The 106,686-nt window shown below is 59.2% G+C and carries 119 protein-coding genes, 1 tRNA gene and 1 pseudogene (1 of these 121 cut by a window edge); 72 read left to right on the top strand and 49 right to left on the bottom strand.

Features of this window, described 5'->3' with window-relative positions; genetic code table 11:
• A pseudogene (locus tag B9Z48_RS05575) lies at positions 1-317 on the bottom strand (IS21 family transposase); the annotation flags it as partial.
• Positions 318-431: 114 nt separating this feature from the next.
• Between B9Z48_RS05575 and B9Z48_RS21525 the strand changes: the two are divergent.
• Complete coding sequence (locus tag B9Z48_RS21525) at positions 432-581, top strand: hypothetical protein (protein WP_158273215.1); 150 nt, start codon at positions 432-434, stop codon at positions 579-581.
• A 154-nt stretch (positions 582-735) separates the two neighbouring features.
• Here B9Z48_RS21525 and B9Z48_RS05565 read toward each other — a convergent pair whose 3' ends face one another.
• The 3 genes from B9Z48_RS05565 to B9Z48_RS05555 all read right to left on the bottom strand — a co-directional run bounded on the left by B9Z48_RS05565 (position 736) and on the right by B9Z48_RS05555 (position 3,737).
• Positions 736-1,701, bottom strand: a complete 966-nt coding sequence (locus tag B9Z48_RS05565) for a tripartite tricarboxylate transporter substrate binding protein (RefSeq protein WP_108377422.1) — start codon at positions 1,699-1,701, stop codon at positions 736-738.
• A 79-nt stretch (positions 1,702-1,780) separates the two neighbouring features.
• Positions 1,781-2,755, bottom strand: a complete 975-nt coding sequence (locus B9Z48_RS05560) for a zinc-binding dehydrogenase (protein WP_089953823.1) — start codon at positions 2,753-2,755, stop codon at positions 1,781-1,783.
• Between the two features lie 10 nt (positions 2,756-2,765).
• Positions 2,766-3,737: a tripartite tricarboxylate transporter substrate binding protein gene (locus tag B9Z48_RS05555; protein ID WP_089953825.1), complete on the bottom strand. Its 972-nt coding sequence runs from the start codon at positions 3,735-3,737 to the stop codon at positions 2,766-2,768.
• 316 nt (positions 3,738-4,053) lie between these two features.
• On the opposite strand from B9Z48_RS05555, the gene B9Z48_RS05550 reads away from it, so the two are divergent.
• Complete coding sequence (locus B9Z48_RS05550; protein WP_089953827.1) at positions 4,054-4,320, top strand: hypothetical protein; 267 nt, start codon at positions 4,054-4,056, stop codon at positions 4,318-4,320.
• A 1,301-nt stretch (positions 4,321-5,621) separates the two neighbouring features.
• Here B9Z48_RS05550 and B9Z48_RS05545 read toward each other — a convergent pair.
• Positions 5,622-6,677, bottom strand: coding sequence for a phage portal protein (locus B9Z48_RS05545; RefSeq protein ID WP_108377421.1), 1,056 nt, complete (start codon positions 6,675-6,677; stop codon positions 5,622-5,624).
• Entirely contained in the window at positions 6,674-8,509 is a 1,836-nt protein-coding gene (locus B9Z48_RS05540) for a terminase family protein (RefSeq protein WP_108377420.1), read from the bottom strand. Before B9Z48_RS05540 ends, B9Z48_RS05545 begins: the two co-directional genes overlap by 4 nt.
• 177 nt (positions 8,510-8,686) lie before the next feature.
• Between B9Z48_RS05540 and B9Z48_RS05535 the strand changes: the two genes are divergently transcribed.
• The 31 genes from B9Z48_RS05535 to B9Z48_RS05385 all read left to right on the top strand — a co-directional run bounded on the left by B9Z48_RS05535 (position 8,687) and on the right by B9Z48_RS05385 (position 34,704).
• Positions 8,687-9,553: a GPO family capsid scaffolding protein gene (locus B9Z48_RS05535; protein WP_108377446.1), complete on the top strand. Its 867-nt coding sequence runs from the start codon at positions 8,687-8,689 to the stop codon at positions 9,551-9,553.
• A gap of 64 nt (positions 9,554-9,617) precedes the next feature.
• Positions 9,618-10,637, top strand: coding sequence for a phage major capsid protein, P2 family (locus B9Z48_RS05530; protein ID WP_108377419.1), 1,020 nt, complete (start codon positions 9,618-9,620; stop codon positions 10,635-10,637).
• A gap of 19 nt (positions 10,638-10,656) precedes the next feature.
• Positions 10,657-11,367, top strand: a complete 711-nt coding sequence (gpM, locus tag B9Z48_RS05525) for a phage terminase small subunit (RefSeq protein WP_108377418.1) — start codon at positions 10,657-10,659, stop codon at positions 11,365-11,367.
• Positions 11,368-11,476: 109 nt separating this feature from the next.
• Positions 11,477-11,959: a head completion/stabilization protein gene (locus B9Z48_RS05520; RefSeq protein ID WP_108377417.1), complete on the top strand. Its 483-nt coding sequence runs from the start codon at positions 11,477-11,479 to the stop codon at positions 11,957-11,959.
• Positions 11,956-12,180, top strand: coding sequence for a tail protein X (locus B9Z48_RS05515; RefSeq protein WP_108377416.1), 225 nt, complete (start codon positions 11,956-11,958; stop codon positions 12,178-12,180). Before B9Z48_RS05520 ends, B9Z48_RS05515 begins: the two co-directional genes overlap by 4 nt.
• A gap of 20 nt (positions 12,181-12,200) precedes the next feature.
• The gene (locus B9Z48_RS05510; protein WP_108377415.1) at positions 12,201-12,518 is read left to right on the top strand and encodes a hypothetical protein; all 318 of its coding nucleotides are present in this window, start codon (positions 12,201-12,203) and stop codon (positions 12,516-12,518) included.
• A gap of 5 nt (positions 12,519-12,523) precedes the next feature.
• A complete protein-coding gene (locus B9Z48_RS05505; protein ID WP_108377414.1) occupies positions 12,524-13,282 on the top strand; it encodes a hypothetical protein in 759 nt (252 codons plus the stop codon).
• Entirely contained in the window at positions 13,282-13,824 is a 543-nt protein-coding gene (locus B9Z48_RS05500; protein WP_108377413.1) for a lysis system i-spanin subunit Rz, read from the top strand. Before B9Z48_RS05505 ends, B9Z48_RS05500 begins: the two co-directional genes overlap by 1 nt.
• 3 nt (positions 13,825-13,827) lie before the next feature.
• Positions 13,828-14,487 carry a phage tail protein gene (locus B9Z48_RS05495; protein WP_108377412.1) on the top strand — a complete coding sequence of 220 codons (660 nt, stop codon included), beginning with the start codon at positions 13,828-13,830 and terminating at the stop codon, positions 14,485-14,487.
• Positions 14,488-14,510: 23 nt separating this feature from the next.
• Complete coding sequence (locus B9Z48_RS05490) at positions 14,511-14,906, top strand: hypothetical protein (protein WP_108377411.1); 396 nt, start codon at positions 14,511-14,513, stop codon at positions 14,904-14,906.
• Positions 14,903-15,385 (top strand): hypothetical protein, encoded by a 483-nt coding sequence (locus B9Z48_RS05485; RefSeq protein WP_108377410.1) that lies wholly within the window; start codon positions 14,903-14,905, stop codon positions 15,383-15,385. Before B9Z48_RS05490 ends, B9Z48_RS05485 begins: the two co-directional genes overlap by 4 nt.
• The gene (locus B9Z48_RS05480) at positions 15,366-16,490 is read left to right on the top strand and encodes a hypothetical protein (RefSeq protein WP_108377409.1); all 1,125 of its coding nucleotides are present in this window, start codon (positions 15,366-15,368) and stop codon (positions 16,488-16,490) included. The genes B9Z48_RS05485 and B9Z48_RS05480 overlap by 20 nt, the downstream gene beginning before the upstream one ends.
• 10 nt (positions 16,491-16,500) lie before the next feature.
• Entirely contained in the window at positions 16,501-16,986 is a 486-nt protein-coding gene (locus B9Z48_RS05475) for a phage virion morphogenesis protein (protein ID WP_108377408.1), read from the top strand.
• A 60-nt stretch (positions 16,987-17,046) separates the two neighbouring features.
• On the top strand, positions 17,047-17,664 hold the full coding sequence (locus B9Z48_RS05470; protein ID WP_108377407.1) for a phage baseplate assembly protein V: 618 nt from the start codon (positions 17,047-17,049) through the stop codon (positions 17,662-17,664).
• Positions 17,661-18,005 carry a GPW/gp25 family protein gene (locus B9Z48_RS05465; RefSeq protein ID WP_108377406.1) on the top strand — a complete coding sequence of 115 codons (345 nt, stop codon included), beginning with the start codon at positions 17,661-17,663 and terminating at the stop codon, positions 18,003-18,005. The genes B9Z48_RS05470 and B9Z48_RS05465 overlap by 4 nt, the downstream gene beginning before the upstream one ends.
• Positions 18,002-18,871, top strand: a complete 870-nt coding sequence (locus B9Z48_RS05460; RefSeq protein ID WP_108377405.1) for a baseplate J/gp47 family protein — start codon at positions 18,002-18,004, stop codon at positions 18,869-18,871. The genes B9Z48_RS05465 and B9Z48_RS05460 overlap by 4 nt, the downstream gene beginning before the upstream one ends.
• Entirely contained in the window at positions 18,868-20,820 is a 1,953-nt protein-coding gene (locus B9Z48_RS05455) for a phage tail protein (protein ID WP_108377404.1), read from the top strand. Before B9Z48_RS05460 ends, B9Z48_RS05455 begins: the two co-directional genes overlap by 4 nt.
• Before the next feature lie 66 nt (positions 20,821-20,886).
• Positions 20,887-21,369 (top strand): hypothetical protein, encoded by a 483-nt coding sequence (locus tag B9Z48_RS05450; RefSeq protein WP_146186240.1) that lies wholly within the window; start codon positions 20,887-20,889, stop codon positions 21,367-21,369.
• A gap of 22 nt (positions 21,370-21,391) precedes the next feature.
• Positions 21,392-24,562 (top strand): DUF4815 domain-containing protein, encoded by a 3,171-nt coding sequence (locus B9Z48_RS05445; protein ID WP_108377402.1) that lies wholly within the window; start codon positions 21,392-21,394, stop codon positions 24,560-24,562.
• A gap of 18 nt (positions 24,563-24,580) precedes the next feature.
• A complete protein-coding gene (locus tag B9Z48_RS05440) occupies positions 24,581-25,372 on the top strand; it encodes a pyocin knob domain-containing protein (RefSeq protein ID WP_108377401.1) in 792 nt (263 codons plus the stop codon).
• Positions 25,373-25,392: 20 nt separating this feature from the next.
• Entirely contained in the window at positions 25,393-25,806 is a 414-nt protein-coding gene (locus B9Z48_RS05435) for a hypothetical protein (RefSeq protein WP_108377400.1), read from the top strand.
• A 10-nt stretch (positions 25,807-25,816) separates the two neighbouring features.
• On the top strand, positions 25,817-26,347 hold the full coding sequence (locus B9Z48_RS05430; RefSeq protein WP_108377399.1) for a hypothetical protein: 531 nt from the start codon (positions 25,817-25,819) through the stop codon (positions 26,345-26,347).
• 12 nt (positions 26,348-26,359) lie between these two features.
• Positions 26,360-26,938: a hypothetical protein gene (locus tag B9Z48_RS05425; protein WP_108377398.1), complete on the top strand. Its 579-nt coding sequence runs from the start codon at positions 26,360-26,362 to the stop codon at positions 26,936-26,938.
• 19 nt (positions 26,939-26,957) lie between these two features.
• Positions 26,958-27,692 (top strand): hypothetical protein, encoded by a 735-nt coding sequence (locus B9Z48_RS05420; RefSeq protein WP_108377397.1) that lies wholly within the window; start codon positions 26,958-26,960, stop codon positions 27,690-27,692.
• A gap of 34 nt (positions 27,693-27,726) precedes the next feature.
• Positions 27,727-28,926 carry a phage tail sheath protein gene (locus B9Z48_RS05415; protein ID WP_108377396.1) on the top strand — a complete coding sequence of 400 codons (1,200 nt, stop codon included), beginning with the start codon at positions 27,727-27,729 and terminating at the stop codon, positions 28,924-28,926.
• Between the two features lie 71 nt (positions 28,927-28,997).
• Positions 28,998-29,507: a phage major tail tube protein gene (locus B9Z48_RS05410; protein WP_108377395.1), complete on the top strand. Its 510-nt coding sequence runs from the start codon at positions 28,998-29,000 to the stop codon at positions 29,505-29,507.
• A gap of 126 nt (positions 29,508-29,633) precedes the next feature.
• Positions 29,634-29,960 carry a phage tail assembly protein gene (locus B9Z48_RS05405; protein WP_108377445.1) on the top strand — a complete coding sequence of 109 codons (327 nt, stop codon included), beginning with the start codon at positions 29,634-29,636 and terminating at the stop codon, positions 29,958-29,960.
• Between the two features lie 26 nt (positions 29,961-29,986).
• On the top strand, positions 29,987-30,103 hold the full coding sequence (locus B9Z48_RS05400; RefSeq protein WP_199233459.1) for a GpE family phage tail protein: 117 nt from the start codon (positions 29,987-29,989) through the stop codon (positions 30,101-30,103).
• A 24-nt stretch (positions 30,104-30,127) separates the two neighbouring features.
• Positions 30,128-33,067 carry a phage tail tape measure protein gene (locus B9Z48_RS05395; protein WP_108377393.1) on the top strand — a complete coding sequence of 980 codons (2,940 nt, stop codon included), beginning with the start codon at positions 30,128-30,130 and terminating at the stop codon, positions 33,065-33,067.
• Between the two features lie 9 nt (positions 33,068-33,076).
• Entirely contained in the window at positions 33,077-33,550 is a 474-nt protein-coding gene (locus B9Z48_RS05390) for a phage tail protein (protein ID WP_108377392.1), read from the top strand.
• A complete protein-coding gene (locus B9Z48_RS05385) occupies positions 33,547-34,704 on the top strand; it encodes a contractile injection system protein, VgrG/Pvc8 family (protein WP_108377444.1) in 1,158 nt (385 codons plus the stop codon). Before B9Z48_RS05390 ends, B9Z48_RS05385 begins: the two co-directional genes overlap by 4 nt.
• A gap of 3 nt (positions 34,705-34,707) precedes the next feature.
• On the opposite strand, the gene B9Z48_RS05380 is transcribed toward B9Z48_RS05385, so the two are convergent.
• The 4 genes from B9Z48_RS05380 to B9Z48_RS05360 all read right to left on the bottom strand — a co-directional run bounded on the left by B9Z48_RS05380 (position 34,708) and on the right by B9Z48_RS05360 (position 37,687).
• Positions 34,708-35,583 (bottom strand): hypothetical protein, encoded by an 876-nt coding sequence (locus B9Z48_RS05380; RefSeq protein ID WP_108377391.1) that lies wholly within the window; start codon positions 35,581-35,583, stop codon positions 34,708-34,710.
• The gene (locus B9Z48_RS05375) at positions 35,580-36,422 is read right to left on the bottom strand and encodes a hypothetical protein (RefSeq protein ID WP_108377390.1); all 843 of its coding nucleotides are present in this window, start codon (positions 36,420-36,422) and stop codon (positions 35,580-35,582) included. Before B9Z48_RS05375 ends, B9Z48_RS05380 begins: the two co-directional genes overlap by 4 nt.
• A gap of 324 nt (positions 36,423-36,746) precedes the next feature.
• Positions 36,747-37,280, bottom strand: coding sequence for a zinc ribbon domain-containing protein (locus B9Z48_RS05365; RefSeq protein ID WP_146186239.1), 534 nt, complete (start codon positions 37,278-37,280; stop codon positions 36,747-36,749).
• Between the two features lie 80 nt (positions 37,281-37,360).
• Entirely contained in the window at positions 37,361-37,687 is a 327-nt protein-coding gene (locus tag B9Z48_RS05360; RefSeq protein ID WP_108377387.1) for a DNA-binding transcriptional regulator, read from the bottom strand.
• A 94-nt stretch (positions 37,688-37,781) separates the two neighbouring features.
• Between B9Z48_RS05360 and B9Z48_RS05355 the strand changes: the two genes are divergently transcribed.
• From B9Z48_RS05355 to B9Z48_RS05290, 15 genes are all read left to right on the top strand, one after another.
• Complete coding sequence (locus tag B9Z48_RS05355; protein WP_108377386.1) at positions 37,782-37,979, top strand: hypothetical protein; 198 nt, start codon at positions 37,782-37,784, stop codon at positions 37,977-37,979.
• A gap of 8 nt (positions 37,980-37,987) precedes the next feature.
• Entirely contained in the window at positions 37,988-38,287 is a 300-nt protein-coding gene (locus B9Z48_RS05350; protein ID WP_108377443.1) for a DNA-binding protein, read from the top strand.
• Between the two features lie 17 nt (positions 38,288-38,304).
• Positions 38,305-38,646 carry an ogr/Delta-like zinc finger family protein gene (locus B9Z48_RS05345; protein ID WP_108377385.1) on the top strand — a complete coding sequence of 114 codons (342 nt, stop codon included), beginning with the start codon at positions 38,305-38,307 and terminating at the stop codon, positions 38,644-38,646.
• Positions 38,647-38,744: 98 nt separating this feature from the next.
• The gene (locus B9Z48_RS05340) at positions 38,745-38,966 is read left to right on the top strand and encodes a hypothetical protein (RefSeq protein ID WP_146186238.1); all 222 of its coding nucleotides are present in this window, start codon (positions 38,745-38,747) and stop codon (positions 38,964-38,966) included.
• Between the two features lie 46 nt (positions 38,967-39,012).
• Complete coding sequence (locus B9Z48_RS05335; RefSeq protein WP_199233457.1) at positions 39,013-41,757, top strand: toprim domain-containing protein; 2,745 nt, start codon at positions 39,013-39,015, stop codon at positions 41,755-41,757.
• 37 nt (positions 41,758-41,794) lie between these two features.
• Complete coding sequence (locus B9Z48_RS05330) at positions 41,795-42,031, top strand: hypothetical protein (RefSeq protein WP_108377383.1); 237 nt, start codon at positions 41,795-41,797, stop codon at positions 42,029-42,031.
• Entirely contained in the window at positions 42,028-42,294 is a 267-nt protein-coding gene (locus B9Z48_RS05325; RefSeq protein WP_108377382.1) for a hypothetical protein, read from the top strand. Before B9Z48_RS05330 ends, B9Z48_RS05325 begins: the two co-directional genes overlap by 4 nt.
• 16 nt (positions 42,295-42,310) lie before the next feature.
• On the top strand, positions 42,311-42,859 hold the full coding sequence (locus B9Z48_RS21770; protein WP_108377381.1) for a DUF4406 domain-containing protein: 549 nt from the start codon (positions 42,311-42,313) through the stop codon (positions 42,857-42,859).
• Complete coding sequence (locus B9Z48_RS05315) at positions 42,856-43,269, top strand: VVA0879 family protein (protein ID WP_199233456.1); 414 nt, start codon at positions 42,856-42,858, stop codon at positions 43,267-43,269. Before B9Z48_RS21770 ends, B9Z48_RS05315 begins: the two co-directional genes overlap by 4 nt.
• Positions 43,266-43,397 (top strand): hypothetical protein, encoded by a 132-nt coding sequence (locus B9Z48_RS21990; RefSeq protein WP_255419472.1) that lies wholly within the window; start codon positions 43,266-43,268, stop codon positions 43,395-43,397. Before B9Z48_RS05315 ends, B9Z48_RS21990 begins: the two co-directional genes overlap by 4 nt.
• A 163-nt stretch (positions 43,398-43,560) precedes the next feature.
• On the top strand, positions 43,561-43,923 hold the full coding sequence (locus B9Z48_RS05310) for a hypothetical protein (protein WP_108377380.1): 363 nt from the start codon (positions 43,561-43,563) through the stop codon (positions 43,921-43,923).
• On the top strand, positions 43,920-44,435 hold the full coding sequence (locus tag B9Z48_RS05305; protein ID WP_108377379.1) for a hypothetical protein: 516 nt from the start codon (positions 43,920-43,922) through the stop codon (positions 44,433-44,435). Before B9Z48_RS05310 ends, B9Z48_RS05305 begins: the two co-directional genes overlap by 4 nt.
• 14 nt (positions 44,436-44,449) lie before the next feature.
• A complete protein-coding gene (locus B9Z48_RS05300) occupies positions 44,450-44,758 on the top strand; it encodes a hypothetical protein (protein WP_108377378.1) in 309 nt (102 codons plus the stop codon).
• Positions 44,755-46,305 (top strand): DNA cytosine methyltransferase, encoded by a 1,551-nt coding sequence (locus B9Z48_RS05295; protein ID WP_199233455.1) that lies wholly within the window; start codon positions 44,755-44,757, stop codon positions 46,303-46,305. Before B9Z48_RS05300 ends, B9Z48_RS05295 begins: the two co-directional genes overlap by 4 nt.
• Positions 46,306-46,459: 154 nt before the next feature.
• Positions 46,460-47,419: a site-specific integrase gene (locus B9Z48_RS05290; protein WP_108377377.1), complete on the top strand. Its 960-nt coding sequence runs from the start codon at positions 46,460-46,462 to the stop codon at positions 47,417-47,419.
• Between the two features lie 106 nt (positions 47,420-47,525).
• On the opposite strand, the gene B9Z48_RS05285 is transcribed toward B9Z48_RS05290, so the two are convergent.
• The 10 genes from B9Z48_RS05285 to uvrB form a co-directional block, all read right to left on the bottom strand.
• Positions 47,526-47,600: transfer RNA gene (locus B9Z48_RS05285), tRNA-Val, on the bottom strand.
• A gap of 81 nt (positions 47,601-47,681) precedes the next feature.
• Positions 47,682-48,392: a DNA polymerase III subunit epsilon gene (dnaQ, locus tag B9Z48_RS05280; RefSeq protein WP_089953830.1), complete on the bottom strand. Its 711-nt coding sequence runs from the start codon at positions 48,390-48,392 to the stop codon at positions 47,682-47,684.
• A 16-nt stretch (positions 48,393-48,408) separates the two neighbouring features.
• On the bottom strand, positions 48,409-48,747 hold the full coding sequence (gene fdx, locus B9Z48_RS05275; protein ID WP_108377376.1) for an ISC system 2Fe-2S type ferredoxin: 339 nt from the start codon (positions 48,745-48,747) through the stop codon (positions 48,409-48,411).
• Between the two features lie 33 nt (positions 48,748-48,780).
• The gene (gene hscA / locus B9Z48_RS05270; RefSeq protein WP_108377375.1) at positions 48,781-50,646 is read right to left on the bottom strand and encodes a Fe-S protein assembly chaperone HscA; all 1,866 of its coding nucleotides are present in this window, start codon (positions 50,644-50,646) and stop codon (positions 48,781-48,783) included.
• Between the two features lie 58 nt (positions 50,647-50,704).
• The gene (hscB, locus tag B9Z48_RS05265; protein WP_199233462.1) at positions 50,705-51,220 is read right to left on the bottom strand and encodes a Fe-S protein assembly co-chaperone HscB; all 516 of its coding nucleotides are present in this window, start codon (positions 51,218-51,220) and stop codon (positions 50,705-50,707) included.
• A 24-nt stretch (positions 51,221-51,244) separates the two neighbouring features.
• Complete coding sequence (gene iscA / locus B9Z48_RS05260; RefSeq protein WP_019425275.1) at positions 51,245-51,568, bottom strand: iron-sulfur cluster assembly protein IscA; 324 nt, start codon at positions 51,566-51,568, stop codon at positions 51,245-51,247.
• A gap of 1 nt (position 51,569) precedes the next feature.
• Positions 51,570-51,956: a Fe-S cluster assembly scaffold IscU gene (iscU, locus tag B9Z48_RS05255; RefSeq protein WP_062405706.1), complete on the bottom strand. Its 387-nt coding sequence runs from the start codon at positions 51,954-51,956 to the stop codon at positions 51,570-51,572.
• Between the two features lie 32 nt (positions 51,957-51,988).
• Positions 51,989-53,206 (bottom strand): IscS subfamily cysteine desulfurase, encoded by a 1,218-nt coding sequence (locus tag B9Z48_RS05250; protein WP_089953841.1) that lies wholly within the window; start codon positions 53,204-53,206, stop codon positions 51,989-51,991.
• A 20-nt stretch (positions 53,207-53,226) separates the two neighbouring features.
• The gene (gene iscR, locus B9Z48_RS05245; protein ID WP_089953845.1) at positions 53,227-53,763 is read right to left on the bottom strand and encodes a Fe-S cluster assembly transcriptional regulator IscR; all 537 of its coding nucleotides are present in this window, start codon (positions 53,761-53,763) and stop codon (positions 53,227-53,229) included.
• Positions 53,764-53,875: 112 nt separating this feature from the next.
• The gene (gene uvrB / locus B9Z48_RS05240; RefSeq protein WP_089953848.1) at positions 53,876-56,002 is read right to left on the bottom strand and encodes an excinuclease ABC subunit UvrB; all 2,127 of its coding nucleotides are present in this window, start codon (positions 56,000-56,002) and stop codon (positions 53,876-53,878) included.
• Positions 56,003-56,121: 119 nt separating this feature from the next.
• On the opposite strand from uvrB, the gene B9Z48_RS05235 reads away from it, so the two are divergent.
• The 3 genes from B9Z48_RS05235 to rsxB all read left to right on the top strand — a co-directional run bounded on the left by B9Z48_RS05235 (position 56,122) and on the right by rsxB (position 59,837).
• On the top strand, positions 56,122-57,318 hold the full coding sequence (locus tag B9Z48_RS05235) for an amino acid aminotransferase (protein ID WP_108377374.1): 1,197 nt from the start codon (positions 56,122-56,124) through the stop codon (positions 57,316-57,318).
• A 165-nt stretch (positions 57,319-57,483) separates the two neighbouring features.
• The gene (locus B9Z48_RS05230; RefSeq protein ID WP_108377373.1) at positions 57,484-59,142 is read left to right on the top strand and encodes a polyhydroxyalkanoate depolymerase; all 1,659 of its coding nucleotides are present in this window, start codon (positions 57,484-57,486) and stop codon (positions 59,140-59,142) included.
• Positions 59,143-59,147: 5 nt separating this feature from the next.
• A complete protein-coding gene (gene rsxB, locus B9Z48_RS05225; RefSeq protein ID WP_089953855.1) occupies positions 59,148-59,837 on the top strand; it encodes an electron transport complex subunit RsxB in 690 nt (229 codons plus the stop codon).
• Between the two features lie 121 nt (positions 59,838-59,958).
• Here rsxB and B9Z48_RS05220 read toward each other — a convergent pair whose 3' ends face one another.
• The 9 genes from B9Z48_RS05220 to scpA all read right to left on the bottom strand — a co-directional run bounded on the left by B9Z48_RS05220 (position 59,959) and on the right by scpA (position 69,124).
• Positions 59,959-60,441, bottom strand: coding sequence for a VOC family protein (locus tag B9Z48_RS05220; RefSeq protein ID WP_089953858.1), 483 nt, complete (start codon positions 60,439-60,441; stop codon positions 59,959-59,961).
• Positions 60,442-62,490 carry an acetyl/propionyl/methylcrotonyl-CoA carboxylase subunit alpha gene (locus tag B9Z48_RS05215; RefSeq protein ID WP_089953861.1) on the bottom strand — a complete coding sequence of 683 codons (2,049 nt, stop codon included), beginning with the start codon at positions 62,488-62,490 and terminating at the stop codon, positions 60,442-60,444.
• 81 nt (positions 62,491-62,571) lie between these two features.
• A complete protein-coding gene (locus B9Z48_RS05210) occupies positions 62,572-64,104 on the bottom strand; it encodes an acyl-CoA carboxylase subunit beta (protein ID WP_108377372.1) in 1,533 nt (510 codons plus the stop codon).
• A gap of 18 nt (positions 64,105-64,122) precedes the next feature.
• On the bottom strand, positions 64,123-65,145 hold the full coding sequence (gene meaB, locus B9Z48_RS05205; RefSeq protein WP_228769104.1) for a methylmalonyl Co-A mutase-associated GTPase MeaB: 1,023 nt from the start codon (positions 65,143-65,145) through the stop codon (positions 64,123-64,125).
• Between the two features lies 1 nt (position 65,146).
• Positions 65,147-65,836 (bottom strand): DUF5677 domain-containing protein, encoded by a 690-nt coding sequence (locus B9Z48_RS05200; RefSeq protein WP_146186237.1) that lies wholly within the window; start codon positions 65,834-65,836, stop codon positions 65,147-65,149.
• A gap of 20 nt (positions 65,837-65,856) precedes the next feature.
• Positions 65,857-66,261, bottom strand: a complete 405-nt coding sequence (locus tag B9Z48_RS05195; RefSeq protein WP_108377371.1) for a type II toxin-antitoxin system VapC family toxin — start codon at positions 66,259-66,261, stop codon at positions 65,857-65,859.
• Complete coding sequence (locus B9Z48_RS05190; RefSeq protein ID WP_089953875.1) at positions 66,261-66,515, bottom strand: antitoxin; 255 nt, start codon at positions 66,513-66,515, stop codon at positions 66,261-66,263. Before B9Z48_RS05190 ends, B9Z48_RS05195 begins: the two co-directional genes overlap by 1 nt.
• Positions 66,512-66,895: a hypothetical protein gene (locus tag B9Z48_RS05185; RefSeq protein WP_108377370.1), complete on the bottom strand. Its 384-nt coding sequence runs from the start codon at positions 66,893-66,895 to the stop codon at positions 66,512-66,514. Before B9Z48_RS05185 ends, B9Z48_RS05190 begins: the two co-directional genes overlap by 4 nt.
• 51 nt (positions 66,896-66,946) lie before the next feature.
• Positions 66,947-69,124, bottom strand: coding sequence for a methylmalonyl-CoA mutase (scpA, locus tag B9Z48_RS05180; RefSeq protein WP_108377369.1), 2,178 nt, complete (start codon positions 69,122-69,124; stop codon positions 66,947-66,949).
• A 186-nt stretch (positions 69,125-69,310) separates the two neighbouring features.
• On the opposite strand from scpA, the gene B9Z48_RS05175 reads away from it, so the two are divergent.
• Positions 69,311-69,946 carry a GntR family transcriptional regulator gene (locus B9Z48_RS05175; RefSeq protein ID WP_108377368.1) on the top strand — a complete coding sequence of 212 codons (636 nt, stop codon included), beginning with the start codon at positions 69,311-69,313 and terminating at the stop codon, positions 69,944-69,946.
• A gap of 175 nt (positions 69,947-70,121) precedes the next feature.
• Here the strand turns inward: B9Z48_RS05175 and dusA are convergent, their stop codons facing one another.
• The 6 genes from dusA to B9Z48_RS05145 form a co-directional block, all read right to left on the bottom strand.
• Positions 70,122-71,150 carry a tRNA dihydrouridine(20/20a) synthase DusA gene (gene dusA, locus B9Z48_RS05170; protein WP_089955205.1) on the bottom strand — a complete coding sequence of 343 codons (1,029 nt, stop codon included), beginning with the start codon at positions 71,148-71,150 and terminating at the stop codon, positions 70,122-70,124.
• A 372-nt stretch (positions 71,151-71,522) separates the two neighbouring features.
• A complete protein-coding gene (locus B9Z48_RS21350; RefSeq protein WP_146186236.1) occupies positions 71,523-71,666 on the bottom strand; it encodes a transposase in 144 nt (47 codons plus the stop codon).
• 205 nt (positions 71,667-71,871) lie between these two features.
• Positions 71,872-73,200, bottom strand: coding sequence for a TRAP transporter large permease (locus B9Z48_RS05160; protein WP_089953888.1), 1,329 nt, complete (start codon positions 73,198-73,200; stop codon positions 71,872-71,874).
• Complete coding sequence (locus tag B9Z48_RS05155) at positions 73,197-73,763, bottom strand: TRAP transporter small permease subunit (protein ID WP_089953890.1); 567 nt, start codon at positions 73,761-73,763, stop codon at positions 73,197-73,199. The genes B9Z48_RS05160 and B9Z48_RS05155 overlap by 4 nt, the downstream gene beginning before the upstream one ends.
• A 90-nt stretch (positions 73,764-73,853) precedes the next feature.
• Positions 73,854-74,924 (bottom strand): C4-dicarboxylate TRAP transporter substrate-binding protein, encoded by a 1,071-nt coding sequence (locus B9Z48_RS05150; protein WP_089953893.1) that lies wholly within the window; start codon positions 74,922-74,924, stop codon positions 73,854-73,856.
• 84 nt (positions 74,925-75,008) lie between these two features.
• Positions 75,009-75,680, bottom strand: a complete 672-nt coding sequence (locus B9Z48_RS05145) for a TetR/AcrR family transcriptional regulator (protein WP_233261026.1) — start codon at positions 75,678-75,680, stop codon at positions 75,009-75,011.
• A gap of 167 nt (positions 75,681-75,847) precedes the next feature.
• Between B9Z48_RS05145 and B9Z48_RS05140 the strand changes: the two genes are divergently transcribed.
• From B9Z48_RS05140 to B9Z48_RS05125, 4 genes are read left to right on the top strand one after another with little or no spacing between them, the layout of a single operon-like run.
• A complete protein-coding gene (locus B9Z48_RS05140) occupies positions 75,848-76,516 on the top strand; it encodes a CoxG family protein (RefSeq protein ID WP_089953899.1) in 669 nt (222 codons plus the stop codon).
• Between the two features lie 49 nt (positions 76,517-76,565).
• A complete protein-coding gene (locus B9Z48_RS05135; RefSeq protein ID WP_089953901.1) occupies positions 76,566-77,441 on the top strand; it encodes a xanthine dehydrogenase family protein subunit M in 876 nt (291 codons plus the stop codon).
• Positions 77,442-77,460: 19 nt separating this feature from the next.
• The gene (locus tag B9Z48_RS05130) at positions 77,461-77,973 is read left to right on the top strand and encodes a (2Fe-2S)-binding protein (RefSeq protein ID WP_089953903.1); all 513 of its coding nucleotides are present in this window, start codon (positions 77,461-77,463) and stop codon (positions 77,971-77,973) included.
• Complete coding sequence (locus B9Z48_RS05125; protein ID WP_199233454.1) at positions 77,970-80,420, top strand: xanthine dehydrogenase family protein molybdopterin-binding subunit; 2,451 nt, start codon at positions 77,970-77,972, stop codon at positions 80,418-80,420. Before B9Z48_RS05130 ends, B9Z48_RS05125 begins: the two co-directional genes overlap by 4 nt.
• A 214-nt stretch (positions 80,421-80,634) precedes the next feature.
• Here the strand turns inward: B9Z48_RS05125 and B9Z48_RS21345 are convergent, their stop codons facing one another.
• The gene (locus B9Z48_RS21345) at positions 80,635-80,853 is read right to left on the bottom strand and encodes a hypothetical protein (RefSeq protein WP_146186235.1); all 219 of its coding nucleotides are present in this window, start codon (positions 80,851-80,853) and stop codon (positions 80,635-80,637) included.
• A gap of 299 nt (positions 80,854-81,152) precedes the next feature.
• Here B9Z48_RS21345 and B9Z48_RS05120 point away from each other — a divergent pair, with 299 nt between their 5' ends.
• Positions 81,153-81,572 (top strand): NfeD family protein, encoded by a 420-nt coding sequence (locus B9Z48_RS05120; RefSeq protein WP_089955213.1) that lies wholly within the window; start codon positions 81,153-81,155, stop codon positions 81,570-81,572.
• Between the two features lie 36 nt (positions 81,573-81,608).
• Positions 81,609-82,526, top strand: a complete 918-nt coding sequence (locus tag B9Z48_RS05115; RefSeq protein WP_089953906.1) for an SPFH domain-containing protein — start codon at positions 81,609-81,611, stop codon at positions 82,524-82,526.
• A 105-nt stretch (positions 82,527-82,631) separates the two neighbouring features.
• On the opposite strand, the gene phbB is transcribed toward B9Z48_RS05115, so the two are convergent.
• From phbB to B9Z48_RS05100, 3 genes are all read right to left on the bottom strand, one after another.
• The gene (gene phbB / locus B9Z48_RS05110; RefSeq protein ID WP_089953908.1) at positions 82,632-83,369 is read right to left on the bottom strand and encodes an acetoacetyl-CoA reductase; all 738 of its coding nucleotides are present in this window, start codon (positions 83,367-83,369) and stop codon (positions 82,632-82,634) included.
• 117 nt (positions 83,370-83,486) lie between these two features.
• Positions 83,487-84,668: an acetyl-CoA C-acetyltransferase gene (locus B9Z48_RS05105; RefSeq protein ID WP_089953910.1), complete on the bottom strand. Its 1,182-nt coding sequence runs from the start codon at positions 84,666-84,668 to the stop codon at positions 83,487-83,489.
• A 24-nt stretch (positions 84,669-84,692) separates the two neighbouring features.
• Entirely contained in the window at positions 84,693-86,411 is a 1,719-nt protein-coding gene (locus B9Z48_RS05100) for an alpha/beta hydrolase (protein WP_089953913.1), read from the bottom strand.
• Positions 86,412-86,502: 91 nt separating this feature from the next.
• On the opposite strand from B9Z48_RS05100, the gene B9Z48_RS05095 reads away from it, so the two are divergent.
• Complete coding sequence (locus B9Z48_RS05095; protein WP_089955218.1) at positions 86,503-86,808, top strand: hypothetical protein; 306 nt, start codon at positions 86,503-86,505, stop codon at positions 86,806-86,808.
• On the opposite strand, the gene pgeF is transcribed toward B9Z48_RS05095, so the two are convergent.
• Positions 86,722-87,441, bottom strand: coding sequence for a peptidoglycan editing factor PgeF (gene pgeF / locus B9Z48_RS05090; protein ID WP_233261025.1), 720 nt, complete (start codon positions 87,439-87,441; stop codon positions 86,722-86,724). The two genes, B9Z48_RS05095 and pgeF, sit on opposite strands and share 87 nt — an antisense overlap.
• A gap of 121 nt (positions 87,442-87,562) precedes the next feature.
• Between pgeF and aat the strand changes: the two genes are divergently transcribed.
• The 3 genes from aat to B9Z48_RS05075 are packed head-to-tail and all read left to right on the top strand — an operon-like array spanning position 87,563 to position 89,896.
• Entirely contained in the window at positions 87,563-88,330 is a 768-nt protein-coding gene (gene aat / locus B9Z48_RS05085; protein ID WP_108377366.1) for a leucyl/phenylalanyl-tRNA--protein transferase, read from the top strand.
• Positions 88,327-89,064: an arginyltransferase gene (locus tag B9Z48_RS05080; RefSeq protein ID WP_108377365.1), complete on the top strand. Its 738-nt coding sequence runs from the start codon at positions 88,327-88,329 to the stop codon at positions 89,062-89,064. The genes aat and B9Z48_RS05080 overlap by 4 nt, the downstream gene beginning before the upstream one ends.
• Before the next feature lie 52 nt (positions 89,065-89,116).
• Positions 89,117-89,896, top strand: a complete 780-nt coding sequence (locus B9Z48_RS05075; RefSeq protein WP_089953922.1) for an IclR family transcriptional regulator — start codon at positions 89,117-89,119, stop codon at positions 89,894-89,896.
• Between the two features lie 40 nt (positions 89,897-89,936).
• On the opposite strand, the gene B9Z48_RS05070 is transcribed toward B9Z48_RS05075, so the two are convergent.
• From B9Z48_RS05070 to B9Z48_RS05045, 6 genes are all read right to left on the bottom strand, one after another.
• A complete protein-coding gene (locus B9Z48_RS05070; RefSeq protein WP_233261024.1) occupies positions 89,937-91,058 on the bottom strand; it encodes a serine hydrolase in 1,122 nt (373 codons plus the stop codon).
• 125 nt (positions 91,059-91,183) lie between these two features.
• Positions 91,184-92,722, bottom strand: a complete 1,539-nt coding sequence (locus B9Z48_RS05065) for a 2-isopropylmalate synthase (RefSeq protein ID WP_089953925.1) — start codon at positions 92,720-92,722, stop codon at positions 91,184-91,186.
• Positions 92,723-92,920: 198 nt separating this feature from the next.
• Positions 92,921-93,742 (bottom strand): CDP-diacylglycerol--serine O-phosphatidyltransferase, encoded by an 822-nt coding sequence (gene pssA, locus B9Z48_RS05060; protein ID WP_089953928.1) that lies wholly within the window; start codon positions 93,740-93,742, stop codon positions 92,921-92,923.
• A 115-nt stretch (positions 93,743-93,857) separates the two neighbouring features.
• Positions 93,858-94,874 (bottom strand): ketol-acid reductoisomerase, encoded by a 1,017-nt coding sequence (gene ilvC / locus B9Z48_RS05055; RefSeq protein ID WP_108377364.1) that lies wholly within the window; start codon positions 94,872-94,874, stop codon positions 93,858-93,860.
• 39 nt (positions 94,875-94,913) lie between these two features.
• The gene (ilvN, locus tag B9Z48_RS05050; protein WP_089953931.1) at positions 94,914-95,405 is read right to left on the bottom strand and encodes an acetolactate synthase small subunit; all 492 of its coding nucleotides are present in this window, start codon (positions 95,403-95,405) and stop codon (positions 94,914-94,916) included.
• A gap of 2 nt (positions 95,406-95,407) precedes the next feature.
• The gene (locus tag B9Z48_RS05045; protein ID WP_089953934.1) at positions 95,408-97,171 is read right to left on the bottom strand and encodes an acetolactate synthase 3 catalytic subunit; all 1,764 of its coding nucleotides are present in this window, start codon (positions 97,169-97,171) and stop codon (positions 95,408-95,410) included.
• Positions 97,172-97,475: 304 nt separating this feature from the next.
• On the opposite strand from B9Z48_RS05045, the gene B9Z48_RS05040 reads away from it, so the two are divergent.
• The 6 genes from B9Z48_RS05040 to B9Z48_RS05015 all read left to right on the top strand — a co-directional run bounded on the left by B9Z48_RS05040 (position 97,476) and on the right by B9Z48_RS05015 (position 100,846).
• Positions 97,476-98,042 carry an RNA polymerase sigma factor gene (locus tag B9Z48_RS05040; protein ID WP_089953937.1) on the top strand — a complete coding sequence of 189 codons (567 nt, stop codon included), beginning with the start codon at positions 97,476-97,478 and terminating at the stop codon, positions 98,040-98,042.
• Positions 98,039-98,485, top strand: a complete 447-nt coding sequence (locus B9Z48_RS05035; protein WP_108377363.1) for a DUF3619 family protein — start codon at positions 98,039-98,041, stop codon at positions 98,483-98,485. Before B9Z48_RS05040 ends, B9Z48_RS05035 begins: the two co-directional genes overlap by 4 nt.
• Before the next feature lie 184 nt (positions 98,486-98,669).
• Complete coding sequence (locus B9Z48_RS05030) at positions 98,670-99,170, top strand: DUF3106 domain-containing protein (RefSeq protein WP_158273214.1); 501 nt, start codon at positions 98,670-98,672, stop codon at positions 99,168-99,170.
• Between the two features lie 90 nt (positions 99,171-99,260).
• A complete protein-coding gene (locus tag B9Z48_RS05025; protein WP_108377361.1) occupies positions 99,261-99,830 on the top strand; it encodes an RDD family protein in 570 nt (189 codons plus the stop codon).
• Positions 99,831-99,836: 6 nt separating this feature from the next.
• Positions 99,837-100,241 (top strand): diacylglycerol kinase, encoded by a 405-nt coding sequence (locus tag B9Z48_RS05020; RefSeq protein ID WP_108377360.1) that lies wholly within the window; start codon positions 99,837-99,839, stop codon positions 100,239-100,241.
• Positions 100,238-100,846, top strand: a complete 609-nt coding sequence (locus B9Z48_RS05015; protein WP_108377359.1) for a TIGR00730 family Rossman fold protein — start codon at positions 100,238-100,240, stop codon at positions 100,844-100,846. Before B9Z48_RS05020 ends, B9Z48_RS05015 begins: the two co-directional genes overlap by 4 nt.
• A 94-nt stretch (positions 100,847-100,940) precedes the next feature.
• Here B9Z48_RS05015 and B9Z48_RS05010 read toward each other — a convergent pair whose 3' ends face one another.
• Positions 100,941-101,279 (bottom strand): P-II family nitrogen regulator, encoded by a 339-nt coding sequence (locus B9Z48_RS05010; RefSeq protein ID WP_089953953.1) that lies wholly within the window; start codon positions 101,277-101,279, stop codon positions 100,941-100,943.
• Between the two features lie 35 nt (positions 101,280-101,314).
• Entirely contained in the window at positions 101,315-102,988 is a 1,674-nt protein-coding gene (locus tag B9Z48_RS05005) for an NAD+ synthase (RefSeq protein ID WP_108377358.1), read from the bottom strand.
• A 4-nt stretch (positions 102,989-102,992) separates the two neighbouring features.
• Between B9Z48_RS05005 and B9Z48_RS05000 the strand changes: the two genes are divergently transcribed.
• The 3 genes from B9Z48_RS05000 (at position 102,993) to B9Z48_RS04990 (ending at position 105,065) form a co-directional block, all read left to right on the top strand.
• Complete coding sequence (locus B9Z48_RS05000; RefSeq protein WP_108377357.1) at positions 102,993-104,192, top strand: GNAT family N-acetyltransferase; 1,200 nt, start codon at positions 102,993-102,995, stop codon at positions 104,190-104,192.
• Positions 104,193-104,370: 178 nt separating this feature from the next.
• A complete protein-coding gene (locus B9Z48_RS04995; RefSeq protein ID WP_368665912.1) occupies positions 104,371-104,775 on the top strand; it encodes a type II toxin-antitoxin system RelE/ParE family toxin in 405 nt (134 codons plus the stop codon).
• Positions 104,772-105,065, top strand: a complete 294-nt coding sequence (locus B9Z48_RS04990; RefSeq protein WP_108377355.1) for an addiction module antidote protein — start codon at positions 104,772-104,774, stop codon at positions 105,063-105,065. Before B9Z48_RS04995 ends, B9Z48_RS04990 begins: the two co-directional genes overlap by 4 nt.
• 77 nt (positions 105,066-105,142) lie before the next feature.
• On the opposite strand, the gene ppa is transcribed toward B9Z48_RS04990, so the two are convergent.
• Entirely contained in the window at positions 105,143-105,673 is a 531-nt protein-coding gene (gene ppa, locus B9Z48_RS04985; RefSeq protein WP_108377354.1) for an inorganic diphosphatase, read from the bottom strand.
• A 202-nt stretch (positions 105,674-105,875) separates the two neighbouring features.
• Here ppa and B9Z48_RS04980 point away from each other — a divergent pair, with 202 nt between their 5' ends.
• Positions 105,876-106,686, top strand: partial view of an aldehyde dehydrogenase family protein gene (locus B9Z48_RS04980; protein WP_108377438.1) — the 5' portion only. 623 nt of this gene lie beyond the right edge of the window; the window shows 811 of its 1,434 coding nt (coding positions 1-811); it begins with the start codon at positions 105,876-105,878; the stop codon falls past the right edge of the window.

The raw sequence follows: 106,686 nt of genomic DNA, 5'->3' as shown, positions 1-106,686 counted from the left end.
AGCCGTGGGCATCGACCAGGTCTTGGAAGATGGCGGTGGCGTTGCGGCGAAGGCGAAGTTGGGCCTCAATGAAGACGCGGTGGACTTCGCACAGGCTGGAGGAAGTGGAAACGAGAGCCGGTGGCCACCCCGGGGGAGTTTGAAGGATCAAGTAGCCAGCGGGTGTGGTAGCTGCGAATGGTTTTGCGGTCGATGCCGGTGATGCGGGCAATCTCGCGCTGGGGCGTGTTGCGCTGCAGCAGCGTGATCACCGTGGCGCGTTGGTTGGGTTTCAAGACATTCACTCCTTGGCCTTCCTTCGAGGAAGGCCAGAACATGCGTCCTGCCAACAGGTGCCGACGGTGTCGGCGTTGAGACCCTGTCCCCGATCAATTCAGGTGGGGGAGTTTGAGGTGGCCATAAGTGGGGGAATTTGGGTGGCCATCAGGGACATGCTTGACCAGCTGATGCACCACGGCACGATCTTTGAGTTTGAGGCCAATCGCTATTGGCTCATGGATAAGGCGGAGCAACTGGCCATCTGCATTGAAACGCCTGACCTGGCTGCGTTACTTAGAGAAAACAGTTACGCAGCGCTTTAACCGGACAGAGCAGGATTGTTGGCTGCGAATGTCAGGATTGAGAATAGGACTGCAAAACCAAATGTAAAAAACGGGCAAGCGCCCTCCTGCTGCCAGAAGTTGAGTGCAAATCAATAGGCCAGAGAGTCAGGCTTGACTTTGGATTCCACTGTATTCATTCGGCCTTGATGTTGGCTTCCTTGATGACTTTGCCCCACTTGGCGTGGTCACTCTTGACCTTATCGACAGTCTGCGCGGGCGTCAGAAATTCTGCGTCGCAACCCAGCTGCTTGAATTGCTCTTGCAGATTTTTGTCCTCTCCCGCCTTGAGCAGCGCCTGTGACAGTCGCGTCACAACATCCGGTGCCATGCCCGCCGGGCCCATCAGTTCAAACCAACCGGTGGAATCAAAACCTTTGTAGCCGAGCTCGTCCATGGTCGGAACATCCGGGAATGCGCCTGAGCGTTTTGGCGAAGTCACTGCCAAGGCACGCACCTTGCCGGACTTGTATGGCCCCACTGCCGCCGTCAATGAAGAAAAGAGCATGGGCACTTGGTTGCCCATCAGGTCAGTCATAGCCGGTGCTCCACCTTTGTAAGGAATATGCAAAAGGTTAATGCCGGTAAAACTCTTGAGCAGTTCACCGGAAAAGTGATGCGGACCTGCAATGCCTGAGGTGCCGTAGCTCCATTTTTCCGGTTCCTTTTTTGCAGCGGCCACCACGTCGGACACGCTCTTGAACGGCGAAGAGGGATGCACCACCAAGACGCTTCCAGTGCTGCAAACATGGCCGATGTGGGTGAATGAGTTCAGGTGGTGGTACCCCACTTTGGTCAGGTGTGGCGCAGTGGTGAAGGGCCCGCCATCGGCAAAGTAAAGGGTGTAACCATCAGGTGGTGCCTTGCTGATGAACTCTGCGGCCACCCCGCCAGCGGTGCCCGGTTTGGGTTCCACAATGATGGCTTGCCCCAGCAGAGGCTCGAGCACTCTCATGAGAGGACGGGCTGCAGCATCCGCAGCGCCGCCAGCGGTGTAGCCCAGCACGACGCGAATGGGTTTGTTGGGGTAACCCTGGGCTTGAGCTTGTGTGATCCCAACAGTGGCAAGGGTCAGCGCAATGGCGGTTATTTGCTTGATCATCCTGTGCTCCGAGTGGTTTGAGGGATAAAAAATTTAGCCGTTTAATGAACCAATGCACCGAGTCTGCAAGAGCCGCGGATCAGTCGACTCGGACCACCAGCTTGCCAAGATGCTGGTTTCCCTGCATGCACTGCTGCGCAGCCGGCAGGTCATCGAGCGCGAAAACTTGGTCGACCAACGGCGTCACACGGCCATCGGCCAACATGGGCAGCAGGTCGCGCTCCAGGGCTTGAGCCGCAGCAATGCGGTGAGACATATTGCGCATCTTGTTGGATACACCGAACAGCTGCAAGCGCTTGCTGTGCAGCGCCCCGAGGTCGATGCGCGCGTCAACCTGGCCGTCGACATAGCCCACCATGGCCAGCCGTGCTTGGAAGCCCATGGCTTCGATGCATGCGGCAAAGACACTGCCGCCGACGGTGTTTACCACCAGGTCCACGCCCTGGTTTTGGGTGGCTTGCATGACGGCTGGGACGAAGTCGGGCGCTCGGGTGTGCAACGCAACGTCAAGGCCCAGCGCCTTCAGGCGCTCGAGTTTTTCCAGCGACCCAGAGGTGCCGATCACTCGCGCACCCAGAGCCTTGCCCACCTGCAGCGATGCCACACCCACGCCCGACGAGATGCCAGTCACCAGCATCGTTTCGCCTGCAGCCAAGCGGCCATGCGCCATCAAAGCTTCGTACACCGTGAGGAACACCACCGTTGTGGCGGCCGCCTGTTCCCAGGTCAGGCGCACGGGCGCTGAAAACACTTCCTCGGCATTCATGCAACCGTGTTCGGCAAAAGCGCCGTCGCAGCGGCCCATGACCCGATCACCCAGTTTCCAGCGCGTGACACCTGCGCCCAGCGCCGTCACTTCGCCCGCTGCCTCGAAACCCGCAGGCCGTGCCGTAGCCGCCGTGTGCAGGCCGTGGCCCGCGATGAACTCACCACGGTTGAGAGCAGCCGCTCGGATGCGAATGCCCACCTGACCGGGCCCTGGTTGCGGTACAGGTACGTCTCGCATGTCGAGCGACATTTCTACACCGGCTGTGCGGATCCACCAAGATTTCATGTTGTTTCTCCTATTCGCGTGGAATTTTCGCTTCGCGGATGACGCGCGTCCAGCGATCAATGGCTGCGCGCAGTTCAGCTCCGAAGTCGTCGCCGATGCTCGGCTCCACATCAAAACCTGCGCTGCGCAGTTTGTTCAGCAACTCTGGATCTCGCAGCACCTGCGCAGACGCCAGTTGCAGCCGGGTGATGATGGGTCGCGGAACGGCAGAAGCTGCCACCACGCCGTACCAGACTTCGTAGCGTTGCATGTTCAAGCCCGATTCGACCAGTGTCGGCACATCTGGCGCCTGCGGTGAGCGCTTGTCACCGGTGATGGCCAGTCCGCGCAGTCGGCCTGAGTTGAAGTGCGGCACCATCGGTGACAAGGTCGAGATGATGAAGTCCACCTGTCCTCCCACCGCATCCGCCGTTGCTGGCGCGGACCCTTTGTAGGGTATGTTGGTGAATTTCGCACCAGTCTGGATCGCAATCAGCTGCCCAAACAGGTGAGGGCCGGTGCCAACGCCGGGCGAAGCGTAATTGAGGTTTTTGGTCCGACCCATGGCGATCAGCTCTTGGATCGTCTTTACCCCTAGGCTGGGATGTACCGCAATGGCGGCGGCATTGCTGGCCACCTTGGCGATCGGTACGAAGTCTTTGAGTGAGTCGTAGCGGATCTCCTTGAACATCAGCGGGTTGGTGGCCAAGAACTCGTTGGCGAAAAGCAGCGTGTATCCGTCGGCAGGCGCTCGTACCACCAGTTCGGCACCGATGTTGCCGCTGGCTCCTGGCTTGTTGTCGATCAGCACTGGCTGCCCCAGCAGTGCCGACAACTTCTCTGCGTACGTTCGAGCGGCGACGTCTGCACCACCGCCTGGAGGGAATGGGACCACCAGTTTGATCGGCCGATCGGGCCAATTTTGGGCCGATGCACCCATGGCCATGGTGGCAAGGAGAATCATCAGTCCACGGCGGCTGCGGTGGAAAATTGGATACAACATGGTTGATCTCCTGTGAGCGATTCAGCCCATTACCGGAATTTTCTCGTCTACGGTGTAGAAAAAACTTAAGCGATCAAATCCATTATTGCACCGATTTTGAAATCCCAAGAACCATCTTTCAAGTTGCACATCGGGGTTGTGTTGCCCCTAAGGACTCAAAAATAGTAAGCCCGCAGTGCGTTTTCGTCGGGGTTGCAAGGTCTGGTTGCTGGACACCCTACAAAGCAAACGCAGCGCGTCCACCAGCAAGTTTCTACACTATTGCCAAAATTAGTGATTTTTGTTAATTTGTAGTTTTTTTGCTTGCGGGACACCTATGCGAAATTTGATCGGCTTGTTTTCGGTCGCACTCATCACAATGAGTTCATCTGCTTTTGCCGCCACATGTGATGCACAAGCTGCCGAAAAGAAACTGGTGGGTGCTGCCAAAAACAGCTATGTCACCAAATGTGAAAAAGACGCAGCAGCAACTCTCGCCACTGCCACATCCACATGTGAAGCACAAGCCTCTGAGAAAAAGCTGGCGGGTGCTGCCAAGAACAGCTTCACAAAGAAATGCATCAAGGATGCAACGGGTGGTTGATTTTTAAGGGGCAGACGGGCTTCAAAAAAGCCACGAACGCTTTTCTTCTTGGCCTCTCTGGGCCGAGTACTGGACTCGCTCGGATACTCGCATTGTTTTTGAAGCAAGGCACAGCGCTTGCTGATTCAGAGCAGGGGCAATAAGCCATGAAGCATCGACACAATGCGAGCGTCACTGCTCAGACATTGAATGCTGGATGCTTGACTGTTCCGTCATCTATCGAAAAAACCGTGCTCCGAAGTGAACCTGAATGCATCACTCTGGAATAAAAAAAACACCTTGAAAAAAATTTCAAGGTGCTTTTTGATCGGGTGTTTTTGGTGGGCAGTACAAGTTTCGAACTTGTGACCCCTGCAGTGTGAATGCTATAGCACGCCATTGCTGTTGCAGCGCTCAGAGTGACGGCCGCAGGCATGGCCCCCCTGAATCGCCATTGGCGCGCCCTGTTTTACACACGATTACACAGGGCCTGCAACGCAACACAACACAAGTTGCGTTGCGTTGCGTCGCACCCCATACCAACCGCACCAAGCCCCACCCAGCCCCTGCCAGGCCTGCCGTTGCCCCTGCCACGCCCTGCCCGGCCTGGCCAGCCTGCCCACCCCGGCCAAACCCCACGGCGCGCGGTCGAGACCCCGCCCCGCCCCCGGGCTTCGGTGGGGGATTTTGTCGGGGGTGTCGGCATCTGGTGGGCTAGGGGGGGAATTGGGGCTTGGCTGGGCTGGTGTGGGCTGGCTGGGGGGTTGACCAGGTCAGGAGCGATTGAGGGGCAAGCCGGGTTTTGACGGGTTTTGGCATATCGGGTGGACTGCCCCGCGAACCCCTCGTGACGCGGCCGCAAAGCCAAGTGAGAGCGAGCGCCTTGAAAGGTGCGCAGAACACCTCATGAGCAGGTCATGAGGGGCGCGTTTTTGGGTTTTTCAAAATTCCGGTGAGGGTTCGGGGAAAACCCGATATTCCCGATAGATTTTCAGAAATGGCTTGGAACCCGCATGGATAAAGGCTTTGAGCGAATTGAGCAAACCCGATATTTTTCCGATATGAACCCGATAATATCGACCTTTGTTTTTCCGATATAACCAAAAAACCAACCCTATATAAATCAACAACTTAGCGCTGTATCGGGTTTTGTATCGGGTCTTATCGGGGTCACTTCCGATATGAAAAACCTAGCATCCATGCGGGTTAGCGGGCGATTTGTGGGCAAAAACAAAAATATCGGGTTTTCCCCGAACCCTTGCTGGAATTGGCCCCCAAAAACGGCGTTTTGGGGGTGTTTTGGGCCATTTGGGTCACCTCGCTCATTTCATGGGGGTGGCGGGTGTGGGCACGGGGCTGACGTAGGGTGCAAAGCGCAGGACTTCGGTGCCTGCCCATTCGTTGAGCTGCAGCATTTGTTCGATGATGGGCTGGACTTCGAGGGCGTAGAACACATGCGACTGGGCCACGATGTCGCCAAAGCCGCCCGAGTTTTGCGGGACCATGCCCAGCAGCTGGGGCGGCACGCGGTGGGCGGCGAGGATGTCGTCGCGGCTGGTGGATTTGATGGCGTTGAAATCGTCCTTAGCCGCCACTTCGCTGATCGGAATGATCTGGACCCCGTCCTTTTTGCCGTTGGGGGAGTACAAAAACAGGTTTCGAAAATTTCCGGGACCCTTGGCGTTTTTCAGGCTGGCGCGCAGCGCGTCCACGTCGGTCTGTTCGAGCTGGGCGTCGTTGACGTACATGATGTAACCGGCGTGTGAGCCGTTGTCGTAGTACCGGCGGCGAAACATCGTTGCGCTGTTGTTGAGCATGATGCTGGCCATGGCGGCCAGGTATTGGGGCGTGCCGTAAATTTCTTGTTTGATGTCCGGGTCGATCAGGTGGTGCACAGCACCGGGCGTGAATTCGTGCCGGTTCATCCACTGGCGCACCATGTAGTACTGGTCGAGCTTGACGCCACGGCGCATGTACATCGCCAGGGCGTGTTGCAGTTTGAGCAAGCGGCCGGTGCGGCTGTAAAGGCTGTCCAGGTAGGCATTGCCAAAGATCAGGTAATCGAGCGCCCAGCTGCTGAAGGTTTGGCGGCTGAGTTCGGTGGTGGGCTGCTGCAGGCGCCGGATCATGTTCAGCTTGAGGTTGATCGCGCTGGCGTGGTGGGGGCTGGAGATCTGCAGCTTGGCCAAGATGGCGGGCTGGATGGGGTATTCGTAGTAGTCACCCGCGATCCAGCACTCACGGTAGTCGTACCAGGCTGAGCGGTCCATGGGCTCAGCCTCACCAAAGGTGAAGGCCTCGACGTGTTGGGCGGGCGTGCCGGACTGTGCAGGCAGTTCGGTGATCGTGCTCAGTGTGGTGGTGGTGTTTGTGGTCATGTGTACTCAACGATAGAACGGGTTTTGTTGTTGGCGTCCAGTGGCTCATAGGCCAGGGCGTGCATGACGGCCCAAGCCAAGTCGGCGTGGCCTGTGGTTTTGTTTCGGCCAGCCGTGTAGGTCATTTGGCGGCCTGAGTCGGTCAGGGTCTTTTTGATGGACATGAAAGCCCGGGCGATTTCTTTGGCCCCAGCGTCAAACTCCAAGCGGCCTTTTTCGATGACATTCTTGGCCTTGGCGACCAGCATGGTTTTGACATCGATGGCGTATTTGAAGGTGGTCACCCCGGGGAAGAAGTTTTTGACCAACTGGTGCACGGCCTCACCGATGCCGGTGGTGTCGATGCCCACATAAATGACGTTGTATTTGAGCGTGAGGTCTTTGATGAACTGGGCTTGCGCCTCAAAGTCACCATGCAGCTGGTGTTGTTCAAGCACGCGAAACTTGCCACCCTTGGTGTCGGGCGGTGCCACCACGGCGCAGCCTGCAAAGTCTTCGGACTGCGAAGGGTCATAACCGATGAGCACCGGGCGTAGGCCAAAGGGTTTGCGGGCGAAGGGTTTGAAGTCGTCCCACACGACCCAGCTGTCCACCATGCAGCGCTGCATGGCCGACAGGGGGAACACCGCGTGGGTGTCGTCCATGAACTCGCACATGAGCAAGTTGGCGAATTCCTCGGGGTTGTATTCGGTTTTGAGCTCATCGATGTCGAACAAATCGCAGCCACCGGCGAGCGCGTCGTAGATGTTGATGAGGTTGCGCCAGATCTTGTCGCCACCCACCAGGCCCGGGGCCAAGGCGCTGTGGCTCAGGTCCAGTTCGATCTGGTCTTCTTTGGCCCGGCGCTTGTTGTAGCGGGCACCACTCCAAAGGTCATGCGCTTCGTGCTGGATGCTTGAGGGCGTGCTGAAGTAGGTGCGCCGCCATTTTTTGTGCAGCGCCATGCCGGACGCCACTTTGTTCAGCTCTGTGAAGCCGTGCGTCCAAAAGAATTCGTCAAAGTAAAAGTTGCCGTGGTAACCCTGCGCTGTTTTGGCGTTGGTGCCCAAAAAGTACAGGATGGCCCCATTGCCCAGCGTGATGGGGTCACCCGACAACTCGATCTGGCACACCTCACCCGCGAAGGCCTGGATGTACTGTTTGAACACATGCGCCTGCGCCTTGGACGCTGACAAAAAGATTTGATTGCGGCCGGTGGTGATCGCATCCACCATGGCCTCACGCGCAAAGTACCAAGTGGCCCCGATTTGGCGTGACTTGAGAATCATGCGGGTGCGCTGGTTGGCCGCATCGGACCAGACTTTTTGGTAATCGAACAGCGAATCCCTGAAGGCCTGCGTGAGTGCGTCCACATGCTCAGGCGCGAACTCATTGCGCTTGGGCTTTTTCTTCGGCCCTGCGTTGCGTGCGGCGATGTTGGGATTCAAGTCGCCTTCTTTGCCGGTCTCCTGGTACTTTTGCACGCGGGCTGTTTGGGCCACTTGGCGCATGAGGAGATCAATTTCTTTGAAGTCGCCGCCCGTCTTGCCGTCTTTTTGGATGAGCAGCACCAGCCGGGCTTCGAGCGCGCCCTCGACCCGGTCAATGGCTTGGGCGTCGTCCCACTTTTCTGAGGCACGCCAATCGTGCACCGTGGTGCGGGGCACACCCAGCAGCTCAGCGATGTGGGTGATGCGCCAGCCGGACCAATACAAAAACCGCGCCTGGCGTTTGGGCTCTGGCGAGGGCAGGCCTGCAGCTTCGGCCTTGTCTGCAAGCGGCGCAGGCAAAGCCCCGGCCGCTGCGATGGCGGTGGCTGCGTCCGGGTCTGTTTGGGGCTCTGTGTGTGACATGTGGCCTGACTTTGCCCCCCTTGTGACGCGCGCGCGAGGGCTTTTCAGACCCCGTTTGACCTAGTGTTTTTTTATAGGAGGCAAATCGTTTGAAAAGCCCGGCATTGGGCGTGACCATGGCGGGGCCAGTCGCCGAAAGTGACACAGACCCGACCCACCGACCCACAGGACACACACATGGCCAGTAAATTTTTCCGCGTTGCGACCGAAGGCGCGACCACCGACGGACGCACCATTCAGCGAAGCTGGATTGAGCAGTGCGCCAAGAACTTCAACCGCCAAAAGTACGGTGCACGCCTTTGGCTGGAGCACTTCCGGGGCATGCTGCCTGACTCGCCATTCAAGGCCTACGGCGATGTGTTGGCCGTGAAGACCGAAGAGGTGGACGGCAAGCTGACTTTGCTGGCACAGATTGAGCCCCTGCCCGAGCTGATGGCCATGAACAAGGCCAAGCAAAAGATTTACACCAGCTGCGAGATTGACCCCAGCTTTGGTGACACCAAAGAAGCCTACCTGGTGGGCTTGGCCGTGACCGACAGCCCGGCCAGCCTGGGCACCGAAGTGCTGAGTTTTGCCGCGCAAAACCCCGCAGCCAACCCATTCGCCGGGCGCAAGACGAACCCCAACACGCTGTACAGCGCGGGCATGGAAGTGGACAGCGCCTTGATGGCCAACCAAGACGAAGACAAGGGCACCGACACCGACAAAGCCGTGAACAGCGTGCTGGGCAAGTTCACCGCCGCGATGGAGGGCGTGCTGGCCAAGTTCAGCAAAGCCCCTGAGAGCAAGCCTGAAACCAAGCCCGACACGCCTGTGGACCCCACCGAGCTGGTCAAGCAATTCAGCGCCGCCACCGGTGACGCCATGAAAGACCTGGCCACCACTTTGGGCGACCAGCTCAAAGCGCTGCAGACCCAGCACACAGAGTTGGCGACCAAGTTCAACACCTTGCACGCACAGCTGGACAAGACGCCCACCGGCAACTTCAACCGCCCACCAGCCACCGGCGGTGGTGACAACTTCTTCAAAGCCACGGACTGCTGATCGCCCACAAAGCGACCACGCCACGCCCACGCCCGCCCCATCACCCTTTTTTTAGGAAACCCTTATGAACCCCGAACTGCGCCGTGCCATTGAAACGTACATGCAAGACTTGGCCCGCTTGAACGGCGTGACCAACGTGAGTCAGACCTTTGCGGTCTCGCCACCAGTCGAAGCCACGTTGGAAAAGAAGATCCAGGAATCCAGTGAGTTCCTGAGCAAGATCAGCATCATCGGTGTGCGTGACCAAGTCGGTCGCCGCATTTCCATCAGCGTCAAAGGCCCGATTGCCCGCCGCACCGACACAAAGAAAGACGACCGCCAAGCCCGTGACCCACACGACACCACGGACGATGGCTACCAGGCACACAAAACCGAATTCGACACGGCCATCGACTACGACACGCTGGACGCCTGGAGCATGTTCCCGGAATTCCAGACCAACGTGCGCGACATGATCGTGCGCCAGCAAGCGCTGGACCGCATCGTCATTGGCTTTCACGGTAAGAGCGTGGCCGCGAAAAGCGACCCCACAGCCAACCCCATGTTGGAAGACATGAACATCGGCTGGCTGGAACTGCAGCGCCAAAAGGCCCCGCAGCGCGTGCTCAAAACCACGGCCAGCAGCGGTGCCAACGTGGTGAAAGTTGGGCCGAATGGCAAATACAAGAACCTGGACGCCTTGGTGTTTGACGCCCTGAACGCCTTGGACCCCTGGTACCGCCGCCGCACCGACTTGGTGGTCTTGTGCTCACGCAACATGCTGGGCGCGAAGTACTTCCCGGTGATCAACCAGGTGGCCAAGCCGACCGAAAAAGTGGCGACCGAAATCCTCATGAGCGCCCGCCACTTGGGTGGCCTGCCCCCGGTGGACCTGCCCTTCTTCCCTGACAACACGCTGGCCATCACCACGTTTGACAACTTGGCGATCTACTACCAAAAAGGCTCACGCCGCCGCCACTTGGTCGAGAACCCCAAGCGCGACCGCATCGAGAACTACGAGAGCGTGCGCGAGGCTTACGTCTTGCAAGACTACGGCCTGTTGGCCATGGTGGAAAACATTCAGATCGAACCCGAAGCCGCCTAACCCGCGCCAGGACAAGCACATGATGAATTCCCCCTTCATGCAGCACATGGCCCGCGTCAGTGCCGAACGTGAGGCCATCACCAGCGGTGGTGGCCCCATGTCCGGCAGTGCCTACGAAATGGTGCTGGCCCAGCTGTACGAGCACACGCAGACCCTGAAGGCCATCCAGTCGGTCGAGCGCAAAGTCGAAGTCAAGCGCGGCATGTTGGCCGACTACAGCGCCTACTTGGAGGGCGTGCTGGCCGCTGACACCGGTGCCGCCGACCAGGTGGTGACCACGCTCATGGTCTGGCACATCGACGCGGCGAGCTACGACACCGCGCTGCAGCTGGCCGACTACATCGTGCGCCACAAACTCAGCCTGCCCGATCGCTTTGAGCGCAACGTGGCGACCTTGCTGGTCGAAGAATTTGGCGAAGCCGCACTGAAGGGCCGCATGGAGCCCGGTGAAGCCGGTTTGATCTTGGCCAAGGTGGCTGAGATGACCGACCCGCTGGACGCCCACGACCAAGCCCGGGCCAAGCTCTACAAAGCCATGGGCTACGCCCTGGCCGACCGGCTGCAAGACGCTGAGAGTGACTACAAAACCCTGAGCCTGGAACAAGCACAAGGCGCACACGCCCTGCTGACCCGCGCACTTGAACTGCACGCCCAAATTGGCGTGAAAAAAGACCTGGAACGCTTGGAGCGGCGCGTCAAAGAACTGACGCCCCCCGACCCAAGCACCTGACCGAGCGTACCCCGCACCCTGGCGGCTCAGCAGGCAGGGGGCAGGCCCTGCCCTGCAGTGCCCGGCCCCCACGCCTGCTGACCACCGCCAACTATTTTTTGTGAGCCCCATGAACGGATTTACCGCCACCGCCGCCCCGCCCGAGCAGGCCACCGATGCTGTGGTGGGCAACGACTCGTTTTGGCCCGACATCACCGCAACGAAACTGCGCGACGCCTGCCGACTGGACGGCACCGTGAGCACCCAGCGATTGGCGCACGCCCTGATCAACGCCCTGGTGGAAGTGAACCGCCAACTGGAAGACCTGCAAGCCCAAGCGATCGAGGACGGCTTTGAAACCCTGGCCGACCTGCCCGCCAAGCAAGTGGCCGGCGTGAGCGCAAAAGTGCACCACTACACCCGTGCGGTGTATGCGACCGTGCAAGCGGCCTTGACAGAAACGTCACGCGCTGTGGACACCGTGGTCAGCACCGCGCACGAAGGATCGCGCATGCAACTCATGGCCGACGTGGTGGCCGAATACCGCCGCACCGCACACAACGCCCTGAACGACCTGCGCGGCAAAACCCGCGTGACGGTGGACCTGCTGTGAGCAACGCCACCACCACCACCCCCCGCACCGTGATCGCCCGCGACGGCGACACCGTGGACCAGTTGTGCTGGCGACACCTGGGCCAAACCGCCGCCGTGACCGAAGCCACGCTGGCCCTGAACCCCGGCTTGGCCAGCCGCCCACACCTGGTGGCCGGGCAGCGCGTGACGCTGGCCCCTGCTGTGGCCAACACGCAAAAGCTGATCAATATTTTTGACTGACCCACCACCGAAAGCCTGACATGAGCCAATTTTTCACCAGCCGATTTTTTCAATTCCTCATCTTGCCCCTGTTCGTGGTGGCCTGGTTTGTGTGGACCGACCCCAGCAAAGGCGCAGACACACTGTTGCGCATTCAAATTTGGGCGCAAGCGTTCTTGGTCACCGGCTTGGCCTACACCATCGCCAAAAGCCTGCTGGGCAAAGCCAGCAGTGAAGAGCTGTATGACCTGGTGAAACAAGGCAACGCTGCAGCGGGCCAAGCGTATTTGGGCGTGTGCCTGCTGCGCGCGATCGTGCTGGTGGGCTTGCTGATTTTCTTTGCCATGCTGCAGCGCTGATCGCCATGTGGGCCGCATTCAAAGACCTGATCGCCGCCGTGGTGTTTGCTGCCAGCGGCATCGCCCTGGGCTTTGGCCTGGCCATGGTGGCGCTGATCTACTCTCAGCCTGCCAAGGCCTTTGACCTGGCCAAAGACATACCCCCGCAAGCCGCGCCATTTCTACCCTTGGTGGGACAGCAAGCGCGTGAGCTGGTACCGGAAATTCCAGCCCATTACTTTGGGGCGCTCATCGAGCACGAAAGCGGGTGCCCGTCACTCAAGCGCATGTGCTGGTCACCCACGGCGCGCCTGCTGAGCAAGCGAGAAAAAGGCGGTGGGCTTGCACAGCTCACCGTGGCCTACCGTGAAGATGGATCTGTGCGCTTCGACTCACTCATGGAAGCCCGAAAACTGGACCCGCGTGGACTCAACGAGCTGCGCTGGGACACGCTTTTCGAGCGGCCCGATTTGCAGATCCGCGCCATGGTGCTCATGAGTCGCCAAAACTTCAACCGCGTGGCCAAACTGGTGGCCGACCCCCACATGCGCTTGATGTTCACTGACCTGAGCTACAACGCCGGTTTTGGCCGTGTGCTGAACGACCGCCGCGCCTGTGGCCTGCAGTCTGGATGCGACCCTAACAAATGGCACGACCACGTCGAAAAGACTTGCACCGCATCCAAAAAACCCCTCTACGGCACCCGCTCAGCCTGCGACATCTCACGCCACCACGTCCATGACGTGGTCGATGTGCGCATGCCCAAATACAAGGGGCGCGTGTGATGCAAGCACTTTTCAAGATGGTGTTTGACCTGGTGCCCTGGTGGCTGTGGCCGCTGGCCCTGTTTGTGGCTTTGGCCGTTGGGCTTGCGGTGCACGAAATGGGCCGTGCCGACTTGGCCGCTGCACAAATGGCACTGTCTGACCTGCAGCGCGAAACCGCCCAAGCGGCCACCCGTGCCAGCGAAGCGGCGCGTGAAAAAGAAACCCTGCTACTGGCCACCACCCAGGCCATCAGCGACAAACTCAACCAGGAGCAAACCCATGCGCAAAACCTGCAAAACCGCCTTGTGGCTGACCTTCGCAGCGGCGCTCAGCGCCTGTCAATCCCCGCCCACTGCCCACAGCCCGGCGGTGCGCCAGGTGCAAATGCCACCCCTGCCGACAGCACTGCAGACACACCGCGAGCCGATCTTGACCCAGCGACTGCTGAAACTCTTGTCGGCATCGCCGCCGACGGTGACGCCGCCATCGTCGAGCGCAACGCCTGCATTGCCGCTTACAACGCTGCCCGCCAAACGCTGAACGGCACCCCCGGGCCTTGAACCATGTACAAGCCCCAAAGCCTGCGCAACCACATCATTCGGCAAGTGCCCGCCCTGGCGCGTGACCCGGACAAGCTCAGCTTGTTCATCAAAGACGGCAGGCTGGCCAGCACCGGCACACAGAGCCTCAGCTTTGAGTACGCCTACACGCTGGAGATCACCGTGCTCGACTACGCCGGGCACCCCGACACCGTGTTTGTGCCCGTGCTGCAGTGGCTCAAAGTGCACCAACGCGAACTGTTTGACAACCCCGACACACAAAGCCGCGCCGTGAAATTTGAGGCCGAATACCTCAACCACGCCGCCATCGACTTGTTGATTCACATCGACTTGACCGAGCGTGTGATTGCCCGCAAGCCCGCCACACCTGGTGGCCCTATGCAGCTGCACCACGCCCCCGAGCCCATGCGCGTGGGCAGCACCCCCAGCGATGCGGGGTGGACGGGTGGCACCAGCAATGGTGGTGGCACGGGTGGTGGCACCAGCACCGGCACTGGCACGGGTGGCGGCACCAGCACTGGCACAGGTGGTGGCACAGGTGGTGGCACAGCTGGTGGCACGGGTGGCAACACAAGCACCAGCACCGACCCCGTACAGCACTGGGAGCTGTGGGTGTTGGGCCAAAAGCTGGGCGAGTGGGACTACCGGCCCGATGTGATTTAAACCTTTTTTGAAAGCAGTACCCCATGAGCCTGAGCCCTGAAGACCTCAAAACCATCATCGCCGCCATGCCCCAAACACAGCCCGCCGTCGGCGCGATCAGCGTGCAGGGAATCAACAAATACTGGCCCCAAATCATCGGGGCCGTGGCCCTGGGCTGGTTTTTGGTCGGCCAGGGCAAAGAACAGCAAGCACTGGTCGGCCGCGTGCAGTCGATTGAGAAATCGGTCGAGTCGATTAACCAGGTCAAAGCTGAACAAGCACTCACCAGCGGTGAAGTGCGTGAACTCAAAATTGCCGTGGGCAGCATCAATGCGGCCATCAAAGACATGGGCGGCAAATTTGACGTGATGGCGGGTGACATGCGCGCCGTGTCGCAGCAAGTCAGCGCGATCAGCCAGTCGCTTCGGGGCCGCCAATGAAACGCGCTGCCGTGGGGTTGACGCTGATCACAGCGATGCTGCACGCCCACGCCATTGACTGGGTGTGCACCACATCGCAACAAACCCGCGTGGCCATTGCCCAGGCCGACTTGCCCGACGGTGCCACTGCTGCAGGGGCCGCAGTGGGCACCACAAGCAAACGTGCAGGCAAGCGCCGCGCCATTGAGCGCACCGACTTGATACAGGCCTACAGCGGCCAACCCGTCTTGCTGGGCAGCACATGGCTGTTGGCGGTGATGCTGCCCGCCAGCCACCCGGACAGCCGCGCCGCCTTTGCCGAACTGGGCCTGAGTGCCGAGGCCGCTGAGCGCATGGCATCGCCCAATAACCTGGTGGACCGTGGTATTCGTGTGGTCCAGACCCCCGAACAAATGCTCAACAAAGTGGGTGTCAACCCGCCTGCCGTGGGCTACGCGGGGTTTTTTGTGGGAGGCCGCGATGTTGCGCCCTGTTTTTAAATTTTGGGCCATGCGCCTGTTGGCCATCGCGACTGTGGGTGTGGTCATGGCCACCACCTTGACCGCCGTGGCCCGCGCCGACACCACCACCGCCGTGACCGTGGGGGCCGATTACTGGGGCTCACCCAGTGAGCCTGCGCGCTACCTGCCCGGCTACGCATCGCCCCGCTACCAGCCGCTCACACCCTGGGTGCGAGGCCAGCTGCAGCACCGCACCGACACCGACTTTGGCCCGCTCACCCTCACAGCAAGCGGCCGCACAGACCCCGAACACCAAGGCCGAATTGACCGGCTTGATGCCGACTTGCGAATGGGCCATGGTGGCGTGCGGGTGGGCGTGCTGCCCTACCGCCTGACATGGTGCCGTGCAGACGGTGGCCCGTGGCTGTCTGAGCCGGACGCCTTTTGCCGGTTTGCCGGGTTGAACGAGGTAGCCGAAGGCGCATTCGGTTTGCAGGCCTACCGCTCAGCACTCGCAGGCGGGTTTTTGATAGACGGCATGGCGGGCATCTACCGCCCGCTGATTGACGGACAAAACGACAAACTCGGGCCTTTCGTACCCGTAGGCCCCACAGTCAAGCACCAAGCCTACGGGGCCAGCGTCAACGCTGTGCACCTGGCCACGGGCATCGAAGCCCGCGCCGGGTGGCTGCGCACTGCCCAAGACCAAAACAGCGACACAGGCAGCTATCAACGGCGCATGCGCTACGACAGCTTTTATTTGGCAATGCAGGGCAACATCACCCAGCGACTGGACTTGCGCGCAAGCCTATCGGGATACGTGGGCGATCAGGCCAACCCTGCATTTCCATTCGCGTGGAACGGCAAAAGCAAGACGCTGGAGCTGATCTACAAACCCGACAGCACACAAAGCATGGCCGCAGGCCTGAGCCGCTACACCAACATCACCACCTACCCGGCACCGCCCAACGGCCAAGCCTTGCAAGTGGACAGCCTCAGCTTTGCCTGGCGCAAAGACTGGCCCATGGGCATCTACACCGTACTGCAAACGACTCGCAGCACAGACGACAGCACCACCCGCCGTGGCGTGCAAACCCAGCGCGCTGGCACCGCCTACGGCCTGCGCCTGGCCAAGACCTTTTGAGCCTGCCCACATGAGCGATCTGGACGCCCTGGCCAACTGGGTCACCCCCCTGTTGGCCCGCCTGAGCCCGGCCGCACAAAAGCAACTGGCCCGCAAAATTGCCACCGGCCTGCGCCAAGCCCAAGCCAAGCGCATGGCGGCGCAAAAAGACCCGGACGGCCAAGCCTGGCAGGCCCGCAAAAACACCCAGCGCCGCCCCGTGCGCGCCGGGCGCATCAAAGCCCAAGCGCACAACAGCCAAGGCCCAAGGCAAGGCCCCCTGTTTGCGAAATTGCGCCAAGCCAGCCACCTCAAAACAAGCGTGTCCGGAGGCAACGCCGAAGTCGGTTTCAACCGCACCGACAGCCGCATTGCCCGCATCCACCAATACGGCCTGGAAGGCCACGTCACCCCCCATGGTCCACGCCACATTTACGCCGTGCGCCGCCTCATTGGCATTGCCGACGACGACCGAAAAATGGTGGAAGATTTGCTGATTGAACACCTCAAAACCTAACCCTCTGGTATAGGACGCAAACCCTTTGCCCATGCGGGTTTGCACGGGCACCATGTGGGCATGGACACCCCCACCACACAAGAACAATCGCCGCTGGAGCTATCGCGCCAGTTGGCCAACGTGCTGCGTGTGGGCACCGTGGCCGAAGTGCGTGCCAAACCCACGGCCGCGTGCCGCGTCAAGTCCGGCGAATTGCTCACCCAGTGGCTGCCCTGGATCAGCACCCGTGCCGGTGGCAAGCGTGCCCGCACCTGGTGGGCACCGCGTGTGGGCGAGCAATGCGTGGTGTTGTCACCCGGCGGCGAAATGACCCAAGGCCTGGTGCTGCTGGGCCTGTACAGCGACGCCTTTGCACCCGGCAGCGACAAGCTCGAAGCCCTGCGTGTGGACCTGTCCGACAAAGAATATTTTGAGCACGACGGGCATGGCAGCGCCACCCTCAAGATCACCAAAAAGCTCACGATCGATGTGGGCGAAGCCGTTGATTTGAAAGTGGGCAACACCCGCATCAGCATGAGCACCGACCGCATCGTGCTCGAAGCCGGTGGTGGCCGTGCCGTGCTCAGTGCCGAAGGCCTGCGCGCCACGCCAGACAGCTTTGCCGACGGCATCAGCGGCAAAACCCATGTGCATGACAAAGTGACGGCAGGCCTGGGTAAGAGCGGGAAACCCCAATGAACCGCCACACCGGACAACGCCTGGGCCTGCGTGCCCACATTGCACAAAGCATGGCCGACATCTTGACCACGCCCCTGGGCAGTCGCGTGATGCGCCGGGACTATGGCAGCTTGGTGCCCGAGCTGCTGGACCACCCCAACAACGAACTGACCCGCCTGCGCGTGTATTCGGCCGCTGCCAGTGCGCTGGCCAAGTGGGAGCCACGGGTGCACGTATCGGCCATGAGCCTGTTGCACGGCGAAGCGCCCGGGCAATGCGTGTTGCAAGTGCGCGGCACCCTCACGGTGGCTGACGGTGGTGCACTCGACCTGAGCGTGCCCATGACCGGAGCCCTGGCATGACCGAGCCCACCGCCTTGGGCACAACCCTGCCCACCACCTTGCCCGCACCCCTGGTGCTGGAGCCTCTGGACTTTGAGCACATTTACACCGCCGTGCGCGCCGACCTGCTGGCCCGTGCCCCCGAACTGCAAGGCGTGCTCACGCTTGAAAGCGAGCCGCTGACCAAGCTGCTGCAAGCCTTTGCTTACCGAGAGCTGCTGTACCGTGCCCGCCTGAATGACGCCATGCGCTCATTTCTGTTGGCCTACGCCAGTGGCAGCGACCTGGACCACAAAGGCCAGTTTTACGGGTGCCCCCGCATGACGGGCGAAGGCGACGACCGCTACCGTGTGCGCATTGGCCTGCGAATCCGTGCCCTGGCAGGCAACGGCACCAAAGAAGCCTATGAAGAAATGGCCATGGCCACCAGCCTGGACATTCGCGACGCGGTGGCCGTGCAAGTGCGGCCGGGCTATGTGCAGATCTTGATCTGGCCCCAGCCCCACGCCGCCGACCCCGAAGCCCTGCGCACCGCAGTGGCTGAGCAAGTGAACAGCCCACGCGGCCGCCCCTTGGGTGTGTCCGTGAGTGTGCAGTTGGCCAAGCCCCGGCCGATTGACGTGCACGCGCACATTTGGCGCACGGCCGCAGCCCCGCTTGACTTGGCCCAACGCCTCACCACCCGGCTGCAAACCGCGCTGTCCGGACATGCCAAATTGGGGGGCAACGTGGCCCGCAGCTGGATCACCGCCCAACTGCACACCGACGGCGTGGCCGCTGTGCGCTTTGTGGGCGACACCGAACCGGCCGAAAGCACACCCCTGGCATCGAACGAATTTCCGGTACCGGGCGTGGTGCGCTTGATTGACAAAGGCGTGCAAGCATGACCGCCCCCGTCATGGACCGCCGCCCCACCCGCACCAGCTTGCTGCCATCGGGCAGCTCAGCGCTGGAAAAGCTGATTGATGAGCAATGCCCCCAGTGGGACAGCCTGCTGAGCCAAGTGCAAGCCGACAGCGCCCACACCGGCAACCACCCCAGCCACAAACCATGGCTTGCCGCTGAATGGGGCCTGAGCCCCTTTGCCGACCAATTTGCAGACATTGACGCCCTGCTTGAAGCCGGTGTGCCCTGGCTGCGGGAGCGCGGCAGCGCCGCCGCTGTGCGCCGCGTGCTGGGCTGGCTGGGCTACACCACCAACGTGGTGCTCGAAGAAGAAGGCCCCTACCTGCACATTGACCTGGGCCGCGTGGCCAGCGCCGAAGAGCTGGAAGTGGTGGCCCGTTTGGTGCGCCACAGCATCCCGCTGCATGTGCACTTTTACCGCGTGTACCACGGCTGGGACCTGCGCGCCCTGCGCCTGGACGGTGGACAGCCGCTGGACCAAGCCATGCTGGACACCGACAGCGGCGCCTGGGTGAACACCAGCACCGGCGCGCTGAAAGTCAGCTTTGTCAGCTGGCACCGCCGCCTGCTGCCCAAGCAACCCGAAGGCGCTGTGGACTGGACGCACGCCGCCTGGCGATCAGACCGCCTGCCCCACCGCGCTGCAGGCACCCTGCGTTGGGCCACCGGCGGTGGCTGGGGCCTGAGCACCTGGGCACCGGGCATGGACGGCAACGGCCTGCAGCTGCACGGCAACCAAACCCCCATGGCCACCCTGACGGCCACGCCCTCTGAAGCGCAAGCCCTGTACAGCACCACCTTGCTGCGCGAGCTGCCCGCCCTGGCCCAAAGCACCTGCAACGCGCACAGCCAAGGCCTGCCCGAGCGAGCCCCCCAGCCCGGCTGGGACGACGACAAAAGCTGGCTGGGCCACTGGCTGACCGGTGCCGACAGCGCCCGCAGCGAAACACAAGACAGCACCCTGGCCCTGGCCGACACGCAAGCCCTGCGCGACACCCAAGCCCAAGGCGAAGCGCAAAGCACCATCGCCCTGCCGCTGGGCACCAGCACCACCGCCAGCCCCGCCACCCAACAAAGCCAAGGCGACACCACCACCGCGCTGCGCACGGGCGATGCCCTTGAGCCCAACAGCACACTGGCCCTGCAAAGCGGCGATGGCACCGCCGCCGCCGTGCCCCCCTTGCCCACAAGCCAAGCGCAAAGCACCAGCGCCCTGCCGCTGGGCACCAGCACCACCGCCAGCACCGCCACCCAGCAAAGCCAAGGCGATACCACCACGGCACTGCGCACGGGCGATGCCCTTGAGCCCAACAGCACACAAGCCCTGCAAAGCGGCGATGGCACCGCCGCCGCCGTGCCCCCCTTGCCCACCGGCATGGCCCAAAGCACCAGCGCCCTGCCGCTGGGCACCAGCACCACGGCCAGCCCCGTCACCCAGCAAAGCCTGGGTGACACCAGCACCGCGCTGCGCACGGGCGACGCCCTTGAGCCCAACAGCACACTGACCCTGCAAAGCGGTACCGCCAACACTGCCGCCGTGGCCCCCCTGCCCACAAGCCAAGCGCAAAGCACCAGCGCCCTGCCACTGAGCACCAGCACCACGGCCAGCCCCGCCACCCAGCAAAGCCTGGGCGACACCAGCGCCCTGACACCCCGCGCAGACGCCTTGCAAGCGGCCACAACACAAGCCCTGCAAAGCAGCGCTACACCTGCAGCCCCCATGGCGGTCACAACATCCAGCGCCTGGGCGCAATGGGGCAGCGTGTGCGCCAGCTGGGTGCGCACGCTGGGCAGCAGCGACCACGCCCACACCCGCCAAACGCTTTGGCCCGAGCGCTTTACCCCGCTGGGCTGGTCCAGCAAGACCTGGTCAAACACCGAACGATGGGGCCTGCCACTGGACCGCCGGGCCAGCACCTTGACGGCCTGAGCGCCCTGAACACGCAGATCCACCCCTTCAGCAAAACACACCCACCTCACCGAAAGGCACCCCACCATGTCATCTTTACAACGCGCCGGCCGAATCTTGTTGGCCAAAGAATTTGCAAGCCTGCCCATCTTTTTGGCCTGGGGCGAAGGCTCTGCCGCATGGGACGCCACGCCCCCCGTTGAGCCCACCACCGCCACCGCTTTGTTGGCCGAGCTGGGCCGACGCAAAGCACAAACCGTGTCGTATGCCGTTGCATCCGCCACTGGCACCGTCGAACTGTCCTCGGGCAAATACAACCTGAGCGCGACCCCCACCGATTTGGTCTATCTCAAATTTGTTTTTGACTTTGGCGATGCCGTGGGCAAAAGCATTCGAGAGCTGGGCATCTTGGCAGGCACCACGCTCAAGACCACCGTGCCCGCCACCCAAACCTATTACGCCCCGGGTGATTTGCTGACCCCGGGCGACCTGTACGCCGTCGAATACGTCAAGGCCTTCCCCCGCGTGAACACCGTGCGCCAGGTGTTTGAGTACGTGCTGCCCTTCTAATTTCACGCCAGACCCTTGCCCCATGATTGACGAGACCTACAACCCGCACGACCCCGCCAAGGGGTATGACCGGCTGCTGTTCCGGCCCGACCGCATCTTGCAGTCGGCCGAATTGAACGAAATGCAGTCCATCATCGGGCAGCGCCTGCGTGCCGTGGCCGACCGCATTTTCAAAGAAGGCGACCTGGTGGCCGGGGCCAGCTGCACCGTCAACGCCAGCACCGGTACCGCTGCCTGCCAAGCCGGTCAGGTCTACATTGCCGGGGCCGTGCGCCATGTGCCAGCGGCTGACCTGCAGATCTCTGTCACCGGGCTGGTGACCATTGGGGTGTGGCTCACCACCGAGCGCATCACCGCCGACGAAGACCCCGCTTTGCTCAACCCCGCTTTGGGCATGCACGGCTACGCCATGCCCGGTGCCGACCGTGAGCGCGTGCGTGTGGTGTGGGGCCAGTCCAACAAACAAGAAGGCAATTTTTACCCGTTGTTTGTCATCGAAGACGGGCAGCTGCGCCCCCGCGAAGCGCCGCCGTTCATCGACTCCATTAGCCGAGCCATTGAGCGCTACGACCAAGACAGCGTGGGCGGCCATTACATCGTGCGCGGCATGCACGTGGTGCAAAGCCCCGACACACCCGACGGCGACCAGGTCTACACCATTGGTGAAGGTGCGGTGCGCATTGCAGGCCGATCGCTCGAAATGCCATCGAGCCGCCGCATGGTCTACAAAGCCAAGCCCGATTTGCTGACTGTGGACAGCGAGCCGCACACCAGCACCGGTGTGGCCGCGCAAGTCATCAACTTTGACCGCTGGCCCATGCTGGGCACGCCCACCGCACGCATCACCGTGCGCAGCGAAAAGACTGTGACCCACGGCAGCTTTGAGGGCACGGCCGACCCCCTGCCCGACGGCAGCGTCATCAAGATTGAAAAAATCACCCAAGGTGCCACCACCTTTGCGCCCACGGCTGACTTCAAGCTCACCGCCGGGCGGGTGGACTGGTCACCCGGCGGGGCCGAACCCGCACCGGGCAGCACCTATGTGGTGACCTACCAGCACATCATCACCGCCACGCTGAGCAACGTGAGCAGCCGCAGCTGCACCCTGAGCGGCGCGCTGGAAGGCACACAGATTTTGCTGAGCTACACCGCCGCCCTGCGCCGGTGGGACCGATTGGTTATGAGTGCCGACGGCCGCTTTGACTGGATTGCAGGCGTGAGCGCCGAATGGTCACCCCAGCCCCCCCGCGTGCCCCAAGGATCACTGAGCCTGGCCACCGTGTACCAAAGCTGGGACGCCGACCGCCGCCTGGTGCCCGACGGCGTGCGCATGGTGGACATGCAGACCCTGAGCGACTACGCCAACCGCTTGGACACCCTGCGTGTGGACCAAGCCGAAATGCGCCTGGCACTGGACATGGCAGGCCGCCACACCGGCATTAAAAAAGGCCTGTTTGCCGACCCGTTCTTGAACAATGACATGCGCGATGCGGGCCAGCCCCAAACCGCCGCCGTCATGCACGGCGCGCTGCAACTGCCCGTGGCTGTGACCGTGACGCAAGTGGGCGCGTTGACACAGCGGCAATACATTCCGCACACCCATGTCACCGTGTTGGGGCAGTGGTCCAACACCGGCAGCATGTTGATCAACCCCTACAGCACTTTTGACAAGCTACCCGTGGACATGACGCTGAGCCCCGCCGTGGACCGCTGGAGCGAAGTGACCACCCAATGGGCCAGCCCGCTGTCGCAAAGCTTTTTTGAAGGATCTGGCAACAGCGCCCGCGAAACGAGCCGCAGCACAAGCACTATGACGCTGAAAGAAACCGCCACCGCGCTGGCCTTTTTGCGCGAAATTGACGTGCAAATTGACTGCGCCTTTGGCCCGGGCGAAGCCGTCACCCGGCTGAGCTTTGACGACATCACCCTCACGCCCACACTGCTTGACGGCAAAACCCCCGCCGTGGCCGACGCCAACGGGCGGCTGCAAGCCAAATTCAAAATCCCCCCCCGCGTGCCTGCAGGCACCAAGACCGTGGCCATTGCGGGCAGTGGGGGCAGCAGCGCCAGTGCCCTGTTTGTGGGCCAGGGCACCGCCGTGGCACGCGAAGCGCAGCAAGTGACCAAAGTTTGGTACCAGCGCGTTGACCCCCTGGCCCAAACCCTGACGCTGTCGGTGGCCACCCAAGTGGCCGGGGTGGACGTGTGGTTTGCCGAACGCAATGGTGCCAAAGGTGCCAACGTGCTGGTTCAGCTGCGCGAGACCGACCACGGCTACCCCAGCCCCCGCATCTTGTCTGAGACCCGCGTGCTGACCGTGGACATGGCCCCCGCTGGCCAAGCCACCCGCGTGACATGGCCGCCCGTGCTGTTGGACGCCAACACCGAATACGCCCTGGTGCTGCTGTGCGACGACGCGATCACCGCTGCCAGCATTGCCGAACTGGGCAAGTGGGACAAAAGCACCGGCCGCTGGGTGACCAGCCAGCCCTACACCGTGGGCGTGCTGCTCAGCAGCAGCAACGCGGCTACCTGGACGCCCCACCAAGGGGCCGACCTGACCTTTGGCCTTTTGGGCGTGAACTACAAAAACCCCGAGCACCTGATTGACCTGGGCACCGTGCCCGTGGTGGACGCCAGCGACTTGATGATCAGCGCCCATGTGCACCAACCCACCGCCACCGCCACCGGCGACTTTGTGCTGACGCTGGACGACAAGACCCGCTACACCGCCGCCGCCGGCCAAGTGCTGCGCCTGCCCCAGCGCTACAGCGGCAAAGTCAATGTGCAAGCCCGCCTGCGCGGCAGTGCCAGCCTGGGCGCTGTGCTAGAGCCCAGCGTGCAGCTTGTGGCAGGCAGCTTGCAAACCAGCGGCGACTACATCACCCCCCTGATCACCGCCGGGGGCAGCTGCAAAGTGCGCATCATTTTGGAAGCCAACCTGCCCGACGGCAGCGGCTGCAGCGTGCAAGTGCAAGCCGTGACCGGCACCAACACTGGCAACGGCCAAGGCACTGCAGGCGCCTGGGTCAGCGTGCCCTACACCAGCCAAAGCCCCCACCAAGTGGGCGTGCTGGAGCTGACTTACGAGCTGGCCAGCATCGACGCCGACCGCCTGCGCGTGCGCCTGAGCCTGAGCGGCACCCACACCCAACGCCCCACCGTGCACAACCTGCGCGTGGTGATCCTGTAACCCCCAAGGACACGACACATGGTCGATGACAAAACCCCCCACCTGCAAATGCCCTTGCCCCACCCCAGCAACTTGCTGGGTGAAGACGTGCTGCGCCTGGCACAAGCCCTGACCCTGGCCGACGCGGCCATCAAGGCATTGCAAACGGCCATGGCCACCGCGCAAAACACCTTGGGCACCCACGGCCACGCCGCCGCCACCGCTGCCGCCGCTGGCTTCATGGCCGCCGCCGACAAAGCCAAGCTGGACGGCATTGCAGCCCAGGCCAACGCCTATTCGCACCCGGCTGAGCACCCCCCATCGATCATCAAGCAAGACGCTGGCAACCGCTTCATGACCGACCTTGAGCGGCAAAAGTTGGCGGGCATTGAAGCCAGTGCCAACGCTTATGCGCACCCAGCTGAGCACCCCCCATCGATCATCAAGCAAGACACCAACAACCGCTTGGTGAGCGACGCTGAAAAGCAGGCCTGGAGCAACAAGATGGCCGTGGGCTTGTGGGGCCATGCCGGGCCGTGCGTGAGCGTGACCGACTTCAACGTCACGCCCGACGCCAACGCCTTTTTGATGGCATCAGCCGCCACTGGCGCACCCAATGCCACGGGCTGGTGGCTGGTGCAGCAGATGGTGCACAACAACCGCTGGAAGACCCAAATTGCCTACGGCTTTGCGGGCAATGACGGACAGATCGTGATGCGGCAAATGTTCGATACCGCTTGGGGTGCTTGGTCTGCAAATTTGGTTGTGAGCGACGCTGAAAAAGCCGCTTGGAATTCGGGCGGTGGCGGCGAAGCCTTCAGCGCGTTTTGATTTTTTGAAAAGGAATTTTTATGGCAAAGCAGGTCAAAGTTTTTGACGTAACCATTGGTGCTACGGCCACCACGGTTTACACGGTACCGGCAGGGCGGGTGGCGAAGGTGATTTTGGAGCGGTATTCAATCAACGCATCGGTCAATTCTTACAGCGCTGTAGTTACGAGAGGTGCTTTTGGGATCGGTTCGACTTCAATGCCAACTGGGCAATTTTCTGGCACGGACCAGACTGCCGCACCTGTTGCAAGCACAGCAGATGCTTTGGCAGGGAACTTTTTCGGCATTAAAAGTACTGGCGCTGGTTATGGTGGCGTTACATATTCTGAACTTTATACCCGTGGTTTCGTCAACCGCATTTCATACCTTCCGGCTGGCGCAACGATCGTGATGACATCGGCATCCGCCCGCTTTTGCGTCATCGAAGAATTCTGAGGAGCCCGCCATGCAAAAAATTTACATCGGCGTGGTAGACGGCAAAGTCGTTTTGATCCAAGGCATCTACGACAGCGACTTCGAAGCGCACCAGCTGGCCAACCCCACCATCACCTTCGTGGAAAACACTTTCGGTCTGTCCGAGTTGGACGGCTACCTGTACGACGCCAAGAAAAAGACGGTCAAGCGCGACCCGGACTGGACACCACCCGCACCACCACCCGAGCCCGTGCCCGTGCCCCCCAGCCGTCTCATTGCGGCCGGTGCGCTGTACCTGCGATTCACTTTCGCTGAGCGTGCCGCCATCTTGCTTGCAGGCACCGTCAACCCCGCCGCTGACGCCAAGACCCAGCAGCTGCAAGCCCAAGTGGCCACGCTGCGTGCTGACCTTTTGAGCAGCCGCACCATTGACCTGGACGGCGCTGGCCTGGCCACAGGCCTGGGCATGCTGGCCAGCCTGAAGGTGCTGGATGCGGACTGGAAAGACCGGGTGCAGTTGGCCCCCATCACCGATACCGAGCGTCAGTTCGGGCAGTCATAAGGCCATGCCACCATGACCCCCCAACACTACATGACCTATGACGCCCTGCGTGACGCCGTGCAAAACGGCGACACCGTGGCCGTGCATGCCCGTGGCGTTTATGGCGCTGCACTGCGCATGGGGGCCATGGGGCCTCATGGCCATGTGGGCTTGGTGCGCCGGGTGTTGATAGACGGCATCGAGCGGGTGTTTGTGGTCGAAGAAAACCCCGGCGGTGGCCGCTACACGCCCTTGCGCCACTACCAACACAGCCAGCTCGACATTTACTCAGCCCCTGAGCGGGTGGATGGCCATGCCGCCAGCGCGCACGCGGTGCACATGCTTGACGGCCTGGCCGATTACGACTTCAAAGACATCCGGCGTTTGGCCCGCTGGGGCTTGGTGCGCTTGGCCGCCCGGCTGTTTGATGACCCCATGCCCGAGCCGCACGAGACCGAGGTGACCGAGGGCCAAGGCGGCGTGATTTGCAGCGCCTTGGTCACCGCTGCCTACAAGCGGTCAGGCTGGGTGCCCCCCGGCCCGTGCGGCTGGCCAAGTGCTTTGACCCAGCACCTGGGCACGCCCCGAATCACTTACCAACCCACCCACTGACCCCACAGGAGACAACGCCATGCAGACCCACCGCCGCATTTTTTCGCGCCTGGCCATGACCGGCTTGGCCGCCGCCAGCTTGGCCCTGAGCGGCTGCGCCACGCAAGACTATCAGCACTACGCCCAAGCCCAAATGGCCATGGCCCAAGCAAAAAGCACCGCCGACCAAGCGCGCTACACCGCACTGGCCCGCATTGCCGAAAGCGGTGACAGCGTGGCCCGTGTGGCCGCCGTGATGTCGCTGGCAGGCTTGGGTGATGGCGCACGCCAAGCCCCCAGCACCGTGGCCGCACCCACCGCACCCGGCAGCACGGCGCTGCAGTGGGCCAGCGTGCTGGTGCCAGGGCTCACGCAGGCCTACATGATCAGCAGCAACGTCAAATTAGGCATGCGGCAAAGCGATAACGCCACGGCCTTGGGTTTGGGCCAAAGCCGCGACCAAGCTGCCACCAGCGCCGCCACGTTTGGGGCCATCACCCACATCGCGGGGCAGATCCAGGCGCCTGCGCCCAACATGGTGCTCAGCGGCACCGGCGTGCTGGGGTCCGGCTCTTACAGCATTGGGGCCAACAGTGGCGCAGCCAGCGGCAACAGCGGCCGCATTGCTGGCGAGTCCATCTATGACTTGACCCACACCCCCACCGTGGTCACGCAGCCCGCCCCGGTCATCGTGCCCCAGCCTGCACCACTCATCGTGCGCCCTGAGATCGTGCGGCCCGAGATCGTTCGCCCCGAAGTCACCACCACCCCCTGATCACCCCACCCCCATCATTTAAGGAGCTTCCAACATGGGATCCACAGCCAACTACCACCACGGCGTTCGAGTCGCCGAAATCAGCGACGGCATCCGGTCTATCCAGGTCGTGTCCACCGCCATCATCGGCATCGTGTGCACCGGCTCTGACGCCGACGCCAACATGTTCCCCCTCGACCGCCCCGTGCTGGTCACCAAGATCGACAAAGCCATCGACAAAGCGGGCACCAAAGGCACGCTGCGCACCACGCTGCAAGGCATCAGCGAGCAGTCCAAACCCATTGTGGTGGTGGTGCGCGTGGCCGACGGCGTGGGGGCCAAGCCCGAAGACAAGCTGGCCGACCAAAACGCCAAAGTCATTGGCACCGTGACCAACGGCCAATACACCGGCATGCAAGCCTTGCTGGCCGCACAGGTGCAGCTCAAAGTCAAGCCCCGCATTTTGGGTGTGCCCGGCCTGGACACGCCCGAGGTGACCGCCGCGCTGGCCGCCATTGCGCCCAAGCTGCGCGCCTTTGCCTACGCCAGCGCCTGGGGCTGCAACGACGTGAGCAGCGCCCTGGCTTACCGCGACAAATTTGGAGCGCGTGAACTCATGATCATCTGGCCCGACTTCAAGGGCTACGACGTCAACACCCAAACCACCACCGCCGTGCCTGCCGTGGCCTACGCCCTGGGCTTGCGCGCTGGCATTGACCAAACCCAAGGCTGGCACAAGACGCTGAGCAACGTTCCCGTGGCTGGTGTGGTGGGCTTGACGAAGGATGTGTATTGGGACCTGCAAAACCCCGAGACCGACGCGGGCCTACTCAACGGCAGCCAAGTCACCACGCTGATTGAAAAGCAGGGCTACCGCTTTTGGGGCAGTCGCACCTGCAGCGCCGACCCGCTGTTTGCGTTTGAGAGCGCCGTGCGCACCGCCCAAGTGTTGGCCGACACCATGGCCGAAGGGCACTTTTGGGCGGTGGACAAACCGCTGCACCCCACGCTGGTGCGCGACATCATTGAAGGCATCAACGCCAAGTTTCGCGAGCTCAAAGCAGGCGGCTACATCCTCGACGGCAAGTGCTGGTACGACGAAAGCGTGAACGAAACCGCCACGCTGAAGGCGGGCAAGTTGACGCTGGACTACGACTACACGCCCATCCCGCCTTTGGAAAACATGGTGCTTCAGCAACGCATCACCGACCGCTACTTTGCAGACTTTGCGCTGCGCGTGGCGGTAGGCCAGTAAGCACCACACCACCCTGCCCGGCTTGCCGGGCGGGGTGACCCACTCACCCCCACCCCTCAAAGGATCACATCATGGGACTCCCCCGCAAACTCAAAAACTTCAACCTGTTCGTTGAAGGCCGTGGCTACCAGGGCGAGATTGACGAAGTCAACCTGCCAAAACTCATGCGCAAGATGGACGAGCACCGCGCAGGCGGCATGGTCGGCCCCGTCAAACTCGACTTTGGCCCCAAAGAATTGGAGATGGAATGGACCGTGTCCGGCTGGTCGCCCAACCTGTTCGACAACTGGGGCGCATCCAAGCACAACGCCGCGCTGCTGCGCTTTATGGGCGCGGTGCAAAGCGACGACGACGAAAAAGTCTCAGCCCTCGAAGTGGTGGCCCGTGGCCGACACGAAGAAATCGACACCGGCAAAGCCAAAGGCGGCGACAAGACCGAGATCAAGATCAAGACGGCGCTGACTTACTACAAGCTCACGGTGGACGGCAAGGTCATCATGGAGCTGGACTTTGTGAACATGGTCGAGATCGTGAACGGCAAAGACCTGCAAGCGGCCACACGGGCGGCCATTGGTCTTTGACCGGCTTTGACCTGTTTAAACCCGGTTTGACCCGGTTTGACCTGGTTTGATCCACCCCAAAAAACCGGCTGCAGCCATGTCGCTGCAGCCGGTTTTCCCAACCCCCTTTTTTTGAGTTTGCACACCATGGCCAAAGACACCCAAACTGCTGACCTGATCACCCCCCCCGGCACCAAACTGCACCGTCCCATCGTGCGTGGCGAGCACACCATCACCCACCTGCAGCTGCGCGAACCCAGCGCGGGCGAACTGCGAGGCCTCAGCCTGTCTGAGCTGCTGCAAATGCAAACCACCGCGCTGGTGACATTGCTGCCCCGCGTAACCGAGCCGCCCATCACCAAGCCCGAAGCCAGCGCCCTGAGCGCCGCCGACCTGATTGCCTTGGGCGGGGAGGTGCTGGGTTTTTTGGTGCCCGACCAAGTGGCAGCGATGACAGCGCAGGCGACCGACTGAGCCTGCCCACGCATGTGGAAGACGCCATGGCCGACATCGCCACCCTGTGGCACTGGCCATTGGCCGACATGTGCGCCATGACCGTGGGCGAGCTCATGGCCTGGCACCAGCGGGCCATGGACCGCAGACCGCAAGACGAATAACACACAGCAAAAAGGAAACCCCCCATGGCCGTTGACACACTCAAACTGCAGGTGGTGCTGGCCATGGTGGACAAGGCCAGCGGCGTGCTCAAAGGCCTGCAAAAAAACACCACCGACGTGGCCCAAAAGTTTCGTGATGCCAAAGCGCATTTGCGCGACCTGGAGGGCCAACAGCGCAGCATCGCCGCGCTGGAAAAGCTCAAGTCCGAAATGACCCTCACGGCCCAAAAAGCCAAGGGCCTGCAAGTCATGCTAGAGCAAGCGGGCAGCACCAGTGGCACCACCGCTGCCCAACAACGCAAACTGACCCAAGATCTGGACGCCACCAACAAAGTGTTGGCCGCGCAAAAGGCCCGAGCGCTTGACATGCGCGCCGCGCTGAGCAGCGCAGGCGTGACCAACTTGAGCACTGCCCAAGCCGACCTGACCCAAAAAATCAAAGCCGGTACCGCCGCCTTGGCCGCCCAAAAAACCCAGCTTGACCAGGTCATGGAGCGTGAGCGCAAATTGGCAGCGATGAAAGCGGCCCAACAAAAAGCTGTGGTGCAAGGTGCCATGGTGGCCGGTGCAGGCTTTGGGGCACAAGCCGCAGGCGGGGCCATCAAAGAACGCATGCAAACCCCGATCAACGACTTCATGGCGCACGAAGACGCCATGATGGGCATTGCACGCCAAGTGCAGGGCGCGCGCGACAGCGCTGGCCAGCTCACCGCCATCTACCGCACGGCCGAGGCCGAGGTGCGCAAGCTCAGCACCGAGCTGCCGCTGACCACGGTGCAGATCGCGCAGATGATGACCGCCGCCGCCCGCATGGAAGTGCCCACGAATGAACTGGCAGGCTTTACCAAGCAAGTGGCCCACATGGCCATGGCCTTTGACGCGGTGCCTGACCAAATTGCCGAGGCGATGGGCAAGGTGGCCAAAAACTTCAAGATCCCGCTGAACCAAATCAGCGGCTTGGCCGACACCATCAACTACCTGGACGACAACGCCATCAGCAAGGGCGCAGACATCATCGACTACATGAACCGCGTCTCAGGCATGGCATCTTTGGCCAAGATGAGCAGCAACGACTACGCCGCCCTGGGCAGCACGCTGCTCACGCTGGGCGAGCGCACCGAAAACGCCAGCACGGCCACCAACGCCATCATCACCAAATTTGCCATGGCCAGCAAAGGCAGCAAAAAATTCAAGGAAGCCATGGCCAGCATGGGCGTGGATGCCAACGCCGTCGAAGCCGGTATGGCCACCGACGCCATGGGCACGCTGTTGGGCGTGATGGAAAAGATCAAGGCCATGCCCGAGCAAAAGCAGTTGGGCGTGATGGCCGACCTGGTGGGACAAGAACACGCCGACACCTTGGCCAAGCTGATCAACGGCACCGAAGAACTGGCACGGCAACGCAAGCTGGCCAACTCGGACGATGCCAAGGGCAGCATGGACCGCGAAGCCGAAGCGCGCAAATCGGCTTTGAGCGCACAGCTGCAAATGGCGCAAAACAGGGTGTTCAACTTGGCTTCGGCGCTGGGCGAGACCCTCAAGCCTGCATTGGTGGGCGTCTTCAACCGCACGGCCGGTTTTATTGAAAAGTTGCAAGCGTTTGCCCAAAACAACCCCCGCTTTGTGTCGGCCGTCATGACTGGGGCCTTTGCACTGGCTGGCCTTTTGGCGACCATGGGCACGGTGCTGATCACCGTGGGGCCGCTGTGGGCAGCGTGGGCGGGCATGGGCTTGATGATGGCCAAAGCCGCCCCCCTGATCGCCGTGGCCAAAACGGCATTCATGGCCTTGGCCTCCGCATTCATGTGGGTGTGCCGCATTTTCATGGCCAACCCCATCGGCTTGGTGGTCACCGCCATTGCCGCCGCCGCCTTCCTTATCTACACATACTGGGGTCCCATCAAGGGGTTTTTTGCGGGGTTGTGGTCGGGCATCGCGCAAGGGGCATCGACTGCCTGGGTATGGATCACCGGCTCAGTCACCCGCGCTGCCAACACGATTTGGCAGCTCTTTTTAAACTGGACTTTGCCCGGCCTGATCATCAAGCACTGGGATTCGATCACCACCTTTATGACCGGCTTGGGCGCACGCTTTGCCACCATTGGCGGCCAAATCATGGACGGCTTGATGGGCGGCCTGGCCCAAAAGTGGGAGGCCACCAAGGCTTGGTTTGCCAACCTGGGCACCAGCATTGCCGACGCCGCCCGCAACGCCCTGGGCATCAAAAGCCCCAGCCGGGTGTTTGCCGAAATCGGTGGCCACGTCATGGGCGGGTTGACTGTGGGCCTGGCCAAAGGCGAGGCTGACCCACTGGCACGCACCCGCGACATGGCCGACAAGCTGACCCAAGCCGGGGCGGCACTGGCCCTGCCTGCCCCCACTTGGCCAAGCCCTACCGCGCCCCAGTTGCCCGGCTTGGGCCTGCCCCCTGCCGTGCCACCGGCGGTGCAGGTCATGGGCCAAGCCAGCACAGCGGCAAACCTGCCCGCGCCCACTTGGCCAAGCCCCGCATCTTTTGTCGCGCAAGCCGTGCCCCCCGTGCACGCTGCGCCACAAATGCCCCCCATGGCTTGGCCAGCCCTGCAGGGCGACGCCATGCGCAAGCAACTGGCCGGCCTGGCCGTGAGCCTGACACTGGGCACCGCCGGGCTGGGCATGCCCGCCATGGCGCAAGACCTGCCGACCATGGCGCAAGACCTGCCCACCGACACCCGCACGCCCCCGCTGATCAACACCGCACCATCGCCCTTGGTCACCCCGCGTGAGCCTGCCCAAGGGCAAAGCCGCGCCGGTGGTGGTGGTGGTGGTGGTGGTGCAGCCAGCTCAGGCCCCATCCAAATCACCATCAACGCGGCACCCGGCATGGACGCCCAAGCCATTGCCAAAGCCGTGGCAGCCGAACTGGACCGGCGCGAACGCGCAGGCAAAAGCCGTGTGCGCAGCGCCATGCAAGACATCGACTAAGGTACCCCCATGAGCCAACCCTATTTGATGGCCCTGGGCCAATTTGTTTTTTCGCTCAACACCCTGGCCTTTGAAGAGCTGGACCGCAACAGCACCTGGCGCCACCCCAGCAACAGCCGCGTGGGCGCATCGCCCGCGCTGCAGTTTGTGGGGCCGGGCGATGACTCAATCAACCTCAAAGGCCTGCTGGCCCCCGAATTCATGGGCGACCCAGCGAGCTTTGACACCCTGCGAAAAATGGGCAACAGCGGCAAAGCCTATGCCCTGGTCAACGGGGCCGGGCGCGTGTACGAAGGCGCCTGGGTCATCGAGAGCCTGCAGCAAACAGGCAGTGTGCTGAGCGGTGATGGCGTGCCCCGGCGCATTGAATTCACGCTGGCCCTCAAGCGCACAGACAACCTTTTGGCCGACCCCACGGGCGGGCCAACCCCCATCAACCCCGACAACGGGGATGACGAATGGGCTGGATGGTGGTGGGAATGAGCACGCCCAACACCTACCGGGCCGTGTCGCCCGACTACCGAATCAGCATCGACGGCAAAGACATCACCAAGCGCATCGATGCCCGCCTCATGAGCCTGAGCCTGACCGAAAGCCGGGGCAACGAAAGCGACGAACTGAGCCTGACACTGGACGATGCCGACGGCTTGATGGCCCTGCCGCCCAAGGGCGGCACCATCACCCTGCAGCTGGGCTGGGAGGGCGAGGGCTTGGTGGACAAAGGCAGCTTTGTCATCGACGAAGTCGAGCACCAGGGCGCGCCCGACACCATTGCCGTGCGTGCCCGGGCGGTGCCCTTTGCAGGCCCCATCAAGCAGCGCGCAGAAAAGAGCTGGCACAAGACCACACTGGGACAAATTGCCCAGACCATTGCGCAGCGCCACAAACTGGTGGCCAAGATCGATGCCGCCTTGGCAGCACGGGTCATCGAGCACATCGACCAAACCAACGAAAGCGACCTGCACTTTTTGACCCGGCTGGCCAAAAAAGCCGACGCGGTGTGCTCAGTCAAAAAAGGCCACCTGGTCATGACGCCCATAGGCGGTGCCAAGACGGCCAGCGGCCAAGCCCTGCCCACCCTGCGACTGACACGCCAGCTGGGTGACCAGCACCACTACCAAACCGCCGAGCGCGACAGCTACACCGCCGTGCGCGCCTACTGGACCGACGGCAAAAAAGCCACCCGCAAAGCTGTGGTGGTGGGCAAAGTGGACAAGGGGCTGGACAAAGTTAAGGTACTCAAAGACACCTACACGGCCGAGGCCGACGCCCGCGCTGCAGCCCAAGCCGAAATGCAGCGCATCACCCGTGGCGGGGCCAAACTGAGCCTGACCCTGGCGCTTGGCCAACCCGCACTGGCCCCACAAACACCGGTGCGCGTGAGCGGATTTAAAGCAGGCATTGACGACTCGGGCTGGCTGGTGATGCGCGTGGTGCATGACATCAACGACCAGGGATTTACCACCAAGATTGAGTGTGAGCTGAACGCCTTGGCAGGGGACCTGAGCGAGACGCCCGAGGAGTTTGGGACAGCGCCGGTGGAAGACGCCGACAACAACGAGGAAAAAAAAAACCCGCACGGGCTGGGCCGGTGCGGGCTGGAGGGCATGGCTGGTGGGGCCATGCAGGGAGGTTAAATTTCAAGCACTCAAGCTGTACCAATCAGAAACTTGGTCTGCAAGATCCTCAGCTCGACGCGACTCAGCAATCAAAAACAGCTTTGACTCCTTCAACTTGTAAGACTCGTTTTCCCACCATTTATTCCAAGTGCTCACCGTTTCCATAGGGAAATCATCAGTCGTTGGAAGAAGCACAGCCAACCCGAGCTGATCGCGCTTTTTTATAGCGCCATACGTTGTCAAATCGCTTGTTGCACGATAGATGTTGTTCTGTGCCTTATCGAGTGTTGAATAAGATGCAGAGACAACGCTCGCGGCAACATCGGTGTCATCGAAGCCAATATCGAACGTATGGACAGCATCACCATCTCGGATCTGAAGTCCATCTTCTGGCTGACTGATGGTCTCAAAACGAGCGCTCAATTTCAGCTTCAAATAGTTGCCAACTGCGAGCCGCAACTCCTGTTGTGGCAGTCCTGTGTGGCGAGGTTTCCTGTCGCCTGCAACCACCGTAACGATGCGTGCAAACGTCCTGGAAAGGACGGAGTCCCTGCTTGATCCACTGACGTAATGACCAGGGCTCAAAACAAGTTGAGGGCTTGCACTGGCAAAGCCAGATGGCGATTTGCCTAGCCGATCGTTCAACTCAGCCACTAATTCAGTTCTCAAAAAAGACCAGACATCTTTAGAAAATCTGTTTTGGTAAAAACATTTCAACCGTGGTGCTTCCTCAGCAACCCGATGAGCCACCAGCTTGCTTTTTGACGATAGGGCGGCCCCAATCACAAATGTCTGAGGTACCGACAAGTCAGGCTGAAAGTGAATGGCGTGCCACTGCCCTTCAAACCCGATCTGGGTTGTTGTGTCTTGCGCTTTAAAGTGGTCAAGTGAAATCACACTACCCCCAATCTCGTTTCCATCCAATGCTCTGCTGTTCTCTCGGCGGCGAAACTCAGGATACGCTCCTCAAATGTTGCCGACCCATCTTTGAAAACCTTAGCAATTAATTTCGATATTTGATCTTTGCACGCAGCCAATGCAGATTCGTGCTGTTGTGCGTGGTGTACCATTTTGTTCTTAATGTCGTTGTAAGCGCCCAAGCTTAACGCCCCACCGTCATAAGCCCTTTTGATCACCCGCAAGCTATCGCTGTCACGGGTTGATGCCATGATATTTCCACCAATCCAGTCCTGATGATCAAAGATTTGTTCATGGTCGATTGGAATGCAACTGTCACGACCTGAATAGAGGACATTCCCTGTATTGCGATCGGCGTTCAAAAACACTTCATCGAATGCTGCAATCTGTGCCCCATGTAATGTACGCAAAAGGCCAATCCATTCGGCGTCAGCTCGTGTCCCGGCGAAATAAGCCCGGATACTTTTAAAGTCCAGCTTCTGCGACGCCCAGGCGATCACACAATCTTGTGTAACAAGGCTTTCATCAAACGCCTTCTTGCCAACCACATCACGTGCTTTTTTTGCAGACAGCGCCAGGATGGCAGCATGCCTTGGTGCAACAAACCCGGCTGCTCGCAAAAAAAGCCATGCGATGGCCTCATTGGATGCTGCCAAACAATTGGGGTCTAAAAACTTCACAACACTCAAAACGGGTGCCGCCTGCACGGGATAGCGGACTTCAGCAATGTGCGTGGTCGAATTGGCACCCATGCTGTCCAGTTTTTGGATGTACGCAACATAGGCATGTTCTCCGAGGAGTGGGAACTCTGTGGTCATTGACTGCTTTCGTCTTGAAAAATTTTCACACCCAGGCTCACGGCTTGGCACGTCGCCTGGTAGAAGTCTTGTGTTGGCCAGCCGAAGATTTGCTGCGCCCACCCTTGGCGGTGGTGCCACCCGCACCACTCGCACTGCATGACCTGGTCGAGCGGCTGGCAGAGCCATCGTTGCACATGAATGTCTCACCGTCGCAATGCGACACACCGCCTTTTGATCCAGAGCATGGCTGTCGCCCTTTGGCCATGGCGGCACCGCAGGCCAAAAGCAAGGCTACGGCCAAAATAGAGGCTTTTGTTTTTCTCATGATTAACCCGTTTTCATTCAATCAGCCAAGCTGCCCTCTTTAACCCGCGCCCCCAGCACAGCCCACTTGTCCCCTGTTTGCTGCACATCACACTCGTAAATGATCTTGGTGTAGGCCCCAAAGCCGTTTTGAAATTGCGCCTTGTCACCGATCAAGGTGGCAATCCGCTTGTCCTGGTTGCGCCACCTGTAGCGGCTAAATTTGGAGTCAAGCAGTGTGTCGGTCCACTTGACATCATGTTTGGCCAGCTTTTCAACCGCCTGCTTGCACTGCGCGGTGTTGTGGATCAGGGCTTTTTCGCCAAAGCACTGCAGGTCTTTGGCGCAGGCCGCGTCGTCCAGCTTGGGAGGCTGGTCCACTTTGGCGGCTTTGTCGTCGCCGCCCATGCACTGGCTCAGGCCCACCACGGCAGCGATGACCATGGCAAGCCCGACGAGCCCGTCTTTGACCGTGGCTTTTTGCTCCCCAGGCTTGGACTCGCCACAGTGCGGACACGTTGGGGCAGTTTTGGAAACTTCTTTTTTGCAAACTCTGCAAGCAACGATAGACATATTCACTCCCTTTTCAGTTTTGTTTTATTGACTGCGCTCGCATCTTTGGCGGGTCACAGCCTCCCTGTGCGGCCTTCTACTCAGGCCGCTTTTTGTTTCTGGACCGAAACCGCTTCTAGTACCGCCCTGGCAGCTGCTTTCCCTTGTTCGGTCGAGTTGTTGTAGTTGTCCAGCAGCGAGGCCTCTTCGGCACTCAGTGTGGGTCTGGGCATGTGTTGGCCCGTGAGGATGTACAGCACGTCAGCCCCATGGTCACCAAAGCGGCTAACCGCTTCGGCGCTGCAGGCGGACACGCCCCTTTCCCAGTTGTTGACGGTATTGAGTGATGCCCCCAAGAGCTCAGACAGCTGCCGCTGACTAAACCCAAGGCGTTCACGTTCCGCCCGAAAGCGGTCAGAAATACACATATTTTTTGGTCAACGAGTTGTTGGCACACAATTTCTTGTGCATAATTGCATCATTCCGTTTTACTTTGATTCGTTTCAATTCATTTTACCTTCCATGCCAAAAATCAATACACCACCCAAGCACCCCATCCAGCTGCGCTTGCCTGTGAGCGTGTTTGACTCGCTGCAGGCCCGCGCCACTGCTGAAAACCGCAGCCTGAACGCCATGGCCAACATGCTGTTGGCTCAAGTGCTGGTGCAGTCTGGTACAGGCACTGCACAACCGCACACAACTTTTTGTGCATCGCGTTGAGCAGCGCCATGAGCAACGCCAACCACAACCACAGCGGCCGCATCGAGCAGTCTTTGCGCGCTGCACTCACCGGCCCCGGCCGTCAGCAAGTCACCGACGCCGTCGGCTGGGACAAGTCGCAAGTGAGCCGTTTTTTGGGCGGTGAAGGTGGCATCACGATCGACAAGATCGACGCCTTGGTCGGCTCAGTCGGGTTTGTGCTGGTGTCCACCCGCTACCTGGACGCCGTGGCCGTGATGGGCGAGGTGGGCATGCACTGCGAGTGCGCCCGCCAAGGCCGGGGTGAGTGCGGGTCTGCAAAACGCTGAGCACTGGTAGGCCCCTCATGAAGATCCAATGCCCACACTGCGAATGCTGGTCCCGCGTGACCAGCTCACACAAAGCCACCGACACGGCCCGCACCGGTTACGCCCAGTGCACCAATCTCGCTTGCGGGCACACATTCACCATCACCGTCACGGTGGGCTTTACCTTGTCGCCCAGCGCCCAGCCCAACCCCCGTGTTTTATTGCCCCTGAGCCCCACCATCACACGCCAGCGCCTGACCGACCAGATGCGCATGGCCCCCCATGCCGACGTGGCGGGCCTGGATGTGGCCAGCTGTGGCCTGAGTGGCCGCCCCTGGTATCCCGATTTGTTTGACGACCCCCCTCCCCAGTCCGGCTGATTAGCCCGGCTGTAAGTCTTTCCCACCCCCCCGATCAAGTGGCCTTTCATCAGGCCAGGGGGTTTTTTTTGCCCAAATTTTTTGCACTGGTGTTTTTTATGTCCCTGTCCAACGTGTACCGCCTGCCCACACCGCCCGTGTGGCGCGTCAAGCACACCGACCCCACGGGCACGCGCCGTGTGCTGCTGGTGCCAGCCCGCAGCAACGCGCAGGCCTTGGACCATGTCGAGGCCATGCTGGGCCCCAGCGTGGGCGGCAGCTGCATCAACACCACCACCCACACCTGCACCCACACCATGACGGGTGGTGCCCGTGTTTGAAGATTTCGTCCCCGAGATATCCCGCCGGCTGCAGCATGACTACGGCATGAAGCCGGTGGCCAAGTTTTTGCGCAAGGGCAAGTGCCCGCATTGCGACAACAAAAGCCTGTGGACTTGGGCAGAAAAGCCCTTTGTGGTGCAGTGCGAGAGGCTCAATAACTGTGGCTACAGCGCCCACACCAAAGACCTGTTCAGCGATTTGTTCGAGTCCTGGACCGACCGCTTCCAGGTGCCCGAGCAAGCCAAGCCCATCGAGCAGCAAAACCCCCACGCCGCTGCTGAGGCCTATTTGCAAATGATGCGCGGCTTTGAGTTGGCCAAGGTCAAGGGCCTGTTCACGCAAGAGCATTACTTTGACCAAAGCGCCGACCACGGCCGGGGCGCAGCCACCGCCACCGTGCGTTTTGTGGTGGGCAGCACGTTTTGGGAACGCTTGATTGACAAGCCCGCCCGGTTTGGCAAGAAAAAGGCCAACTTCAAATTGGGCGGCACCTACGCTGGCCAGTGGTGGTGCATGCCCGACCTGAGCTTTGCAGACGCTGGCCCCAATGCAGAGGCGGTGCCCGCGCCTGCAGACCTGTGGCTGGTCGAGGGCATTTTTGACGCCATCGCCCTGGCGCACCACGGCATTTCGGCTGTGGCCCTCATGTCGTGCAACAACTACCCCGGCATTGCCCTGGACGCCCTGCAAGCCCAGCTGCAGCGCCAAGGCGGCACCGTCAAGGCCCCGCGCCTGGTGCTGGCCCTGGACGCCGACAAGGCAGGCCAAGACTTCACGCGCAAGCACGCCAAAAAGATGCGCGATGCAGGCTGGGTGGTGACCGCCGCACAGCCGCCCAGTGGCAAGAAAAAGAGCGACTGGAACGACTTGCACCTTGCTGGCAAGCTGGGCGAGGACGACATCAAGGAATACCTGTACCACGGTGCCCTGCTACTGGCCGCCACCGCCCAAGACAAAGCGCTGCTGATTTACAACCACTCAGGCCGTGCCGAATTTGAGCTGACCCACAGCAACCGCCTGTACTGGTTCAAACTGGATGTGGACCGGTACCGCAAGCGCCGCGAAGAGTTGGAGCGCGACGTGGAAGACGGCCACCGTGAGCCCATGGCCGACGATGATTTGCGCGACCTGGCCCTGAGCGAGTCGGGCACGCTGCAGCCCATTGCCAATTGCTTGCCGCAAGCGCTTTATTACCAGCGCAACGAAATCACAAAAGAGGCCTGGTACTACTTCAGCGTGGCGTTTCCGCACGATGGCGGCACGATCAAAGGCAGCTTCACCAGCGGCCACCTCACATCGGCCAGCGAGTTCAAAAAGCAACTTTTGCACATGGCACCCGGTGCCATGTACAGCGGCAACAGCGTGCAGCTCGAGCGAATGATGCTGCGCCAACTGGACAACATCAAGGTGGTGCAGACCGTCGATTACATCGGCTACAGCATGCTGCACAAGGTGTACATATTGGGCACCGTGGCCGTGCGTGACGGCACGGTGCAGGCCTGCAATGCTGAGGATTACTTTGACTTTCAAAAGCTCAGCATCAAGTCCCTGCAAGGCAGCATTGGCCTGACCATCAACACCGAGCCCAGCCCACGCGCCAAGGCTTGGGGCCAGACGCTGTGGTCAGCCTTTGGCCCTAAGGGCTACGTGGCCCTGGCGTTTTGGTTTGGCAGTTTGTTTGCTGAGCAAGTGCGCGCTGAGCACCAGTCGTTCCCCTTCCTCGAAATCGTGGGCGAGCCCGGGTCCGGAAAGACCACGCTGATCAGCTTCATGTGGAAACTGTTTGGCCGCGACTACGAAGGCTTTGACCCGAGCAAGTCCACTAATGCCGGACGCATGCGCACCTTCACTCAGGTCAGCAACCTGCCCATCGTGCTGATCGAGTCCGACCGCGAAACCAAGACGGGCAACACCGCGCACATCAAGTCGTTTGATTGGGACGAACTGAAAGACGCCTACAACGGCAACTCGATCAGAACGACCGGTGTGAAGACCGGCGGTAACGAGACCTACGACCCGCCTTTCAGAGCCAGCATCGTCATCAGCCAGAACAACGCCGTGGCCGCCAGTCAGCCGATCATGGAGCGTATCTGCCACATGACGTTTGACACCAAGGGCTTCACCCCTGAGTCATACGAAGCGGCCAAGGCGCTTGAGAAAACCGACATTGCCGACGTGTCGAATTTCATTCTGCAGGCCCTCAAGTTAGAGGCCGAAGTGATGGAGACCATCACCACGCAGACCGATGCACAAATGACCCACCTGCTCACGCTGGACGGTGTGCACAAGCCCCGAATTGCAAAAAACCACGGCCAATTGATGGCCATGTGTTTGGCCCTGCGCAAGTTGGTGCGCGTGTCCGATGCCCAGTTTGACCAGGTCAAACAACAGGTCGAGGCCATGGCCCGCGAACGCCAGTTGGCCATCAATTCCGATCACCCATTGGTGGCCGAGTTTTGGGAGTCTGTGGAATACCTGGACGCGCTGGGCAAAACCACCATTCGCGGCGATATGGACTACATGCCCCTGCTGAACCACAGCCGCGACCCCGATCTGGTGGCGATCAACTTGAATGAATTTATCGAGTTGGCCGCACAGCACCGCCAACAAATCCCGCTGCTGAGCGACTTGAAAAAGGTGCTCAAGACCAGCAAGCGCTACGCCTGGACGGCGATCAAAGACGTGAGCAGCGCCATCCATGTGCGCAAGTCCAACACCGCCATGCCCGACACCCCCAAGACCGTGCATTGCTGGGTGTTCAAGAAACCCGGCCGCAAGTCTGGACGCTGATTTTTTCCCCGCTGTCACACACCCAAAGGAGACCCTCGTGAGCAACATCAACCGACCCTGCCCCTACAAGCAAGCCCAGCAGCTGCTCAAGGTGTTGAACAACAACATCTACCGGCCCAACTACGCAGCAGGCGTGGAACTGGACGGCCCATACCGCCCCACCCGTGCACACCACATCCAGCGCGTGCGCCAGGCCTTGGCCAACACCTTGGTCAGCCTGCAGGCCAAGGTGTTGGCAGCTGTGCAAAAGCGCACCAAGGGCACCCGCCCATGAGCTTGGCCACACGCCCCATGCGCACCATCCAGCCCCGGCTGGTGGTCATGCCCGACAAGGTGTTGGTCACCGACACCCTGATCGGCCCCATCAGCACCGACGAAGTGCAAGTCCTGCGCCATGTCGCCCGCCTTGCCGCCATGGTCACCGACTTCGACGAACTGGCCTACGCCGTGCGCCGCGCCCAGCACATCAAGCGCGCCGACGCCATCTTGGCCAAGACCGAGCAATCTTTTTTCAACCCCGCAACCCCTGTCACTTAACCCAAAGGAGCCCACCATGAACCAAGCCACCCACCCCATCCAGCTGACTCCAGTTGAGCAAGTCAAAGTGCTGCAGTACATCTCAGCCCTGGCCGACAAAGCCACTGCCACTGCCACCCACGCGCCCCAGCAGGCCGACACCACCCACACGGTGCAAACCCCGGGCGATAAACCCGCCCGCAAAACCACCACCACGGTCTACCTGAGCGGCCCCATGTCCGGCCTGCCCGACCTCAACTTCCCCACCTTCAACGCCGCCGCCCACGCCCTTCGCCAAATCGGCTACAGCGTGATCAACCCCGCTGAATTCAAAACCACGACCGACGGCATGACCGAAGCCGAAGCATGGCGCGCCTACATGCAGGTGGACATCAAAGCCCTGGTTGACTGCGACGCCATCGTCATGCTGCCCGGCTGGGCCGAAAGCCGCGGCGCCTGCCTGGAACGCAGCATCGCCCAAGGCCTGCAAATGCCCGTGATGACCCTGACCGACGCCATCATCGACGCGCCTGAGCTTGTCGAAGCGGCTTACAAGGCTGTGCAAGGAATGGCGGTGTCAGCATGAAAACGATGACCATCAAAGAATTCCACGCCGCGCTGCAAGCACAGGGCGTCAAGGCCCGCGAAGACCTCGCCGTGGTGTGCCCACGCTGCAAAACCGTGCAGTCGGCCCGCGACCTGATCGCAGCAGGTGCGGGTGCTGATTTCGTGGCCGTCGATGGGTACGTCGGCTTTTCATGTGTCGGCCGCTGGACCGGTGCCGGATCGCCGCGCAAAACCCCAGACGGCAAGCCCTGCAACTGGACACTGGGCGGCCTGTTCAGTCTGCACACCCTCGAAGTCGTGACAGAGGATGGAAAGCACCATCCCCGCTTTGAACTGGCCACACCCGAGCAAGCGCAAGCGCACGAAAAAGCCAACGCCCCAACTGTGCAGCGCCTGCCTGCAGACGATACAGAAGGCGGTGCAGCATGAGCCCCGCTCAAATCCACTTGGCCAAGACCCTGTGCGCCATGCGCTGGATCGCACTGCTGACCGGCCGCCACGATGTGGCCAAGGCCATTGAATACGACCAGGCACAAACGAAAGGCGGTGCAGCATGACCACCTGGGGAAAGATCAGTGTCGGCTGGGTCCCCATTTACGGACCCAGCCCTTACTACCGCGCAGGCACGTACCTGGTCGTTTTTTTGTCATCCGAGGGTTGTTTCATCCCCTCGAAAACCGCCGTAGTCAATGACTTCGGTGACCTGGTGGAGGTGCGACCATGAACCCGTTTGAGCAAATGTCAAAAGCGCTGGCACGCAAACGGCGCGTGCAAACCACCTGGCAACCGGGCGCAGAGCCCAAGTCCAAAAGCCGCACAGGCAGCATCCGCGACCTGCTCAAAAGCACGGCCCGCCCCATGAGCGCCGCTGAAATCGCGTTTGACGTAGACCTGCCCAGCCACACACAAAACCTTGTTTGGCTGCTGCTCAAGCACGACATCAAGATGGGCCGGGTGCTGCTGCAGAGCGGCATGTACGCCTGGAACTTTGAGCACCAGTCAGCCGAGGCCACCGCGATCCGGGCGGCCATCAAGCTGCTCAAAAAGCATGGCTATGCGGTGACGAAAGGCGGTGCCCCATGAACGGCCAACGCAAACCCCGTCGCCCCCGCTGGGTCAAGTCGACCAACACGCTCGACATCGCCCTGTTCCGCGCCACCAAGCTGCTGCCCGACGAAATCGCAGCCCGCATGGACCCGCTGCGCGACGCCCACCGCGCCCTGCGCGAAGGCCGCGCCACCGAGCTGCAATGGACAGTCATCGCCAGTGCCGTGGCCATCTCGCTGAGCATCGAGAAAAAAGGCATCGTGCGCGGCCTGATCGAGCACCTGACCAAAGCCGATTTGGCCCTGGCCCGCATCGAGCAACGCGCCCGCAAAACCAAAACATGGAAGCCCACCAGCCTCTATTTCGACGAATTGGACAGCGTCACCACACTGCTCGAACTCTTCGAATACCAACTGCAAAACCTGAGTGCCAAGGAATACGACCAGGCGTGGCACCACGCCAAATCCGAAACCGCGCGTACCGGGGGCAGGTTGATCAAAGCCCCAGCCAAGCCCACCCCATCCACCCCAGCGCAGGCCTGCGCCTAAGACCAGGAGCCACCATGAAAGCCACCGGAATGCTCTTTTTGAGCCGCACCCCACCCACCCTGACCAAAGACAGCAAAGGCGAGTGGACCGTCACCCTGCTGTGCGTCGATCGCATCGCCACACAGCAAGTCGAATCTTGGCGCATCTTCTGGAAAGGCCAACAAGCCGCCAACTGGTTTGACGACAACAAAACCCACCTGACACCCGGCACCCCCTTGGTCTTCATGACCGAAAACCTGCGCACCCACACCATGGGCAAATTTTCCGAAATCACCGCCAAAGCCACCGCCGTGGCCTTGGTTAATCAGTCGGAGGCGGCATGAAACCCCCTCAATTCCTTTTGCCCCTGGCCCACGAGCTGGTTGTTGACCTTTTCGCAGGCGGTGGCGGCGCGTCCACCGGCATCGAGGCCGCCATCGGCCGGCACGTTGACATTGCCGTCAACCACGACCCCGAAGCGATCAGCCTGCACACTGCCAATCACCCTCAGACCCGTCACTTCATCAGCGACGTGTTTGAGGTGGACCCCATCGCTGTGACAAATGGCCAGCCGGTGGGCGCACTGTGGGCATCGCCCGATTGCAAGCACTTTTCAAAGGCCAAAGGCGGCACGCCCGTGTCCAAGAAAATCCGAGGCTTGGCCTGGGTGGTGGTCAAGTGGGCCAAAGCCGTCAAGCCCCGAGTGATCTTCCTCGAGAACGTCGAGGAATTTCAGACTTGGGGGCCGCTGGGTGAAGACAACCGGCCATGCCCCGAGCGCAAAGGCGAGACCTTCAAGCAGTGGGTGGGGCAGCTGGAGGCCCTGGGCTACAAGGTGGAGTGGCGTGAGCTGCGCGCCTGCGACTACGGTGCCCCCACGATCCGCAAGCGCTTGTTTCTGGTGGCCCGCCGGGATGGCCTGCCAATCGTGTGGCCTGAGCCCACACACACCAAGCCTGACGCCAAAGGCAAGGCCCCAAAAGGCCTCAAGCCCTGGCGCACGGCCGCTGAGTGCATCGATTGGTCGATCCCCTGCCCGAGCATCTTTGAGCGCAAAAAGCCGCTGGCAGATGCGACATGCAGGCGGATTGCCAAAGGCTTGGTGCGGTACGTCATCGAGGCGGGCAAGCCGTTCATTGTGACCAACACCACTGGCCACCCCGGCGCGGCCGTCACTGAACCGGTGCGCACCATCACCACTGGCGGGCATCACGCCCTGGTCACGGCCTTCCTTGCCAAACACTACACCGGCGTAGTGGGCTCAGACCTAGCCGACCCCATCGGCACCGTCACCAGCGTGGACCATCACAGCTTGGTCACCGCGTCACTGATCCACATGGGGCACGGCGAGGGCAAAGAAGGCGGCAAGCGCTTTTCACACGGCGTGCGAGACATCGCCCAGCCATTGAACACCGTCACCGCATCGGGCGCGGCTGCAGGCCTGGTCACAAGCCACCTGGTCAAGCTGCGCGGCGACAACGTGGGCGGGCCAGTCACCGAGCCCCTGCACACGATCAGCGCCCAAGGCACCCACCACGGCGAAGTCCGGGCCTTTTTGGTCAAGTACTACAGCGAAGGCGGGCAAGACCAAAGCCTGACCGACCCGGCGCACACGATCCCGACAAAAGACCGCCTGGGCCTTGTCACCGTGACCATCGCGGGCGAGGAATGGGTGATCGTGGACATCGGCCTGCGCATGCTCACCCCAAAGGAGCTCTACGCAGCCCAAGGCTTTCCGGCCAGCTACCAGTTTGAGACCGGTGCAGACGGCGAGCCCATGACCAAAACCGCACAGGTCCGCATGTGCGGCAACAGCGTGAGCCCACCCCCAGCCGAGGCGCTGGTGCGGGCCAATTACAGCGAAATCGCTGAAGGAAGGATTGCGGCATGAGCCTGAACCGCCAACAACTCTGTGCCGCCCTTGCGATCAGCGAAAGCACCGTCAGGCGCCTGGAATTGGCGGGCCTGCCCTACACGCCCGTGGGGCTGCGCGCCAAACGCTACGATCTCGCCGAATGTAAACAGTGGCTAAAGGAAAACCAAGCATGTCAACCTGGGAAGACAAAAAAGGCCGTAGGCACGTCGGCGTCATGGTCGATGGCCAGCGCGTCCACCGCATCCTTAAGGCGGGTGCAACTGCGAGTGATGCCAAGCGCGTAGAAAGCGAGATCCGGGGGGCTTTGGCCAAGGCCCCCGGCCAAATCCCCCAAGTGGGGGATTTCCCCATGGTGGGTGCCCTGCAGCTCTACATCGCCCACGCTGCAGGCCTGCGCAGCGCATCCACCAGCGAACACCACGCCCTTCGCCTGGTGCCCTGGGCCGAAAAGTACACCGCATCCCAAGCCCGCGAATTCACCGCCCACGCGGTCAAAGACCTCACCACCCAGTACGCCCCCGCCACCGTCAACCGCTCACTGGCCACCCTCAAAAAAGGCCTCACCATCGCCTGGGAGCGAAGCCTGACCCCCGAAAACTTTGGCCTGCGCATCAAGTTCGTGCCCGTCAACAACAAGCGTGAAGTGTTTCTCAGCATCGAGCAAGTGGGCCAAATTGCCCAGCACTGCACCAAGCAAGTGCAAGCCGTGATCTGGGCTGCATTGCTCACAGGTGCCCGCCGTGGCGAGCTGGTGAAGATCCGGGCCGAAGACATTGGCCAGGACGTGATCAGCCTGCCCGGCAGCCACACCAAGACCCTCAAGCCCCGCATCATCCCCATCATCCCGGCGCTCAGGCCGTGGCTGGTGTACTTTCCCACCACAGTGGGCGTCGAGGGCATCAAGACCGCATGGCAGCGCGCCCGCATCAAGGCAGGCATGCCCCACGTCAACTTCCACGACCTGCGCCACAGCTGCGCATCGATCATGCTGGGCTTGGGTGTGGACCTGTACACGATCAGCAAGATCCTTGGACACAGCACCGTCCAAACCACCCAGCGCTACAGCCACCTGCAGGTGGACGCACAGCGACAAGCCCTCGAAAAACTGGGCAATCTCATGACCGGCTGACCCCCTGTGTAAAAGCGTTTTACACAGGAAATTACACACACCCCACGACAGACGAAAAAAAAGCACCTTGCGTTACCGCTAGGTGCTTGTTTTCATTGGGAATTTTTGGTGGGCAGTACAAGTTTCGAACTTGTGACCCCTGCAGTGTGAATGCAGTGCTCTACCCCTGAGCTAACCGCCCTACGCCTCTCAGCGAAGAATTCGATTATGGCATAAAAAAATTCGATTACAGAAAACAGGCTTCAAAATTTCAGCAATTTTTTTAAACCGCCGCAAGTTGACGCCATACGGTTTTTCCTCCGCTCGATTTATCAAGCTGGACCAAGACCTCATCGTGCGCGGCCAACTCCTGAACATTGGCGGGCAACACGGGCAAGACATAGGTGCTCAAATCGACCTGCACCACCACAGTCTGCGTATCAGTGGGCGTGTCACCTGCATCGATCAACAATGCCTCTTGCCCCCGAGTCATGTTGATGTAGACATCGGCCAGCAGCTCGGCGTCAAGCAAAGCGCCGTGCAGGGTGCGCCCGGAATTATCGACTTCGAGGCGATCACACAGCGAGTCGAGGCTGTTGCGTTTGCCGGGGAACATTTCCTTGGCCATGGCCAAGGTGTCGATCACGCCGCTGACATAGGCCTTCAAAGGCTTTTTGCCAACGCGTTCGAGTTCCTTGTTCAGAAAGCCAATGTCAAATGCGGCGTTGTGGATGATCAATTCCGCATCGGCCAAGTAATTCAGGATGTCATCGGCCAACTGAGCGAACTTGGGTTTGTCGCGCAAAAATTCATTGCTGATGCCGTGCACCCTGAGGGCGTCTTCGTGGCTGTCCCGCTCGGGGTTGAAATAGAAATGCAGGTTGTTGCCTGTGAGCTTGCGGGCGTAAAGCTCCACACAACCGAGCTCGATGATGCGGTCGCCGCCCTCAGCTGAGAGGCCGGTGGTTTCGGTGTCCAGAACGATTTGGCGCATGGCTTGCAGCTCCGGCTCAGTGCAGTTCTTTGGCGTGGTTGATGGTGTAGCGCGGGATCTCGATGACCAGATCGCTCTTGGCCACAAAGGCCTGGCAGCTCAGGCGCGAATTGGGCTCCAGCCCCCAAGCACGGTCAAGCAGGTCTTCTTCGGTTTCTTCCATCTCATTGAGGCTGTTGAAGCCTTCGCGCACCACCACATGGCAGGTGGTGCAAGCCGCGCTCATGTCGCAGGCGTGCTCGATGTTGATGTGGTTGTCGAGCAGCGCTTCGCAGATGCTGGTGCCCGAAGGCGCGGTGATCTCGGCACCTTGGGGGCAATACTCGGCGTGGGGCAGGATTTTGATGACGGGCATAAGAGTCTTCTGAATTCAGGGCAGGTCGGGCTTTTACAAGGCCTGGATGTTTTGACCGGCCAGGGCTTTCTGGATGCTGTGGTTCATGCGCTCGGCCGCAAAGGCTTCGGTGCCTTTGGCCAGCGCTTGGGTGCAGTCTTCCAATGCCTTGGCGTCTTGTTCGGTTTGCACGGCGGCTTGCAATGTGGCCATGAGTGCGTCGATGGCGCTGCGCTCTGACGCTTGCAGCAAATCGCCGTCTGCTGCCAAGGCGCTGCGCGTGGCCAGCAGCATGCGATCGGCATCCACACGGGCTTCCACCAGCGCACGCGCCTTCATGTCGGCTTGCGCGGTGGTGAAGCTTTCTTGCAGCATGGTGGCGATCTGGTCATCGCTCAGGCCATACGAGGGCTTGACGTCGATGCGCGCTTCGACACCACTGATTTGTTCTTTGGCCCCGACGTTCAGCAAGCCATCGGCGTCCACCGTGAAAGTCACGCGGATGCGGGCTGCACCTGCAGCCATGGGCGGGATGCCACGCAGCTCAAAGCGGGCCAGGCTGCGGCAGTCTTGCACCAGATCGCGTTCACCCTGCACCACATGCAGCGCCAGCGCGGTCTGGCCGTCTTGGTAAGTGGTGAAGTCCTGCGCCATGGCGGTGGGGATGGTTTGGTTACGCGGAATGATGCGCTCGACCAAGCCGCCCATGGTCTCGATGCCCAACGACAGCGGAATCACATCGAGCAACAACAACTCGCCAGCGGCGTTGTTGCCTGCCAACTGGTTGGCCTGGATGGCCGCGCCCAAGGCGACGACTTCGTCGGGGTTGAGGTTGTTGAGCGGGGCTTGATCAAAAAAGTCAGCCACGGCTTGCTGGATTTGCGGCATGCGGGTGGAGCCGCCCACCATGACCACGCCTTGTACATCGTCTTTGGCCAGCTGCGCATCGCGCAGCGCTTTGCGCACGGCCGTGACGCAGCGGGCCGTCAGAGTCTGTGTGGCTTGCTCAAAATTTGCGCGGCTGATCTGCACCGACAAAGCGCCAGTGGACAGCGCCACATCCAGACTGGTGGCGTCTGCGCTGGTCAAAGCTTCTTTGGCGGCACGGGCTGCCGCCTTGAGCCGGGTTTTGTCTTCGGCCGTGGCGGCTTGCAAGCCGGGCTGTTGGGCCATGGCGAAGTCGGCCAAGGCCTGGTCGTAATCGTCGCCGCCCAAGGCCGAATCGCCGCCTGTGGACAGCACCTCAAACACGCCTTGCGTGAGGCGCAAGATGGAAATATCGAAAGTGCCGCCACCCAGATCAAACACGGCGTAAACGCCTTCACTGGCGTTGTCCAGGCCATAGGCAATGGCCGCTGCGGTGGGTTCGTTGATCAGGCGCAGCACATTCAGGCCAGCCAGCTGTGCCGCGTCTTTGGTGGCCTGGCGCTGGGCATCGTCAAAGTAGGCGGGCACGGTGATCACGGCGCCGTACAGGTCGTCGTTGAAGGTGTCTTCGGCGCGGTAACGCAAGGTGGCCAAGATTTCGGCGCTCACCTCGACGGGCGACTTGGGGCCTTGCACCGTCTGGATGGAGAGCATGCCTTGCTCACTGGCAACGAACTCATAAGGCAGTTTGCTGCGGTCGGCGATGTCGTTCAGGCCACGGCCCATGAAACGCTTGACCGAAGCGATGGTGTTGACCGGGTCGGAAGCGGCAGACGCCACAGCGTCAAAACCGATCTGGCGGCCCTGGCCCGGCATGAAGCGCACCACCGACGGCAGAATCACACGGCCATCGTCGTCGGGCAGGCATTCGGACACGCCATTGCGCACCGAAGCCACCAGCGAGTGCGTGGTGCCCAAGTCAATGCCCACCGCGATGCGGCGCTGGTGCGGGTCGGGCGACTGGCCCGGTTCAGAAATCTGCAGTAACGCCATGGTCAATCAGGGATGGTGTTCAAGTCGCCCACCTGCATGAGGCGCTGCGACCCGAGGGTCAAGTCAATCGGTCGAGTTTAGCGTTCACTTCTTGCGTGAAGCGCTCAATGAACATGAGCGCCCTCACCTGCCCCACGGCCTGCGCGGGGTCTTTGGCCACATCCAGCAAATCGCCCAGCGTTTGCTGCACACGGCGCTGCTCGGCAGCCACTTCGTCTGCCAAGGATTCGAGGCCTTGGGCGCTGCCCGTGTCTTCGAGGTTTTCGCGCCATTCCATTTGCTGCATCAAGAATGCGGCGGGCATGGCCGTGTTGTTTTCGGCCTGCACGGGCGCACCTTGCAACTCGCACAAATAGGCGGCACGTTTGAGCGGGTCTTTCAGGCGCTGGTACGCCTCGTTGATGCGCACCGACCACTGCATGGCGATGCGCTGGGCGGCTGCGCCTTCGGCCGCAAAGCGGTCGGGGTGGGCTTCGCGTTGCAAGGCCTTCCAGCGGGCGTCGAGCTGAGCGCGGTCCTGTGCGTACTGCACCGGCACATCAAACAGCTCGAAGTCGTTGGCTTGGAGGGAAATCACGCGCAAAAACTCACACTCGGCTCAAACACGGAACGACTCACCGCAACCGCAACGGTCACGCTCGTTGGGGTTGTTGAAGCGAAAGCCCTCGTTCAGGCCTTCGCGCACAAAGTCGAGTTCGGTGCCGTCGATGTAGGCCAGGCTTTTGGGGTCCACCAGCACCTTGACGCCGTGGCCTTCAAAGACCACGTCTTCCGGGGCGATCTCGTCCACGTACTCGAGCTTGTAGGCCAGGCCCGAGCAGCCCGTGGTCTTGACCCCCAGGCGCACACCGACACCCGAGCCACGTTTGGCCAGGTACCGGGTCACATGCCGAGCTGCGGCAGCAGACAGTGAGATGGCCATGTCAGTTCAGGTGTTTCTTTTTGTAGTCGTCCACTGCGGCCTTGATGGCGTCTTCGGCCAAGATGGAGCAGTGGATTTTGACGGGTGGCAGCGCCAGCTCTTCGGCGATTTGGCTGTTCTTCAGGGCCGCCGCTTCGTCGAGCGTCTTGCCCTTGACCCACTCGGTCACGAGCGAGCTGGAGGCGATGGCCGAGCCGCAACCGTAGGTCTTGAAGCGTGCGTCTTCGATCACGCCGGTTGTCGGGTTGACCTTGATCTGCAGCTTCATCACGTCGCCGCAAGCCGGTGCACCGACCATGCCGGTGCCCACGCTGTCGTCGCCCTTGTCAAAAGAGCCCACGTTGCGGGGATTTTCGTAGTGGTCAACCACTTTTTCAGAATATGCCATGGTGTTTTCTCCGTATTCAGGTCAGTGTGAACTCAGTGGGCAGCCCACTGGATGGTGCTCAGATCGATGCCATCTTTGTGCATTTCCCACAGGGGGCTCAAGTCGCGCAGCTTGGCCACGTTCTCGCGGATGGTCTGGATCGCGTAGTCGATGTCTTCTTCGGTGGTCCAGCGGCCAATCGTCATGCGCAAGCTGCTGTGGGCCAACTCGTCGCTGCGGCCAAGAGCGCGCAGCACATAGCTGGGCTCCAGGCTGGCCGATGTGCAAGCCGAACCGGACGACACGGCCAAGCCCTTGATGCCCATGATGAGTGATTCGCCTTCGACGAAGTTGAAGCTCATGTTGATGTTGTGCGGCACGCGCTGGGTGGCATGGCCGTTCAGGAACACCTGCTCCATGTCGCTCAGGCCGTTGATCAAGCGGTCGTGCAGGGCGCGGGCTTTGGCGTTGTCTTGGGCCATTTCAAGTTTGGCGATGCGGAACGCTTCGCCCATGCCCACGCACTGGTGGGTGGGCAAGGTGCCCGAGCGCATGCCGCGCTCGTGACCGCCGCCGTGCATTTGTGCTTCCAGGCGAATGCGCGGTTTGCGGCGCACATACAAAGCGCCAATGCCTTTGGGGCCATAGGTTTTGTGCGAGGCCAGGCTCATCAAGTCGATGGGCAGCTGGGTCATATCGATCTCGACCTTGCCGGTGGCTTGCGCGGCATCGACGTGGAAGACGATGCCTTTTTCGCGGCACAGGTTGCCAATGGCGGTCACGTCCTGGATCACGCCGATTTCGTTGTTCACGAACATCACGCTGATGAGAATGGTATCGGGGCGGATGGCGGCTTTGAGCGCATCCATGTTCAGCAAGCCATCGGCCTGCACATCGAGGTAAGTGACTTCAAAACCCTGGCGCTCGAGCTCACGCATGGTGTCCAGCACGGCTTTGTGCTCGGTCTTGACGGTGATCAGGTGCTTGCCGCGCGACTTGTAAAACTGGGCTGCGCCCTTGATCGCCAGGTTGTTCGATTCGGTGGCACCGCTGGTCCAGACGATTTCGCGGGGGTCGGCACCAATCAGGTCAGCCACTTGCTCGCGGGCGGTTTCAACGGCCGCCTCGGCTTCCCAACCCCAGGCGTGGCTGCGGGATGCTGGGTTGCCAAAGTGCTCACGCAGCCAAGGGATGATGGCGTCCACCACGCGGGGGTCACAGGGATTGGTCGCGCCGTAATCAAGGTAAATGGGGAAATGAGGTGTAGTCATGGTCTGGTCTGCTTCGGTAATCAGGATTTGGCGAACATATTGCCCAAGTCAAAGACCGAGTTGGGCACATTCACACGGATCGGTTGGCTGATGGGCATGGGGGCAATGGCACGCTTGAGGCTGGGCTTGTTTTCAACGACCAAGCCTTTGGCCAATTGATCGTCCACCAGCTTTTGCAGCGACACCGAATCCAGAAATTCCACCATTTTGGAATTGAGGGAAGCCCACAGGTCGTGCGTCATGCAGCGGCCATCGCCGCCGTTGCAATTTTCTTTACCGCCGCAGTGGGTGGCGTCAATCGGCTCGTCAACCGACAAAATGATGTCGGCGACAGTGATTTCGGTGGATTTGCGGCCCAGGGTGTAACCGCCGCCGGGTCCACGGGTGGACTCGACCAGGTTGTGGCGGCGCAGCTTGCCAAACAATTGCTCTAGATAAGACAGTGAAATCTGTTGACGCTGGCTGATGGCGGCCAAGGTCACGGGGCCAGCGTCTTGGCGCAGAGCCAAATCGATCATGGCCGTCACGGCAAAACGGCCTTTGGTGGTTAAACGCATGGCAGACTCCTGAGGTGGGGGGAAGGTCGTCGAAGCCTGACTGATCAGGTTCCCGACTAAACGAGTCAAGTATACCCCAATCCCGATTAAATCACTCGGGTTATAGGGTCATTCAGGCCCGGATCAAAGGCACGATGTTGTCGCCACCGGTTGCACCAAAGGCCTGCTCTTTCAAAATGGTCAACTGGTCCCGCACTTGGGCGGCTTTTTCGAACTCCAAGTTGCGGGCGTGCTCCATCATCTGCTTTTCCAGTTGCTTGATGGCCCGGGCGATGTCTTTCTCGCTCATGTCCTCGACCTTGGCTTTTTGCATGGCCGCTTGTTCCAGGCGCTCGGCCTCTTTGCCCGATTTTTCGCTGTAGACACCGTCTATCAGGTCTTTCACCTTTTTCACAATGCTCTTGGGCGTGATGCCCATGGCCTCGTTGTGCGCCAATTGCTTGATGCGGCGGCGCTCAGTCTCGCCCATGGCTTTTTTCATGGACTCGGTGATGCGGTCGGCGTACAAAATCGCCCGGCCGTTCAGGTTTCGAGCCGCACGGCCAATGGTCTGGATCAGGCTGCGCTCGGCCCGCAAAAAGCCTTCTTTGTCGGCATCCAAAATGGCGACCAGCGACACCTCGGGAATGTCCAGGCCTTCGCGCAGCAGGTTGATGCCCACCAGCACATCAAAAGCGCCCAGGCGCAGGTCTCGCAAAATCTCGACCCGCTCCACCGTGTCCACATCGCTGTGCAGGTAACGCACCTTCACGCCGTTGTCGCTCAAATATTCGGTCAGCTGCTCGGCCATGCGTTTGGTGAGGGTGGTGATCAGCACCCGTTCGTGCTTTTCGACCCGGATGCGGATTTCCTGCAGCACGTCGTCCACCTGGTGCGTAGCGGGACGCACCTCGACCTGCGGGTCCACCAGGCCTGTGGGGCGCACGACTTGCTCGACCACTTTGCCCGAATGCGTCTTTTCATAATCAGCGGGAGTGGCCGAGACGAAGATGCATTGGCGCATGCGTTTTTCAAACTCTTCGAATTTGAGCGGTCGGTTGTCCAGCGCGCTGGGCAGGCGAAAGCCGTATTCGACCAGCGTGGTCTTGCGGGCCTTGTCGCCGTTGTACATGGCATTGAGCTGGCCGATCATCTGGTGGCTTTCGTCCAGAAACATGATCGCGTCGGGTGGCATGTAGTCGGTCAGAGTGCTGGGCGGGTCACCGGGGGCAGCGCCCGACAAATGGCGGGTGTAGTTCTCAATGCCTTTGCAGTGGCCGACTTCGGACAACATTTCCAAATCGAACCGGGTGCGCTGCTCCAGGCGCTGGGCTTCGACCAGCTTGCCCATGCCCAACAATTCTTTGAGGCGCTGGGCCAACTCCAGCTTGATGGTCTCCACCGCCGCCAGCACCTTGTCACGCGGCGTCACATAGTGGCTGGACGGGTAGACCGTGAAGCGCGGAATCTTCTGGCGTATGCGGCCGGTGAGCGGGTCAAACAGCTGCAAGCTCTCGATCTCGTCGTCAAACAGCTCAATGCGGATGGCCAGCTCGGAGTGTTCGGCTGGGAAAACGTCGATGGTGTCGCCCCGCACCCGGAACTTGCCGCGTGAAAACTCCATGTCGTTGCGCTGGTACTGCATGCGGATCAGCTGGGCGATCACGTCGCGCTGCCCCAGCTTGTCGCCGGTGCGCAGCGTCATGATCATGCGGTGGTAGCTCTCGGGCTCGCCAATGCCGTAGATGGCCGACACCGTGGCCACGATCACCACATCGCGCCGCTCCATGATGCTTTTGGTACACGACAGGCGCATCTGCTCGATGTGCTCGTTGATCGCCGAGTCTTTTTCGATGAACAAATCGCGCTGCGGCACATAGGCCTCGGGCTGGTAATAGTCGTAGTAACTAACGAAATACTCGACGGCGTTCTTGGGGAAAAACTCGCGAAACTCGCTGTACAGCTGCGCCGCCAGTGTCTTGTTGGGCGCGAACACGATGGCCGGACGCCCCAGCTGGGCGATCACATTGGCCATGGTGAAGGTCTTGCCCGAGCCGGTCACGCCCAGCAGGGTCTGGAACACCTCGCCGTCATGGACGCCTTCAACCAGCTGCTCAATGGCCACGGGCTGGTCACCTGCAGGCGGGTAAGGCTGGTAGAGCTCAAACGGAGAGCCCGGGTAGCTGATGAACTTCCCCTCAGCGTACTTGTCCACATCAGACACAACTTCTACAACGGGGGCTTCGGGCACGGTGGTCATCTTTGTAAGGACCGCCTGGCCAAACCAGACGGCGGGGGCCGTTAAAATCAGGGTCAACCCGAAAGCCTAACCGAGGAACGGGTTTTCTGCCACCACTGAACACAATCCAAGGACTTTCCATGTCTCTGTTTTCCGCCGTCGAAATGGCCCCCCGCGACCCGATCCTGGGTCTGAACGAGCAATACAACGCCGACACCAACCCCAACAAAGTGAACTTGGGCGTGGGCGTGTACTTCGACGACAACGGCAAACTGCCCCTGCTGCAATGTGTGCAAGCGGCCGAGAAAACCATGATGGCCACCCCCACCGCCCGTGGCTACCTGCCGATTGACGGCATCGTGGCCTACGACAACGCCGTCAAGGCGCTGGTGTTTGGTGCTGAATCTGACGTGGTCAAGTCCGGTCGCGTCTCCACCGTGCAGGCCATCGGCGGCACGGGCGGCCTGAAAATTGGTGCCGACTTCCTGAAGAAAGTCAGCCCCAATGCGAAAGTGCTGATTTCTGACCCCAGCTGGGAAAACCACCGCGCCATTTTTGTGAACGCGGGCTTTGAAGTCGGCACCTATGCCTACTACGACGCCGACAAACGCGGCGTGAACTTCGACGGCATGCTGGCCAGCCTGAACGCTGCTGACGAAGGCACCATCGTTGTGCTGCACGCTTGCTGCCACAACCCCACGGGTTATGACATCACCGACGCCCAATGGGACCAGGTCATTGCGGTGGTGAAGGCCAAGAGCCTGACGGCCTTCCTCGACATGGCTTACCAAGGTTTTGGCCACGGCATTGCCGAAGACGGTGCCGTGATCGGCAAGTTTGTGGCTGCGGGCCTCAACATCTTTGTGTCCACGTCTTTCTCCAAGAGCTTCAGCCTGTACGGCGAGCGCGTGGGCGCCCTGTCGGTGGTGGCTTCTGACAAAGAAGAAGCATCCCGCGTGCTGTCGCAATTGAAAATTGCCATCCGCACCAACTACTCCAACCCACCCATCCACGGCGGCGCGGTGGTGGCGGCTGTGTTGAACAACCCTGAGTTGCGTGCCCAGTGGGAGCAAGAACTGGCCGAAATGCGTGTTCGCATCAAGGCGATGCGCCAAAAACTGGTGGACAGCCTCAAAGCAGCGGGTGTTCAGCAAGACATGAGTTTCATTACCAGCCAGATCGGCATGTTCAGCTACTCGGGCCTGACCAAAGACCAGATGGTGCGTCTGCGCAGCGAGTTTGGCGTGTACGGCACCGACACCGGCCGCATGTGCGTGGCCGCGCTCAACAGCAAAAACATCGACTACGTGTGCGCGGCCATCGCCAAAGTCGTCTAAATCCCGCTTTAAGCTGACATTCGGCTTGCAACCGCCCCTGACGGGGCGGTTTCTTTTTGGTCGGTCAAGAAGGTGACTCCCAATTAGGGGGAGTACTCAAAAAATACTGCACAGTCTCCTGTAGTATTGTTGCACCGCACCATTTGTCTCAAGGGAAACTGTCACATGCTTTACCAGATTTTTGAAACACAACGCTCGATCATGGAGCCTTTTTCCGATCTGGCCCAAGCTGCTGCCAAGTTGTTCAGCAACCCCTTGAACCCCATGTCGCAAACGCCTATGGCTCAGCGCACATCGGCAGGCTATGCGCTCATGCATCGGCTGGGCAAAGATTACGAAAAACCAGAATTTGGCATCAGGACCGTCAAGGTCAACCGTGTCGATGTGGCCATCCACGAGCGCATCGAAATCGACAAACCCTTTTGTGAATTGCGCCGTTTCAAGCGCTTTTCTGACGACGCGGCCACATTGACCCAGCTCAAGGCCCAACCAGCGGTGCTGATCGTGGCACCGTTGTCGGGTCACTACGCCACGCTGCTGCGTGACACCGTCAAAACCATGTTGCAAGACCACAAGGTCTACATCACCGACTGGAAAAACGCACGTTTGGTCCCTCTGTCCGATGGTGAGTTCCACCTGGACGACTACATCAACTACGTGCAGGAATTCATTCGTCACCTGCAATCCATTTATGGCAATTGCCACATCGTGAGCGTCTGCCAGCCCACGGTGCCCGTCATGGCCGCCGTCTCTCTCATGGCCAGCCGTGGCGAAAAAACCCCACTGACCATGACCATGATGGGCGGCCCCATCGACGCACGCAAATCACCCACATCGGTGAACAACTTGGCCACCAACAAGAGTTTTGAGTGGTTCGAGAACAACGTGATTTACCGTGTGCCTGCCAACTTCCCGGGTGCGGGTCGCCGTGTGTACCCCGGCTTTTTGCAATACACCGGTTTTGTGGCCATGAACCCCGACCGCCACGCCACCAGCCATTACGACTATTTCAAAGACCTGATCAAAGGCGACGACGCCAGCACCGAAGCACACCGCAAGTTCTACGACGAGTACAACGCGGTGCTCGACATGGATGCCGATTACTACCTTGAGACCATCGCCACCGTGTTCCAGGACTTCAAACTGGTCAACGGCACTTGGGACGTCAAAGGCGTCGATGGCAAAGTTGAACGCGTTCGCCCCCAAGACATCAAGGGCACGGCCCTGATGACCGTTGAAGGTGAGCTCGACGACATCTCGGGCTCAGGCCAGACGCGTGCAGCACAAGACCTGTGCAGCGGCGTGCCCGCTAGCGAGCGTCAGCACCTTGAAGTGCCCGGCGCTGGGCATTACGGCATCTTCAGTGGCCGCCGTTGGCGCGACATTGTTTATCCAGAGCTGGTCAAGTTCATTTCGAGCCATGCACCGCAAACAGCGGTCAAAACCGCTGCGGTCACCGCTTCACCCGCCCCCGTGGCTCCCGAAGCCCTGGCTCAAGCGGACACCCCGCCGCTTGCAGTGGCGCAAGCCAGCGCACCCACCAACGTTGGCGCATCCAATGCGACCCTCGTCTCGCCAGCCAAGCCTGCTGCCAAATCGGCAGCCAAGCCCGCAGCCCCTAAGTCAACCGTGGTCAAGGCAAAACCTGCGGTGACCCCATCAGCCCCCTCAGTGGCCAGCAAGCCTGCAGCCAAAGCTTCGGCAAAAACAGCTGCAAAATCACCTGCCAAATCGGCATCGGCTCCGCTGAGCAAGACATCTGGCAAGTCGGCTGCCAGCACTTCGGTCAAAACCACTTGGGTTGACCCTTCAAGCAAAGCCTGAGGCCCATGCCCCACTTAAACCGAACAGCGCCTGAGACCCAGGCGCTTTTCTTATTGCTGAGCGATGCCTTGCCCCAAACGCAGTGCACGCGTTGTGGCTTTCCAGACTGTGCCAGTTATGCGCGGGCCATGGCCGAGGGACAAGCGGCCATCAACCAGTGCCCGCCCGGAGGGCAAGAGGGCATCGAACGGCTGTCTGCACTGACGGGTTTACCCAGCTTGCCCCTCAACCCCGATCACGGCACCGAAGGCCCTCGGCATGTGGCCATCATCGACGAAGCCTGGTGCATCGGCTGCACCTTGTGCATCAAGGCTTGCCCGACCGATGCGATTTTGGGGGCCAACAAGTTGATGCACACCGTGATCGAGCCTTGGTGCACGGGCTGCGAGCTGTGCATCCCGGTGTGCCCGGTGGACTGCATCGCACTGGAGAATGTGACGGGCGCAGATACTGGCTGGGCCGCTTGGTCCGCCGAGCAAGCCGACACATCCCGCACACGTTTTGAATCTCGCCAACGACGCCGGGTTCGTGAAGAAGCCGCACACCACAAGCAATTACAAGCCAAGGCCGAACACAAACTGGCCGATTTGGCCGGACATACCAAGGGCACAGACAACGCGCCCGAATTGGACCGCAAACGCGCCATCATCGAGGCGGCACTCGCCAAAGCAAAAGCCCGCCAAGCGGGAGCTTGACGGGCTTTTGAAGCGCATGTCGGGACTAAAGCCACCGACACCGACCTGCGAGACAGTCTGTTGTAGGTCGCAGGCTTCAGGCGAGACAGGTTTTCAATCGGACCTGATGGTCCGAATCAACTCAATGTGCGTTGGCAGCCAAAGCTGCAAACGCCTTGACCACCTCGGGCGGAGCCTGCACCAACTCGATCAACACGCCCTCCCCGCCAATCGGGAACTCTTCATTCGCTTTGGGGTGTAAAAACGTGATGTCAAAACCGGCTGCACCTTTGCGGATTCCACCGGGCGCAAAACGCACACCTTGGGCCGTAAGCCACTCGACCGCCACCGGCAGGTCGTCAATCCACAAGCCGATGTGGTTCAGGGGGGTGCTGTGCACGGCAGGCTTTTTCTCGGGGTCCAGCGGCTGCATCAAATCGACCTCAACCTTGAAGGGGCCGGTGCCGATGGCGCAGATGTCTTCGTCCACGTTCTCGCGTTCACTTTTGTAGGTGCCCGTCACTTCCAGACCGAACATGTCGACCCAGAGTTTTTGCAGGCGGGTCTTGTCAGGCCCGCCGATGGCGATTTGCTGGACGCCCAGCACTTTGAAAGGGCGCGTCATTTATTCAAACTCCACAATCATCTGGTCCACGGTGAGCGATTCGCCTTTGGCAGCCACCACCTTCTTGACCACACCGTCTTGCGCCGCGAACAGCACGTTTTCCATCTTCATGGCTTCGATCACGGCCACACGCTCACCCGCCTGAACTTTCTGACCCGGCTGCACCGATACGTCCACCAACAGACCGGGCATGGGCGACAACACAAAACGGCTCAAATCCGGTGGCGCTTTGTAAGGCATGAGCTTGTGCAGCTCGGCCATGCGGGGCGACATCACCAACGCTTCGATGCGGGTGCCGTTGTGTTGCACTTGCAGGGCCAGCGGGTTCTTCAAGGTGCCGCGTTCAATTTGTGCCGTGAACGGTTGGCCATTGCAAGTGCCTTCGATGCGGATGTCGTTCAAGCGTGAGTTGCTGGCGATGGCATAGGTTTTGCCATTGACCGTGATGTGCGCTTCACCGTGTTTGCCTGAAAATTCGGCCACATGCACGGGCACATAGCGGTTCTGGCCTGCTTTGCCCAGTTCCACCACGGCATAGTCTTGACCCACTTTGACGTCGTAACCTGGCAGCTGTCCACTCAGGTTGGCGGCACGCTCACGCGACTTGCGTCGCACAAAAGCCGCCAAGGCCGCCAAAAAGTCGTGGTCGTCGTGCGGCACGTCTTCGGCGCGGAAGCCCTGGCTGTACTGCTCGGCAATGAAGCCGGTGTTGAAGTCGCCCGACACAAAACGCGGGTGCGCCAGCAAAGCGGCCTGGAAAGGGATGTTGGAGCTGATGCCGCGAATGACAAAACCATTCAAGGCTTCGCGCATCTTGGCAATGGCGTCGTTGCGGTCCTTGCCGTGCACGATCAGCTTGGCGATCATCGAGTCATAAAACATCGGGATCTCGCCACCGTCTTGCACACCCGTGTCCACGCGCACGCCATACAGGTCGGTGGTGTTGCCTTGGAACATGGTTTGGCGGGGCGTCTGGAAACGCACCAGTCGGCCGGTGGAGGGCAAAAAGTTGCGAAACGGGTCTTCGGCGTTGATGCGGCACTCGATGGACCAACCATTGCGTTGCACGTCTTTTTGCTCGATTGGCAATTTCTCGCCAGCCGCCACGCGGATCATCATCTCGACCAAATCGAGCCCGGTGATGGCTTCGGTGACGGGGTGCTCCACCTGCAAACGGGTGTTCATCTCCAAGAAGTAAAAGCTCTGGTCCTTGCCGACCACAAACTCCACCGTACCGGCCGACTGGTATTTCACCGCCTTGGCCAGTTGCACGGCTTGCTCGCCCATGGCTTTGCGGGTGGCTTCAGAGATGAAAGGCGACGGTGCCTCTTCGATGACTTTTTGGTGGCGGCGCTGGATCGAGCACTCGCGCTCGTTCAGGTACACCACGTTGCCGTGGCTGTCGCCCAACACCTGGATTTCGATGTGGCGGGGTTCTTCGACAAACTTTTCGATGAACACACGGTCATCACCAAAGCTGTTGCGTGCTTCGTTGCGGCACGACGTAAAGCCTTCAAAAGCTTCTTTGTCGTTGAAGGCCACACGCAGGCCTTTGCCACCGCCGCCAGCGGAGGCTTTGATCATGACGGGGTAGCCAATGCCCTTGGCGATCTCAACCGCTTTTTCGGCGGTCTCAATCGCATCGTTCACGCCGGGAATGCAGTTCACGCCCGCAGCACCCGCCAGCTTTTTGGATTCGATTTTGTCGCCCATGGCGGCAATCGAAAAGTGACGTGGGCCGATGAAGGCAATGCCCTCGTCTTCGCAGCGCTTGGAGAACTCGGCGTTCTCGCTCAGGAAACCATAGCCGGGGTGGATCGCTTGTGCGCCAGTGGCCTTGGCGGCGGCGATGATTTTGTCAGCGACCAAATACGACTCGCGCGACGCGGCTGGGCCAATCAACACAGCCTCGTCGGCCAGTTGCACATGGCGGGCTTCTTTGTCGGCTTCGGAATAAACGGCCACGGTTTGGATGCCCATTTTGTGGGCGGTGGCGATGACGCGGCAGGCGATTTCGCCGCGGTTGGCAATCAAAATTTTCTTGAACATATGGAATCCTTTTATCTGTCATCCCGGGCTTGACCCGGGATCCATGGCTGGCGAATCAAGTCCGCCATAACGGGGTGCCGATCAAAGCGGAATGTTCCCGTGCTTGCGCCAGGGGTTCTCGATCTTTTTGTCCTTGCGCATGACCAAAGAACGGCAAATCCGCTTGCGGGTCTCGTGCGGCTGGATCACGTCGTCGATGAAGCCGCGAGCACCTGCCACAAAGGGGTTGGCAAAACGGGCTTTGTATTCGGCTTCTTTGGCGGCCAGCTTTTCGGGGTCACCCTTGTCTTCACGGAAGATGATTTCCACCGCACCCTTGGCACCCATCACCGCGATTTCAGCGTTGGGCCAGGCAAAGTTCACGTCGCCACGCAGGTGTTTGGAGGCCATCACGTCGTACGCACCGCCGTAGGCTTTGCGGGTGATGACGGTGATTTTGGGCACCGTGCATTCGGCATACGCGTACAACAACTTCGCGCCGTGTTTGATGATGCCGCCGTACTCTTGAGAGGTGCCTGGCATGAAGCCGGGCACGTCTACAAAGGTGACCACGGGGATGTTGAACGCGTCGCAAAAACGCACAAAGCGGGCAGCCTTGATCGAGCTCTTGATGTCCAAGCATCCGGCCAAGACCAAAGGCTGGTTGGCCACGATGCCCACGGTTTGGCCTTCCATGCGGGCAAAGCCGATCAGGATGTTCTTGGCGTAGTCGGGTTGCAGCTCAAAGAAGTCACCATCGTCCACGGTCTTGACGATGAGCTCTTTCATGTCATAAGCCTTGTTGGGATTCTCCGGCACGAGGGTGTCCAAGCTCATGTCCATGCGGCCCGATGGGTCACCGCTGGGGCGCACAGGTGCCTTCTCGCGGTTGTTGAGCGGCAAGTAGTTGTACAGGCGGCGCAGCATGAGCAGCGCTTCCACGTCATTCTCAAACGCCATGTCGGCCACGCCGCTTTTGGTGGTGTGTGTCAGGGCGCCGCCCAACTCTTCAGCTGTAACTTCTTCATGCGTCACGGTCTTGACCACTTCGGGGCCTGTCACGAACATGTAAGAAGTGTCCTTGACCATGAAGATGAAGTCGGTCAAAGCAGGCGAATACACCGCGCCACCTGCTGAGGGGCCCATGATCATGCTGATCTGGGGCACCACGCCGCTGGCCATCACGTTGCGCTGGAACACATCGGCATAACCGCCCAAGGACGCCACGCCTTCTTGAATTCGGGCACCGCCCGAATCATTCAGGCCAATCACCGGAGCACCGACCTTCATGGCCTGGTCCATGATCTTGCAGATCTTCTCAGCGTGCGTCTCCGACAAAGCGCCGCCGTACACCGTGAAGTCCTGGCTGAACACAAAAACCAAGCGGCCGTTGATCATGCCGTAGCCGGTGACCACGCCGTCACCGGGGATCTTGTTGTCCTGCATGCCGAAGTCGGTGCAGCGGTGCTCCACGAACATGTCCCACTCTTCGAAGGTGCCTTCGTCCAGAAGCACTTCGATGCGCTCACGCGCGGTGAGCTTGCCTTTGGCGTGCTGCGCGTCAATGCGCTTTTGCCCGCCGCCGAAGCGGGCCGCAGCGCGCTTTTTTTCCAGTTGTTCGATGATGTCTTGCATGGTGGCTCTCTCTTTTCTTCAGGAAGATGGGGTTTCACTCTGCGCCTGGTAAGCGCCGAGCAGTTGACGGGCCGCTGTAGACGCGGCGAGCTGGCCCGCAGCGACTTGTTGGCTGAGTTGGGGCAGCAGCGTTTGCACACGCGGCTGCGCCCGGAAGTTTTGTTTAAGACCGGCGTCAATGCGTTCCCACATCCACGACAGGGCTTGTTGTTGGCGTCGCGTGGCAAAGCGGCCGTTGCGGGTTTGCAGGTCCTTGAACTCGCTGACCGCCGCCCAAAAGCTGTCCACGCCCTGGCCCAGCAAAGCGCTCAACTGCACCACCTTGGGGTGCCACTGGGTGGTGTCGGCATGAGCGTGGCCCGAACCGCCGTGCATGCCCAAGAGCTGCAAGGCGCTGGTGATTTGCAACTCGGCACGGGTGGCCGCGATGGCATCGATGTCGGCCTTGTTTATGACCACCAAATCGGCAATTTCCATCACGCCTTTTTTGATCGCCTGCAAATCGTCACCCGCATTGGGCAGCTGCATCAGCACAAACATGTCGGTCATATTGGCCACCGCGGTTTCGCTCTGGCCCACGCCCACAGTCTCGACGATCACCACGTCGTAGCCAGCGGCCTCGCAGACCAACATGGACTCGCGGGTTTTTTCGGCCACGCCACCCAAGGTGCCGCTGCTGGGGCTGGGGCGGATGTAGGCGCGCTCGTGCACGCTGAGCAACTCCATGCGCGTTTTGTCGCCCAAGATGGAGCCGCCCGACACGGTGCTCGACGGGTCCACCGCCAACACCGCCACGCGGTGACCTTGACCGATGAGGTACAGGCCCAGCGCTTCGATGAAGGTGGACTTACCCACGCCTGGGACACCGCTGATGCCTAAGCGGAAAGATTTCCCGGTGTGCGGCAGCATGGCAGTAAGCAACTCGTCGGCCAAAGCACGGTGGTCGGCGCGGGTCGATTCGAGCAGCGTGATGGCTTTGGCCATGGCGCGACGCTGCACGGGGGCGGTGCCGTGAAGAATGCCTTGAAGGAGATCAACCATATCAAGCATTCGCAGCCTTTAACCTATTCATTACCAAATTCAAATCATGCCCAGCAGATCGAAGCCAGGCTGTCGCGCATTCATAAATTTCTGACTCACAAGAAAAGGGAGATTTTTCATTCGAGAAAAGTCGCTTGTGCAAATAACCCAAATCAGAATGAGCGGGAGGACAGAGCTCTCGATAATAAGAATACGCTGGCAGAGCTTCAAATTCGCTGTCTTTTAATGCGATCTGCGTTAGCAATGTTTCTATTTTGTGGAAATCTTTAGGAAGTGGTTTGCCAAATTTAGCTTTTGCTTCTCTTGCATCCTGAATAGGCTTTGGTTCGTTACCATCTACCTTCAAGCGATCAGGCCACGCTTTGAAAGCATCCATATACCTTGAAATATAAGAATTCAGATCAGTATATCGAAGGTTCTGGAATCCATCATCAAAAAGCACAAGGTATTTAATACGAACAACACACTCCAATAAGCTTCTCAATAAAGTCATTTGGCTACTGGAAGACTTTCCATTGGTATGCAAAGCCTTTAATCCCCGACCAAAATCAAAAGACTGAATTGCCAAACACAAAACCGCTACAGCCTGAGGATCCTTCTTTTTATAACTGTTAAATTTATCTTCCTTGGCAAAGCAGAATTTTTGAAATTGATCCAGCTCGACGCAAAATAATTGAAAAAAATCATTCACGGATGTGTTGTGTTGCGCTGTCATAACACCCAGTTCTCCAACTTCAAACCCTCAATCCGCTCAAACTCCCGTGTGTTGTTGGTCACGCAAACGGCATCCAAAGCCAAGGCGTGACAGCCAATCAACAAGTCCAACTCACCAATGCTTTTGCCAGTTGAGCGCAGTGAGTGTTGTTGGCGGGCGTAGTGCCACATGGCGTCTTGCGTCCAGGGCAAGACGCGCACTTCGCTCAGGAACAATTCCAGCACCTTGCGGTTGCGCGCTTTTTGATCGCTCTTTTCCACGCCATAAGCCAACTCGGCGGCAACAAGCGCTGACAACACCACACGGTCAGACCCCAGTTCATTCAGGCGCGCCACAACATTGGGCACGCCACGCTGGATGTAGATCACCATGTTGGTGTCGAGCATGTACAGGGAAGACATCAGTCGAGGCTTTCGATGTCGTCCAGTGGCAAGGTGTGCTCGCGCTCGATTTCTTCAGGCATGCCTTCCCAGCCGCTCAAAATGGCTTGCAAGCGCGTACCCCACTCGCCGGGTTCGTCCTTTTTGGGCCGAAGGATGACGCTGTTGCCCACCTTCTCAATGAACACCTCGGCGGTGTCAAAGCGATAGGCCTTGGGCAGGCGCACCGCTTGGCTGCGGCCTGTGGTGAAAATTTTGGCGGTGTCTGTGATCATGGTGCCGACCTCTTTTTGGTAGATACCAAATCATACCTACCATTTTGAGAATCACCAACCGCTTGTGGTGACTCTGTGGGCACCCACTGGCGTCCTTGTCTTTTGGCCTCTTGATAGGCCAGCCAATCGTCTTGGTTTGATACGTGCTGGGCCTTGAGCTTGGAACGGATGGCCAACTTGGTCGCCGACAGGTGCTCCATGCTTTCTGGCAAAACTTCCCCGTGCCGTGATGGCTGAAACGGCAAGCCGTCTTCTTTGGCTTGCGCCAAAGCCTGCTCCATCGCCGAAACAATAAACTGAGACGGGCTCACGCCTAAACGACCAGCGGCCTGTTCCAGCTCAGTTTCGAGCAAGGGTTCAAATTGAACGGAGTACAGCATGGAGAACCGATGGAATCTGTGGTCAATACCGTTTCAGGGCATCCGCCAGCATCAAGCCAAAGCCTTCTTGATCTGCTCCAGCACATCCTTGGCGCTGACCGGGATCGGGGTGCCTGGGCCGTAAATGCCTTTGACGCCCGCCTCGTAGAGCATGTCGTAGTCTTGGCGCGGGATCACACCACCCACGAACACAATGATGTCGTCTGCGCCCTGCTTTTTGAGTTCGGCAATGATGGCGGGCACCAGGGTTTTGTGGCCTGCGGCGAGGGTGGACACGCCCACGGCGTGCACGTCGTTTTCAATGGCTTGGCGGGCGCACTCTTCGGGGGTCTGGAACAACGGGCCCATGTCCACGTCATAGCCCAAGTCGGCAAACGCGGTGGCCACCACTTTGGCGCCACGGTCGTGGCCATCTTGGCCGAGTTTGGAAATCATCACGCGGGGACGGCGGCCTTGCGCTTCGGCAAAGGCGGCGATGTCGGCTTTGAGTGCATTCCAGTATTCCATGGTGTCCCCCACGTTTTCGCCGTCGTCGTAGGCGGCGGCGTACACGCCCGTCACCTTTTGTGTGTCGGCGCGGTGGCGACCAAAGGCCTTTTCCAACGCGTCGGAAATCTCACCCACCGTGGCGCGCAGGCGCACGGCCTGGATCGACAAGTCCAGCAAGTTGCCTTGGCCCGATTCGGCCGACGCGGACAAAGCGTCCAAAGCGGCTTGCACTTTGGCGCTGTCGCGGGTGGCGCGAATTTTGGCCAAGCGCTCGATCTGGCCGTCGCGCACCCGCACGTTGTCGATAGACAGCGTCTCGATCGGGTCTTCTTTGGCCAGCTTGTATTTGTTCACGCCCACGATGACGTCTTTGCCGGAGTCGATGCGGGCCTGCTTTTCAGCGGCCGCAGCTTCGATCTTGAGCTTGGCCCAGCCGCTGCCCACGGCCTTGGTCATGCCGCCCATGGCTTCGACTTCTTCGATGATCGCCCAGGCCTTGTCGGCCATTTCTTGCGTCAGGCTCTCCATCATGTAAGAACCCGCCCAAGGGTCAATCACATTGGTGATGTGGGTTTCTTCCTGAATGATGAGCTGGGTGTTGCGCGCGATGCGCGAGCTGAATTCGGTGGGCAAGGCAATCGCCTCGTCAAACGAGTTGGTGTGCAGCGACTGGGTGCCGCCAAACACGGCCGCCATGGCCTCGATGGTGGTGCGCACCACGTTGTTGTACGGGTCTTGCTCGGTGAGCGACCAGCCCGAGGTCTGGCTGTGCGTGCGCAGCATGAGGCTCTTGGGGTTCTTGGCGTCAAAGCCTTTCATGATGCGGCACCACAGCAAACGGGCGGCACGCATCTTGGCGATCTCCAGATAGAAGTTCATGCCCACCGCCCAGAAGAAGGACAGGCGACCGGCGAACTCGTCCACGTCCATGCCTTTGGCAATCGCCGTCTTCACATACTCTTTGCCGTCGGCCAATGTAAAGGCCATTTCCAGCGCTTGGTTGGCACCGGCCTCTTGCATGTGGTAACCCGAGATCGAGATCGAGTTGAACTTGGGCATGTTCTTGGCCGTGTACTCGATGATGTCGCCGATGATCTTCATCGACGGCTCTGGCGGGTAGATGTAGGTGTTGCGCACCATGAACTCTTTCAGAATGTCGTTCTGAATGGTTCCTGAGAGTTTGTCTTGCGAGACGCCCTGCTCTTCGGCCGCCACCACGTAGCCCGCCAGCACGGGCAACACCGCACCGTTCATGGTCATCGAGACCGACACCTTGTCCAGCGGAATCTGGTCAAACAAGATCTTCATGTCCTCGACCGAGTCAATCGCCACACCGGCTTTGCCCACGTCGCCGGTTACACGCGGGTGATCGGAGTCGTAACCGCGGTGCGTGGCCAAGTCAAACGCGACCGACACGCCCTGCCCGCCTGCGGCCAAGGCCTTGCGGTAAAAGGCGTTGGATTCCTCGGCAGTGGAGAAGCCTGCATATTGGCGGATCGTCCAGGGGCGCACGGCGTACATGGTGGCCTGAGGGCCGCGCAAGAAAGGCTCAAAGCCCGGCAGCGTATTGGCGTAAGGCAAGTTGGCTGTGTCTTCGGCGGTGTAGAGCGGCTTGACGACGATGCCGTCGGGCGTCTTCCAGTTCAGGGCGTTCACATCGCCACCGGGGGCTGATTTGACCGCTGCTTTTTGCCAGGCTTCCAGGTTGGAAGCGTTGAATTCAAAGGATTTTGACGACATGGCTCACCACTTTCGAGACAAATATTACTTGTGCTGATTTTGGCAGCTGATGGCTGCCTACCGGCTTACAAGTACTGTGATTCATAATTATTGATGCAGAATATTTTAACCGGCTTACAATTCAGCATCTGAAACGCCTGAAATACTTTGGGCCACGCCCGAACAGCATCCCGTCTAAAACAGCCCATGTCCGCCCTGTCACTCGCCCCCCGCGCCCTGTACGAAGAAGTTGCCGAACTGTTGCGGCAGCGGATTTTTGCGCGCGAACTGGAGCCGGGCAGCTGGATCGACGAGTTGCGCATTGCAGAGGCGCTGGGCATCAGCCGCACCCCGCTGCGCGAAGCGCTCAAGGTGTTGGCGGCCGAAGGCCTGGTGACCATGAAGGTGCGCCGGGGCGCTTATGTGACCGAGGTGAGCGAAAAAGACCTGCGCGATGTGTACCACCTGCTGGCCTTGCTCGAATCGGATGCAGCGCGTGTGGTGGCGCAAAACGCCAGCGCCGAACAAATGGCACAGATCACCTCTTTGCACGCGGACCTGGAAAAAGCCACTCACGACCGAGACCGCTTTTTCGAGATCAATGAAGGTTTTCACATGCTGCTGCTGGAATTGGCCGACAACCGCTGGCGCGACCAGATGGTGGCCGACCTGCGCAAGGTGATGAAGCTCAACCGCCACAGCTCGCTGTTCAAAGAGGGCCGCATGGAGCAATCTCTGGCCGAACACCGCGCCATCGTGCAGGCCTTGACCGAACGCCAGCCCGAGCAAGCGGCCGAGCGCATGTCGGCGCATTTCATGAACGGCTTGCAGGCCGCGCAATGAGCACCCCTCGTCTGTAAAGGGCCCCGAATCCCGACCTGGGTCTTATCAACTGCATGGCGGGCTCCTGAGAAACCGCTCAGCCGTAGGTCGGTGGCTTCAGCCACGACATGGGACATGAGCCGAAGCATGCATCGTCGGAGCTGAAGCTCCGACCTACAGGACACGGCCCAAGCCTTCAATCGTGAATCACCGCCCCCCGCGCCAACGCCGCGCGAGCCAGCTGCCAGACTTCACGCGGTGGCAAAGGCTTGAGTTTGTGGTCGCTCCAGACCTGTCGCCACAAACGCCCACCGCGCTGGCCGTGGTACAGGCCCAACATGTGCCGGGCAATCGCGTACCAAGGGCAGCCGTCTTCGGCAAAGGCACGCTCCATGTAGGTCACCATGGCCTCTTCCACCGCCTCGCGACTGGGCACCTCGTGGGAATCGCCATAAAACGCAGCGTCCCAGCTGCCCAACAGCCAAGGGTTGTAGTACGCCTCGCGTCCGACCATCACGCCATCAGCGTGCTGCAGATGCAGAGCAATCTCTTCGTTGGTCTTGATGCCGCCGTTCACGGCGATCAGCAACCCCGGAAAGTCTTTCTTGAGCTGGTAGGCCAGCTCGTAACGCAGAGGCGGAATCTCACGGTTTTCTTTGGGGCTCAGGCCGTCGAGCCACGCATTGCGGGCGTGCACGATGAAGACTTTGCAACCGGCATCGCTCACGGTGCCTACAAAGTCGCGCACAAAGTCGTAGCTCTCAATGCGGTCAATGCCGATGCGGTGCTTCACCGTCACCGGCACATCCACCACATCGAGCATGGCTTTCAAGCCATCGGCCACGGTGCGCGGCTCGTTCATCAGGCAAGCGCCAAATGCGCCACGCTGCACGCGGTCTGAGGGGCAGCCGCAGTTGAGGTTGATCTCGTCATAACCCCACTCTTGCCCCAGCTTGGCGGCGTGGGCCAAATCGGCCGCGTCGCTGCCGCCCAGTTGGAGGGCCACGGGGTGCTCTTCGGCGTTGAAGCGCAGGTGCCGCTGCACGCTGCCGTGGCGCAAGGCACCGGTGGTCACCATCTCGGTATAAAGCAAGGTGTGGCGGGTCAGCAGGCGGTGGAAAAACCGGCAGTGCCGATCGGTCCAATCCATCATGGGGGCTACACTGAGCCGCCAAGGGCTAAATTGTTGATTGATACCGATTTTATTTTCTATCGAATGCTGCATTTCGGCCATTATTTACATGAAGTGCATACACATTGCACACAAGGTGAACACCAGGAACACAATGTGTTCATCAATCTCTACACACAGATCGCACTCACTCGCAACATTTTCGCAGCTACCCGCTTGAAAATGGAGAGTAAAGGTTAGTCGGCAGGGACTCTCTCGATGTTCAATCTTCGATACCAAACGTGAAACCAAGAACTGGTCAACGGGAATGGCATCAAAAGCAAACCAGATTGCCAGTTCTGGATTTTCTCCCATTCCCAAAGGTGCTGCTGCCAGAGACCTGATTGGAAACCACACCGAAACAATCAAAAAGACCTACGGCAAAACAAAAACGACAAGCCTTGAGATGTTGAAACACGCACTCTGTCACGAACCAAGGCGCGAGCGCCATTGATAAAAGATCGGCTGGATAAAGCCTTCTGAGCAGCAAATGTCTTGGATGGACACGCCTGCTTCGGCTTGCTTGGAGAATCCGATGATCTGCTCACCGGTGAACCGTGTGGTCTGCATATCCGCCATTTTCCAAATTGAGCGGACTTGGCTCCATCGATTTGGAAAGACTCAGCCGGGGGCAGATCAAACCGTCGAGCAGGTGCAATCTAAATATCCTTCGGATCTTGAGATATAAGGTTTTGTCATTGGATTCCAGCTGTTCTGTGACTGCTGCATCCGCCCAGGGGTCTGGCCTGGATGGAGGTTGCTACACAGACACGCCTTAGATCAGCGCCAAGGACAGCCAGGGGAATGCGCAGACCAAGACCAGCACGCCCAACATCGCCCCGAGAAAGGGCATGCATCCGGCAAAGATGCTTTCCACTGAGATATTGGGGTCGTTCAAGGTTGATTTGACCGTGAACACCGAGATGCCGAATGGCGGTGTCAGCAAGCCCATCTCAACGGCAAGCACGGTGATGACGCCAAAATGGATCAGGTCGAAACCGAAGCTCGCTGCAATAGGTGCAGCGACTGGGGTCATGATCAGCAAGATGGAGCTGGAGTCCAAAATCATGCCTAGAAGCAGCACGATCCCGATATACAAGGTCAAAAACCCATAGGGCCCAAGACCCGCGTCACGAACCAGATCACTGATGGCCACAGGCACACCCGCCACACTGAGCATGCGGCTATAAAAGCTGGCCGCCACCAGCAGGATCAAGATGGTGCAAGACACGCTGCCGGTTTCATGCAAAACCTGCCAAAGCTTGCCTTTGCCCAACGAACGTCGCATCAGGGCAATGACCAGCGCACCAAACGCCCCCACACCACCGGCTTCGGTGGGTGTGAAAAAGCCACCGTACAGCCCGCCCAACACCAAGGCCACCAGCGCAGCAATGGGGACCAGTTTAGTGAACATTTGCAGCTTGGTCAGTGTGACTTGAATCTGTCGTCCCCGCAGCAACTGAGATTGCTGCAAAGGATCAAAGACTTGTCCTGGCGTGAATCGCGCCATGAGCATGATCATCATGGCGAAAACCATGGCCAGCAAAAACCCGGGGATCACGCCAGCCACAAACAATTTGCCAATGGATTGTTCGGCCAGCACGCCGTAAATGATCATCAGCAAGCTGGGGGGGATCATCATCCCCAACACAGAGCTTCCAGCCACGGTGCCGGTGGCAAAGGTGGTGCGATAACCGTGTTTGACCATTTCGGGCACGGCCACGCGGGTGAACACCGCAGCCGACGCGATGGAGACCCCTGTGACCGCTGCGAAAACCGTGTTGGCGGCAACAGTGGCCACACCGAGGCCTCCTTGAAGCTTGCGAAGCAAGACTTCTGCGACCGTGAAGGTATCCTTGCCCACGTTGGAAATGCTCACGAGCAGTCCCATCAGCACAAACAGCGGAATGGTCGCAAACACATAGTCGGCTACGCCGTTGTAGGCCGACATGTAAAACAATTTGATGGCCATGTCGAGGTTGTCTCGCACCAGCCAGACGCCAGCAAAACCGACCGCCAGCAAGGCCACACCAATGTGCACGCCAAGAAGAACCAGCATGACCAGCACGCCAATGAGCAAACCGCCCATGCCCAAATCGCTCATACGCCACCTCCCAATGGATCGTCAGCAGGAACTGGGGATCCTGGTTGTTTCAAGATGCCGGGGATGCTCATCAAATAGCACAAAGCACCCACGACAGATCCTGCAACGAGCAGGCCACGGAACGGCCAGGCCGGAACGCTGTAGACGCCCTGCACGCCATAGAACTCGTTGCTTGTCCAAGAGTTGCTGAATTCAGACCAACCAATCCAGGCCAAAGCTGCAAACAATCCAGCACCCACCAAGGCATTGAAGACATTGAGTGCCACGACACCTTTGGCCGAGCGCTTGCCGATCAGGTTGAGCAAAAAGTCACTGCGCGTCATCCGGTTGCTGCAAACGGCAGCGGCCAGTTGAAGAAAAACAATGGAACCGACCGAGCGTGATGAAAACTCAGCCACACCGGTGATGGGGCTGTCCAGAAAATCACGACCGATCACGTCCGCGACCACCAACGCCATGATCAAAAAGATCCAGACGGTCCCGATGGAGGCGAGCAAATTGGCTGGAAACTCCAAGGGATGCCGTTGTGAGGCAGGTGTTTGTGTTTGGGGATCGGCATGCAAGATGGGCTCCTTTGATGGATGACAAGGCAGGCCTGCAGGGCCTTCAGCTGAAAAAAGATCCTGCAGGCATCAACATGGGCGCGTGGGCCGTCAGCGGGCCGCTTTGTCCCAGTCGCGCAGAGGCTTCACACCGCGAGCGCGCAATTCGTCAAAATAGGCGCGAAGCACGGACTTGCCAGCATCGCCTGTGGTCTGCAGCCATGGCGTAACGATGTCGGGCAGGCCGTTGATCCACTTGGCACGCTCAGCGGCTGGAAGATCAGACACCTGCAGGCCTGCGGCGCGCATGGTTTCCATGGCCTTCACAGCGGAATTGGTGACATGCTTGCCGTGGGCGACCGATGTGGCCTTGCCAGCCTTGGTGAAGGCTTCTTGAACTTCCTTGGGCAGTTTGTCAAAGAAGCTTTTGTTGGCTGCAACGCTGCCGAAATACATGGCACCCACATCCACGCGTGTCAAATGCTTGGCCACTTCGTAGACCCGCGCAGGACCAATGCCACTGGCAAAACTCAGGGCACCTTGGGTCACACCTGTTTGAATATTGGTGTAATAAGTGGTCAAAGCGCCCTCAACCGGTGTGGCTCCAGTGTCGCGCATCCAGTTGGCTGATGTGCCTGGTGCATGGATTTTCTTGTTTTGCAGCGAGGCCATGTTGGTCACAGGGAAGTTGGCATAGATGTCGTAGCTGTCAGTAATGAGAGACGACAAGGGCACCATGTTCTGCGCAGTCCAGCTGGCCTTGAGCGCTGGGTGCGTGTCGTTGAGTTTGTCGAAAATGCTGATCAGCATTTCGTGGTTGGTGGTGGCAAACGGCGTGAAATAAGTGACGTTTTGCAAAGGCATGGCTGAGTTTTCCCAGACGGTGCCGACCATGCCCACGTCAACAATGCCGTCCTTGACGGCAGCGCGTGTTTCAGAAAACTTGTAAAGCGTTCCGCCGTAACTCTCACGCCAGCGCACTTCATACTTACCTCCGCCTTCCTTGAGCAGCCGATCAACTTCGGGCTGGAACACCTCTTTCATGGCGTAGGCCCAGATGTTGGTGGTCGGATGACTTGCACCGATGTTGACGTTGATGCGCTGTTGGGCGACTGCATTGCTGGCAGCAGTTGCGCAACCGATCGCGATCAACCCGGAAAGGGCCAACTTGTTGAGTTTCATGCGTTCTCCTTTTGGTTGAATAGCGGCAGTCCATTGCCGCGCTTAAATGCCTTAGCCGGTAGGCTGCAGCGGGGTGAAAAAATTTCATGGATTCCGTTTTCTTGTGCCGGCACTGGTCTTAGAGGCTGCCGAAATATGGGCTTGGCCGAACAATGTTTGACTGGCAATCAAATAGCCCAGCACGCGATCATGGACAAGGGAATGGCTGAAACGTTCGGGGGCTTGATCGTTGGCCACACCCTGACCGTAAATCCAGCGCCGCATCGCGATGTAAAAAAAACCACCGTGTAACCCCATTAACAGTTCCAACTCACGTTCACTGGATTTGGCTCGACTGCTCAAGCCGCGAAAGCGTCTTGTCTCTCGAATCAGGCGAGGGAACAGCCGCTGGCGAAGAAGCGAAAAGAACCTGTCGGTGATGGCGTGATCGGAAAGGCCCGAAAACACCAAGATACGCGTGAACTCACGGTTCAACGCTGAGTTGATGTAATCGTCGTAAAAGCCGGTGAGTTTTTCTTCAGGCGTTTTCTCAGGGTCATCCAGCAAGGCTTCCCATTCGGGATTCCAACGCCCTTCGAAAACCTCCAAGTAAACCCGGTCGATCAAGGCTTGTTTGGTGGGAAAGTAATGGTAAAGAAGCGCATGTGTGACACCGATGCTGCGGCCCAAATCTCGTAGTTGAGCACCGAATCCGTTTTGTGCAAAAAAACCAATGGCACCTTCCAAAATCTGACGCTCACGTTCGGCAACACCCAACCGCCGCCGCATTCGCGGAGGCTCGGGCGCTAACCCGGCAGCGGGGTCAAGCGCCCGCTCAGGGTTTGTCTGTATGGGCATGCTATTTACCGTATGGTCAATTTGGAATAGGATTATTGAACGCATGGTAAACAAAACAACCCCGTGAAAACCCCAAAGATGACCCCATGGAATTGACAGGCGACGTTGTAATTAACGCGACTCGAGCGCGTGTTTGGATGGCACTGAATGATCCAGCTGTCTTGACGGCTTGTATTCCCGGCTGTGAAGCTGTGGAGCAGGTCGGCCCTCTTGAAAAGACCGCTCGCATGATGGTCAAGGTGGGGCCGGTTCGTGCCAAGTTCAGCGGTCGCATTTTGATGAGCGACGTGATCGAGGCCGAAAGTTGCGCCATGACTTTCGAAGGGTCTGGCGGTGCAGCCGGTATGGCCCGGGGTCGCTCGCAAGTCAGTCTCAGTGATGAAGGCGAGAACACACGTGTGCATTACACGGTTCAGGCCTCGGTGGCTGGCAAGCTGGGCTTGGTTGGGGGGCGCATGATCGATGGGGCCGCCAAACAGATGGCGGATCAGTTTTTTAATGCCTTTCAGTTGCACCTTGCGCCGACTCAACCGGATGCCGACAAGCCACTAACAGAGTCACATACGCCTGAAGCGGTCCCAGTGAGCCCCTCGGCCGCCCATACCCCAAGCGCAGATTTGCCCTTGGCTGGAGCGGCTGTTGCGCAGCCACCAACCCGTCCATTGCCAAACGACATGGAGTGGTTGCGCGTGAAATGGTTTGCCTTGGGGGTCTTGGCCACAGCCGTTGGCGTGTGGCTCGGCGCTCAGCTCTGAGGCGGGCCTTGTTTGGCCGATATTGAACACACAAACTGGAAGACCCACCGTGAAATCAGCTGCATTTGATTACGTCAAGCCCGCCGCGATGGCCGAGCTCTTCGAGCTGCTTCAAACCCACGGGGACGACGCCCGAATTTTGGCGGGGGGACAGACCCTGCTGGCCACACTGAACATGCGTTTGTCCGAACCGCAACTGGTGATTGACATCACGGGCCTGAATGAGCTGCGGGGCATTCGCCAAGAGGGCGATCGCCTCTACATTGGCGCACTGACCACGCACACTGACATTGAAAACAGCGCCTTGGTCAGCCTACATGCCCCGATGCTGGCCATGGCTGCACCTCATATTGCTCACCGAGCGATTCGCAACTCGGGAACTTGGGGCGGCTCGATTGCTTATGGGGACCCGGCAGCTGAATGGCCGTGCTGCCTTTGCGCCATGGATGGGCAGATTCACCTGCAAAGCCCCAAGGGCCTTCGCAAGATCTCGGCCACTGATTTTTTCGTAGACCTGTACACGACAGCTCTCGCGCCTGATGAAGTCGTTGTGGGGGCCGATGTGCCTCTGGCGGGTCAGTCGGACTGGTTTGCTTTCGATGAACTGGCAAGACGTCACGGCGATTACGCGGTGGCAGGTCTGGCGGTGGCCGCCCACTTCTCTGGCACGGTGGCCCAGCGTGTGAATCTGGCTTTCCTGGGCATTGGTGCGATTCCTTGGCGTGCACGCCGAACCGAAGCCTTGCTTGTGGGCAAGACGCTGGATTCTGCAACGGTGGAGATTGCGGTGGCTTCGCTCAAAGCCGAGCTCGATCCCCTTCCTGATCTAACCCACAGCCCCGAAACCAAGCGGCACTTGGCCACCGTACTGGCTCGCCGTTTGCTATCGGCTGCGCAGGCCAGCCGCAGCGCGATCGCTGTCTGATTTATTCCGGGAGAAACGCATGGCATCTCTTCAAACACTTCAAGTTGAAGTCAACGGTCAACCGCAAGTGCGCAGCGTGGCACCACGCCAGCACCTGGTCGACTTCATTCGAAACGAACTGGGCCTCAAAGGCTCGCATCTGGGTTGCGAACATGGTGTTTGTGGCGCATGCACCGTGGAGGTGAATGGACGCATCGTGCGCGGTTGCCTGACGCTGGCCGTTCAAACCCAGGGCGGCAAGGTCCGCACGATCGAAGGCCTCAGTGCCGATGGTGATGTGCGTGATCTGCAGGATGCCTTTGTGAGGAACAACGCCTTGCAGTGCGGGTTTTGCACGCCGGGCATGGTGATGGCCGCCAAGGAGTTGCTGGAGGTCAAACCCGATGCGACCCGGGAAGAAGTGCGTGAGTGGATGAGTGGCAACTATTGCCGCTGCACCGGCTACCACGCCATTGTCGATGCCATTTGCGAAACCCTGGCCGAGCGCGCCAAGAACGCGTCCAGCCGTCCTTCCGAAAAGGTGAGCGCATGAACACCATGACACATAACTTGTCGGGCACTGCAGGCCCTGAAGTGGAAGATTCGCCAAAAGTCGACCACGAAGAAAAGCCTTTGCATGCCTTGACTGAGGACCCCCGCTACATTGGACAAAGCGTTGAACGCCCCAGTGCCCGCAAATTGGTTCAAGGTCAAGGCACCTACATCGACGACATTGAATTGCCCCGAATGGCCCATGTCGTGTACTGGCGCAGCCCCGTCGCGCATTGCAAGATCACCCACATCGATGCCACTGCTGCTCGCAGCATGCCCGGGGTGATTCTGGTCGCCGATGGCCATGACCTGGCCAAAATATGCAAGCCATGGGTGGCGGTTCTGGGCCATCTCGCGGGCATGAAATCGGCACCGCAGTATCCACTGGCCCTGGACCGTGCCTGCTGGCAGGGTGAGCCGGTGGTGGCCATCGTTGCAGAAACCCGCGAGCAGGCCGAGGACGCGCTGCAGCTGATCCACGTCGAGATCGAACAATTGCCAGCGGTGGTGGACATGGAGACCGCGCTCGACCCTTCGACGCCACTCATTCATCCGGAGCTGGGCGACAACCTGTGTTTTACCCGCAAGCTGAATGTGGGCCAGGTTGACGAGGCTTTTGCCAATGCCGATGCAGTGGTTGAGACCACTTTTGAATTCGGGCGACACACGGGCGTGACCTTGGAGCCCCGTTGTCAGATTGCCGATTGGAATGTTGCCGATCAGAAGCTCACCGTGTACCACTCATTCCAGGCACCGCACATGATGCAGGACCTGTATGCCAGGCAGTTTGATCTGCCTGAACACGCAGTGCGGGTGATTTGCAAGGACGTGGGCGGCTCTTTTGGCATCAAGGTGCATGCTTATCCAGATGACTTTGCCACGGTGGCCTTGTCGATGATGTGCCGACGCCCGGTCAAGTTTGTGGCCGATCGCATGGAGAGTTTCACCAGCGATATTCACGCGCGTCACCACTTGGTCAAGGCACGCATTGCCGCCAACAAGAGCGGAGAGATCCTCGCTTTCGAGATGAATGACCTGACGGGCATTGGTCCGTATTCCATGTTCCCGCGCACCAGCGCGATCGAGGGCAATCAGGTGGTCAATTTGGTGGGTGGCCCCTACAAACACGCCAACTACCGGGCGCACTTGGACGTGGTGTTTCAGAACAAGACGCCCACTTGCCAGTACCGCGGGGTGGGTCACCCCATCGCCTGCGCAGTGACCGAAGGATTGGTTGACCAAGCGGCGCGGGCCATCGGCATGGACCCGCTGGAGTTTCGCAAGAAGAACGTGATTCCCGACGACGCTTATCCCACCACAGGGGCCAGCGGCATCAAGCTCGAAGTCTTGTCGCATGAGGCCTGCCTGAGCAAAATCGAACAGATGATGGATTACCCACGTCTCAAGGCGGAGATTGCCCAGCTGCGTGAACAAGGCATTTACCGCGGCATTGGCTTTGCGACATTGATTGAGCTCACAAACCCGAGTGCGGCTTTTTATGGGGTGGGTGGCGCGCGCATCGCTTCTCAGGACGGCTGCACCATCCGTCTGGACCCCTCGGGTGCCATCAGCGTGAGCGTGAGTGTGGGCGAACAGGGCCAGGGCAATGACGGCATTTACCGACAGATTTCGGCGGATGGTGTTGGCGTAGATCTTGAAAAAGTGCGACTCATCATGAGCGACACCGATGTCACGCCCTATGGCGGAGGCACATGGGCTTCGCGCGGTGCGGGTGTTGGCGGTGAGGCGGTTTTGCTGGCCTCCCAGGCGCTGCGCGCCAACATCCTCAAGTTGGCCGCTGTCATCCTCAAGCGCAGCGAGGCTGAATTGACCGTGCGCCGTGGCCATGTGGTGGACGCCCAGACGCTGGAGTCGGTGCTGGACTTTGCCGAACTTGGCCGCATTGCCTACTTCCGTTCAGACCTTTTGCCCAATGACTTCACGCCGGAGCTGATGGTGACGCGCCACTATGCTCAGCGCGACTACCCCTTCATCTTCACCAATGGTGTGCAGGCCTCTTATGTTGAAGTGGACCCGGACACCGGCTTTGTCAAGCTGCTCAAACACTGGGCGGTCGAGGATTGCGGTCGTGTTCTGAACCCCAAACTCGTGGACGAGCAGATTCGGGGAGCCATTGTGCAGGGCATCGGCGGAGCCCTTTTTGAAGAGTGCCTGTACGACGATGAGGGGCTGATGCGCAATGCCAACATGGCCGATTACCTGGTGCCCATGAGCGGTGAAATGCCCGACATCGAGGTGGCGCATGTGCAGACACCCACGCGCTCCAGCCAGCTGGGGGCCAAAGGCGCAGGCGAGGCAGGCACTGCGGGTGCACCTGCTGCGGTCATGAACGCGATCAACGACGCCTTGGCGCCGTTCAAGGCGGAGCTCTGGTCGCAACCGATCACGCCTGAGAAAGTGCTGCGCGCCTTGGGTCGAGTGGCCTGAGCGCGCGTCTCTGTGATCCGTATGGGGTTCTTCTGAATGGGCCCCTTATCGGTGACACTCACTACCACACGGCGCACCTGGCACGTCATCAACTCGCTGCGCAGCGCCTCAGCATCGGCCAGCCCCATTTCGCGGGTCATGCACTCCGACTGCATAGTTTCCAAGACTTGTGCAAAGCACGCCCAAACGGCATCGCGTACTGCACCAGGGATCATCACGCTGTTGATGGCCACCAACTTTCGACGTAAAAGATGAATGACGCCACGCCGGATGAAAAATACATGTCTTGTGCTGCGTTGCAGGCAATCTGCACGTGTTCCACCAAGCCACCTTCAGCACCTGCGACCAACATTTCATCTTTCTTTGACGTTAATTCAAATCCAATAAAAATAACAAAAGAAAAATAATCCCCACGAAATTCACTGAAAAACATGTGCCAAAGCATATCTGAGGCATTGGGATCAGCTGGGTCAACAACTGTTTACATGATCAATTAGCCATCAGCCACGCCCACAGATACACGATGATTGCATTCCAGCTTAACAACGCAATTGATCATCAATTAGACACGGAACCCCTAGAGTCCTCACCAATCATGGTTAAGGTTGTCCTTTGAATTTGGGGGCTGATTATCCTTGGCTTGTGACGGACTTGCCCCAGGCGATGGGTGGTCGGCGTATAAAGACAGAAGTTCAAGCCCGACAATACGCGGATGAAGCTGAAGGAGGCGAAATGAGCAATGCAACGATGTGGTGGGTGCTGACCGGCGTGCTGGTGGCGCTGGAGTTGGTAACGGGCACCTTTTACCTGCTGATGCTGGGTCTCGGGTCTGTGGCCGCTGCGCTGGTCGCATTGGCTGGTTATGGCCTGAGCACCCAACTGGTGGCAGCGGCCATCGTCGGCGGCTTGGGGGCTGTGCTGCTGGGCCAATGGCGCATGCGCCAAACCACCACGCCACAAGAAGCCCAAGACCAACACTTGGACTTGGGTGCCACGGTGCAGGTCGATGCTTGGGACGCGCAAGGCACCGCACAAGTCAAACACCGGGGCGCGGCCTGGACCGCGGTGCTGGCCCCGGGCCAGACCGCCACGGCTGGCATTCACCGCATTCAGGCCATGGCGGGCAACCGCCTGGTCCTCGAGAAAATCTGAGCACACCGCTCACTACACCGAAAAGGGAGAAAAACCATGGAAGTCGCTGCCATCCTCGTGATCATCGCGGTCCTGTTCATCATCAAGACCGTCAAGGTCGTGCCGCAACAAGAGGCCTGGGTGGTCGAAAGGCTGGGCAAATTCCACGCCAGTCTGGCCCCGGGCCTGAACTTTGTGGTGCCCTTTGTGGACAACGTGATCCAGAAACACAGCCTGAAAGAAATCCCCCTGGACGTGCCCAGCCAGATCTGCATCACGCGAGACAACACGCAGCTGCAGGTCGACGGCATTTTGTACTTTCAAGTCACCGACCCCAAACTGGCCAGTTACGGCTCGTCCAACTACATCGTGGCCGTGACCCAGCTGGCACAAACCAGCCTGCGCAGCGTGATCGGCAAATTGGAGCTCGACAAGACTTTTGAAGAGCGCGACATCATCAACGCACAGGTGGTGGCTGCCATCGACGAAGCGGCGCTCAACTGGGGCGTGAAGGTGTTGCGTTACGAGATCAAGGACCTGACACCGCCCAAAGAAATTTTGCTGGCCATGCAGTCACAAATCACCGCCGAGCGCGAAAAGCGCGCGCTGATCGCCGCATCCGAAGGCCGCCGTCAGGAGCAGATCAACATCGCGACGGGCGAGCGCGAGGCCTTCATTGCCCGCTCAGAAGGCGAAAAACAAGCCGCCATCAACAAAGCCCAAGGCGATGCCGCCGCCATCACCGAAATGGCCAATGCCACGGCTCAGGCGATTGAGCGAATTGCCACCGCCATCCGCCAGCCCGGAGGCGAACAAGCCGTGCAGCTCAAGGTGGCCGAGCAAGCGGTGCAGGCCTACGCCAAGGTGGCGCAAGACGCCAAGACCACGCTGATCGTGCCGGGCAACATGAGCGAAGTGTCGGGCCTGATCGCCTCGGCCATGCAAATGGTGAGCACGAGCAAACAAGCGGATTAAAGCCGACCGGCATACGCAAAAAACCCGCCGAGGCGGGTTTTTTAGTAGGCACTGCTGGCTTGAATGGTCCAGCTTGGCGTTGCCAAACTGTGCCAGAAACAAGCATCAACCCATGTGCAAACCGCCGTTGACGGCGAAGTCAGCACCGGTGGTGTAGCCACCATCTTCGCTGGCCATCCATGCGATGATGGAGGCGATTTCGCTGGGCTTGCCCAAGCGCTTGACGGGCACGGTGGCAACGATTTTTTCCAGCACATCAGGGCGAATGGCGTTGACCATGTCGGTGCCGATGTAGCCTGGTGACACGGTATTGACCGTGACGCCTTTGGTGGCCAGCTCTTGGGCCAAGGCCATCGAAAAACCGTGCATACCGGCTTTGGCAGCCGAGTAGTTGGTCTGACCGGCCTGACCTTTTTCGCCGTTGACCGAGCTGATGTTGATGATGCGGCCCCAGCCTTTTTCGACCATGTCGGCGACCACTTGCTTGGTCACGTTGAACATGGAGTCCAAGTTGGTGTTCATCACGGCTTGCCAGTCTTCACGCGTCATCTTCAGGAACATGCGGTCCTTGGTGATACCGGCGTTGTTGACCAAGACGTCGATCGGTCCGTGCTCGGCTTTGGCCTTGGAGAAGGCTTCCACGGTAGAGTCCCAGTCACCCACGTTGCCCACCGAGGCGTAAAAGGTGAAGCCCAAGGCTTTTTGCTCGTCCAGCCATTTGGTGAAGTCGCGCGTAGGGCCGCAACCGGCGATGACTTTGAAGCCTTCTTGGTGAAGGCGCTGGCAAATCGCGGTACCGATGCCGCCCATGCCACCTGTGACGTACGCTACTTTTTGACTCATGATTGTCTCCTTGTTATGAGTGAAGTGAAATGAAGTGAAGGCACTCACATCCTTTGGAAGGGCTGCCCTTATACAGCTGGGCAGTGTGCCAATCCAAGGCGGCGGCGTGCCTGGTTTTTAAACGCGTTCGATGGCCAGCGACACGCCCATGCCGCCGCCGATGCACAGCGCGGCCAAACCTTTTTGGGCCTGGGTGCGCTGCATTTCGTGCAACAAAGTCACCAAGATGCGACAACCGGATGCGCCGATGGGGTGACCGATGGCGATCGCACCGCCATTGACGTTGACCTTGGCCGGATCGATGTCCAAGGCCTGGTTCACGGCACAAGCTTGTGCGGCAAAGGCTTCGTTGAGTTCGAACAGGTCAACGTCTTGTGCTTTCCAGCCGGCGCGGGCCAGCGCTTTTTGCGACGCAGGCACAGGGCCCATGCCCATGGTGGCCGGGTCCAGACCGCTGGTGCCAAAAGCGGCAATGCGAGCCAGGGGCTTGAGGCCCAAGGCGGCGGCCTTCTTGGCCGACATGACCATCACGGCGGCCGCGCCGTCATTGATGCCCGAGGCGTTGCCTGCGGTCACGCTGCCGGTCTTGTCAAAGGCAGGGCGCAAGCCAGCCAACACTTCCACCGTGGTTTTCTTGTTGATGAACTCGTCGGTGTTGAACACCAGCGCGTCACCTTTGCGCTGTGGAATCAGCACGTCGACGATTTCGTCCTTGAACTTGCCCGCGTCTTGTGCGGCTGCGGCCTTGCGTTGGCTGCCTGCAGCCAGGGCGTCTTGCATGTCACGGGTGATGCCGTGGGCCTTGGCCACGTTTTCGGCGGTGATGCCCATGTGGTACTGGTTGTACACGTCCCACAAGCCGTCCACGATCATGGTGTCGGTCATCTTCCAATCGCCCATGCGCTGGCCGTCGCGGCTGCCGTTCAACACGTGCGGGCTGGCGCTCATGTTTTCCTGACCACCGGCGATGACGATCTCGCTGTCGCCCCAGGCCACGGCCTGCGCGGCCAGCATCACGGCCTTCAGGCCCGAGCCGCACACGGCGTTGATGGTCAGCGCCGGTGTTTCCTTGGCCACACCGGCTTTCATCATGGCTTGGCGGGCGGGGTTTTGGCCCACGCCTGCGGCCAGCACCTGGCCCATGATGACTTCACCGATGGCGTCCACCGGCAAGCCGCTGCGCTCGAGCAGGCTCTTGATGACGATGCTGCCCAGCTCAGTGGCGGGCGTTTTGGCGAGCGAGCCGCCAAATTTGCCCACGGCGGTGCGGGCTGCTGCAACGATGACGATGTCTTCCATTTTTGTCTCCAATAAAAAAACGAATCAGGCCTTGGCCTTCACATAGCGACCGGGGGCCGCCTCGATGGCTTTGAATTGGCTGGCTTTGCCGTAGGCTTTGGGCGCGGCAATTTGCTTGCCGGCATGGCCTTTGAGCCAGTCTGACCAATCGGTCCACCAGCTGCCGGGCACCTCTTGGGCGCTGGCGATCCAGTCGTTCACATCGGCTGGGAATTTCGTGCCTTCACTCAACCAGTGACTGCGCTTTTTGGCCGCTGGCGGGTTGATCACGCCCGCAATGTGGCCCGAAGCCCCCATCACAAAACGCTTCTTGCCCGGCAACACTTGTGTGCTGGCATAAGCCCCACCAATCGGCACGATGTGGTCTTCGCGAGAACCGTAGATGTAGACAGGCAGATCGACCTTGCCCAGATCGATGGCCTCGCCACACACGGTGACTTTGCCAGGTTGAACCAGCTTGTTTTCGAGGTAAGTGTTGCGCAAATACCAGGCGTAAAACGGGCCAGGCAAATTGGTGGAATCGCTGTTCCAGTACAAGAGGTCAAAAGGCGGCGGTGTCTCACCCTTGAGGTAGTTGCCCACCACATAGTTCCAGACCAGGTCATTCGGGCGCAAAAAGCTGAAAGTGGATGCCAGATCCTGGCCTTTGAGCAAGCCGCCTTGGCCCATTTGCTGCTCGCGGAACTTGACGAAGTTCTCGTCAATGAACACGTCCAGAATGCCGGTGTCGGTGAAGTTGATCAGCGTGGTGAGGAAGGTGGCGCTGGCCACCGGCTTTTCTCCTCGAGCGGCCAACACGGCCAAAGCGGTCGACAAGATGGTGCCTCCCACGCAAAAGCCCAAAGCATTGATTTTGGGCGCACCGGTGATGGCCTGCACCGTGTGGATGGCCTCGATGGCGGCGTGCTCGATGTAGTCGTCCCAGGTCTTTTGCGCCATGGACTCGTCAGGGTTGCGCCAGCTCACCACAAAAGTGCGGTGGCCTTGGCTCACAGCGTAGCGAATCAGCGAATTTTCGGGCTGGAGATCGAGGATGTAGAACTTGTTGATGCAAGGGGGCACCAGCAAAAACGGCTTGTCGTAGACCTTGGCGGTGAGCGGCTTGTATTCGATGAGCTGGAAAAATTCGTTTTCAAAAACGACAGCACCTTCGGTCGTGGCCACGTTCTTGCCCACTTCAAACAGGCTCTCGTCGGTCATCGAGACATGGCCCTGCTGCATGTCGTGCATCAAATTCTGGATGCCCTTGGCGATGCTTTCGCCTTTTGTCTCGATCGCTTTCTTTTGGGCTTCGGCATTAAAGGCCAAAAAGTTGCTTGGGGACGAAGCGGCCACCCACTGCTCAATGGCAAAGCGGATGCGGGTGCGTGTTTTGGCATCGGCGTCCACCGCATCGGCCAAGCCCATCAGGGTGCGGGCATTGAGCAGGTAAGTGGCCGCATTGAACGCTGCCACAGGGTTGGAGGTCCAGGCATCACCCGAAAAACGCCGGTCTTTGACTTGCAAACTGTTGCTCAGGCTTTGATTCCACAAATCTGAGGCGTCTTTGAAATACTGCCCCTGAAGGGCCTGAATCTTTTCCGGAGAGAATTTGAGTGCAGGCGTGTCAGCTTCGGGGACCGGCTTCAAACCTCCCAAGTCGATGGTCTGGAAATGCTGCATGGCCTGACCCCAACTTTGAGACAGTTTTTGCTGAAAATCCTGGTTCATCTGGGCCCAGTCGTTTGGCTTGGATGCACTCATGTTGTCTCCTGATTCAATCGTTTTTTTGAAATGGCTTGAGTACAGTATCTTTCAGTTTGTTGTCACCCAAATTACAAGGCACAAAAAATTTATGTATTTGATCGTTATTGCATGGTTCTATGTCACATTGCTGATGGCTTTGGTCGAGGCTTTTAGTACACAGGGAACTGTTTTGGGTGCCATCATCACCTTCTTGCTGTATGGCTTGTTGCCCATATCGTTGGTGATTTACCTGTTTGGGACCCCACTTCGAAGAAAAGAACGGCTCAAGGCCGAGCAAAACAGGCTGGAGGCCGAATCAAAAATCAACTCATCGGTCCAGCCAGATGCAAGCGGCCATGCGCCCACTTTGGCCGAGGACGCGGCTGTCGCGCCGGTGAGAAAAGAACCGGTCTGAATTGGTGAAGGTGCACCAAGAAGGATGACCATCATTGCCAAAAATTTGTCCAACCCCCAACTGATGCAATCGCTGTCGGGCTAAACCTGCCAAATCGGCCAAGTACTTCCCATTTGGCAAAGGTAAAAAGAATGCGTCATTCTTGGTCGACCCTTCTTGAAATGCAGACCGAACCTCTTGCCCCACCTCAAATGCATTCGGGCCAATGCATGGCCCCAGCCAAGCCATCAGCTCGCCATGGTGGCCATGCACGGGCAACTCGGACAACAGCGACTCCAGCACACCTTGGCCATTGACGCCCGCCAAACCACGCCAACCGGCGTGCGCAGCCGCCACCCATTGACCCGAGGCATCACACAAGAGCACAGGCAAGCAATCGGCCACCATGATGGTGCAAGCCAGCTGGTGGTCAGCGGTCCAACAAGCATCCGCTTGCGGCAGATGGACCCCATTTGTCGGCAGCGCCTCTACTTGTGTGCCATGAACTTGGTCCATGAACACGGGGGTTTTCTTGATCTGGTTGGCGAGAAGGTCACGGTTGGCCTGAACCTGCTCGTGAGAGTCCCCCACATGCCCCCCCAGATTCATGCTTCGCCAAGGCCCACTTGAAACGCCACCTTGACGCGTCGTCATGATGGCGCAAACTCCCAACGGGGCAGGCCACTCGGGTTGAATCCAGTCTGAATCAAAAGCATGCATCACAAAATCATAGCGGCTGACGCCGTGCGCATGCCATTTATTGTGTAATGACTGCATGTTGATCGAACCCTCATCGCCCACCCTGCCCTGGGTTCAGCCTGGGGAGCCACTGCCTTGCGCCTCGCTGACCTGGGGGCCTTCATCGCCTGCTCCTGGCCTTTTGGCTGCCAGCAGCGATCTGAATGCTGAACGCCTGATCGAAAGTTATTCCAACGGGATTTTTCCATGGTTCAGTGAAGGGCAGCCTGTGTTGTGGTGGAGCCCCGATCCCCGCATGGTGCTTCAGACCCATCAATTTCGCTTTCACCGCTCCTTGCGTCAACGGCTCAAACAACACCTGAAATCACCCCGTTTTGAATTGTGTTTTGACCGAGACTTTGCAGGGGTGATCCACCACTGCTCCAGCGCCGTTCGCCCGGGCCAAAAAGGCACCTGGATCTTGCCCTCCATGGTGAGTGCCTACACAGAACTCCACCAACTGGGCTTGGCACACAGCGCAGAGGTTTGGCTTGATGGAACGCTGGTGGCAGGGTTGTATTTTGTGGCGCTGGGCCAAGCCGTATTTGGCGAGTCCATGTTCACCCGCATTGACGATGGCTCCAAAATGGCTTTGGCCCTTTTGGTCAGCGTCGCCTTGGAGCACGGTGTTTTGGCCATTGATTGCCAGCAAAACACCCGTCACCTGGCCTCTTTGGGCGCACACGAAATGTCGCGAGACACCTTCATGACAGGCGTCAGGCAAGCGATGGACCGACCCGGCATTGACTGGGCACAGCAAACTTTATACTGGCACGCGTTGACGGCATTGGACAACCCTAAGTGACCCATCTGAAAGACCTCCCGCTTCAGGCTCTGCAGTTTTATGCCACGGCATCCTATGCTTGCAGTTACCTGCCCGATCGGTCAGCACGTTCACAGGTGGCAACGCCCAGCCATTTGATTCACAACGAGGTTTATTCAGACCTTGTGCAACAAGGCTTTCGGCGCAGCGGATTGTTTACCTACCGTCCTTATTGCGATGGTTGCCAAGCTTGCCAACCCCTGCGTGTGAATGTGCTCACTTTCCAACCAGACCGCAGTCAGCGACGCGCCCTCAAAGCCCACCAGCATTTGAAAGTGCGGGTGCTGGACTTGCATTTTGATGCCGAGCATTACGCCCTGTACTTGCGCTACCAAAATTCGCGTCACATGGGCGGTGGCATGGACCAGGACAGCGTGGATCAATACACCCAGTTCTTGCTTCAAAGTCGCGTCAATTCAAGAATCATCGAGTTTCGCGAACCCGCACCAGAAGGCACTCTGGGCCCTCTGAAAATGATCAGCATTGTCGATGTCCTCAACAATGGCCTCTCCGCCGTTTACACCTTCTACGAACCAGATGACAAAGCGAGCTACGGCACGTATGGCGTTCTTTGGCAAATCCAGCAAGCTGTCGACTTGGGTCTTTCTTATGTTTACTTAGGCTACTGGATCGAAAAAAGTCCCAAAATGAGTTACAAAGCCCGTTTCAAACCGGGCGAATTGCGAGTCCATGGTGAATGGCTGCCCATGCCTTAAAGACTCCCCTTCGATTTCACAGTGTAAAATTCAATCACATCTGCTGTACTCGATGAAAAAAGATCCCACCATTGCCGCTTCGCCCACCATCCAAGTCATCGAACGCATGTTCACCTTGATGGATGTTCTTGCATCCCGAGAAGAGGCGATTTCCCTGAAAGAAATCAGTCAAAAAACTGGACTTCATCCCTCGACCGCGCACCGCATCCTGAACGATTTGGCCACGGGACGTTTTGTTGACCGCCCCGAAGCAGGAAGCTACCGCTTGGGTATGCGTCTGCTGGAATTGGGCAACATGGTCAAAGGTCGGCTCAATGTGAGAGATGCCGCATTGGCACCCATGCGCGAACTGCACAAACTGATTCAGCAACCTGTCAATTTGAGCATGCGACAGGGCGACGAGATTGTTTACATCGAACGCGCCTACAGCGAACGCTCGGGCATGCAAGTTGTTCGTGCCATTGGTGGGCGGGCGCCTTTGCACCTGACCTCTGTGGGCAAACTTTTTCTGGCAGCCGATGACCCTTTGCGGGTTCGCTCTTACGCCACACGTACAGGTTTAGCGGGCCAAACCCGCAACAGCATCACCCAATTGCAGGTTCTGGAAAGAGAATTGACACGCGTCAAACAGTCTGGCTTTGCCCGCGACAACGAAGAGTTGGAGTTGGGTGTGCGCTGCATTGCTGCGGGCATTCATGATGACCAAGGTAAATTGCTGGCCGGTTTGTCCATCTCTGCGCCAGCAGACCGCATCGATGACAGCTGGTTGACGAAACTGCAAGAAACAGCACGGGAAATCTCCAGCACACTGGGGCACCACGCAGAAGGTTAAACGCCCCGAGTCAGGGCATTGACAAGCCCCTGACGGCTCATCAACCGGGACGGTCCTGCTGCAAGTGTTGACTGGACTGCCAAGTAGACTTGTTTTCGACCCATTTGCGCACACGTTCAGCATCTCCAATGCGACTGAGTTTGCCAGCAGAGTCCAAAAACACCATGATCAACTTGCGCCCTGCCACCTGCGCTTGCATGACCAAGCACTGACCGGCTTCAGAGATATAGCCTGTTTTTTGCAAACCAATGTCCCATTGAGGATTTTTGACCAAGCGATTGGTGTTGTTGTATTGCAAGGTGCGGTTACCCACGGCTACCTCACGTCCGTGCGAAGTCGACAGATCACGCAAAACAGGCTCTTTGTAAGCCGCGGCAACCAAGACCGCCAAATCGCTGGCGCTTGACTGGTTGCGACTGGAAAGACCTGTAGGCTCCACGTAACGGGTATCGGTCATGCCCAAGCTCAGCGCTCGGCTGTTCATACGGGCCACAAACTCACTCAAACCACCCGGAAAAGTCCGACCCAAAGCGTTGGCTGCCCTGTTCTCACTGGACATCAGAGCCAAATGCAGCATTTCACCGCGACTCAATTCAGTACCAACCGCCAAACGCGAGGAGCTTCCTTTTTCTGTGTCCACATCAGCTTGCGTGATGGTGAGCCGCTCAGACATCGGCAGGTTCGCTTCAGAGATGATCAAACCTGTCATCAGCTTGGTCAATGAAGCAATGGGTAAAACGGCATGGTCGTTTTTTCGGTAAAGCACCTCGTGGGTGTCTTGATCCACCACCAAGGCCACACTGGAATTCAAATCCAAGGCATCGGCTGTGGAACGCAAACCTGCCATCTGACCAAAAGATGCCTTGACAGGAACTGCGGCCTGGGCCGACACAAAGCCCCTTTTTACACCGCCAGCAGATCGTCCTTTGGCGCTTTGTACAGAACGACCCTTGCCGTTTTGCGCGGAGCGACGTTGCACTGACTTTTGGGCATGGTTGTTTGACTTTTTACCTTTGGCTGAAGACGCCGTGGAGTTGGACTGTGCATAAACCAAATTGCTGGGGCCGACCCAGCCAATCATCAAACCTGCCACCAAAGCCAGAGAGGAAGCACGCCAGGATGCCAAAGAAAAGGAATTCAAAGAAGCAAATTTCAGCTGCATTTCAGGTCAGGCCATGGTTTATTTTGGGATCAGGTAATAACAGTGTACTCAAATAAAAAAGTCACGCAAGAACAGCAACTTACGTGACCTTCATAAAGTTTAAAATTACCTATTTAGAAGTCATTTTAACCTTGAGCTGCAACCCGATCTGCGGTGCTTTGCAATTTATTCAGCGCACTCAGATAAGCCTTGGCTGAAGCCACAACGATGTCTGGATCCGAGCCGACACCGTTGACCACACGGCCAGAATTTTGCAATCGAACCGTCACTTCGCCTTGACTTTCAGTGGAGCCGCTGATCGCATTGACTGAATACAACACCATTTCAGCACCACTCTGAACGTGCGACTCAATGGCTTTGAGAGACGCATCGACGGGCCCATTGCCATCCGATGAACTGCGAACCTCTTTGCCATTCACTGTGAACACCACTGCCGCATGTGGACGCTCGCCCGTCTCACTGTGCTGAGACATGGAGACAAATCCGAACTGCTCTTTTTCAGTGGTCACACTTTCATCGCTGACCAAGGCCAGAATGTCTTCGTCAAAAATCTCGCTCTTGCGGTCGGCCAATTCCTTGAACTTGGAAAAAGCGTTGTTGATTTCAGTCTCACTGTCCAAAGTGACACCGAGGTCTTGCAAACGCTGTTTGAACGCGTTGCGACCGCTGAGCTTGCCCAGCACGATCTTGTTGGTGGTCCAGCCCACGTCCTCGGCACGCATGATTTCGTAGGTGTCGCGCGCCTTGAGCACGCCATCCTGGTGAATGCCCGAGGCATGGGCAAAGGCATTGGCTCCCACCACGGCCTTGTTGGGCTGCACCACAAAACCGGTGGTCTGACTGACCATGCGGCTGGCAGCCACGATGTGGCTGGTGTCAATGCCGATGTCGAGGCCAAAATAGTCTCGCCGTGTCTTAACGGCCATGACCACTTCTTCGAGTGAGCAATTGCCCGCACGCTCGCCCAAGCCGTTGATGGTGCACTCAACCTGGCGTGCGCCACCAATCTTCACACCCGCCAAGGAGTTGGCCACGGCCATGCCCAAGTCGTTGTGGCAATGCACGGACCAAATCGCTTTGTCCGAGTTGGGAATGCGCTCGCGCAAGGTGCGGATGAACTCGCCGTACAACTCGGGCACGGCATAACCCACGGTGTCAGGCACGTTGATGGTGGTGGCACCTTCTGAGATCACGGCTTCCAAAATGCGGCACAAAAAGTCCATGTCGCTGCGGTAGCCGTCCTCGGGGCTAAACTCGACATCACCCACCAAATTGCGAGCAAAGCGAACCGACTGCTTGGCCTGCTCAAACACCTGGTCGGGTGTCATGCGCAGCTTCTTTTCCATGTGCAGGGGCGACGTGGCAATGAAGGTGTGAATGCGGCCGCTGTTGGCACCTTTGAGCGCCTCGGCCGCACGCGCGATATCGCGGTCGTTGGCACGCGACAGGGAACAAATGGTGGAATCCTTGATCGCGTCAGCAATCGCTTTGACCGCCTCAAAATCACCATTGGAGCTGGCGGCAAAACCGGCTTCGATCACATCCACGCGCAAACGCTCGAGCTGGCGGGCAATGCGCAGTTTCTCGTCGCGGGTCATGGAGGCTCCTGGTGATTGCTCACCATCACGCAAGGTGGTGTCGAAAATAATCAGTTTGTCAGTCATGTTCACTCCTGGTCAAAAACCCGCAAGTCCAAGCAAAAAATGCAAAAGGCCCGATGCGGATGGCATACGGGCCTTTTGGGACAATGTTTGCGTGCGCTACACATCCCGCCCGTGGGGCGCTAGCAGTAGTGCAAACAAAGAAAAGTTCATGCGATTACTTTAGCACAATTCACAGCATCCACTGTCCTGCAGCGGACATCATTGATGCAAGCCACGCTCATCGGGGTCATCGGTGGAGGTGCTGATCATGCTGGTGGGCTGACCTTTGGCTTTGCGCCAGATGTAGATCACATAGCCACTCAAACCATACAGCACAAAGATGCCAAATAAAACGGTAGGCGGGTCAATGTTCACCGCCGCAATGCCCAAAGCCACCAACACCAAAGTGGCAAAAGGCACGCTCTTTTTCATGTGCATGTCCTTGAAACTGTAAAACGGCACATTGGTCACCATGGTCAAACCCGCAAACAGGCAGACCGCAAACATGCCCCACGCCACGGTTTTAGCGGGTACGGCGTTTTCAAACATGATCCAGACAAAGCCCATGACCAAAGCCGCCGCAGCAGGCGAAGGCAATCCCTGAAAATACCGCTTGTCGACCACCCCCGTGTTCACATTGAAGCGTGCCAAGCGCAACGCTGCACAGGCGCAATACACAAACGCGGCAATCCAGCCCCAACGCCCCAACTCCTGGAGGGTCCAAACATAGGCGATCAAGGCAGGCGCAGCACCAAACGACACCATGTCGGACAGCGAATCCATTTGCTCGCCAAAGGCACTTTGGGTGTTGGTCATTCGGGCCACGCGGCCATCCAAGCTGTCGAGCACCATGGCACTGAAGATGCCCACCGTGGCCAAGTCAAAACGACCATTGATCGCCATGACAATGGCATAAAAACCTGCGAACAGGGCCGCCAAAGTGATCATGTTGGGCAACATGTAAATGCCCTTAGACGGTTTGCGCACAGGCACAACCACCTCGGTGCCTTCGGCACTGTCGTTGTCGTTGAATTTGCTCATCGGTTTTTCCTCTTGCGTTGATTCGGAGCCATCGCTTGTCAGCCAAGTTTAAGGCAGTCCACGCGCCCAAGAAAAAGGCCACCGAAGTGGCCTTTTTCGATATCGCACAAGACAATCAGTTGCGTGTCTTGTCAACCAGCTTGTTCTTTGCAATCCAAGGCATCATGGCGCGCAATTGTGCGCCCACAACTTCGATGGAGTGCTCGGAAGTCAGGCGACGGCGGGCCGTCATGCTGGGGTAGTTGGTCTTGCCTTCCAAGATGAACATCTTGGCGTATTCACCTGTCTGGATGCGCTTCAAGGCATTGCGCATGGCGACGCGCGACTCTTCGTTGATGACTTCAGGACCTGTCACGTACTCGCCGTACTCGGCGTTGTTCGAGATCGAGTAATTCATGTTGCCGATGCCGCCTTCGTAGATCAAGTCCACGATCAGCTTCAACTCGTGCAAGCACTCGAAGTAAGCCATCTCAGGGGCGTAACCGGCTTCCACCAGGGTCTCGTAACCCATCTTGATCAGCTCAACCGCGCCACCGCACAGAACAGCCTGCTCACCGAACAAGTCGGTTTCGGTCTCTTCTTTGAAGTTGGTTTCGATGATGCCGGCCTTGCCGCCACCGTTGGCCATGGCATAGCTCAGGGCCAAAGCGCGGGCCTTGCCGCTCTTGTCCTGGTGAATCGCCACCAAGTGGGGCACGCCGCCGCCTTGGGTGTAGGTGTTGCGCACGGTGTGGCCTGGGGCCTTAGGGGCAACCATCCACACATCGAGGTCATCACGGGGAACGACTTGGTTGTAGTGCACGTTGAAACCGTGGGCAAAAGCCAACGAAGCGCCTTGTTTGATGTGAGGTGCCACGTTGTTGTTGTAGACCTCGGCGATCATTTCGTCGGGCAACAAGATCATGACCACGTCAGCGGCTTTGACCGCATCATTGACTTCCATCACAGTCAAACCGGCTTTGCCGACTTTATCCCACGATGCGCCGCCTTTGCGCAGACCGACAACCACTTTGACGCCGCTGTCGTTCAGGTTCTGAGCATGGGCGTGGCCTTGCGAGCCGTAACCAAGAATGGCAACGGTCTTGCCCTTGATGACGCTCAGATCACAATCTTTGTCGTAAAAAACTTTCACAGGGTTCTCCTTAGGAATAAACAGGTTCAAGAGTTAAGTTTAGACGCGCAGGATGCGCTCGCCGCGCCCGATTCCGCATGCACCCGTGCGCACGGTCTCCAAAATGGCGCTGCGGTCGATCGCCTCCAAAAAGGCGTCGTTCTTGGATTGGTCACCGGTCAGCTCAATGGTGTAGCTCTTGTCGGTGACGTCAATCACGCGGCCGCGAAAGATGTCGGCCATGCGTTTCATTTCTTCGCGCTCCTTGCCCACGGCACGCACCTTCACCAGCATCAGCTCGCGTTCGGTGTAAGCACCTTCGGTCAGGTCAACGACCTTGACCACCTCAATCAGGCGGTTCAAGTGTTTGGTGATTTGCTCAATCACGTCATCCGACCCGGTGGTCTGGATGGTCATGCGCGACAAGCTGGGGTCTTCGGTCGGGGCCACGGTCAAAGACTCGATGTTGTAGCCACGGGCCGAGAACAAGCCCACCACACGGGACAAAGCACCCGCTTCGTTTTCAATCAGTACAGCGATGATGTGTTTCATGATTACAGATCCTCCACGCCCAACAGCATTTCGGTGATGCCTTTGCCGGCCTGCACCATGGGGAACACGTTTTCTGTCGGGTCCGTGCGGATGTCCAGGAAAACCGTGCGGTCCTTTAGCCTGCGGGCTTCACGCAAAGCCGGCTCCACGTCTTCTGGTTTTTCAACCAGGATGCCGACGTGGCCATAGGCCTCGGCCAACTTCACGAAGTTGGGCAATGCATCCATGTAGCTGTGGCTGTAACGACCAGAGTAATCAATTTCCTGCCACTGGCGCACCATGCCCAGGTAACCGTTGTTCAGGGCCACCACTTTGATGGGCGTGTTGTACTGCAAGCAGGTTGAGAGTTCCTGAATGCACATTTGCACCGAGCCTTCACCCGTCACGCAGAACACTTCGCTGTCCGGCTTGGCCAACTTGATGCCCATGGCATAAGGAATGCCCACGCCCATGGTGCCCAAACCACCGGAGTTGATCCAGCGGCGTGGTTCGTTGAACTTGTAGTACTGAGCGGCCCACATCTGATGCTGACCCACGTCCGAGGTGATGTACGCATCGGCGTCCTTGGTCATCTCCCACAAAGTCTCGATGACTTTTTGCGGTTTGATGACCAAACTGTTGCTGTTGTCGTACTTCATGCAGTCGCGGCTGCGCCAGCCTTCAACCGTTTCCCACCATTGGGCCAAGGCCTGCTGATCGGGCTTGAGGCCGGAGTCACGGATCATGCCCATGAGTTCAGTCAACACATCTTTCACGTCGCCCACGATCGGCACGTCCACCTTGACGCGCTTGGAGATACTCGACGGATCGATGTCAATGTGGATGATCTTGCGGTCCACCGAAGCGAAGTGCTTGGGGTTGCCGATCACGCGGTCGTCAAACCGTGCACCTACGGCCAACAAAACGTCGCAGTTTTGCATGGCGTTGTTGGCTTCGAGCGTGCCGTGCATGCCCAGCATGCCCAGGAAGCGGCGGTCGGTGGCGGGGAAAGCGCCCAAGCCCATCAAAGTGTTGGTGACTGGCACGTTGAGCATGTCCACCAGGGCACGCAGCTCTGCGCTGGCGTTGCTCAGCAACACGCCGCCACCGGTGTAGATGTAAGGGCGCTTGGCCGACATCAACAACTGCAAAGCCTTGCGAATCTGCCCACCGTGGCCCTTGCGCACAGGGTTGTAAGAGCGCATTTCTACCGTCTCGGGGTAGCCCGAGTACAGCGCTTTGTTGAAAGAAACGTCCTTGGGCACGTCCACCACCACGGGGCCAGGACGGCCACTGCGTGCAATGTGGAAAGCCTTTTTCATGACCTCGGCCATGTCCTTGGCGTCTTTGACCAAGAAGTTGTGCTTGACGATTGGACGGGTGATGCCCACGGTATCGCATTCTTGGAAAGCATCCAGACCAATGGCCGCAGTGGGCACTTGGCCACTGATGATGACCATGGGGATGCTGTCCATGTAAGCCGTGGCGATGCCGGTCACGGCATTGGTCAGGCCGGGGCCGGAAGTGACCAAAGCCACCCCGACTTCGCCCGTGGCACGGGCGAAACCATCGGCCGCGTGCACAGCCGCTTGCTCGTGCCGCACCAGGACGTGCTGAATGGTGTCTTGCTTGTAAAAAGCGTCATAAATGTGCAAAACGGCACCGCCGGGGTAACCCCAGATGTACTGAACGTTTTCCGCTTGGAGCGCTTTGACGAGGATTTCTGCGCCGCGCAATTCTTGAGCGCCCGCAGGGGTGTTGGCTGTATCAGCCTTGTTCATTTCCATATTCAACCTTTGTGAATTTCTCTAACGAAAAACCTTGGGTGCCCCTGGGCTCGACTCTTGTGAAGTGGCTTTGGGACTTAAGACCACAGACATGGGCACCAAACTGTAAAAGTGCCGGACGGTGATCCGTTTGCTTTTTTTCAATTGCAATCGCTCATTATCGCATTGATACACGCATGCCTACGCAAAAGTTCTCCCAAAGCTCGTCAAGTGACATAATCATTCACCCACCAGGGTCAATGCCTGCTCAGTTGACAGGATCAAGAACAGCCCCCACACCTCAAACAGCGACGCTGAAATCACGTTGGCCTCCGATAAAGAACTTGCTGACTTTCTGAAGAACGCAGAAAAAAAAGCATTCAAGCGTGCCTACTATCACGTACGTGATGAAGAAGGTGCTTTGGACATTGTTCAAGACAGCATGATCAAGCTGTGCAGCAGTTATGCGGACAAGCCCCCGAGTGAACTGCCCCTGCTTTTTCAGCGCATTTTGTCCAATACCGTCCTGGATTGGTTCAGACGCCAAAAAACCCGAAAAGCCTTGTTCACCAACATGAACGAACTCGATTCGGATGAAACCGATTCAGGCTTCGATTTGATGGAAGTGGCCAACGGTGCCGAAGACAATCTGGCCACACAAAGTGCAGAGAGCTGGCTGGGCAGAGTGCAAACTCTTGAGCACATTGAATCGGCGGTCATGGCCTTGCCCACGCGTCAACGAGAAGCCTTCCTGCTGCGTTATTGGGAGGAGCTGGATGTTGCAGAAACTGCCGCCGTGATGGGGTGCACCGAAGGCAGCGTCAAAACCCATTGTTCCCGGGCCATCCAGGCCCTGAGTAAAACCTTGTCTGACCAAGGCCTGAAACCATGAAACACCAACAAATCCATCCCGACAACGACGTGGACCGACTTGGCCAACAACTGTCGGCCAAGTTAAGCACGGCCTCTTTGGATTTGGGCCATGACATCAGCGAAAGATTGAGAATCGCACGGCAACTCGCTCTGAAGTCACGCCCACCTGTGGTCATCATGCAACGCCGTATGGCCGGCTCGGTTCAAAGCCAAGGCACATTGACCGGCACTCCAGAAGAAGGCCTGAACCTTTGGAGTATTTTTGCTTCCGCTTTGCCAATCTTGGCCTTGGTCTTGGGCCTGTTGGTTCTGCAGGACATGCAATCCGATGATGTGACCTCTGACATTGCCCGCATTGACGCCGCACTGCTGACCGACGAATTACCCCCAGACGCCTACACCGACCCGGGCTTTGTGCAATTTTTAAAGCTCCAATTGGTCCGTACCGCTGCCAATGATTGAACTGTTCACTCACAGGCCCTTGACGCTGCGTGACCTGATTGGGTTGACGATCCTCAGCGGGATATTGTCGAGTCTTTGCATCACGCAATCCTTGGCCCAATCGCCTGCACCCGCCGACGCAAACCCTGCACCGGCAGCTCCGCTCCTCGTCACTGGCGACGTCACATCGGCCAGCAGCCCGGCCATGCCCTCGCCGCCCCCTGTCCTCAAACGCTGGCAAAAATTGAGCGAACGGCAAAAGCAAGCTCTGTCACCCCTGCGAGGCCAGTGGGACACCCTGACCGCGCAACAACGGACCAAGTGGCTGAGCATCAGTGACACATTTTTGCAACTCAGCGATGAAGAGCAAATGACCATGCACGGTCGAATGAGTGAATGGGCACGTCTGAGCCCCAAAGACCGCAATGCTGCCCGATTCAACTTCAACAGCACCCGCTCGTTGTCCATTGATGACAAACGGGCTCAGTGGGAAGCCTACCAATCCCTGCCCGCCCAGGACAAACAACAACTGTCCTCGGGACCCAAGCCACCGGTCAAAAGTGCTGCACGCACGACCCTGCCCACCAACAGCCGACTGGTCAGTCCGCCGGCCATGCCTGTGAACACGCCCAAAGGCATTCCGTTGGTGGCCCCATCCCAACCCATTGACCCCAAAACACTTCTGCCCAAGCCTGGGTCACAATAAGCGACTGGCTTTGCATTCAAACGGCTTCACAGCCGAATGCACCCAAACCGAGGATCGCCTCGCAACTTACCCCCTGAATCAACAGTTGTCATGACCCACAGCGACCCCGTGTCTTCTCGACCCCTCGCACCAGCGCCCGCAGACGAATTTCTCGCCCCATCGCTCAAACGGCGCATGGCCTGCTGGCTCTACGAAGGCATGCTGCTGTTCGGTGTGATGGTCGCATCAGGTTTGGTTTATTTCATTGCCGCATCCTGGATCACCGGCCTGTCGCCGGGGGAGATGAACAGTCAGCCGAAACTCAAATCAGGCTTTCAAGCCACCTGTTTTCTGGTGCTGGGTCTTTACTTCATCTGGATGTGGCGGCGTGGACAAACGCTGGCCATGAAAACATGGCGCATAGAAATTGTGGGCACCGATGGGCGAAGGGTGAGCAACAAAACCGCCTTGAAACGGTACTTGGCCACTTGGATTTGGTTTCTTCCACCGATCATCACCTCCTACGCGCTTCACCTGTCTGTGATCGAACTGAGCGTCATCACTCTGGGATGGGTGGCCATTTGGAGCATCCTCAGCCGCTTTCATCCTCAGCGCCAGTTTTGGCACGACGCTTGGTCCCGCACGCGTCTGATCACTGCGCAGCAAGCTCTCAAATCCTGATGGCCTATGTCCAGCAATAAACCCCAAACGACCAACATCGTCAACCCGCAAAAAGCTCGCACAGGCCTTAACCGCATTCTTCATGCCGGGGGTTACTCCATGCAGGGCCTGCGTGCAGGCTGGGGAGAAACCGCTTTTCGTCAAGAAGCCATTTTGGCCATGGGGCTGGTGCCCTTGGCTTTTTGGCTGGGGCAAAACTGGGTAGAAACCGCCCTGCTGGCCGGTACGATTTTGCTGGTCATGATCGTCGAGTTGCTCAACACCTGTGTCGAATCGGCCATCGACCGCATCGGCCCGGAATGGCACGACCTGTCCAAGCGTGCCAAGGACATGGGCAGTGCTGCGGTGCTGCTCAGCTTGCTGCTGTGCGCTGGCGTTTGGATGGCTGCGCTTTGGCAACGCTTGTCATGACCGAAAACAACACCCCGGCCACATCGCCCGCCTTTTCGGTCTGCGTTTACTGCGGCTCCAAACCCGGCAACTCGCCTGAATTTGCCCAAATCGCCGTCCAAGTGGGCACCTGGATTGGCCAGCATGGCGGCCAACTGGTTTATGGCGGCGGCCGCAACGGCTTGATGGGCCTGGTCGCCGAAGCCACCCTGGCCGCAGGCGGCACCGTGGTGGGCATCATTCCTACAGCCTTGGTCGAAAAGGAATGGGCGCACCACGGCTGCACCGAACTGCATGTGGTGGACACCATGCATGAGCGCAAACGCCTTATGGCCGACAAAGCCGATGCTTTTCTGGCCTTGCCCGGCGGCATCGGCACTTTTGAAGAATTGTTTGAAGTCTGGACTTGGCGTCAGCTGGGTTACCACGACAAACCCATCGGCATCCTCAACAGCAACGGTTATTACGATGGTTTGATGGCTTTCATTGGCCAAGTGGTCGATCAAGGCTTCATGGGGCATTGGCAGACAGAGCTGGTGTCCGTGGGCACCAAGGCCGAATTGCTGCTGCAAAGTCTGGTGCAAAAAGCGGGCTTTTCTCCACGCGCCAAAGTCGAACTGCTCTGATCGACCTTGAGGGCCTGACAACCATCAACCCTGTCCTCATCACAGCTTCACAGATCGCCATGTGGCCATTCAAGGCCATACACCTACCGCCTGATCAGATTGCTGTTTCGTCCTGTTCGCCGGTGCGGATGCGCACCACGCGCTCGACCGAAGTCACAAAAATCTTGCCGTCGCCAATCTTTCCGGTGCGGGCGGCCTTGACAATGGCGTCGACACAGCTGTCCACGTCGTCGTCCTTGACCACCACTTCAACCTTGACCTTGGGCAAAAAGTCGACCACGTATTCGGCACCCCGGTACAGCTCGGTGTGGCCTTTTTGGCGTCCAAAACCCTTGACTTCGGTCACTGTCAGCCCCGTCACGCCGCATTCGGCCAAGGCTTCACGCACTTCTTCCAGTTTGAAGGGTTTGATGACGGCGGTGATCTGTTTCATGAAAAAAATCCTCAAAAAATGGAAAGCACCCGAATTCAGGCGCGGAATTTATTGGTCATAGGATAACGCCAATCCTTGCCAAAACTGCGGTGCGTCACGCGAATGCCCACAGGCGACTGGCGGCGTTTGTACTCGTTGAGCTTGATCAGGCGTGTGACTTTTTCCACATCGGCCCGCTCAAAACCGTCTGCGATCAAAGCCTCCACGCCCTCGTCGTTTTCCATGTAACGCTGGATGATCGCGTCCAGCACCTCATAGGCAGGCAGGCTGTCCTGGTCTTTTTGGTCCGGGCGCAGCTCGGCGCTGGGCGGGCGGGTGATGATGCGCTCGGGGATCGGCTGGCTGCCCGTGCCATACGGATCATGAAGGTTGCGCCAGCGGGCCAGGTCGAACACGCGGGTCTTGACCACGTCCTTGATGACCGCAAAACCGCCCGCCATGTCGCCATACAGCGTGCAGTAACCGGTGGCCATCTCGCTCTTGTTGCCGGTGGTCAGCACAATCGCCCCGGTCTTGTTGGACAGCGCCATCAGCAGCGTGCCGCGAATGCGGGCCTGGATGTTTTCTTCGGTCGTGTCTTCTTTCAGGCCCTCGAATTGGGCCGACAGCGCCTGTTTGAAGCCGTCGAACAAGGGCGCAATCGAGATTTCGTCATACCGCACATTGAGGCGCTTGACCATGTCGCGCGAATCGATCCAGCTGATGTCGGCCGTGTAGGGCGAAGGCATCATCACCGCATGAATCTTGTCGGCCCCGATCGCGTCCACCGCAATCGCCAACACCAGCGCCGAATCGATGCCACCCGACAGGCCCAAAATTGCGCCCTTGAAACCGTTTTTGCCCAGGTAGTCGCGCACGCCCAGCACCAGCGCATCCCACAACTCGGCATCTGCAGAGGCCATGGGCACCAAGGCCTCGGGCGCAGCGCTCACATCCACACCGCTTGCTGCGACTTGAACTTGCACCGTCATGGCCGCCTCGCGAAAGCCCTCGGCCCGCGCCACGGTTTCGCCTTGGGCATTGAGCGCAAACGAGCGCCCTTCAAAAATCACCTCGTCCTGGCCGCCCACCAAATGCGCGTAAATCAGGGGCAAACCGCAATCGGCCACCCTTTCGCGCATGCGCTGCTCGCGCTCCGGGCCCTTGCCCGCATGGAAAGGCGAGGCGTTCAGCACCGCCAGCATTTGCGCGCCCGCGTCACGCGCCAGGCGGGCCGGCTCGTCAAACCACGCGTCTTCGCAAATGAGCAGCCCCACCCGAACCCCCTCGACCTCAAACACCCCCACCCCGTTGCCGGGTGTGAAATAGCGGCGCTCGTCAAACACTTGGTAGTTGGGCAACTCGCGCTTGTCGTAAGCGCAGACGACTTTGCCCTCGCACAGGACGCTCGCGCGGTTGTGGCGGCGCGTCACGGCCACGCTGCGGGTGCGCACGCCACCACCTTCGGGGTGGCCCACCACCACATGCAGGCCCTTTAACCCAGCCAGTTCGCGGGCCACCGTTTTCAGGGCATCATCACAGGCGTCAATGAAAGCCGGGCGCAGCAGCAGGTCTTCGGCCGCATAGCCGCAAATCGACAGCTCGGGCGTGATCAACAGCCTGGCCCCCTGGGCATAAGCCGAGGCGGCGGCGTCAATGATTTTGCGGGCATTGCCCGGCATGTCACCAACGACAAAGTTGAGCTGGGCCACACGAATTTGGAGAGTCATACAGGTGCTGGAAAAATTGAGCTTGAATTATGTCACCCGGGTAGAGGATGACCTGAGTGGCATCGCGCCTGAGGTTTGGGACGGCTTGCTCGCCCAGCAAGATGCGCCATCGCCCTTCATGCGACATGCCTATTTGTCGGCCATGCACGCCAGCGGATCGGCTGTGCCCGAGACCGGCTGGACGCTGCAAGTGCTCAGTTTATGGCGCAGCACCCCGCAAGGCGATGTGTTGGCCGCTGCCTGCCCGCTCTACATCAAGACCCATTCACGCGGCGAGTATGTGTTTGACCACGCCTGGGCCGACGCCTACCAGCGCCACGGCTTGGACTATTACCCCAAAGCGCTGGTCGCCTCACCGTTCACGCCCGTGCCCGGCAGCCGATTGCTGGCCGAGTCCGAAGACGCCCGCCAAACCCTGCTGGCCGCCTTGCTGGACATTTGCCAAACCAACAACATCCCCTCGCTGCACATCCTGTTTGGCAGTCCACAAGACTTGCAGGCCTGTGAGCAAGCTGGCCTGCTGCAACGTGACCAGGTGCAGTTCCACTGGCAAAACCAAGGCTGGCGCGACTTTGATGACTTTTTGGCCAGCCTGACGCAAGAAAAACGCAAAAAAATCCGGCAAGAACGCCGCAAAGTGGCCGATGCCGGTGTGACGTTTCGCGCCGTGCGCGGCCCCGACATGACGGAAGGCGACTGGGCCCTGCTGCTGCGCTGCTACCAGCAAACCTATTGGGAACACGGCAACGCGCCGTATTTGACCCCGGCGTTTTTTGACTCCATGCGCACCGACATGGCCCAAAACTGGCTGCTGTTTGTGGCCGAACACGCAGGCCAACCCATTGGCATCAGCCTGATCGGCCTGCACCTGGACGCCCAAGGCCAGCCCGAAGTGGCCTATGGCCGCTACTGGGGGGCGCTGGCGCGGGTGGACTGCTTGCACTTTGAAGCCTGCTACTACCAGCCCATCGCATGGTGCATCCAGCACGGCCTCAAACGCTTTGAAGGCGGCGCACAAGGCGAACACAAAATGGCTCGCGCCCTGCTGCCCACGCCCACACACAGCGCCCACTGGCTGGCGCACCCGGCGTTTTCAGAAGCGGTGGCGCGGTATTTGGAGCGGGAAAAAGCGGGGGTAGAGAACTACCTCGAAGCGCTCAATCAGCACTCACCACTCAAACAAACGCAGCAGCCCAACTTGTAGGTCGGCACTTTCATGTCCGACGTGAAGCCTTCTCCGTCATCCCCATGCGCGATGTCGCACCACCGGAAAATGTCGTACCGCCAAGCCACAACCTGCGCCCCCTTCTGACACATTCTGTCGCCGAGCCCTGGATTTCGAAGACAAGGTCAGTCCAGCCAATGAATCGGCTTGCAGAGGCTTGATCTTTGACGCGCTCAGTGGCTCACTTGATGGTATAAAAATACATCAGGAAGGTAGCTTTAAAGCTACAATTGCCATGTTTCTTTTGAAGCACTACGTCAGTCCCCAGGGAGTGGACCTGTTTGGTTTGTGGTTGGATGAACTGCGAGACAAACAAGCGAGAGCCAGAGTTTCGGCGCGCATGCTCCGGCTGCAAAACGGGAATTTTGGCGATTGCAAGCCTGTTGGGGCGGGTGTTTGGGAGCTGCGGATTGATTGGGGTCCGGGCTACCGCGTCTATTACGCCTTGGCCGATAAAAAAGTCGTCTTGCTGTGCCAAGGAGGAGACAAGCGCTCGCAGCAGGCCGATATCGACCAAGCCGTGCAGCGCTGGTTGGAATGGCAAACAAGGAGTTCAAAATGAATGAAACCGCAAAACACGATGACTGGCTTTTTCAACAACTCCAAGATGCCGAATTTGCCGCCGAATACCTGAATGCAGCCAATGAGGATGACGATCCCAAGACTTATTTGGCCGCTTTGCGCAAAGTGGTTGACGCGCGCTGCGGCATGACGGCTTTGGCCGCGCAGACTCAGCTGTCACGCGAAACGCTTTACCGCACCTTGTCGGCCCGGGGCAATCCCACAATCAAAACCTTGGCGGCTGTGCTCAAAGCCACCGGCCTGCGAATCTCCATCGCGCCAGCCCCATAAAAAACGCCTGCACGGCGCAAGCCGGGCAGGCGTTTTGGGGTTCAACGGCTTCTGTCAGAAGCCATTGAGCCAGGCGATCAGGCCTTTTGGTAATTGGCGATGCCGTCCATCAGTTCTTTGGCGGCAGACTCCACGCCTTCCCAGCCCTTGACCTTGACCCACTTGCCTTTTTCCAGGTCTTTGTAGTGTTCAAAGAAGTGGGCAATCTGCTTGAGTTGCAGCTCGTGCACATCGGACAAGGCCTTGATGTTGGCGTAGATGGGCAGGATTTTTTCTGTGGGCACGGCCAAAATCTTGCCGTCCATGCCGCCTTCGTCTTCCATCAACAAAATGCCAATGGCGCGGCACGACACCACCACACCTGGGGGCAATGGGAAGGGGGTCATCACCAACACGTCCACCGGGTCGCCATCACCGGCGATGGTCTGGGGCACGTAGCCGTAGTTGGTGGGGTAATGCATGGCGGTGCCCATGAAACGGTCCACAAACAAAGCGCCGGACTCTTTGTCCACTTCGTACTTCACAGGGTCGGAGTTCATCGGGATTTCGATGATGACGTTGAATGCGTCGGGCACTTTGCTGCCGGGGGTGACTTTGTTCAGGGACATGGTGTCTGCTTTTGAAAGTTAAGTGGAAACGAAAAATCCTAGGGATTAACCCCGATTTTACTTTCACAGGGCTTGCGAAAGCTTGGGCACCCCCCTTACCGGGGCTTTCGCCCCTTGCCTTTGTGCAACCGTCAGCGTGTGCTCCTGTGCAGAATGTCTCGTGCGTGATTTCCAAGGCCGCACCACCACCGACAATGGCGGCATGCAACACAATTTCATCGCCAACCAATCCACCCCTGCCTTGGCCGGCCAAACCATCGACGTGCTGGACCCCTCTGACGGGCAGGTGTTTGAACAGATCCCGCGCAGCCAGGCAGCCGACATCGACCAGGCGGTGCAAGCGGCGCGGGCCGCTTTCAACGGCCCTTGGGGTTGGCTCACGGGGACGGAGCGCGGACGTTTGCTGATGGCGCTGTCGCGCAAAGTGGCCGAACACGCGGGCGAATTGGCGGCGCTGGAGCAGCGCGACTGCGGCAAACCCACCAAACAGGCTGCGGCCGACGCGGTGGCCCTGGCGCGTTACTTTGAGTTTTACGCCGGGTCTTGCGACAAATTGCACGGCGACACCCTGCCCTATCAAAACGGCTACAGCGTACTGACTTGGCGCGAGCCGCACGGCGTGACGGGCCATGTGATCCCCTGGAATTACCCCATGCAGATTTTTGGCCGCAGCGTGGGCGGCGCCTTGGCAGCGGGCAACGCCTGCGTGGTCAAACCCGCCGAGGACGCTTGCCTGAGCCTGATCCGTGTGGCGCAGTTGGCGGCCGAAGTCGGTTTTCCGGCCGGGTCCTTGAACATCGTCACGGGTTATGGCCACGAGGTGGGTGACGCGCTGGCCCGCCACCCCGGCATCGACCACATCAGCTTCACGGGCAGCCCCCGCGTGGGCACCCTGATCCAGCAAGTGGCCGCTGAACGGCATTGCCCCGTGACGCTGGAGCTGGGCGGCAAAAGCCCACAAATTATTTTTGACGACGCCGACCTGGACGCAGCCATTCCCGTGGTGGTCAACG

Source organism: Limnohabitans sp. WS1 (assembly GCF_003063265.1).
GTDB lineage: Bacteria > Pseudomonadota > Gammaproteobacteria > Burkholderiales > Burkholderiaceae_C > Limnohabitans_A.
Note: the sequence above shows the minus strand (reverse complement) of the source record. Positions and strands in the feature narration are given on the sequence as shown.

Bases quoted from the DNA above. Each gene is read 5' to 3' on its own strand.
- fdx (WP_108377376.1), bottom strand. From the start codon at position 48,747: ATGCCCGTCATCAAAATCCTGCCCCACGCCGAGTATTGCCCCCAAGGT.
- B9Z48_RS05250 (WP_089953841.1), bottom strand. From the start codon at position 53,206: ATGACTACACCTCATTTCCCCATTTACCTTGATTACGGCGCGACCAAT.
- B9Z48_RS05210 (WP_108377372.1), bottom strand. From the start codon at position 64,104: ATGCAAGACATCATCGAACAACTGGAAAAAAAGCGCGCTGCGGCCCGC.
- iscU (WP_062405706.1), bottom strand. From the start codon at position 51,956: ATGGCATATTCTGAAAAAGTGGTTGACCACTACGAAAATCCCCGCAAC.
- rsxB (WP_089953855.1), top strand. From the start codon at position 59,148: ATGCCCCACTTAAACCGAACAGCGCCTGAGACCCAGGCGCTTTTCTTA.
- B9Z48_RS05095 (WP_089955218.1), top strand. From the start codon at position 86,503: ATGTATTTGATCGTTATTGCATGGTTCTATGTCACATTGCTGATGGCT.
- B9Z48_RS05065 (WP_089953925.1), bottom strand. From the start codon at position 92,722: ATGACTGACAAACTGATTATTTTCGACACCACCTTGCGTGATGGTGAG.
- B9Z48_RS05395 (WP_108377393.1), top strand. From the start codon at position 30,128: ATGGCCGTTGACACACTCAAACTGCAGGTGGTGCTGGCCATGGTGGAC.
- B9Z48_RS05425 (WP_108377398.1), top strand. From the start codon at position 26,360: ATGACCCCCCAACACTACATGACCTATGACGCCCTGCGTGACGCCGTG.
- B9Z48_RS05215 (WP_089953861.1), bottom strand. From the start codon at position 62,490: ATGTTCAAGAAAATTTTGATTGCCAACCGCGGCGAAATCGCCTGCCGC.
- B9Z48_RS05070 (WP_233261024.1), bottom strand. From the start codon at position 91,058: ATGCAGCTGAAATTTGCTTCTTTGAATTCCTTTTCTTTGGCATCCTGG.
- B9Z48_RS05440 (WP_108377401.1), top strand. From the start codon at position 24,581: ATGGTCGATGACAAAACCCCCCACCTGCAAATGCCCTTGCCCCACCCC.
- B9Z48_RS05555 (WP_089953825.1), bottom strand. From the start codon at position 3,737: ATGTTGTATCCAATTTTCCACCGCAGCCGCCGTGGACTGATGATTCTC.
- B9Z48_RS05465 (WP_108377406.1), top strand. From the start codon at position 17,661: ATGAACCGCCACACCGGACAACGCCTGGGCCTGCGTGCCCACATTGCA.
- B9Z48_RS05365 (WP_146186239.1), bottom strand. From the start codon at position 37,280: ATGTCTATCGTTGCTTGCAGAGTTTGCAAAAAAGAAGTTTCCAAAACT.
- B9Z48_RS05175 (WP_108377368.1), top strand. From the start codon at position 69,311: ATGTCCGCCCTGTCACTCGCCCCCCGCGCCCTGTACGAAGAAGTTGCC.
- B9Z48_RS05120 (WP_089955213.1), top strand. From the start codon at position 81,153: ATGAGCAATGCAACGATGTGGTGGGTGCTGACCGGCGTGCTGGTGGCG.
- B9Z48_RS05105 (WP_089953910.1), bottom strand. From the start codon at position 84,668: ATGGAAGACATCGTCATCGTTGCAGCAGCCCGCACCGCCGTGGGCAAA.
- B9Z48_RS05500 (WP_108377413.1), top strand. From the start codon at position 13,282: ATGCAAGCACTTTTCAAGATGGTGTTTGACCTGGTGCCCTGGTGGCTG.
- B9Z48_RS05410 (WP_108377395.1), top strand. From the start codon at position 28,998: ATGGGACTCCCCCGCAAACTCAAAAACTTCAACCTGTTCGTTGAAGGC.
- B9Z48_RS05075 (WP_089953922.1), top strand. From the start codon at position 89,117: ATGAAAAAAGATCCCACCATTGCCGCTTCGCCCACCATCCAAGTCATC.
- B9Z48_RS05335 (WP_199233457.1), top strand. From the start codon at position 39,013: ATGAAGCCGGTGGCCAAGTTTTTGCGCAAGGGCAAGTGCCCGCATTGC.
- B9Z48_RS04990 (WP_108377355.1), top strand. From the start codon at position 104,772: ATGAATGAAACCGCAAAACACGATGACTGGCTTTTTCAACAACTCCAA.
- B9Z48_RS05355 (WP_108377386.1), top strand. From the start codon at position 37,782: ATGCCAAAAATCAATACACCACCCAAGCACCCCATCCAGCTGCGCTTG.
- B9Z48_RS21525 (WP_158273215.1), top strand. From the start codon at position 432: ATGCTTGACCAGCTGATGCACCACGGCACGATCTTTGAGTTTGAGGCC.
- B9Z48_RS05510 (WP_108377415.1), top strand. From the start codon at position 12,201: ATGAGCCAATTTTTCACCAGCCGATTTTTTCAATTCCTCATCTTGCCC.
- B9Z48_RS05125 (WP_199233454.1), top strand. From the start codon at position 77,970: ATGAACACCATGACACATAACTTGTCGGGCACTGCAGGCCCTGAAGTG.
- B9Z48_RS05460 (WP_108377405.1), top strand. From the start codon at position 18,002: ATGACCGAGCCCACCGCCTTGGGCACAACCCTGCCCACCACCTTGCCC.
- B9Z48_RS05130 (WP_089953903.1), top strand. From the start codon at position 77,461: ATGGCATCTCTTCAAACACTTCAAGTTGAAGTCAACGGTCAACCGCAA.
- B9Z48_RS21350 (WP_146186236.1), bottom strand. From the start codon at position 71,666: ATGCAGACCACACGGTTCACCGGTGAGCAGATCATCGGATTCTCCAAG.
- B9Z48_RS05445 (WP_108377402.1), top strand. From the start codon at position 21,392: ATGATTGACGAGACCTACAACCCGCACGACCCCGCCAAGGGGTATGAC.
- gpM (WP_108377418.1), top strand. From the start codon at position 10,657: ATGATGAATTCCCCCTTCATGCAGCACATGGCCCGCGTCAGTGCCGAA.
- B9Z48_RS05100 (WP_089953913.1), bottom strand. From the start codon at position 86,411: ATGAGTGCATCCAAGCCAAACGACTGGGCCCAGATGAACCAGGATTTT.
- meaB (WP_228769104.1), bottom strand. From the start codon at position 65,145: ATGGTTGATCTCCTTCAAGGCATTCTTCACGGCACCGCCCCCGTGCAG.
- B9Z48_RS05025 (WP_108377361.1), top strand. From the start codon at position 99,261: ATGACCCACAGCGACCCCGTGTCTTCTCGACCCCTCGCACCAGCGCCC.
- B9Z48_RS05325 (WP_108377382.1), top strand. From the start codon at position 42,028: ATGAGCTTGGCCACACGCCCCATGCGCACCATCCAGCCCCGGCTGGTG.
- dusA (WP_089955205.1), bottom strand. From the start codon at position 71,150: ATGCAGCATTCGATAGAAAATAAAATCGGTATCAATCAACAATTTAGC.
- B9Z48_RS05400 (WP_199233459.1), top strand. From the start codon at position 29,987: ATGGCCGACATCGCCACCCTGTGGCACTGGCCATTGGCCGACATGTGC.
- B9Z48_RS05420 (WP_108377397.1), top strand. From the start codon at position 26,958: ATGCAGACCCACCGCCGCATTTTTTCGCGCCTGGCCATGACCGGCTTG.
- B9Z48_RS05220 (WP_089953858.1), bottom strand. From the start codon at position 60,441: ATGACGCGCCCTTTCAAAGTGCTGGGCGTCCAGCAAATCGCCATCGGC.
- B9Z48_RS05290 (WP_108377377.1), top strand. From the start codon at position 46,460: ATGTCAACCTGGGAAGACAAAAAAGGCCGTAGGCACGTCGGCGTCATG.
- B9Z48_RS05540 (WP_108377420.1), bottom strand. From the start codon at position 8,509: ATGTCACACACAGAGCCCCAAACAGACCCGGACGCAGCCACCGCCATC.
- B9Z48_RS05435 (WP_108377400.1), top strand. From the start codon at position 25,393: ATGGCAAAGCAGGTCAAAGTTTTTGACGTAACCATTGGTGCTACGGCC.
- phbB (WP_089953908.1), bottom strand. From the start codon at position 83,369: ATGAGTCAAAAAGTAGCGTACGTCACAGGTGGCATGGGCGGCATCGGT.
- B9Z48_RS05390 (WP_108377392.1), top strand. From the start codon at position 33,077: ATGAGCCAACCCTATTTGATGGCCCTGGGCCAATTTGTTTTTTCGCTC.
- B9Z48_RS05430 (WP_108377399.1), top strand. From the start codon at position 25,817: ATGCAAAAAATTTACATCGGCGTGGTAGACGGCAAAGTCGTTTTGATC.
- B9Z48_RS05415 (WP_108377396.1), top strand. From the start codon at position 27,727: ATGGGATCCACAGCCAACTACCACCACGGCGTTCGAGTCGCCGAAATC.
- scpA (WP_108377369.1), bottom strand. From the start codon at position 69,124: ATGTCGTCAAAATCCTTTGAATTCAACGCTTCCAACCTGGAAGCCTGG.
- pssA (WP_089953928.1), bottom strand. From the start codon at position 93,742: ATGAGCAAATTCAACGACAACGACAGTGCCGAAGGCACCGAGGTGGTT.
- hscA (WP_108377375.1), bottom strand. From the start codon at position 50,646: ATGGCGTTACTGCAGATTTCTGAACCGGGCCAGTCGCCCGACCCGCAC.
- B9Z48_RS05190 (WP_089953875.1), bottom strand. From the start codon at position 66,515: ATGATCACAGACACCGCCAAAATTTTCACCACAGGCCGCAGCCAAGCG.
- B9Z48_RS05345 (WP_108377385.1), top strand. From the start codon at position 38,305: ATGAAGATCCAATGCCCACACTGCGAATGCTGGTCCCGCGTGACCAGC.
- dnaQ (WP_089953830.1), bottom strand. From the start codon at position 48,392: ATGCGCCAAATCGTTCTGGACACCGAAACCACCGGCCTCTCAGCTGAG.
- B9Z48_RS05450 (WP_146186240.1), top strand. From the start codon at position 20,887: ATGTCATCTTTACAACGCGCCGGCCGAATCTTGTTGGCCAAAGAATTT.
- B9Z48_RS05495 (WP_108377412.1), top strand. From the start codon at position 13,828: ATGTACAAGCCCCAAAGCCTGCGCAACCACATCATTCGGCAAGTGCCC.
- B9Z48_RS05375 (WP_108377390.1), bottom strand. From the start codon at position 36,422: ATGACCACAGAGTTCCCACTCCTCGGAGAACATGCCTATGTTGCGTAC.
- B9Z48_RS05340 (WP_146186238.1), top strand. From the start codon at position 38,745: ATGTCCCTGTCCAACGTGTACCGCCTGCCCACACCGCCCGTGTGGCGC.
- B9Z48_RS05530 (WP_108377419.1), top strand. From the start codon at position 9,618: ATGAACCCCGAACTGCGCCGTGCCATTGAAACGTACATGCAAGACTTG.
- B9Z48_RS05385 (WP_108377444.1), top strand. From the start codon at position 33,547: ATGAGCACGCCCAACACCTACCGGGCCGTGTCGCCCGACTACCGAATC.
- B9Z48_RS05010 (WP_089953953.1), bottom strand. From the start codon at position 101,279: ATGAAACAGATCACCGCCGTCATCAAACCCTTCAAACTGGAAGAAGTG.
- B9Z48_RS05310 (WP_108377380.1), top strand. From the start codon at position 43,561: ATGAACCCGTTTGAGCAAATGTCAAAAGCGCTGGCACGCAAACGGCGC.
- B9Z48_RS05230 (WP_108377373.1), top strand. From the start codon at position 57,484: ATGCTTTACCAGATTTTTGAAACACAACGCTCGATCATGGAGCCTTTT.
- ppa (WP_108377354.1), bottom strand. From the start codon at position 105,673: ATGTCCCTGAACAAAGTCACCCCCGGCAGCAAAGTGCCCGACGCATTC.
- pgeF (WP_233261025.1), bottom strand. From the start codon at position 87,441: ATGACGACGCGTCAAGGTGGCGTTTCAAGTGGGCCTTGGCGAAGCATG.
- B9Z48_RS05455 (WP_108377404.1), top strand. From the start codon at position 18,868: ATGACCGCCCCCGTCATGGACCGCCGCCCCACCCGCACCAGCTTGCTG.
- B9Z48_RS05565 (WP_108377422.1), bottom strand. From the start codon at position 1,701: ATGATCAAGCAAATAACCGCCATTGCGCTGACCCTTGCCACTGTTGGG.
- B9Z48_RS05405 (WP_108377445.1), top strand. From the start codon at position 29,634: ATGGCCAAAGACACCCAAACTGCTGACCTGATCACCCCCCCCGGCACC.
- B9Z48_RS05140 (WP_089953899.1), top strand. From the start codon at position 75,848: ATGGAATTGACAGGCGACGTTGTAATTAACGCGACTCGAGCGCGTGTT.
- B9Z48_RS05020 (WP_108377360.1), top strand. From the start codon at position 99,837: ATGTCCAGCAATAAACCCCAAACGACCAACATCGTCAACCCGCAAAAA.
- B9Z48_RS05195 (WP_108377371.1), bottom strand. From the start codon at position 66,261: ATGTCTTCCCTGTACATGCTCGACACCAACATGGTGATCTACATCCAG.
- B9Z48_RS05490 (WP_108377411.1), top strand. From the start codon at position 14,511: ATGAGCCTGAGCCCTGAAGACCTCAAAACCATCATCGCCGCCATGCCC.
- B9Z48_RS05485 (WP_108377410.1), top strand. From the start codon at position 14,903: ATGAAACGCGCTGCCGTGGGGTTGACGCTGATCACAGCGATGCTGCAC.
- B9Z48_RS05295 (WP_199233455.1), top strand. From the start codon at position 44,755: ATGAAACCCCCTCAATTCCTTTTGCCCCTGGCCCACGAGCTGGTTGTT.
- B9Z48_RS05015 (WP_108377359.1), top strand. From the start codon at position 100,238: ATGACCGAAAACAACACCCCGGCCACATCGCCCGCCTTTTCGGTCTGC.
- B9Z48_RS05315 (WP_199233456.1), top strand. From the start codon at position 42,856: ATGAAAACGATGACCATCAAAGAATTCCACGCCGCGCTGCAAGCACAG.
- B9Z48_RS05300 (WP_108377378.1), top strand. From the start codon at position 44,450: ATGAAAGCCACCGGAATGCTCTTTTTGAGCCGCACCCCACCCACCCTG.
- iscR (WP_089953845.1), bottom strand. From the start codon at position 53,763: ATGCGTTTAACCACCAAAGGCCGTTTTGCCGTGACGGCCATGATCGAT.
- B9Z48_RS05560 (WP_089953823.1), bottom strand. From the start codon at position 2,755: ATGAAATCTTGGTGGATCCGCACAGCCGGTGTAGAAATGTCGCTCGAC.
- B9Z48_RS05550 (WP_089953827.1), top strand. From the start codon at position 4,054: ATGCGAAATTTGATCGGCTTGTTTTCGGTCGCACTCATCACAATGAGT.
- B9Z48_RS05470 (WP_108377407.1), top strand. From the start codon at position 17,047: ATGGACACCCCCACCACACAAGAACAATCGCCGCTGGAGCTATCGCGC.
- B9Z48_RS21345 (WP_146186235.1), bottom strand. From the start codon at position 80,853: ATGTTTTTCAGTGAATTTCGTGGGGATTATTTTTCTTTTGTTATTTTT.
- B9Z48_RS05045 (WP_089953934.1), bottom strand. From the start codon at position 97,171: ATGGAAATGAACAAGGCTGATACAGCCAACACCCCTGCGGGCGCTCAA.
- aat (WP_108377366.1), top strand. From the start codon at position 87,563: ATGTTGATCGAACCCTCATCGCCCACCCTGCCCTGGGTTCAGCCTGGG.
- uvrB (WP_089953848.1), bottom strand. From the start codon at position 56,002: ATGACCACCGTGCCCGAAGCCCCCGTTGTAGAAGTTGTGTCTGATGTG.
- B9Z48_RS05035 (WP_108377363.1), top strand. From the start codon at position 98,039: ATGAAACACCAACAAATCCATCCCGACAACGACGTGGACCGACTTGGC.
- B9Z48_RS05030 (WP_158273214.1), top strand. From the start codon at position 98,670: ATGCCCTCGCCGCCCCCTGTCCTCAAACGCTGGCAAAAATTGAGCGAA.
- B9Z48_RS05185 (WP_108377370.1), bottom strand. From the start codon at position 66,895: ATGCTGTACTCCGTTCAATTTGAACCCTTGCTCGAAACTGAGCTGGAA.
- B9Z48_RS05115 (WP_089953906.1), top strand. From the start codon at position 81,609: ATGGAAGTCGCTGCCATCCTCGTGATCATCGCGGTCCTGTTCATCATC.
- B9Z48_RS05005 (WP_108377358.1), bottom strand. From the start codon at position 102,988: ATGACTCTCCAAATTCGTGTGGCCCAGCTCAACTTTGTCGTTGGTGAC.
- B9Z48_RS05505 (WP_108377414.1), top strand. From the start codon at position 12,524: ATGTGGGCCGCATTCAAAGACCTGATCGCCGCCGTGGTGTTTGCTGCC.
- B9Z48_RS05535 (WP_108377446.1), top strand. From the start codon at position 8,687: ATGGCCAGTAAATTTTTCCGCGTTGCGACCGAAGGCGCGACCACCGAC.
- ilvN (WP_089953931.1), bottom strand. From the start codon at position 95,405: ATGAAACACATCATCGCTGTACTGATTGAAAACGAAGCGGGTGCTTTG.
- B9Z48_RS05350 (WP_108377443.1), top strand. From the start codon at position 37,988: ATGAGCAACGCCAACCACAACCACAGCGGCCGCATCGAGCAGTCTTTG.
- B9Z48_RS05545 (WP_108377421.1), bottom strand. From the start codon at position 6,677: ATGACCACAAACACCACCACCACACTGAGCACGATCACCGAACTGCCT.
- B9Z48_RS05520 (WP_108377417.1), top strand. From the start codon at position 11,477: ATGAACGGATTTACCGCCACCGCCGCCCCGCCCGAGCAGGCCACCGAT.
- B9Z48_RS05305 (WP_108377379.1), top strand. From the start codon at position 43,920: ATGAACGGCCAACGCAAACCCCGTCGCCCCCGCTGGGTCAAGTCGACC.
- B9Z48_RS05235 (WP_108377374.1), top strand. From the start codon at position 56,122: ATGTCTCTGTTTTCCGCCGTCGAAATGGCCCCCCGCGACCCGATCCTG.
- B9Z48_RS05475 (WP_108377408.1), top strand. From the start codon at position 16,501: ATGAGCGATCTGGACGCCCTGGCCAACTGGGTCACCCCCCTGTTGGCC.
- B9Z48_RS21990 (WP_255419472.1), top strand. From the start codon at position 43,266: ATGAGCCCCGCTCAAATCCACTTGGCCAAGACCCTGTGCGCCATGCGC.
- iscA (WP_019425275.1), bottom strand. From the start codon at position 51,568: ATGGCCATCTCACTGTCTGCTGCCGCAGCTCGGCATGTGACCCGGTAC.
- B9Z48_RS05150 (WP_089953893.1), bottom strand. From the start codon at position 74,924: ATGAAACTCAACAAGTTGGCCCTTTCCGGGTTGATCGCGATCGGTTGC.
- B9Z48_RS05480 (WP_108377409.1), top strand. From the start codon at position 15,366: ATGTTGCGCCCTGTTTTTAAATTTTGGGCCATGCGCCTGTTGGCCATC.
- B9Z48_RS05160 (WP_089953888.1), bottom strand. From the start codon at position 73,200: ATGAGCGATTTGGGCATGGGCGGTTTGCTCATTGGCGTGCTGGTCATG.
- B9Z48_RS05360 (WP_108377387.1), bottom strand. From the start codon at position 37,687: ATGTGTATTTCTGACCGCTTTCGGGCGGAACGTGAACGCCTTGGGTTT.
- B9Z48_RS21770 (WP_108377381.1), top strand. From the start codon at position 42,311: ATGAACCAAGCCACCCACCCCATCCAGCTGACTCCAGTTGAGCAAGTC.